The organism is Streptomyces sp. CHD11, assembly GCF_018638295.1.
In the GTDB taxonomy this organism is placed as follows: Bacteria; Actinomycetota; Actinomycetes; order Streptomycetales; family Streptomycetaceae; genus Streptomyces.
On the sequence record NZ_JABTTS010000004.1, the window covers coordinates 114,519 to 229,861 of the forward strand.

The following is a 115,343-nucleotide window of genomic DNA, read 5'->3' on the forward strand; positions in this document are numbered from 1 at the left end:
TTGATGATGTTGGCCGCGGGCGTCTTCGCCAGCTCACCGAGCTCGGTGAGGGCGTCCGGGATGCGCTGGTCCTCGGTGAGGTACTCCGGGAACACGGCGATGATGCGCCCGGCCAGCGAGATGTCACGCGTCTCCACGGTGACACCCGCCTGCGAGGCGTACGCCTGGACCACCGGCAGGAAGGAATACGTCGCCAGGGCCGGGGCCTCGTCAGTGTGCGTATAGATGATGGTCGAGTCAGTCACCGGGTGCTCCGCTCCACGTCTGCAACATTGCTCGACATCAAGATATCTTGTGACCGCCCGCGACTCGACAGGGGCCTGCGCCGTGTTTCGGGCGATCTCCCGCCACCCCGTCGTGCCGCGGCGGCGGGAGACCGGCCGTCCGGGCCCGGATCCTGTCGTTCGACGACAGTGCCTAGACCGGCCGGGTGGTGATCATCTCGTCCGGAGCGGACTCGGCGTCCCGCTGCTGGGGGAACGTCACCGCACCCTGCTGGAGCGCCACGGTACGCGCGGGGGAGGGGATACGGATGCCCTCCTCGCGGTAGCGGCGGTGCAGACGCTTGATGAACTCGTGCTTGATCCGGTACTGGTCACTGAACTCGCCGACGCCGAGAATCACGGTGAAGCCGATACGGGAGTCCCCGAAGGTGTGGAAGCGCACCGCCGGATCGTGCTCCGGCACGGCACCGGTGATCGAGGTCATCACCTCGGCGACGACCTCCTTGGTCACCCGCTCCACCTGCTCGAGATCACTGTCGTACGACACCCCGGCCTGCACCAGGATCGTCAGTTGCTGCTCGGGCCGCATGAAGTTGGTCATGTTCGTCTTGGCCAGCTGGCCGTTCGGGATGACCACGAGGTTGTTGGACAGCTCGCGCACGGTCGTCTGCCGCCAGTTGATGTCCTCGACGTACCCCTCCTCCCCGCTGCTCAGCCGGATGTAGTCACCCCGCTGCACGGTCTTGGAGGCAAGGATGTGGATGCCCGCGAACAGGTTGGCGAGCGTGTCCTGGAGCGCCAGCGCCACCGCGAGACCGCCGACACCGAGCGCGGTGAGCAGCGGGGCGATGGAGATGCCCAGCGTCTGCAGGCCCACCAGGAAGCCGATCGCCAGGACCAGGATCCTGGTGATGTTCATGAAGATCGTCGCCGACCCGGCGACGCCGGAGCGGGCCTGGGTGACCGACTCCACCAGCCCCGCCACCACCCGGGCGGCCGACACCGTGGCGGCGAAGATCACCAGCAGGGTCAGTGTCTGGTTGACGTTGTGCTGGACCGTGCGGGTCAGCGGCAGCGCCGCCGCCGCGGAGGCCATGCCGCCCGCGACCGCCGCCCACGGCGCGATCATCCGCAGCGCGTCCACGAGGACGTCGTCCCCGCGCCAGTTGGTGCGCTCCGCGTGCCGGCCCAGCCAGCGCAGCAGCATCCGGAACAGAAACGCCGCCAGCAGGCCGGCGGCGAGGGCGATACCGGCGAACACCAGATCGTCCACGGTGAGCGGGCGGGTCACCGCTCACCTCCGGCGCATGCCCGGTCCGACGGTCGTGACGGGGGTATGTGAGGTCGTGTCACCTGGTCACCTGCTCGAAGTCAGCGGAAAGTACGCGCCGGCCGTCCTGACCTGCGGCCGGCACGATCGCTCATCCTGCCGTATCCCGAGGGGCAGTTCGCACCACGGCGGGCTCAAAGGCCGGTGAACGAGCCGTGCCGTCCCGCTCCGGAGGCGGACCGGGCGGCGCCCTCCGCACCGTCCGCCGGCACCCCTGCCCCTTACCGGAGTTCGCCGCCGAGGCGCGGAAGGCGTCCGCGAGCGGGCGGCCGCCGGCCGGTCCACCGCGCCCGTACCTCGGGGCGGGACGGGACGACCGTGGGGACCGCGCCCCGGCGTCCGACGCGGACCGGCATGGCAGTACCCCTCTCGGCGGGTCGGGCCATGGACCCGGGACCCCACCCGCCCCGTGGGTCAGATCACCTTCAGCCGCACCAGCGCGCCCAGCGTCAACGCCCCCGGCAGCAGCGGCAGCCACACCGTGATGACCCGGAAGACCAGCACCACCGCCGTCGCCGGCGCGACCGCCCCGCCCGCCGCCACCAGCGCCACGACCAGCGCCGCCTCCACCGATCCCAGCCCGCCCGGAGTGGGTACCAACGCCACCGCGACCGTCGCCGCCAGATACGCCACCGCCATGTGGGCGGGCGACACCGACAGCCCGAACGCCGTCCCCACCAGAACCAGCGCGGTCGCCTGCAACGCCGGGAAGGCCAGCGCACCGCCCCACAGTGCCAGCGCCCGCGAGGGCAGGGCGTGTACGGACCGTGCCTCGCCCAGCGCCGTCCGCAGGAACGAGCACACCACCGCCCGCACCCGCCGTACGGCCGCGAGCGCGCCCACCGTGACGAGCAGCCCCGCACCCACCGTGAGCACCAGCGTGCCGAACACCCCCTCGGGCAGCAGCGGACCGAACCGCAGCGCGCCGGGGAACGCCACGAGAAGGACGGCCAGCAGTCCCACCCGGCCGGCGGACTCCGCCAGCAGATACAGCGCCAGAGCGGCCGAGGCGCGGGCCGGCGTCAGCCCGCACACCATCATGAACCGCAGATTGACCGCGCTCGCGCCCAGACCCGTCGGCAGCAGATGGTTCGCCGCGCCGGCCGCGAACTGCGTGGCCAGCAGCCGCCGTGCGGGCAGCCGTTCGACGACCGCCCCCTGCCGGGTGAGAGAGGCCGCCACCCAGGTCAGACACGTCACCCCCGCCGCGGCCAGCAGCCAGGACGGGCGGACGGTGGCCAGCAGGGCGAACCCCTCGGCCAGCACCGACCGGTGCAGCACGGCGACCACCGTCACCAGCAGCAGCGGCAGCACGCACAGGATCCGGCGGATCGTCCGCGTCACACCGGCCGAGCCTGTCGTCCGCGGGCGGACGGCGGGTCGCGGCGGCATGGACGGCCGACGACGGCCCGGGAACGGCCGGAGGGGAGGGACCGCGACCGCCGTGTCCTTGACCTCAATCACGGTCGAGGTCCTAGCTTCGGTCCCATGAGCATGGAGACCACAGCGTGGACACAGCTGCGCGGCGTCATGTCCGCCGAGGACGAGCACGGCCCCGTGACGCGACAGACGCTGCGCCGCATCGCCGCCTTCGCCCGCCCGCACCGACGCCGGATCGGCCTGTTCGTGCTGCTGGGCACGGCGACCGCGGCGCTCGCCGTCGCCACCCCCGTGCTCGCCGGACGGGTCGTGAACGCGATCGTCTCCGGTGGTGACGAGGCCACGGTCGTCCGTCTCGCCCTGCTCATCGCGCTGATCGCGATCGTGGAGGCCGCCCTGGGCGTGATAGGCCGGAGACTGTCGGCGGCGCTCGGTGAGGAGCTCATCCTCGATCTGCGGACAGCGGTGTTCGACCATGTCCAAGGTATGCCCGTCGCGTTCTTCACACGCACTCGTACGGGAGCGCTGGTCTCCCGTCTCAACAACGACGTCATCGGCGCCCAACGGGCCTTCAGCAACACCCTGTCGACCGTGGTCGGCAACGTGGTCACCCTGGTGCTCGCCCTCGCCGTGATGCTCACCCTGTCCTGGCAGGTCACCCTGCTGGCGCTGGTGCTGCTGCCGGTGTTCGTGATCCCGGCCCGGCGGATGGGCCGCCGCATGGCCGGAATGCACCGCGAGGCCGCCGCTCTGAACGCCGAGATGGGCACCCGGATGACCGAGCGGTTCTCGGCGCCCGGCGCCACGCTGGTGAAACTGTTCGGCCGCCCCGAGGAGGAGTCGGCGGAGTTCGCGGTCCGTGCCCGCCGGGTCCGTGACATCGGCATCCGTACGGCCACGGCACAGACGGTGTTCATCACCGCGCTGACCCTCGTCTCGGCCCTCGCCCTGGCCCTGGTCTACGGGCTCGGCGGCCGGCTCGCCCTCAGCGGCGTGCTGGAGCCGGGCGCCGTGGTGGCGCTCGCGCTGCTGCTGACCCGGCTGTACGCGCCGCTCACCTCACTGGCCGGGGCGAGGGTCGAGGTGATGACCGCCCTGGTCAGCTTCGAGCGGGTCTTCGAGATCCTCGACCTCGAGCCGCTCATCCGCGAGAAGCCCGGCGCCCGCGAGGTGCCCGAGGGGCCGGTCGCCGTGGAGTTCGACGACGTCCGTTTCGGCTACCCGTCCGCCGACAAGGTCTCGCTGGCCTCCCTGGAAGAGGTCGCCGCCCTCGACCCGCGCGGCGGCGAGGAGGTTCTGCACGGCATCTCCTTCCGCGCCGAACCCGGGCAGACCGTCGCCCTCGTCGGCTCCTCCGGCGCGGGCAAGTCGACCGTCGCCGGGCTGCTGCCGCGGCTGTACGACGTCGACTCGGGCGCCGTACGCGTGGGCGGCGTCGATGTCCGCGACCTGACCGCGACCTCGCTGCGCGCCGCCCTCGGCATGGTCACCCAGGACGGTCACCTCTTCCACGACACGGTCCGCGCCAACCTGCTGCTGGCCAGGCCGGAAGCGGGCGAACCCGACCTGTGGGACGCCCTGCGCCGCTCCCGCCTGGACACCCTCGTACGGGCCCTGCCCGACGGTCTCGACACGGTGGTCGGCGAACGCGGCTACCGGCTCTCCGGCGGGGAACGCCAGCGCATGACCATCGCCCGGCTGCTGCTGGCCCGACAGCGCGTCGTCATCCTCGACGAGGCCACCGCACATCTGGACAACACCTCCGAGGCCGCCGTCCAGGAGGCGCTCACCGAGGCGCTGGAGGGCAGGACGGCGGTGGTGATCGCGCACCGGCTGTCCACCGTCCGGGCGGCCGACCTGATCCTGGTGGTCGAGGCCGGCCGGATCGTGGAACGCGGCACGCACGAGGTACTGCTGGCGGCCGGGGGCCGCTATGCGGAGCTGTACCGCACCCAGTTCGCCGCCCGCGGCACGGAGTCCGCCCCCGATGGCCAGGCCGGCGTGCCGACGACGGTGTAGCACCCGTACGTCCCCGCCTGCCCGCGCGTGGTCCACCGCCCGCCCGCGCCCCGGTCCGATGCCCCCGGCCGGCACCCGGGCCCGGGCCGGGAGCGGCCGGCGCCCAGGTCGTGCCGTCACCACGGCGTACCGCCGCCGGCCCCGGAAACGGGACCGGCGGCGGTGTCCGTGCGCTACTTGCCGGTGCCGGCGGCCTCGGCCCGGCCCGTCTCCTTCCCGGCAGCGGACTTCGCCCGCCCGGAACCGGCGCGGCCCCGGCCACGGCCGCGACCCCGGCCGCGTTCCCGGCCGTCCTTGCCGTCTCCGGCGAACGCGTCGAGCTCGATGGCGACCGGCGAGGCGGTCAGGACCGACGAGTACGTGCCCACGAGCATGCCGATCAGCAGGGCGAGCGCGAAGTCGGTGAGCGAGTCGCCGCCCAGCAGGGCCAACGCGGCCAGAATGAAGATCACACCGATACCGGTGTTGACCGTACGCGGCACCGTCTGCAGGACCGCCTGGTTGGTGACCTCGGACAAGGGCGCCTTGCTGTCCTTCCGCCACAGCTCGCGGATCCGGTCGAAGACCACCACGGAGTCGTTCACCGAGTAACCGATCACGGTGAGCAGCGCGGCCAGGAACACCCCGTCGATCGGCTTGCCCAGCCAGGCGAAGATACCGGTGAGGATGATCACGTCGTGCGCCAGCGCGGCCACCGCTCCGGTACCGAACATCCAGCGGAACCGGAAGGCCAGGTACGTCAGCTGCGCGGCGAGGGCCAGACCGAGCGCGATCAGCGCGTTGCGCCGCAGCTCGTCACCGAGGCTCGGTCCGATCAGCTCGTCGCGGATCTTCTCCGCTCCGCCGCCGACCTCGGCGATGGCGTCGGCGACCTCGACCGCCTCCTCGTTGGTCAGCTCCTCGGTGCGCACCGTCAGGTTGTCGTCCCCGGAGGACTGCACGACGGCCTGCGGGAAGCCGGCGTCGGCCAGTGCCTCCCGGGCCCGGTCCGGGTCGACGGTGGTGCTGGTGGAGTACTCGATCAGGCGGCCACCGGTGAACTCCACACCGAAGTTCAGTCCGCGCACCACGATGCCCGCGGCGGTGACGGCCAGCACGACCGCGGAGACCGCGAGCCAGCGGCGCGGATGCCGCATCAGCTGCGGGTTGCGGCGGGTGAGGTACGTACGCACCCGGCCGATCGAGGCCAGACCGGTGAACCCCGGCCGCCGGTGCACCCATTTACGCGCCACGGCGAACTCCGTCAGCACCCGGGTGATCACCAGGGCGCTGATGATGGACGCGATGACACCGATGCCCAGCGTGACACCGAAGCCCTTCACCGGACCGGACGCGAGCAGGAACAGCAGTACGGCCGCGATCAGTGTGGTGACGTTGGAGTCCGCGATGGCACTGAACGCGCCCTTGAACCCGGCGGTCAGGGCCGAGCGGCTGCTCGGCCTGTTGCGCTTGCCGTATTCCTCCCGGGCCCGTTCGAAGACCAGCACGTTGGCGTCCACCGCCATACCGATCGCCAGCACGAAACCGGCCAGACCGGGCAGGGTCAGCGTCGCGCCGAGGGCCGCCAGACCGGCGTAGGAGATCAGGCCGTAGCAGAGCAGCGCCAGCGTGGCCAGAACGCCCATGAGCCGGTAGATGACGATGATGAACAGCGCGGTGAGAGCGGTACCGACGACCGCGGCCCACGCGCTCGCCCTGATGGCCTCCGCGCCCAGCGTCGGACCGACGGTCCGCTGCTCGACCGTCTCGACCGGCACCGGCAGGGCGCCGCCCTTGACCAGCAGGGCCAGCTCCTTGGCCTCGTCGCTGGTGAAGGAACCGGTGATCTGGGTGGATCCGCCGGTGATGCCGGCACCGCAGGAGACGGACGGGTCGACCTGGGGCGAAGAGATGATCTTGTCGTCCAGGACGATCGCGACCCGGCGCTGCGGGTCACCCGCGGGGTGACAGGCGGCCTCGCCGGTCAGTTCGGCCCAGCCCTTGTCGTCCCGGAAGTCCACGGTGACGTGCCAGCCCGCGCCGGTCTGCTGGTCGATGAGCGCCTCGGCGTCCTCGACGTCCTGGCCGCTGAGCGCGGCGGGACCCAGCCGGAGCCGCTCGCCGGACTCGTCCGCCAGTACCTCCTCGCCCTTCTCCTGCGGCTTGTCCGCCGCGGTGGCGACACCGAGCACGGGGTGGACGGAGAGCTGCGCGGTACGGCCCAGGACGTCCGCGGCCTGTCGCGGGTCCTGCAGGCCGGGCAGCTCGACGATGATCCGGTTCTCCCCGGAGCGGACGATGCTCGGTTCGGCCACGCCGAGCGCGTCGACGCGGCCGCGCAGCACCTCCAGGGTGCGGTTGGTGGCCTCCGCGTCGGCCTCCACGGTTTCGGTGGAACGGGTCTCCAGCACGATCTGGGTGCCGCCCCGCAGATCCAGACCCAGACGGATCGGAACGGTGACAGCGATGAACACGGATGCGGCGATCACGACGAGCGCGAACAACGCCCTGACGCGGGCGGGACGTTTCACAGATGCCTCCAGCAGGCACACGGAAAATAGGGGGAAGAGGACAGGTCAGGTACTGGAGGCCATGGGCGGTGCCCGCCCCAGGTCCGACGGCATGTGCGCGGCGGCGGGCGGCGCGTGTCCGGCCGCCGGCGCGGGACGGGCCGGACGGGGCGGCATCGGCGGTGTGTGCGCCGCGGTGAAGAGCAGATGCCCGGCGTACACCGTCCGCTCACCGGCGTCCCGCTCCAGCCGGGTGAGCAGTGTGCGGGCACAGACGTAGGCGTCGTCGCTGTACGGACGGGTGTCGGAGGAGTGCGACGACGAGACGGGGGAGGGCGGGGGAGCGGACGCGGGGGATCCGGCGCGGGGGACGAACTCGGCGCCGCCGGCGACCCCCAGGGCCAGCAGTACGGCCGCGAAGGCCGCGAAGGCCGCCGCTGCCGCGCGGAACGGAGAGCGGGGGAGGCGTCCCCGCGGGTCGTTGATCAAGGCTCGACGAGCCCCGCGCGAATGGCGTATCGGGTCAGTTCGAGACGGTCCCGCAGCCCCAGCTTGTGCAGCAGGTTCTCGCGGTGCCGCTGCACCGTCTTGACGCTGATGAAGAGCAGTTCGGCGATCTCCTTCGAGGAGTGTCCCTCGGCGACGAGCTTCAGCACCTCCTCCTCGCGGGGCGTCAGCAACTGCTCGGGCGACTCCTCCCCGTGCCGCACCCGGTCGAGGTAGTTGCGGATCAGGGCGGTCACCGCCCCCGGGTACAGGAACGGCTCGTCCCGCATCGCGGCCCGGCAGGCGGCGACCAGATCGCGGTCGGCGACGGACTTCAGCACATAGCCGCCGGCGCCCGCCTTCAGCGCCTGGAACAGGTACTGCTCGTTGTCGTGCATCGTCAGCATCAGGATGCGCAGCTCCGGCTTCAGCGCGGTCAGCTCACGCGCGGCCTGCAGCCCTGTCAGCCGCGGCATGGCGATGTCCAGGACCGCCAGGTCGACGTCGTGGGTCCGGGCCATGGCGATCGCCTCCGCACCGTCACCGGCCTCGGCCACCACCTTCAGATCCGGTTCCCGGTCGAGAATGAGCCGGACCCCGCGCCGTACCAGCGCGTGGTCGTCGGCGAGCAGGATCCGGATCTTCGGCTGCACCCGGTCGGCGGGGGTTTCCTGATGGGTCATGACTGCTTCCTGACGGCGGGCACGGAGAGCCGTACACGCGTCCCGTTTCCTTTGGCGGAGGCATGGGGGGCCGTGGAGGTCCTGTCCGGACTCGAGATGTCCAGCATGGCGCCGATCAGCAGGGCCCGCTCACGCATTCCGCGCAGACCGGCACCCTCCTGGGCGGCACCGATGCCGCGGCCGTCGTCGGCCACCTCGAGAACGACATGTCCGTCACCTCCGCGCAGGCTCACCTCCACACTCCGTGCCTCCGCATGCCGGGCGGCGTTGGTCAGACTCTCCTGCGCCACACGGTAGATCACCAACTCGGCCTCGTGGTCGAGGACGGGCAGATCGGCGTCGAAGCGACGCCGGACGTGCAGCCCGGTGTGCGTGGCGAACTCGGTGGCCAGGGACGTCACCGCACTCACCAGGCCGAGGTCGTCCAGTACGCCCGGACGCAGCCGGCGTACCAGCCGGCGGACCTCGTCGAGGCTCTCGCGGGTGATCTCCTGAGCCTGCTGGAGCTCACCGCGCAGCGGCTCGGCCGCCTCGTCCGCGGCCCGCTTCAGGGCCAGCAGTACGGCGGTCATGCTCTGCCCGACCTCGTCGTGCAGCTCCTGGGCGATACGGCGGCGCTCGGCCTCCTGGGCCAGGATGGCGCGGGCACTGCTCGCGACGCGCTCCCCCTCCAGCCGCTCCAGCATCGCGTTGAAGGCGCTGACCAGCTCGGCCACCTCGCCGCCGCCGCGCACGGGGAGCCGCTGACCGGGGCGCAGCAGATCGACGGTGGTCATCCGCCGGGTCACCCGGTCCAGTGGGGCCAGCCCGATGCGCAGCAGGGCCGCGTTGGCCACGAGCATCACGGCGAGTCCGCCCACCAGGATCACCGCCTCGGTGAGCAGCACCGGGACGGACACGGTCACCGGAGCCCACAGAAGCAGCGCGGTGGCACTGCCCAGAACCACCGCGTTGAGCCCGAAGATCCGCCAGTACAGGGACACGGAGGTCACGCCTTCCTCTTTCTCGTCTGCCTCTACTGTCGGTCACCGCGCGCGCTCCCGCGTCGGCGGCCCCCTTGTCCCGGGCGGACAGCGGCCAGCGTGCACGGTCAAAGCCGCCCGGGTCGATGGGCCCCGCGCCCCATTTCCGCCTGCCCGCCGGACCCATGCCGCCCGGGGTGGGTCCTCGGACCCGGCACAGATGGGTACCGCGCCCGATGGGCACCCGGCCGGAACAGGGCGAGGGTGAGGACATCACCCGTACGTCTTGAGGAGGGCCCTCCGTGTCGCTCGACCTGCCCCGCACCGAACCGCGCACCGTCCACCCGGCTGCGGACGAGGTCCGTCAACGCCTCGAACACGCCCGGACAACGCGGCTCGCACAGCTCAAGGCGCTCGACGAAACCGGGCAGAACCCCGGTGACCACCTGATGTCGAACCAGAAGGACGCCATCAAGCGCGTCCTGACCGAGATCGACGAGGCCTTCGCCCGGGTGGAGGACGGCACCTACGGCACCTGCCTGGGCTGCTCGAAGTCCGTCCCGCCCGAGCGGCTGGAGATCCTCCCGCACACCCGCTACTGCGTCGCCTGCCAGAGCCGCGCCTGACCTCGTCCATCCGTTCCCGTCCCGGATTCTCTCCCGCTCTGCCCGAGGGGTGCAGTGGTGACCCACCAGACCATCGACGAGCCCGGCACGGCCCTCACACCCGAGGACCTCGCCGCGCTGCGTGAGAACCTGCACGAGCAGCGGCTGTTCCGGGAGGAACAGCTGCGGCAGTTCGCCTCCACGACCCGCGCCGACGACCGTCGCCGACGGGCGGACGCCGCTCAGATCGAGGTGGGCGTCAAACTCGCCGCCTCCGCGCGCATGGTGCTCGCCGACGTCGAGGCGGCGCTCGCCCGGATGGAATCCGGGGACTACGGCACGTGTCATCTGTGCCGCCGCCCGGTCGAACGCCACCGCCTGCTGATCGTCCCCCAGGCCCGCTACTGCGGGCGCTGCCAGCAGGTGAGGGAGGCCGGCCGGTGACCACGATCCGGCACCCCCGGCCGGCCTCCGTGCGTCACCGGCACTGGCCGCTGTGCCGGCGCTGCTCAGGGATCGCTCTCGACCTGGGCAGTGCCCGCACCCGCGCGTGGATCGCGGGGCGGGGCATGGTCCTGGACGTGCCCACCGTGACCTTCCCGGGCACCGGTGCGGTCTACCCCATCCAGCGCGGCACGATCGTCGACACCGCCGGCACGGCCCGGATGCTGGACCGGCTGCTCGGGCACCGGCTGCCCAGGATCGGCCGCCCGCTGGTCGTCGTCACGGCGCCCGTCCTGGACGGGATCGCCTTCCGGACCGCGGCCCGCACGGCCGTGGAGGTCCTCCGCCCGCGCGCCGTACTGACGGTCCCCGGCGCGCGGGCGGTGGCGCTGGCGGCGGGCGCCGACCATGTGCGCCCCCTGCTGGTCGTGGACATCGGCGCCCATCTCACCGAGGTGGTGCTGCTCGCCGACGGCGCGGTGACCGACGCCCGACGCACCGCGCTGGGCACCGGCGACCTCTCCGACGGGACGGCACCGGGGCTGATCACCGAGGCGGTGACCGGCATGGTGACGGCGATGCTGCGGCAGGACCGCACCGGGCTCACCCGCACCGCGCTGCGCAGGGGCGTACTGCTGGCGGGCGGCGGCGCGCTGCGCCCCGACGTCACCCGGGAGCTGCCCGACAGCCTCGGCAGCGCGGTCCAGCCGGTGTCGTCCCCGCACACGGCCGCCGTCCGGGGCGCCGCCGGACTCCTTGCCTCGGCGCACCACCACCCCTCCGCCGACGGAACCCTCTGACCCACCCCCCCGGCTGCCGAATGCTCACGCACGGTCCGCGGACTCCTGCACGAGCCGGCGGCTCACGCACGAGAGGAGAGACGACGTGGCGGGCGAGATCCCCCCGGCACAGCCGGCCCCCGGCCCCCCTCCACGCCCCGTGCTGTGGCGCAGGCAACGCAATCCCCTGCGCCGCCGCACCGACCGGCTCCGGACGTGGATGGGCCTCGGCGTGCTGATCGCCGTCCTGGCCGTGGCACCCGTGGCCGCCGTCCTCGTCGGCGACGCCGCACGCAGCCATTACGAGGACACCGCCCGCCACCAGCTCCAGACCCGTTACGAGACGAACGCGACGCTCACCGAGGACGCGCCCCGTCACCCGGAGCCCGGCTCGGACGAGGAGAAGCAGACCCGCTATCCGGTCGAGGTCCGTGTCGTCACCCGGGAGGGCCGCACCCGCACCACCCGGGCGGAGGTCCGGCCGGGGCTGACCGCCGACAACACCGTCCGCATCTGGATCACCGCCGACGGCGAGGCGACGGAACGGCCGCTCACCTCCGGGGAGATCCGCAGCCGGACCATGGGCTGGGCCCTCCTCACCGCCATCGGCGTCGCCCTCACCGGCGCCGCCGCCCACGCACTGACCGGCCTCGTGCTGCGCCGCCGCGACCTGGCCCACTGGGACACGGCCTGGGCGGAGACGGCCCCGCGCTGGACGACCCCCACATGAGACGGCGCCGGCGGGGCTCGCCCCCGAGCACCTCGGGCCGACGCGGGACGAGGACCGCCCCGGCGGCGTGAAAGCCGCCGTCCGGTCCGCGAGAAGTCATTCTCCGGGGGATTTCCGGGCAATCTCGATAGGCGTTTTCCTCCCGCGCGGCCCCGTCCCGGACGGGGCCGCGCATGTCGACCGCTCCGGCCACCGCGAGGCCCGCCGCACGTCTCCGGCCAGCGGGAACCCCGGTGCCCCGGGAACCCGACATACAGGGGCGAGCACTCCCGGAATTCCCGGACGCCGGACCGGGGAGACGTTTTTCGCCACGTCCCCGGGAGAGCGATCCGGCCCCTTCGCCGAGGCTTTCGCTTTCACGTCAACTGGCCGTGATTCAGCGCCGTTCCCGCCAGCCCGCCCGGAGACGCCGGCGTTCCGGCTGCCCCGGCCCGTCGAGCCGTGTGTCCGTCCCGGGGTCATCGAAACTTTCGATTGCTGCACGTCAGTCTTCGGCGCTGTTCGGACCCCAATGCTGCGGACGCAAAGATTGACCGGTTCAACATTCGCCTTGAGCTGCATGGATGTGAATCATCGCCAGTCACTGATCAAGCGAAGATTTCGAAACATGCACCGAAACCATTGACGGTTGACGCGCACAGACCAACACTGTCCGGCAATCGACCTCCCTCTCGAGCCGTCACAGGAGGCGCACCCCATGAATGTGTCCACCCACCCGAAGGGCCGCAGACGCGGCCGCCTGCTGCTCGGCGTCCGGAGCGTCTGGACCGTCGTGCTGGCCGCCGTCACCGCTCTGCTGATGACCGCGACCACCGCCACCGCCGCCGTCACCACGAACCAGACCGGCACCAACAACGGCTGGTGGTACTCCTTCTGGACCGACGCCCAGGGAACCGTCTCCATGGACCTGGGATCCGGCGGCAACTACAGCACCCGGTGGAGCAACACCGGCAACTTCGTCGCGGGCAAGGGCTGGAGCACCGGCGGCCGCAAGACCGTCAACTACTCCGGTTCCTTCAACCCGTCCGGAAACGCGTACCTGACGCTCTACGGCTGGACCACCGGCCCGCTCGTCGAGTACTACATCGTCGACAACTGGGGCACCTACCGGCCCACCGGTGACTACAAGGGCACCGTGAACAGCGACGGCGGCACGTACGACATCTACAGGACGACGCGGCACAACGCCCCCTCCATCGAGGGCACCAGGACCTTCGACCAGTACTGGAGCGTCCGGCAGTCCAAGCGTACGGGCGGCACCATCACCAGCGGCAACCACTTCGACGCCTGGGCGAGCAAGGGGATGAACCTGGGCAACCACAACTACATGATCATGGCCACCGAGGGCTACCAGAGCAGCGGCAACTCCAACATCACGGTGAGCGAAGGCTCAGGCGGTGGCGGTGGCGGTGGTGGCGGCGGTGGCGGCGGCGGCAACGGTGGTTGCAACGCGACCCTGTCGGCCGGCGAGAGGTTCGGTGACCGCTACAACCTCAACGTCTCGGTGAGCGGCTCCAGCAACTGGACCGTCACGATGCGGGTGCCGTCACCGGCGAAGGTCTCGGCGACCTGGAACGTCAGCGCGTCCTACCCCGACAGCCAGACGCTCGTCGCCAGGTCCAACGGCAACGGCAACAACTGGGGCACCACGATCCAGACCAACGGCAACTGGACCTGGCCGTCGGTCTCCTGCAGCGCCGGCTGACCTTCGTACGAGGAGGACCCCACACATGAGCACCGGAATACGGCAGCCGGTCACCCGGTATCTGCTCCCGGGCCTGGCCGTCGCCGCCCTGACCGTGGCAGGAACCGTGACCTCGACCGCCCACGCACCCGAGGCACACGCGGCCGCCTGCAACGGCTACGTCGGACTCACCTTCGACGACGGTCCGTCGACCGGATCCACCACGAACCTGCTCAACGCGCTCCGGCAGAACGGGCTGCGGGCCACGATGTTCAACCAGGGCCAGTACGCCGCCGCCAACCCCTCCCTGGTCAGGGCGCAGGTCGACGCCGGCATGTGGGTCGCCAACCACAGTTACACCCACCCCCACATGACCCAGTTGAGCCAGTCACAGATGGACTCGGAGATCGCCCGCACCCAGCAGGCGATCGCGAACGCCGGCGGCGGCACACCGAAGCTGTTCCGCCCGCCGTACGGCGAGACCAACTCGACCCTGCGTGCCGTCGAGGCCAAGTACGGTCTGACCGAGGTCATCTGGGACGTCGACTCGCAGGACTGGAACAACGCGAGCACCGACGCCATCGTGCAGGCGGCCTCCCGGCTGACCGACGGCCAGGTCATCCTGATGCACGACTGGCCCGCCAACACCATCGCCGCGATCCCGCGCATCGCCCAGAACCTCGCCTCCCGGGGCCTGTGCGCGGGCATGATCTCCCCGGCGACCGGACGCGCGGTGGCCCCCGACGGCTCCGGCGGCGGGGGAGGCGACGACGGTGGCGGTGACGGTGGCGGCGGAACCTCGTGCACCGCGACCCTGTCGGCGGGCAGCCGCTGGGGCGACCGCTACAACCTCGACGTCTCGGTCAGCGGTGCGGACAACTGGACCGTGACCATGAACGTACCGTCACCGGCGAAGGTCTCGGCGACCTGGAACGTCAGCACGTCCTACCCCAGCAGCCGGACACTCGTCGCCAGGTCCAACGGCAGCGGCAACAACTGGGGGGTGACGATTCGGACCAACGGCAACTGGAACTGGCCGACGGTCTCGTGCAGCACGGGCTGAACCCCCGGACCGAGGGGCGAGCCGCAGCGCACACCGCGCCGCGGCTCGCCGCACGACCCGTCACAGATGGTCACGGAACCAGCCGGCGGCGAGATCGGCGACCTCCTCCAGCGCTCCCGGTTCGGGGAAGAGATGGGTGGCACCGGGCACCACGTGGACACGGTGCTCACCGGGCAGGCGCTCCGCGGCCTGGCGGTTCAGCCCCAGGACCGTCTCGTCGTCACCGCCGACCACGAGCAGTACCGGGCAGGCGACCAGCGCCGACGCGTCTCCCGCCAGATCCGGACGCCCGCCCCGTGACACGACGGCCGACACCCGCCGGGGCCGCTCGGCCGCCGCCACCAGGGCCGCCGCCGCGCCCGTGCTCGCCCCGAACAGTCCCACCGGCAGATCCACGGTGTCCGGGCGCCGCTCCAGCCAGTCGATCGCGTGCGCCAGCCGCCGCGCCAGCAGCCCGATGTCGAACCGGTGCTCCCCCGTCGCGGCGTCCTCGCTCTCCTCGTCCCCGGTCAGCAGGTCCAGGAGCAGGGTGCCGAATCCGGCCGAGCGCAGCGTGGCGGCGACGGCCCGGTTGCGCGGGCTGTGCCGCGAGCTGCCGCTGCCGTGCGCGAACAGCACCATCCCGCGCGCCACGGCCGGAATCTCCAGATCCCCGGCCAGGTCCGCCCCGCCCGAGGGAATCATCACGGACGCGGACACCATGTCCCTCACCGCCTCATTCGGATTCCTCGGCGGCCCGTCCGACGGGGAGCAGTCCACCGATGTCCTTGGGCAGCGCCGCGACCACCTTCTCCGTCAGCTCCGGGGCGAGAGCGGCGTCGAGCACCTCCAGTACGGCCGCGGCCTCCCGCAGCGCGGCGTCCTCGTCCGTCTCCGCGCGGCCGGCGATCCGGCCGGCGAACGTGGTCAGGCCGAAGCGCTCGCCTCCACCGGTGGCCTCCCCGGCCTGCCGCATGGGTGCGGCCAGGGTCGGCGGCAACTGGGCGGCCACATGATCGGTCAGCCCGGACGGGAGCCGTTCGGCCAGCGTGGTCAGCACGGCCCGGGTCGCCATCTCGGCGGATCCCCGGTCCGGCAGCCGGGTCAGAGCCTGTACTTTGCCGATGATCTGATCGTGATGCATGAGGCGACGTCCTTCCTCATGGTGCGGTCGTCCCGCACGAGTACCCGGCACGCTTGCCCGGACACCGGTTTGCCCGCGTCCCCATCGGCTACCCGGCACCTCCGAGCACGGCGGCCGGCCGAGGAGGTGTGCGGCGTGCGTGAGGAACGTACCGACCGGACCGGGCAGCGGGTCCCCCGTTCCCGCTCCGGAGCGATCGGCCGGCGCTTCCCCCGGACCGGCACCGAGCCGGTCACCGCCCGCAGCCCGCTGCGCCTGCGCCTGGCCCTCGCCGGGATCTTCCTGCCCCTCTTCGTCGCGGGCTGCGCCCTCTTCGCCGTCTGGGCCGCAAACGCCGGCCCGGGTGACAGCCCCGGCCGCGGACCGTTGATCTTCATCTCCGCCGTCTGCGGATTCCTCGCCCTGACCGCCGCCCTGGATCTCGCCGTCGTCCTGCGTCGCCTGCGCCGCGAACGGGACGCCGGCCACTGACCGGGCACCGGGCGGGTAGCGGGACGGTACCCGCCCGGGGCTCCCGTCCTACCAGCGGTCGCGGTGCACGACCTCTGCCACCGGGCGACGGCTCACCGGGCCGAACCTCCCGAGCGGCCAGCCCACCGGAATGGCGGCGAACGTGTTCATCTCCTCGGGAATGCCGAGGGCCGCCTTCCACTCCTCCTCCAGGAAGATGTGCCACAGGGTGAGGTTGGCGGCCAGGCCCAGGCCGCGCGCGGCGAGCAGCAGGTTCTGCACGCCCGGGTAGACGCAGGAGCCCTCCGCGAGGGCGGAGAAGCGCTCCTGTATCCGCCCCATGCGTGCGGTCGCGTCGGCGCCGAGAGCCTCGGCGTAACGCCGCAGACCCTCCTCCTCGATCCTCGGCTCCGGGAACTGATAGCAGGGGATGATCAGTGCCGGCGTCTCGGCGAAGTGGTCGCGCTGGTACTCGATGGCGGCGACCATCCGCCCGTAGGCGGCCTCGTCCATGCCGGCGGGCGCGTACTTGCCGGTCGTGGCCAGGTAGGCGTCCACGCACCGCTTCCACAGGGGCGCGAGCTCGGCCATGACACCGGGGTCGGTGACGACGACATACTCGTACCGCTGCATGTTGCCGCCGCTGGGGCCCCACACGGCCGCCTGTATCAGCCGGTCCAGCACCTCGTCCGGAACCGGGTCGGGCCGCAGGCGCCGCATGGCCCGCATGGTGGACATGGTGGCGAAGAGAGCGGAATCGGCGTCGGCGGGGGCGTCTGACGGAACGTTCGGAGTATTCATGATCGGGAGTGTAGGGAATCCCGCATCCGAAGAGGTCATCTGCCCGGCGGACAGAGGCTTCTGACGCCTGGTCACCTTCTGCCGCTCGCCACCGTCAGCTCTCGAGTCCGCCCGCGGCGAGCAGATCGGACACGCCGCTCACCAACGCCTTTCCCGTTTCCCCGACTTCGGCCAGCCGTCCCTCGAAGACCCGCAGCTCCCGGAACACCTCGGCGTACGCCTGCTGTGCGTCCAGGGGCAGTTGAAGTACGTGCAGCCGCCGGATGTCGACCCGGGACGAACTGGACGCGTGGGTGCCTGCCTGACGTCCGTTGGAGGGCGCGCACAGACAGCCGGCCAGGAAGTGGGCGTCCAGCTTCGCCGGATCCACCCGCAGAGCGTGCAGTTGCGGCCCCAAGGCCGTCGGCGGCCCGTCGTGCACCCACGCCCGGTACGCCCGCACGAAGGGCACGGAGCCGTGCCCCGCCGCCCTCGTGCCGCTCTCCGGAGGCCGCTGCCCCGAGCGCAGGCCAGGGGGTCGTACTCAGCTGACGCACATGCGTCTCGAGCCACCGCTGGAGCAGGAACTCGAATGTCTCACGCGCCCCCTCCGCCCGCCCCAGCTTCGCCGCCTCCTCCGCCAACTTCTCTGCCTCGGCGGTGAGCTCACCGTGCGAGGCAGGGGAGCGGGGCGTCCGCATACGGCGCGCGGCCCCGGCGATCGCCAGGCCCCGACTCGTCCCGGCTGCCCAGCGCCTCGAACCGGGGCCACAGCAACTCCCGCCCGCCGATGGAGTCGAGCTTGCCGTTGTCCCGCAGCCACCGCCCGACCTCCGCCAGGGAGGGAGAACCGCGGGCTGACGTCCGTACCCCCGATGCGCGACGGGAAGGAATCATGCCGCCGACGCCAGTTGCTCACCGCGGCCCGCCCCACTCCCGCGATCCGGGCGATCTCGGCGAGGCTGACGGGCACGGATTCGGTTGCACTCATCGACAGTCTCCGCGAACCGCACGGCCACAGCGCGACCGCCACTCCGTGAGGATCCCCCGAAGACCTTCAAGGAGCTCTCCTGCCCCAGAAATCGCGTTGACCGGCGAACACGTGCTGCCTACCTTTGCCGCATGGGCCACGCGAAGACCTCCTATGTCTGTCTGCCCTGTCGGGCCTCGTACAAGCAGCCCTACGACAGGCACAGGCCACACCGGACCTGCCCCCGCTGCGCGGAAGCTCTCGTTCACGTGGGATCGGCCTTCGCCGCGCCGCCGCGCCGGGACACCGAGGCCTGGAGGGTTCTGTCCGTCCTGCTGCACGCGGGAGTCCGCTTTCCCAAGAGCTGCTGCGGCGGGCCCGGATACCGCCCGCGCACGCTGCGGGAGGTGCGCGAGCGGATGGCGTACGCCCGTCGTACCGGGGAGCCCTTCGCCAGGGCACTCGTACGCCACGACGTGCCGTGACGGGAAACGGGGGGTCCGCTCGGCCGATCCGGCGGCCGGAGCGGAGTTCGACCGGACAACCGGTGACGATCGGGACGGACAGCCGGTGACGACCGGGGCCGTCAGGTGCGGCGAGGGCCGCTGACCGCATGTCGACTCGGGCGCCTGACGTCCCGTGGCGAGGGCACTCGTGTGTTCCGTCCCGGTCGAGGGGCCGCCGCGCACGGTCCGGTCAGCGGGCCAGCCCGGACTCCCAGGCCCAGGCCGCTATTTCAACCCGGTCGCGGGCGCCGAGTTTGCCCTGGATGTTGGTGAGGTGGGTCTTCACCGTGCCGGCGCTGATGTGCAGAACCGCGGCGATCTCCGCGTTGGTGCGCCCGCGGGAGACGAGGGCGGCGACCTCGGTCTCGCGCTCGGAAAGGGGCGAGGGACGGACCGGGGCGGCAGCGGCGGCGAGGCGGGCGAACCGCTGAGGCCCCGACCGCGGGCCCCGTCGTCCGCCCTTGACCCGCCGCTCCGGCGCACCTCGGTGCGTGCGGAAAAGGCGGCTCATGCCGACAGGGTGTGAGCCGTCATCCCGGCCGCTACCGGCCGGAGGATCCAGGCCTTCCCGCTCAGGGCCGCCTGCGGAACGGGGCGAGGGTGGCGCGGACGAGGTCGGCGGCGCCCCAGTCGGGGTCGAACTGGGCGATCACGGCCAGGTGCTGGCGGAGCTGGAGGACCGGCATGCGGGCGCGCCAGCCGCGGTCGAGCCCGGTCAGCTCGGCGTACAGGTCGAAGAACACATGCGCCTCGGGCGGCGGCGCCGTCGTCCACAGATGGGCCAGGTCGACCTCGGCCCAGGTGTACGACGCGGCCGGGTCGATCAGTGCGGGCCGCCCGCCGGGGGTGGCCATGACGTTCTGCGTCCACAGATCGCCGTGCGTCAGGCACGCGGGCCCGGCCGGCAGCAGTTCGGGCAGCCGGTCGCACAGCCGCTCCAGCGCCTCCCGGTCCGCGCGGTCCAGCGCCTCCTCGACACGGGGCTCACTCAGCCAGCGCAGCAGCCGGTGCCGGGCGAAGAACTCGAACCCGTCGTCCTCCCAGGTGTTGACCTGCTGCCGGCGTCCCAGCCAGTTGTCCCGGTGCCACCCGAATCGGGGGTGCCGGGTGGTGGTGTGCAGGTGGGCGAGCTCCTGTGCGAGGTGTTCCCAGAAGGTTTCGGCGGGTGGCCGGGGCCTGAGCTCGGACAGCACGAGCAGGTCACCGTCCGCGAGGATGACGTCGGGTGTGGCGACGCCCGCCTCGCGCAGCGCGGTGAGCCCTTCGGCCTCCGCGGCGGAGGCGTCGCCCGGCGACGGCTCACCGAGCGCCTTGGCGAACACCGTGGTGCCGTCACCGCGGCGGGCGAGCCCCGCTGTCGCGGCGAGCCCTCCCGCGGCCGGCTCGACGGCGACGACGTCGTGCAGACCGGCCGAGCGCAGGCGGGAGAGGAGCAGGGTCACCGGTTCCGTCACGTGTGTGCTCCTCGGTGGCGGTGGCGGTGGCGGTGGCGGTGGCGGTGGCGGTGGTGGTGGTGCCGCCCGTCGGGGACCTGGGGCCGTCCGCATCGCAGCTCGGCGTCATCCGGCTGTCCCGTGCGCCCGGCTCGTCATTATCCGCCCAGCCTGGCCGTGCTCTGCCGCACCACCAGATGCGTCGCCAGCTCGATGCGCTGGGCCGCCGCGCCCGGGTCGTCCGGGCGCAGGAGCATCCGGGAGGCCTCCTCGGCCATGTGCCGCAGGGGCTGGTGGACGGTGGTGAGGGGCGGGCTCGACCACTGGGCCAGGGGGACGTCGTCGTACCCCACCACCGACAGGTCCTCCGGGACGCGCAGGCCCGCCACCCGGGTCGCCTCCAGGACGCCGAGTGCCTGGAGGTCGCTGCCCGCGAAGATCGCGGTCGGCCGGTCGGGGCCCTTCAGCAGATCCATGGCGTGCTCGAAGCCGCTCTGCACGTGGAAGTCGCCGAAGCGCGTCAGACGCGGGTCGGCGGTCAGGCCCGCCATCGCCATCGCGGAGCGGTAGCCGTCGAGACGGGCGAGCGAGCAGAGCATGTCCTCGGGACCGGTGATGATCGCGACCCGCTGGTGGCCGAGGTCGGTGAGATGGCGGGTGGCGGCGAGGCCGCCGGCCCAGTTCGCGGAGCCGACCGAGGGGACGTCCGGGTCGGGGTCGCCCGCCGGGTCGATGACGACGAAGGGGATGGCCGCCGCCCTGAGCTGGCGTTTGATGTCCTGCGGGAGGGTGGAGAAGACCAGCACGACGCCCAGCGGCCGGCGTTGGAGCACGCCCGGGAGCCACTCCGGCGCTGGGGTGTGCCGGGTGCCGCTCTCGGTGAGGACCACCGTCGCGCGGTTGTCCTTGGCGACGTTCTCCACGCCCCGGATCAGCTCCATCGCCCAGATGCTCTCCAGCTCGTGGAAGACGATCTCGATGAGCGGGGAGCGGGACGACGGCTGGGCGCGGCGGCGGTAGCCGTGGGTGTCCAGCAGCCGTTCGACCTTGGCCCGGGTCGCGCGGGAGACATCCGATCGTCCGTTGAGGACCTTCGAAACTGTCGGCATCGAAACGCCGGCCTCTTTCGCCACCGTGGCCAGCGTGACTCTGCCGCTCACCTCGTCGTCTTCGTGCATAGGCGCAGGATACGACACGACGTGTCGATAACGGTTTGGGTGAGTACGGAATCGACCGTTGACCGAAACACCCGTCTGACCTACTGTCCCACGGCATGGACTTTCGGTGATGAGGCCGAAACTTTCGAAAGGCGAACGATGAAGACACGTGCGCGCTTGCCCAGACTGGTCGCCTGCGGTGCGACGCTCGCCCTGACGCTGACTCTCGCGGCCTGCGGCGGCGACGACGGCGGGGCTTCGGCGGACGACGGCAAGATACATGTCCTGGTCTACGGGGACGCCACCAACAAGGTCGAGAAGAAGCTCGTCGACACCTTCAACAAGACGTCCGACGTCAAGGTCGTCCTCGACACCATCCCCGGTGCGGACTACCAGAAGAAGCTGCAGACGATCATCAGCACGCCGCAGGCGCCCGATGTCTTCTTCAACTGGGGCGGCGGCAGCATCAAGCCGTTCGTCAACGCAGACCTGCTGCTGCCGCTCGACGACCTCATCGAGAAGAACCCGGACCTGGAAAACAAGTTCCTGCCGTCCGTCTTCAACAACGCCGTGGTCGACGGCAAGCCGTACGGCATTCCGATGCGCGGTACCCAGCCCGTCCTGCTCTTCCACAACAAGACGGTCCTTGCCGACGCGGGTGTCAAGCCGCCGAAGACCTGGGACGAGCTGCTCGACGCGGTCGAGAAGCTCAAGGACGCCGGTGTCACGCCGATCGCTCTCGGCGGCGGCGACATCTGGCCGACGCAGATGTGGTTCCAGTACCTCTTCGACCGGATCGCCGGACCGGAGCTGCTCGCCAACGCCCTCAAGGGCGACAAGAGCGCCTGGGAGAGCCCGGAGAGCAAGAAGGCGCTGGGCATGATCAAGGAGCTCGTCGACGCCGGCGCCTTCGGCAAGAACTACGACTCCGTCAAGTACACCAACGGCGGTTCGGTCCAGCTGCTGGCCTCGGGCAAGGCCGGCTTCGAGCTGATGGGCTCCTGGTACTACTCCCAGCAGCTGACGGACCACAAGAGCTTCGCCGAGAAGGGCCTCGGCTACAGCACCTTCCCGACCGTCGAGGGCGGCAAGGGCGACCCGGCCAACATCGCCGGCAACACCAACAACTACTACTCGGTGCTGAAGAAGACCGAGCACCCCGAGGCCGTCGGCGAGTTCCTGAAGCTCATGTACTCCGATGACTTCGTCAAGGACCAGCTGGAGATCGGCAACCTGCCGACCACGACCAACACCGACAAGTTCATCGACACCGCGAGCAACCCCGAGTACGCCCGCTTCCAGTACGACCTGGTCGCCAAGGCCCCGTCCTTCCAGCTGTCGTGGGACCAGGCGTACCCGCAGAAGTCCAGCTCGGACATGCACAAGGCCATCCAGCAGTTCTTCAACGGACAGCTCGACGCGGACGGCTTCATCAAGGCCATGCAGGCCCTCCCCACCGAGTGACGAACGGCTCATGACCACAAAGATCACGAGCGCTCGGCCCGCCTCCTCCGCAACGACGGTGGGACGCCCCGGCTTCGCCTGGGCACTGCCCGCCGCAGTGTTCTTCGCCCTCTTCGCGATCACCCCGCTGATCATGGTGGCGGTGCTGTCCTTCATGAGCTGGGACGGGCTCGGCTCACCCGAGTTCGTCGGCATGGACAACTGGTCGCGCCTGATGGACGACCCGGTGATGCTCAACAGTGTCTGGCTGACCCTGCTGCTGACCGTGCTCGGCGTGGCCATCCAGACGCCGCTGAGCATCGTCCTCGGCGTCTGGGCCGCCGGCAACCAGCGCAACCGGGCCGTACTGTCCGTCATCTACTTCATCCCGCTGCTGCTGTCCGCCACGGCCGTCTCCGTGCTCTGGCGGGCGCTGCTCGACCCCAACTTCGGCATACCGGCCGAGGCCGAATGGCTCTTCGGGGACGGCAACCTGTTCGGTGAACAGGCCACCGCCATCGGCGTGCTGGCGTTCGTCAGCACCTGGCAGTTCACCCCGTTCCACACGCTGATCTACCAGGGCGCCGCCCGGGCCATCCCGCAGGTGCTGTACCAGGCCGCGGAGATCGACGGGGCGGGCCGCTACCGGCAGTTCTTCCACATCACCCTGCCGCAGCTGCGCAACGCGATGATCACCTCGATGATCCTGATGATCGTCGGAGGTCTGACCACCTTCGAGACGGTCCTCATCCTGACCCAGGGCGGCCCCGGCACCGACACCACCATCAGCGCCTACTACATGTACGACAAGGCGTTCAAGAGCTTCGACTTCGGCACCGGCTCCGCCATCGCCCTGGTCCTGGTCATCGCGGCCACCATCATCTCGCTGGTCGTCGTCAAGGTGTCCGGCTACGACAAGATGCGCAGCACCATGGAGGGTTCGTCATGAGGCGCCGTCCCCACTACCTGGCCGGCGCCGGCTCGCTCTTCTGGCTCTTCGTGGTCGGCCTGCCGCTGTACGTGATGCTCGCCGCGACCCTGCGCACCCGCCAGGACTACGCGGAGAACGGTCCGGTCTCCATCCCGGACAGCTTCACCCTGGACAACTACACCGGAGCCTTCGAGTCCGGCTTCGACCAGTACTTCTTCAACACGCTCGTCGTCACCGCCTGCGTGATCGGCATCGTGCTGCTGCTCGTCCCGCCGCTCGCCTACGCGATCGTGCGCAGCCGCGGCCGGACCACGTCGGCGATCTTCCGGCTGTTCCTGCTCGGCCTCGCCATCCCCGCCCAGGCCGTCATCGTGCCGATGTTCTACCTGATCAGCGAGGCGGGGCTGTACGACAACCTGCTGGGCGTCATCCTGCCGACGGCCGCGTTCTGCCTGCCCATGTCGGCGCTGATCCTCAGCGGCGCGATGCGTGACATCTCCCCGGAGCTGTACGAGGCCATGGCCATGGACGGCGCCACCCCGAGGCGCATGTTCTTCCAGCTCGTGCTGCCCCTCTCACGGGGCGGGCTGTCCACCATCGTGGTCTTCTCCGCGCTCCAGGCGTGGAACGGCTTCCTGTTCCCGCTCGTCCTGACCCAGTCCGACTCCACCAAGGTCGTCACCCTGGGTCTGTACAACTTCCAGACCGAACACGGCATCGACATCCCCGGTCTGCTGGGAGCCGTGGTGCTGTCCATGGTGCCCATCCTGCTCGTCTACCTGTTCGCCCGTCGCGCCCTGGTCCAGGGCCTGATGGGTGTCGGAGGAAAGTGACTGCCGACGTGGCCGTAGAGACCACCCCCGAAACCCCCCTCTGGAACGACCCCGACCTCCCCGTGGCCGCCAGGGTCGACGCGCTGATCGGCGCGATGACCCTGGAAGAGAAGATCGCCCAGCTGTACGGCGTGTGGGTCGGCGCGTCCGCCAACGGCGGCGAAGTGGCCCCGCACCAGCACGACATGGAGGAGGCCGTCGACCTCGACGCGCTTCTGCCCGCAGGTCTGGGCCAGCTGACCCGCCCCTTCGGCACCGCACCCGTCGACCCGGCGCTCGGCGCGCTCTCCCTGCTGCGCACCCAGTCCCGCATCACCTCGGCCGGCCGCTTCGGCATCCCCGCCGTCGCGCACGAGGAGTGCCTGGCCGGCTTCGCCGCCTGGGGTGCGACGGCCTATCCCGTCCCGCTGTCCTGGGGCGCCACCTTCGACCCCGACGTCGTCCGCCGCATGGCCGGCGCCATCGGCCGCGACATGCGCTCCGTCGGCGTCCACCAGGGGCTCGCGCCCGTCCTGGACGTGGTGCGCGACGCCCGCTGGGGCCGGGTCGAGGAGACCATCGGCGAGGACCCGTACCTCGTCGGCACCATCGGCACCGCCTACGTGCAGGGCCTGGAGTCCGCCGGGATCGTCGCCACCCTCAAGCACTTCGTCGGCTACTCGGCCTCCCGCGCCGGACGCAACCTCGCCCCCGCGCCCATGGGCGCCCGCGAACGGGCCGACGTGCTGCTCCCGCCGTTCGAGATGGCCGTCCGCGAGGGCGGCGCCCGCTCCGTGATGCACTCCTACACGGACACCGACGGCGTCCCCGCCGCGGCCGACGAGAGCCTGCTGACCGGGCTGCTCCGTGACACCTGGGGCTTCGACGGCACCGTCGTCGCCGACTACTTCGGCATCGCCTTCCTCAAGATCCTGCACGGCGTCGCGGGCGACTGGGCCGGAGCCGCGGGTGCCGCGCTGACGGCCGGCGTCGACGTCGAACTGCCCACCGTCAAGACGTTCGGCGCGCCGCTCGCCGAGGCCGTCGCCGACGGCCGGGTACCGGAGTCGGTCATCGACCGCGCGCTGCGCCGTGTCCTCGGCCAGAAGGCGATGCTCGGCCTGCTCGACCCGGACTGGAGCCCGGTGCCGCCCGCACTGGAGGGCGCGGACCTGGACGACCCCGACGCCCTGCGCGGCAAGATCGACCTGGACCGGCCCGAGAACCGGGAACTGGCCCGCGAGATCGCCGAGAAGGCGGTCGTCCTGCTCACCAACGACGGCACGCTGCCGCTCGCCCGGCCCCGCCGCATCGCCCTGGTCGGCCCCAACGCCGCCGAGGCCACCGCCGTACTGGGCTGCTACTCCTTCCCCCAGCACGTGGGTGTGCAGCACCCGGACGTCCCCGTGGGGATCGACCTGCCGACCCTGCGGGACACCCTGACCGCCGAGTTCCCCGACGCCGACATCACCGTGGCCCGAGGCACCGGCGTCGACGACGGCGACCTCTCCGGCATCGGCACGGCGGTGGACGCGGCCCGGGACGCGGACATCGTCATCGCCGTACTCGGCGACCGTGCGGGCCTGTTCGGCCGCGGCACCAGCGGTGAGGGCTGTGACGCGGAGTCCCTCGCCCTGCCCGGAGCCCAGCAGCACCTGCTCGACGAACTGCTCGACTCCGGCACCCCGGTGGTGACCGTCCTGCTCGCGGGACGGCCCTACGCGCTCGGCCGCGCCGTCGCGGAGTCCGCGGCGATCGTGCAGTCCTTCTTCCCGGGCGTCGCCGGCACCCAGGCGATCGCCGGGATACTGAGCGGCCGCACCAGCCCCTCCGGGCGTCTTCCGGTCAGCGTGCCGCGCGGTCCCGGATCCCAGCCGACCACCTACCTCGGCGCCCGCCTCGCCCAGGCCAGCGAGGTCTCCAACATCGACCCGACGCCGGTGTTCGGCTTCGGACACGGCCTGACCTACACGGAGTTCGCCTGGAGCGACCTCACCGTGGACGCCGGACAGGCCCCGACCGACGGCGAGTTCAGCCTCTCCCTCACCGTCCGCAACACCGGGGAGCGCTCCGGCACCGACGTCGTGCAGCTCTACCTGCACGACCCGGTCGCCTCCGTCGTCCAGCCGGTGCAGCGCCTCGTCGGCTACACCCGGGTCCCGCTGGAACCGGGGGAGTCCCGCCGGGTCCGCGTCACGGTCCCCGCCGACGTGGCCTCCTTCACCGGCCGCGACGGCCACCGGATCGTCGAACCCGGCGAACTGGAACTCCGTCTCGCCACCTCCAGCACCGACGCCCGCCTGACGGCGCCGGTCACTCTGACCGGCCCGCAACGCCGCGTCGACCACACCCGCCGCTTCCACGCGGACTTCACCCAGGAGCCGGCTGCGGAGGGATGAGCCGGATCCGCCCGCACCACGGCCGGCCCGGACCCGCACGCGCGGGACCGGGCCGGCCGTGCATCCATCACATCAAGGGATTCTGACGCTCGACGTTCACGAGCGAATGCGGTTCCGCACCTCCCTCGTACGTCATGTCGTCGAATGTCGGCCTACTCGGGAGGTTGTAGCGCGGCTCAAACCGGCAGATGCGGGCTCGGCTTGTCGTGCCAGCTGATGCGAAGCGCGTCGCGGGCGCGGGTCGCGGCCCCGAAGAGCAGCGAGCGTGCCCTGAGTGCCTCGCGGGCGCAGCGCCGGGGATCGGTGACGCGGTAGCGCTCTAGGACCGCCGTGCGGGGGATGACACCGTCGCGGGCGCCGACGATGACCAGCTTCTGGTATTCGAGGCCCTTGAAGCGCTGCATCGTGCCGACGTGCACCTCGCCGTCCCTCTTGGGACCGGCCTTGGTGCGTTCGGCGACGGTGATCCCCGCCTTGGTGGCCAGATGGAGCATCACCTGACTGACCATGTCCCGTTCCGCGACGCACACGGCGATACTGCCGCGCGGGTCGCGACGCGGGCCGGTGCCGCCCTTGCCCGTCGCGATCTCCTCGCGCCAAGCGGTCAACGTGGCGGCGAGCCGGTCGAGTTCGTCGTCCCTGGAGGTACAGAGCACCAGGTCGGGCACCGGGGCCGCGCAGGACGGAGCGGTACCCGTCGAGGTTGTCGGTGCTGTCGTCGTAGGCGAGGTCCTTGCTGGTGAGGTTCACCACCTGCATGGCCCGGGAGAGGATCTCCTTGGTGGTGCGGTAGCTGAGGGTGAGCCTGGACGAGCGGCCCCGGATGTTGACGCCGACGGTGCCGAGGGTGATCTGCCGGTCGTAGATGCGCTGATGGGTGTCGCCGGCGATGAACAGGTCGTCGGGTCCGGGGGCGACCATGGCGCGCAGCATCTTCCAGTGGGCGGCGCGCAGGTCCTGGGCCTCGTCGACCACGATGTGACGGTACCGGTGGTGGAGGAACCGCATGCCGGAGCCGTCGTCGCGGTGGATGAGGTCCTTGCCGCCGACGGCTTCCTTGTGCTCCTGCTGACGCCTGATCCTGGCGTCGCGCTCCATTTCGAGGCGGGCGGCGCGCTCGGCGGCCTGTCCCCAGGTCTCCAGCCCGTCTTCGTCCAGGCGGGCGGTGAACTGCTCCAGGATCTTCCAGATCCCGGCCCGCTCGGGCCGGGTGAACGGCCGCGGCCGGCGCGGCGGGCGTCGAAGTACGCCTTCCTGCTGCCGATGGACTGGCCGAGGATCACTTGGTCCCACTCCTCGTAGAGGAACTCGGCGTCCCAGCGGCGCTCGTCGAGTTCGAGCAGGAGCTGCCGCAGCACGTTGAGCGCGGCGTTGTCGTAGACGCGCTGCCTGGCTGTGCCCTTGACGGCGTTCTCGCTGAGGACACGCGCGGCGAGCTGGTCGATGTGGGCGATCTCTACGCGGGCGAGCAGCTCGGGTTCCATCAGGGAGGCGAGCCGGGCGCGCAGGTCGGTGGTGACGGCGGAAGCAGGCGGCTCCGTGGCCGAGCGGGCCGTCGCACCGCCCCCACGGCGTCCCCGGAAGCCGGGCTCAGAGGCTGGGCTGCGTGGCGTACCGGCTCCGCAGTTCCTCGGCCACGCGCAGTGACGCGCGTCCCGGCTTCCGGGGCACGGGTAGGGTGCGGGGACCTCGACCACCGGGGCAGAGGGCGCCGTGCTGTCCGCCGACGAGTCGGGCACGTCGGTGGCCTCGGCGGCGTCTTCCCCGTGAGAGGGCTCCGGTGTGGCCGGTGAAGGGCTGTCCGACTCGTCCTCGTCGAGTGCGACCGCCTGTTCGGCGAGCCGCTCCCACGCGACCTGCGGTTCGTTTCCACTGGTGATGCCGTTTTGTCCGCTGCGGTGGCGTCGATCCGGGCGTGCCGAGCCTCCATGGGGGACAGGCCCGCCGAGGCCAGCACGCTCGTGCATCCGGCCATCACCGCGTCGAGGGAGGGTCGGTCGGCCGGGTCGTGGGCCAGCATGGAGCCGATCAGCGGGACCAAAGCCTGGGGGAGGCCGTCAGATCCGGGGCCTGGTCGGAGTTGGCGACCTGCCCGACGAGCGCCTTCCAGCGCGCCCCGTCGTAGGGATAGTGCCCGGTGGCCGCGTACAGCAAGACCGTGCCGAGCCCGTACACATCGGCGGACTCCTTGACCTTCGTGTGTCCCAGGGCCTGCTCGGGCGGCACGCAGCGCACGGTGCCGATGATCATTCCGCTGTGGGACAGGGTGTCCTTGGTGGTGTCCAGGAACGCTCCGAGGCCGAAGTCGATCAGGATGGGGCCGTACGCACCCAGCATGACGTTCTGCGGCTTTCAGGTCCCGGTGGAGCAGCCCCACCGCGTGAACGGCCTCAAGTCCCTCCGCCAGCAGAGCACCGAGGCCTCGTCACCAAGGGGGCGGACAGCGGACCGTGCCCGTCGACATACGTCAGCAGCGTCTGGCCCGGCACGTACTCCATGGCCAGCCACGGGCGCTCCGCGTAGGGGCCGGCGTCCAGGAACCGGGCTACCCGGTTCGTCCCCACCACGGTCCTCGCGATCAGCGCTTCCTTCTCGAAGCGCGCGCGGGTGACGGGGTACAGCCGATCGGGGCGAATCAGCTTCACCGCGACCGGGTCACCGGCGGGCGAGAAGGCCAGATAGGCCTCACCCATTCCCCCCGAGCCCAGCTCCCGCTCGACCACATATCGGCCGATCTGCTCGGGCACCCCGTTCATGAACCGTGCGTACCCTCTCGTTCACCGCGTGTCCCCCAGGCGGCGCCTTCACCGGATCTACACCCTAAGAACTCCTAACGGAATGACTCTTTGTGGTCGGCTCCTCGTCGTGGGGTGCTGTCGGGCAGCATGGGGCGATGGACTTCGATCAGCCGCTGCCTCGCGAGCTGAAAGCTGTTGACTCGGCCTCGCTGTTCAAGCTGGAGGATCGGGCGTGTGACCTCGGCCTGAGCCAGCGGTTGGACCCGGCTTGGGTGCAAGCGAATGCGGCGCCCGATGGCACCCACTACTTGTGGCCGGCCTTGTGGCACAGCCTGTCCCACCGCCCGGACGTTCCGCGTCAGCTGCGGTGCGAGCTGTTGATCACTCTGCGTGCGGGAGACCGCGTGAGGAGTCTGTTGGACGTACTTCCGGACAACTTCACCCCGCTGCCGAGGGTGACCTCACGCGAAGAAGGCATGCAGGTCAGCCAGCTCTTTGACCGTGCTCCTTCGGTCCGGGAATGGCTACTGCGGGAGGGCGGCTCGGTCCGGCTGTGACAGGCGTCGCCAGCAGATGAGCGCGCATCCCAGGGTGAGGAAGGCTTCGTGGATGTCGTCGCGGATCTCCCAGCGGATCCGCAGGCGGCGGAACCAGTGCAGGTGGGCGAAGGCGCGCTCGACAACCCAGCGTTGGGTTCCGAGTCCGGAGCCGTGTTCGGTGCCGCGTCGAGCGATCAGCGGCTTCACGCCGAGCACGCGGACGAGGCGGCGGTACTTGTCGTGGTCGTAGCCGCGGTCACCGAGCACGACGTCGGGACGGCGCCGAGGTCGCCCGCGCTTGCCCCGCACGGGCGGTACGGCCTGAAGCAGGGGAATGAGCTGGGTGACGTCGTTGCGGTTGCCGCCGGTCAGGGTGACGGCGAGCGGGATGCCGGTGGCAGCGGTGATCAAGTGGTGCTTGCTGCCCGTCCTGCCCCGGTCAACAGGGCTTCGTCCCGTCTTGGGGCCCCTTTTAACGCCCGGATGTGGGAGCCGTCGACCGCCGCCCGGGAGAAGTCCAGGGTGTCCGCGCTGTGGAGCTCGGCCAAAAGCGCTTCATGGAGCCGGGGCCACACGCCGGCCTCGGTCCACTCGGCCAGGCGCCGCCAGCACGTCATGCCCGAACCGAAGCCGAGCTCCTGCGGCAGGTGTTCCCAGGCAATCCCGGTATGCAGGACGAACAGGGTGCCCTGAAACACCTGCCGGTCCGGATGCCGCTTCCGCCCCGGATGCCGGATCCGACGCTCAACCTTCGGCAATAGCGGCTCGATCACAGCCCACAGCTCGTCCTCGACATCCCACGGCTTCCGCCGAGCCACCCCGCCCCCAGATCAACGGCCCCGGAGTGATCCAACCACCTCGAAGATCATTTCGTTAGGAGTTCTAAGTCCCTGGGTGGGTACGGTCACCCTCCCCAGGGGCGGGGAGGGGCCGCGCCGCGGGTCAGATCCGGCCGTGCGTGAGATCCATCAGGAACCCGGACCATGCGCTCCGCGCGAACGCGAGCTGGGGTCCGCCGCGCTCCTTGGAGTCCCGTACGTGGATGGCGGTCGTATTGGAGGCGACTTCGACGCACGCCCCTCCTTCGCCGCTGCTGTAGCTGCTCTTGAACCAGTCCAGCCGTGCGGGCTGTTCAGTGTTCATCGGTCTCCCAGCATCTTCTTGATCAAGGTCAATGATTCTTCTGGCGTGAGCGCCTGTGCCCTGATGCTGCCGTAGCGTGCGGCAAGGATACGTACCTCGTCCGGATCTGTGATCAGGCGGCTGATGTGCTGGACCTCCAGGTACGCCACCTGGGGCTTGCCCTTCGGGGTAAGCATGATGAACGGCCCGCCCAGGCTGGGATGTTCCTTACGCTCCATCGGCAGCACCTGGAGCTCCACGCTGCGTAGTCTGCCGAACCTCAGCAGCGCTTCCAGTTGCTCACGGTGAACGTCCCACCCGCCGAGTGGGCGACGCAACACGGACTCCTCGATGGTGAAGGTGGTGAACGGCGGAGGCCAGCGGTCGAAGATCTGCTGTCGATCCAGCCGTGCGGCCACGCGCTGCTCGATGGTTGCCTCGTCCAGGAAAGGCTGACGCGTTCGGAACACCACGTTCGCGTGAGCTTCCGTCTGCAGGAGCCCCGGAAGGACAAGCGAGCTGTAGTCGTGTAGCTCCACCGCCTCCTGCTCCAATCGCGCGTAGTCCTTGAACCACTCCGGATGCCGCACCCTCCGCCGGGTCTTCGCCCGCTCCACATCCTCCGCCGCAGAGGCCAGCAGGCCCCCGCACTCCAGCAACGTGTCCACCGCCACCAGCAGCTCCGGCTGAGGTGTCCGCCGGGCCCGCTCGACCGAGGAGATCGTCTCCTCCCCGTACCCGAGCCGGTCGCCCAGCTCCTTCTGGCTCAGTCCGGCCCGCTCGCGGGCGACCTTGATCTGGCGGCCGAGGGCCCGGAACAAGTCCGCGACCTCGTCCGTGCCATCCGTCTCACCGCCCGTGGGAATCCCCGCACCCGCCTGTGCCGTCATGCCGTACCACCACCCTGTTCCTTGTGCTGAGGACGAACCGGTGACAGCACGGTCAGGTCATGGCCGTACGTCCGTACTTCGCACCGTCCGCACCGGGACAGTCACCTTGCGTACTGCCCGAAATGCTCCCCATGGTAGGACCGCTCGGTCACCCTCGGTGATGTGAATCAGGAAACTGTCACCGCTCCAGGTGAACCGATCGTCGGCGCAGACCACTTCCGTACTATGTTCCCCACCACCGCACGGGGCGCGCACACCGCACGCCAAGCCGCCGAACGCTGGCTCGCCGCGCACCGGGGACGGCCGGAGCCGGAGCCCACCGACGACGACATGGCCACAGCCTCCCTCCTCATCGCGGAGCTGACCGCCAACGCCGCCCTGTACGGCCGGGTGCAGGGCAGGAACGCACGTCTCGCCCTGACCCTGACACCCACGACCCTGCGGATCGAGGTCACCGACGCACGGGGCGAACGTCTGCCCGTGCCGACCCTGAGCACAGGAACCGAGGCCGACGGTGAGTCCGGACGGGGCCTGCTTCTCGTCGCCTCTCTCGCGGACGCCTGGGGCTGCGAGTCGTACCCGCCGGGCGGCAAGACGGTGTGGGCGGAGTGCGCCCGGCGGGCAGCCGTCAGGACGTGCCCCGGTCCTCCCAGCGGTCCCGGAACCACGTCAGCGTCTCGGTGAGCAATTCCCGGTTGCGGTCCTTCTCCAGCAGGGACAGCCGGATGTTGGGGCGCAACTCCAGCTTGCCCTCCGGGATGTCGACGCCGTCCAGAGCATTGAGGCGGGTGAGGAGTTCGGCGCGCAGCGCGCGGTCGGTGAACGGCTCCCGCGCGGCGAGGTACTGGAACACCACCTCCGCGGTGCCGCCGCGTCCCGCGCCGGGGTAGAGCGTGATCGGCCAGATGCCGCGACCGGGTCCGCCGACCTCGCCGAGCATGAGGTACGCGCTCGTGGTGACGTGTCCCGCGCCGTGGCCGATCCAGCCGCCCAGTCCCTCCCAGTGGGCGAAGAGCGCGTGGACCCCTTCGACTGTCTCAGGTGAGTCGTCCGCGGCGAGCTGGCGGAAGAAGCGTTCGGCGCGGGTCTCTTCGCCCGGTGTTTCCGCGGTTCCATCCTGAGCGGTGTCCTCACCGTCCGCCCGGTCGTCGTCCGTGCCGGCGAGCAGTGCGGCGAGGTCGTCGGCAGTGAGCCGCTGGGCCGGGTCGGCGGCCCCGGTGGCCGTGAAGCGGACGCCGTCGGCGGCCAGCCGGGCGCGAACGTCGTCACTTCCGGCGTCCTGGGGTGCCGCCCACCGGAAGCCGTCGGAGACCTTGCCCTCGGAGGTGAGGACCCGGTACGCGTTGGCCACGCCAGGGGTGTTGCCCAGGTGATTGCCCACAGCCTGAGCACCGGAGCCGAGGAACGCGGCGAGGTCGCCGTACGAGGTCCAGGTGCCGTGGGGGAGGGCGGCGAGGACCTGGTGGGCGAGCTGCCAGTCACGGCTGCGTTCCGCACGGCCGACTCCGCGCAGCGGGGCCGGCCACAACGCGATCGCACGGTCGGCGAGTTCGTCGGCGCGGGCCAGGATCGCGCGCACGCCCCAGCGCTCGGTGGCGGCGATGCGGCGGTTCATCTCCAGGTGGCTGCCGCCCAGCAGATCCTGTTTGCGCTCGAAGGGGTGATTGGACAGCTCCGAGTTGACCGCGGTGAGTGTCAGGTTGCCGAGGGTGTGCTGGAACCGGGCGTGCAGTTCCTCCGCGGTCTCGTCGTCGGCAGCCTCCTCGCCCAGCACGCGCAGCCAATCGTCGCCGGGCGACTGTGGCATGACGTGCTCCACGGTGAGCTGCGCGGCGGCGAAGTCGACCGGTTCGGGATGCCCGTAGCTCTCCTCCAGCCGTTGCAGCACCAGTTTGCGCTGCTGCCACCGGCCGTACTGGTAGAACGGCGCCTTCCGGATCTTGTCGCGCAGTTCGGTGTCGTCGGGCCAGAAGCGGTTCTCGGAGGAGAGGAGCCGGTGCAGGCCCTCGGTGACGGGCACGTCGAGCGGAAGCTGACCGGGCACGGCCTGGAAGATGCGGTTGAGGTTGTTGGTCGGGACCCGGCAGATCATCCGGCGGACGAGGAAGCTCTCGATGTACGCCATGGCGCGGGCGGTCCCGGAGGAGTCCAATTCCCCGCGCTCGCGCCGGTCGAGCAGCAGCATCAAGGCGGGGTAGGTGACGGCCGCCTGCCATGCGTCAAGGTGGTGGAGCGCGGCCCGGACCTCGGAATCGGGTTCCTCATCGGGGTGCAGCAGCCGGCGGAAGAGGGCGCTGTGACGGTGGAGTTCCCTGATGTACGCCTCGATCTTCGCCTCGTCCTTCCTCGGGCTCTCGAAGCGCTTCTGCTGGGCGGCGTACAGGTCCTGACGGCGGACCCGGTCGTCCCCGTCCAGCACGAGTTGCAGCCACATGAGCTGTTCCAGCTCGTCGTTGCTCAGACTGCTCTGCAGGGGCAGCCAGTAGGTCTCGTAGACGTGCTCGCCTCGCGTGGTCAGCCGCATGAAAAGATAGTTGCGCAGCAGGTCGGCCTGGCTCAGCTTCAGGCCGGTGTTGTTGAGCGACTCGAAGATGCGATGCACGTTGTCGCCGGGTTCGGCGGTCACCGCCACCAGCGTGAGCCGCGAGGTGATCGCCTGCTCGATGCGGAACACGTCCTGCGGGGCAGTAGGATCGCCTGCCTCGACGAGCTTCTTGCGGAAGAAGGCGTAGGCGGTGGCGACACCGCTTCCGATGGTCTGATCGGTGAGGGGGCCGCGGATGTGAGCGGCGAACTGCGGCCGGTCAGCCTGCGTCGGCAGCAGACGAAGGTGGTCATTGCCGCTGTTCCATTTGTTGATCAGGTATTGCTCGTCGATTCGCTGGGCCTGGTGGGGCGCGCCATCCGCGACATGATCGCGGATGGCGGCGAGGGCCAGGGACAACGTGGTCAGCCGCTGTTGACCGTCGACGACGAGCCAGCGGGGGAACGTCGCATCGTTCTGCGGTGACGGCGCGAGCACGACCGAACCGAGGAAGTGCGTGCTCGCCTTCTCCTCCTGGGACTCGAGCAGCCCTGCCTGTTCCAGGATGTCGCTCCACAGTTGCTTGAGGTGCTTCTCGGTCCAGGAGTAGGTCCGTTGATAGAGCGGTACCTGGAACTGCTGGGCCCGGCCCTGCACGAGATCGGCGAACAACGTTTCCTTGGCCTGCATATGGCCCCCTTGTTCCTCGGTCGTTCGCCGCCGATTACACCAGGCCCGACCGGCCTTCGTACCGGAAAAGCCCCATGAGGTGCGGAACCATCGGAGAACCGGTCACGCCGTATTCCGTGAACCGAGTCGACACGTGCGCTCGGCGTCGAAGGGAGCGAGGCCGCGTTGTGGTGCAACCGATGATGCCGTGGATACTGCCGGCCTCAGGGCGGTGTTGCCGGACGGTGGCCGTAACGGGACGCCTCCATATACTGGTGCGGGACTCCGCTGGGCGGCTGTGGCAACGAGCTCCCCGACCGTCTGTACCGGGGCACGGTCTGCCACTTCGCGCACCTACCCCACACCTCCTGCCACCGTACGGCCACGGGCGCCCTCAGCGCCGACCACCTCTTCATTACGGACGACCTCGCCGCCTGGACCGGCGAACTTGGGATCAAAGGGCGTGCCACCTCACACGATCTCGGGTCTGAACCTGGCAACGCCGTCGACTCGCGTGCCGGGATCGGTGGGCAGCAGTACATACGCACGCTTCCAGTTCAGCAGCGCGGCCAGTGTGTTCACGGCTCCCTTCTTGCGCCGGTCCATGCCCCACAGCCGGTCGTCGTCTACAGAGAAGGCTCGTCGCACAGCACGACGCCGGGCGCCGGTAGTGCCTGCGGTACCGGAAGGTGGGCAGTTGAGGGGTTGGTGCGGGCAGCGGTGTGCACGGGAACCTGCTGTCATGACACCAGGCAAGGCAGCAGTACTCTCCTCCGCCCTTCTCCTCTCCCTGGGTGCGGTGGCGGTGGCCACCCCGGCGGCCACCGCCACCCCGCCGAAGCACTCCGCCGGCCGGAGCACGACGGGCGTGGTCGACGCGATCGGGCGCAGCGCCCACACGTTGAGGAGTACCGAGCCCGAAGGCAGCCTGCGGGACTTGGGCGCGCTGGGCCGCATGGTGGGGGACGCCGAGGTGGTGGGCCTGGGTGAGGCCACCCACGGTTCCCGGGCCTTCTTCCGGATGAAGCACCGGGTATTGCGCTACCTGGTCGAGGAGAAGGGCTTCCGGGCCTTCTCCCTGGAACTGCCCTGGAGCAGCGGCGTCCGTGTCAACGACTACGTGCTGTACGGCAAGGGTGATCTCGACCGCATCGCCCGCGAGGAGTTCCAGGGCTCCTACCGCATCTGGAACAACGCGGACTACCTGAACCTCATCGAGTGGATGCGCGCCTACAACCGTCAGCACCCCACCGACCCGGTCCACTTCGCGGGCAACGACATGGGCTACGCCGGACCCGAGCTGTACCGGCGGGTGACCGACCACGTGGCCCGCGCCCACCCGCAGCTGCGTGCGCGCGTCGCCGCCCTCTACGACGGCCTGGCCCCGGCCACCGACGCGGCGGCCTACCTGGAGAGCTACCTCGAACTGCCCCTGACCGAACGCGAGAAGCGCGCCGACCGCACCCGGGAGGTGCTCGAACTGCTCCGGAAGCAGCATCCGGCCCCCGGCATGAGCGGACGGGAACACAGCCGGCTGGTCCAGCACGCCAGGGCCATCCACCAGATGGCCAAGGGCTATTCCTACGACATCACCGACGAGGCCCAGGTCACGGAGATGATGAGATACCGCGACCGGGTGATGGCCGAGAACGTGGCCTGGTGGCACACCCACACCGGCGACCGGATCCTGCTCTCGGCCCACAACACCCACGTCTCCTACGACGCCTTCGACCCGCGCTACCCGAAGACGCAGGGTGCCGTTCTGCGCGACGCGCTGGGCGGGAACTACGTCAGCATCGGCTTCAGCTTCCACAGCGGCGCCTTCAAGGCGTTCGGCACGGACGACAACGTGATCCGTACCTACCGCGTGGACGCCGCCCGGCGGGGCTCCAACGAGTACACCCTGGACCGGGCCCGCCAGCGCGACTACATCCTCGACATGCGCACCGCCCCCCGCGTCGTGCGCACCTGGCTGGCCGAGCCGCGCCCCACCTGGAACATAGGCGCCGGCTGGCCCGACCCCACGGAGTACCGCGTCGCCCTCGGCGATGCCCACGACGTCCTCATCCACCTGAACGAGGTCGAGGCGACCACCTACCTGGGCAGCCCCTGATACCGGACGCCGCTCCTTGACGGGCAAACGTTACGGCCGCGGCACCGGCGTACGGCTCAGGACGGTGCTCCCGGCGCGGACTCCTCGAGCACGACGGCGAGTGTCACGGCGTCGTACGGTCCGGTGTGCCGTCGGTCGCCGACGAAGAAGGTGGGTGTGCCGCGGGCACCGCTGGCCTCGGCACTGGCCGCGTCGGCCCGTACCCGTTCCGCGGTCCTCTCGGCGTCCATGTCGTCCAGGAAGCGGACCATGTCGAGTCCGATCTCGATGGCGTACGCGGCGATGTCCTCGTACTCCAGGCGGTCCTGGTGCGCGTAGAGCTGGTCGTGCATGTCCCAGAACCGTCCCTGCTCCCCGGCGGCGACGGCCGCCCGGGCGGCGAGTACGGCCCGGGGGTGGACGTCGGGGAGCGGCAGGTGCCGGAAGACGTACCGCAGCCGGTCGCCGAATAGTTGCCGCAGTTCCTTGGTGATGCCGGTGACGCGGGCGCAGTAGGGGCATTCGAAGTCGCCGTACTCCACCAGGGTGAGGGGGGCGTCCGCGGGGCCGAGGATGTGGTCCTCCTCCGGGTCGACCGGACGGTCGAGGCGACGGGGCAGCTCGGCCGAGGTCTCGCCGCGCAGGACCGCGGCGAGACGGAACACGAGCCAGCCCAGCGCGGTGGCGAACAGGGCGGCCAGCAGCACGCCGACGGTCGCCTGGGCCGTCAGGTCCGGGTCGCCGAAGGCGAGCTGGACGATCAGCAGGGAGACGGTGAAGCCGATCCCGGACAGCGCGGCGCCGCCCATCACATGCCCCGGTCCCACCCCCCGGGGGAGCCCGCCGAGGCCGAAGCGGGGGTGCCGAGCATGGTTCCGCCCCAGACACCGAGCAGTTTGCCGGCCACCAGGCCGACGACGACGCCCCAGGTCAGCCAGGAGGTCAGGGCACGCTCCAGCACCCCGCCGCGAAGGTCGATGCCGGCGCTGGACAGGGCGAACAGCGGGACGACCACGTAGCTCGCCCAGGGGTGCAGCATCAGCTGCAGCCGCTCGTTGACGGAGACCGCACGTTGCAGGCCCACACGCGCCGACGCCCCCACGTCGGCGCGGGGTGACTGGCGGAAGGCGCGGGCGAGCCGGGTGGCGCGGTCCACGGCGTCGGAGGCGGGCGGATGGGCGGGGATGAGGAGACCGCCGAGCATGCCGGCGATGGAGGCGTGCAGACCGGCTCCGAGGGTGGCCAGCCACAGTGCGAGCACGACCAGGACGTACGGGGCCGCCCGCCACGCTCCCAGCCGGGTCAGCGCGGCGAGGACCACGCAGAGGGCGAGCGCCCCGAGCAGCGGCGGCAGGTGGACGGTGTCGGAGTAGACCAGACCGATCACACTGACCGCCACCATGTCGTCGATGACGGTGATCGCCAGCAGGAAGACCCGCAGCTGGGTCACGAATTTCGGCCCCACCACGGCGAGCGCCCCCAGCATGAAAGCCGTATCGGTTCCGATGACCGTGCCCCAGCCGCCGGCCGCCTCGCCACCGGGCGCCATCGCCAGGTAGATCCCCGCGGGAACGACCATCCCGCCGACCCCCGCGATGGCCGGGAGCATGATGCGGTGGCGGCCGGCGAGTGCGCCGACCGAGATCTCGTAGCGGACCTCCAGGCCGATGACGAAGAAGAACAGGGCCATCAGACCGTCGCTGACCCAGTGCCCCAGATCCATGGACAGTTCCGCGCTGCCGAACGACACGGTCACCTCGGTCGCCCAGAGCGCCTCGTACCCCGCGGACCAGGGAGAATTGGCCCAGGCCAGCGCCACCAGGACAGCGGCCAGGAGCAGCCCCGCGCTGCCGGCCTCGGTGGACATGTAGGTGCGCACCCGGTCGGAGAGCTGGGCGGCGAGTGATTGTCTTCCGGCCCGGGTCTGGGAGCTCGGGTCGTTCTTCGTGCGCGTCACAGGTCCCCTTGCTGGCCCGCCGGCATTGCCTCGGTGGCGTGCACGGGCTTCCTCCGGCACGGCGCGTCCGCGGACGCGCGTGGCCCGGAAAGTGCCCGGCGGGGAGTCAGTCCGAGGGACGGTGCTCGACGATCGGAACCGTCAGTGGCCGGCGCTGCCTGCGGTGCATGGGATGTCCCTTCGCGTGGTCTGCGTTCTTCGATCGTGGCGGTCGGCGCGGTTCTCAGCGCCCCGGAGCACCGGGGCGCTGCGCTGTTCAGGTCACTGGGCCCACGCGGCGGCCGACGGGCGGGCCGGCGCGGCCCCACGCCCTGACGGACGATGCGCACGCCCCGGACCACCTCGGCCGGGACCGGGGGCGGGCCAGGCATCCTGCGCGATGCCGCCCGCACCGTGTCGAGCGGCATGTGTGCGAGACGGTCCGGAGGCCAGGCCGAACGGCTGGTTCGCGGGGACCGACGCCCGTCACGCCCTGCGTGCCGGCTCCCGTGCTAAAGTCACCCATTTGCGTGGTCGTCGCGGTAGGCGATTCCGACTGTCCGGTTCCGCTGTGTACAGGGGCTGTCCCTCCTGCCGGGCCTTCCTCGGTACGTTCCCCTGCGGAAGGCTGTCCATGACACACCCCGACTCCTACGGCACCACCCACGGCGACTCCGCCCGGCCCGGGGCCACGACCCCGACGCCGCTCCCGGCCGTCTCTTTCTCCGGTATGGAACTCCCGGGCGAGGTACTGCGCACACTGAGCGAACTCGGGGTGCGTGACCCCTTCCCGATCCAGGCCGCCACACTGCCCGACGCCCTCCGGGGGCGCGACGTCCTGGGCCGCGGACGCACCGGGTCGGGCAAGACGCTCGCCTTCGGACTGGCGCTGCTGACCCGGACCGCCGGGCGGCGCGCGGAACCGAAGCAGCCCCACGCCCTGATCCTCGTGCCGACCCGGGAGCTGGCCCAGCAGGTCACCCAGGCGCTGACGCCGTACGCCGAGGCGCTGCGGCTGCGGATGGCCACGGTCGTCGGCGGCACGTCGATCGGCCGGCAGATCGCCGCGCTGCGCGAGGGGGCCGAGGTCGTCGTCGCCACCCCCGGACGCCTGCACGACCTGATCGAGCGCAAGGCCTGCCGCCTGGGACGGGTCCGTATCACCGTGCTGGACGAAGCCGACCAGATGTGCGACCTGGGTTTCCTGCCGCAGGTCGCCGAGGTGCTCGACCAGGTGCACCCCGACGGTCAGCGGATGCTCTTCTCGGCCACTCTCGACCGGGATGTCGATCAGCTGGTCGACCGCTATCTCCACGACCCCGTCGTCCACTCGGTCGACCCGTCCGCGGGCACGGTCACGACGATGCGGCACCATGTGCTGGTCGTCCACGACCCCGACCGCTACGCCGTCACCACGGAGATCGCCGCCCGCGACGGCCGCGTACTGCTGTTCCTCGACACCAAGCACGCCGTCGACCAGCTCACCCGGCATCTGCGGGGCTGCGGGGTGCACGCGGGGGCCCTGCACAGCGGCAAGTCCCAGCCGCAGCGCACACGGACCCTGGCGCAGTTCAAGGAGGGCCGGCTCACGGTCCTGGTGGCGACCAACGTCGCCGCCCGCGGCCTGCACATCGACGACCTCGATCTCGTGGTCAACGTGGACCCGCCCACCGACCCCAAGGACTACGTGCACCGGGCGGGCCGCACCGCCCGCGCCGGTGGGTCCGGCAGCGTGGTGACGCTCGTGACGGCGGGCGGGCGCCGCGAGACGAGCCGTGTGATGGCCGACGCCGGTATCGAGGCGACCGTCACCAAAGTGCGCTCGGGCGAGGCGGAGCTGAGCCGGATCACCGGTGCCAGGACTCCCTCCGGCATCCCCCTCGACGGCGGGCCCCCCCTTCCCCGGCCCAAGAACACCAACCTCCCCTTCCGCGGCCTCGGTACCAGCAAGGACACTGCCCGCGGCGCCGGCGGCAAGTCCCGCAAGGCCGGTGAGGCCCGCAAGCTCGCCGAGGCCCGCAGGGCCGCCCACGTGCGCCGCAACGGCTGAGAAGCATGGCCCCGGAGGCGACCCTTCCGGCCACGGGACCGCCCCTCGGCCGTGAGGGACATATCTGCACGAACCGGAACAGATGACGTCGGCGGTGCTCCGCACCGTGTCCGGCATGACAAGCTGTGTCCGCCCACTCCCGAACCCAGGAGGTCACCATGACCGCAGAGCCCGTATCCACGGAAGGTTCGGAGCCGGCTTCCGCCGAGACGTCCCCTCTGACACCGGACGCCGACGGCACCTACGACCTCAAGCGCAAGTTCCGCGAAGCGCTGGAGCGCAAGCGCGGTGTGCAGGCGGCCGCCGCCGACGCTGCCACCAGTCCGAACGCGTCGAAGGTGCGCGCGGCGCACGGTCCGGCCGCGAGCCAGCGGTCGTTCCGGCGCAAGAGCGGCGGCTGAGCCGCCCGGCCCGCGCGGTCCGGCCCGCGCGGTCCGGCCGCGCCCGCCCCGCCGTCCCGCCACGCCGCCCCGGTCCTGTGACCGGGGCGGCGGCGCTGTGCCCGGCCCGCGCGGGCCGGGGCTGCGGCTCAGGCGTCGATGATGACGGGGATGATGAGCGGCCTGCGGCGGTAGGTGCGGAACGCCCAGTTCGCCACGGCGCGGGCGATGAGCTGTTCGAGCTGGTGCGCGTCCCCGACTCCTTCGCCGGCCGCCTTGGACAGGGTCTTCTCGATGACCGGGACGACCGGCTCGAAGGTGGTGTCGTCGTGGACGAAGCCGCGGGCCAGGAAGTCGGGAGTCTCCGCCAGGGCGCCGGTGTCCGCGTCGACGATCGCCACCACCGTGAGTACGCCCTCCTCCGCGAGCGTGAGGCGGTCCTTGAGGGACGCCTCCGTGGCTCCGCCGACCTCCATGCCGTCCACGTAGACGTTGCCCGCGGGAACCTTGCCGGTGATGGACGCGCGCCCGTCGACGAGGTCGACGACGACGCCGTCCTCGGCGATGACCACCCGCTCGGGGTCGAGGCCGGTACGGACGGCGAGGTCGCCGTTGGCGCGCAGATGACGCCATTCACCGTGTACGGGCATGACGTTGCGGGGTTTGACGATGTTGTAGCAGTAGACGAGTTCGCCGGCGCTGGCGTGCCCGGAGACGTGCACCTTGGCGTTGCCCTTGTGGACCACGTGGGCGCCCCACCGGGTGAGTCCGTTGATCACCCGGTAGATGGCGTTCTCGTTGCCGGGGATGAGGGAGCTGGCGAGCAGGACGGTGTCGCCCTTGCCGATACGGATCTGGTGGTCGCGGTTGGCCATGCGTGACAGTGCGGCCATCGGTTCGCCCTGGGACCCGGTGCACACCAGAGTGATCTTGTGGTCCGGGAGCTTCTCCAGCTCCTTGGTGTTCACGACCAGACCGGACGGGACCTTCAGATAGCCCAGCTCACGGGCGATGCCCATGTTGCGGACCATCGACCGGCCGACGAAGGCGACCTTGCGGCCGTGCTGGTGGGCGGCGTCCAGGACCTGCTGGATGCGGTGCACATGGCTGGCGAAGCTGGAGACGATGACCCGGCGCGGGGCGGTGCGCATCACCTGCTCGATCGCCGGGTTCAGCTCCCGCTCACTGGTGGTGAAGCCGGGTACCTCGGCGTTGGTGGAGTCGGTGAGGAACAGGTCCACGCCCTCCTCGCCGAGACGGGCGAAGGCGCGCAGATCGGTGATGCGGTCGTCGAGCGGGAACTGGTCCATCTTGAAGTCGCCGGTGTGCAGCACCATCCCGGCGCCGGTGCGGATCGCGACCGCGAGGCTGTCCGGAATGGAGTGGTTGACCGCCACGAACTCGCAGTCGAAGGGTCCGAAGCGGCGCCGGTCGTCCTCGCGTACGCGGACCGTACGGGGCCGGATGCCGTGCTCCTTGAGCTTGGCCTCCAGGAACGCCAGCGTCAGCTTGGAACCGACGACGGGAATGTCGGACCGCTCGCGCAGCAGGTACGGCACGCCGCCGATGTGGTCCTCGTGTCCGTGGGTGAGCACCACGGCGACGATGTCGTCCAGCCGGTCCCGGATCGAGGTGAAGTCCGGCAGGATCACATCCACGCCGGGCTGGGTCTCCTCGGGGAACAGCACGCCACAGTCGACGATGAGCAGTTTTCCGGCGTACTCGAAGACGGTCATGTTGCGACCGATCTCACCCAGGCCGCCCAGGGCGACGACCCGCAGCCCTCCCTCGGGAAGAGGCGGGGCGGCTTTAAGTTCGGGGTGTGGATGACTCATACCCTGACGTTACCCGGAGTGCGGGACGGGATGATCCAGCACCCGTGTGATCTCTGCTCCCCGGAGGTCCCCGTCCCCGGTGTCCCGCGGCCCCGGCCTCCGTGGCCGGTACCGGTTCGTGCCGTTTTCACGGGGTTCGCGTAACCCGCGGCTGATCAGTGACGTCCGCGAACGGCTCGGGCACCGGACAGAGGGCTGCTCGGCGAACGTTTGCGGGCCGGCGGCCGCGGCCTCGCCGCCGGCAGCCCGCCTGCGACGCCTGCGGCCCGGACCGCGGCGTCGATGGGCACGCCGGAGGCTCGGCGGCGCCGCGAGCCCTCTTCCATCACGGTTGAGACCCGAGCCGGAACTATGGCTTCCATCACAGCCGGGACGATCTTGTCCTGGTGTGATCACCGAATGCTCGGCTTCCTCCTCCGTCGCCTGCCCTTCTGGGTACGCGAGCCCTTGCTCATCGTGGTCGGTTCCGTTCTCGGCGCACGCCTCATATATCTCGCCCTCCACGACGAGGAATGGGTGCCGGCCGGGATCGGCGTGGCGTTCCTGGTGTTCACGGTGGTGCGCGTCCATCTGGTCGTCCGGGCCCTGCGCGCACGCGGGAACCCGGGCCCGGCGGCTGCCGAGGGCGGGCCGGTGTCCGAGGCTGCTGCCCAGCCGCAGCCGCAGCCGCAGCCGCAGGCTCCAGCGGGGCAGCGTCCCACTCCGGCGGCAGCGGAGAAGGAACCCAACGCGTGGGGCCAGGCAGCGGCGGCCGTGGCCCTGTTCGCGGCCATCGGGGCCGTGCTCTGGCTGGAGCCGGAACTGCTGCCCTCCCAGGACGCCGGCACGCCCCAGGCCGCCGCCGCCTCGTGTGCGAGCACGGAGGAAGAGGAGCTGCCGAGCGCCTACAGACGCACGGCCCCCCGGGCTGTGACCGGGGACGAGCTGTGCGAGGCGCTCAACAGGTCCGGCCTGGCCACACTCCTCGGAACACCCGCGGAGAGAGCGACCAGCGCGTCCGGCACCAGCGGCACCGCCCCGCTGACCGACGGGAAGGTCGCCCAGCCGGAGGCACAGGTCCGGTTCGACACCTACACCGTGCACGTCTCGGCCACGTACAACGAACTGTCGATCGCCCAGTACGTGAAGCTGATGGAGTTCGGGGACGAGACGGGCATCAGAACGCTCTCGGTCCACGGCCGGCCCGCGGTCCTCTTCTCGGATCACACCATGAAGATCGAGATCGATCTCGGGAGCGGCGGATCCGGTGGACCCGTCGAGGAGGGACCCCTGGCCAGAACGCTGTCCGTGGCCCTCGACGGCGGGGACCGGGGCGGCTTCTTCGACATCACCGTGTGGAGCGCGTCCGGAGCCCTCCCGGAGGACAGCGCCCTCCTCGGCATCGCCGGGAGCATTCTTCCGGTGATCGCCGAGCGGACTGCGTGACGAGGCGCTCCGGGCCATTTCGAGGCGCACGGGGAAGACGGGCGATGGCGGACGCCCGGGTCTGATTGATCCGGAGGAATTGATTCGGAGGAAGGGAGGAGAAGACCCCGCCGCCGTGTGCGGCGGTGGTCCTTCCGCCCCTGCGGCGCCCGCTCTCGGTCGTCGGGGCCGCCCCGCACCGGCACGTCCGGCGGGCAGGCCTCCACGGCTTCCCCGGCCCGCGGGCCGGACCGGCAGCCGACCGCCCCTCTTCGCGGAGGGCGTGAGCCCTGTCGGTTCGTCAATGGATGAGCGCGATATGGGGGTGGGACGGGTCGGCCGGGCAGGCGTGGAGCTGGAGGTTGTTGCCGCCGGCGATGTCGATCAGGGTGAAGTTGCTGTCGTGGGCGCCCAGGCGGCGCGGGGCCGGGTCCGCCCGTTCCTCCTCGGGGATCCAGGTCACACTGCCGGAGTCCCATTCCCAGGAGGCGATGGTGAGCAGCGGGACCTCCTCGGTGCCGCACTCGGGGCAGGGGCGGTCGACGGGGTCAGTGACCATCCAGTGGGTCCAGCCACCGGTCTTCCAGCCGGGGGCGTGGCAGAGGTTGTTCAGGTAGAGCTCCTGCGGGTCGTCCGCGTACGAGTTGTACAGCGCGGGGTCGACCGTCTCCCAACGGCTCATGTCCTCCAGCTGACCGCTCAGCTCCTCGTCCAGCTCCAGGGGGTCGGGAAATTCCGTGACCTGCTCCGGTGAGAGCAGACACGGCTCCGGGAGGTAGCCGCCGAGCTGGATGACCGGCGGCTCGGGCGGTGCCTCGAGGACATCGGTGACGGAGGCGGAGGAGCGCCAGAAGAGCGCGGTCCTGGGGTGGATCGCGTGGTCGGCCGGGTGGTCGAAGGGGCACCACAGGACGTGGAGGAGGTCCGCGTCGGACGGGCGGAGAAAGGGGACGTCGCGGGCGTAGAGCTGGGCCACGGGCAGGAGGGGGACCGGGCCGTCGAACCACGGACGGCCCGCGCTGATCCGCTCCCGGGTCGCCAGTTCCCCGGGGGTCCACTCGGGCGCCTGAGGATCGCGGCGCAGCCGCTCGGTCGCTACCGCTCGGTCGCGGCGGAGGAGCCGGATGTCGTCCGGTGAGTGGACCACCGGCGCCGCGTGACTGTCGTGCGGTCCTTCGCAGTACGGCCACGGCTCGTCGGCGGGCCACAACAGCGGCCCGCCGACGGAGCTTTCGCGCACGGTCGGCGAACCCGGTCGCGGGTGCAGCCGGGTCGCCGTGCGCGCCAGCGGGGCCAGTCGGGGGAAGAGCGCGGTCACGTCGACCGGCCGCGGCGGGGTGGTGAAACTCATTCGGGCTCCCGTTGGCGCGCGCTGATGGAGAACGGTCGATCAGTTGCCGAGGTTGAACTGCAATGTGTTCGCCCGGGTGTTGGGGACGTACACATTGGTGAAGAGATCCTCGGCCGTTCCGTTCGCCCGTTGGATATTAGCGTTCATGGTGACCCCCACCGGGATGGTGCTGTTCGCGTCCTTGTAGACGGGTGTCACCTGGTAGAAGATCGCGTCGTTCGCTCCGAGACCGGGCGTGGTGCCCTTGATCAGTTTCTCCGCCATGCTCTCGTAGGTCCGCATGCTGGGCGTGCCCGTGTTCATCCCCACCTGCCAGCACGGGACGAGGTTGAACTTGGTGACCGCAGACGTCCCCTTGCCGCCGAGGACCCTCGCGATGAGATGGCACCGGGCCAGCGAGTCAGTGAATCCGCTCGCCGTCCTGAACGCCTCCGCGTCCTTCCAGCCGGTGATCACCTTCTGAGTCCCTGTTCCCTCTTTGATCGCCTTCCCCAGGCAGGCCTGCGCCTGGGTGGGCCGCAGTCCGGGCCCGTCCGCCGGGGCCGTCTGGTTGATGAGAGGAACCGCCTCGGTGCTGGTCCTGAACCAGCCGTCGCCGTTGGGAAGGGAGCCGGCCGGCGGGGGGTCGTTCAGACAGCTGGCCTGCGGTCCGGTGTCCGGTGTCGAGACCGCCAGCTCGAACTGGTCGCCGTCCGTCACCCGCTGGTCCCTGAAGCCGTCGGCGAGCTGCGCGTCGGCGAACTGCTTCTCGGCGGGGGTGACATGTGCCTGCACGCAGGGAGCGGCAGGGTCCATGTCAGTGCTGTCGTTGAAGACGTACGTGTCCCATTCGCCGTTGCCGAGGTTGGGGATCACCTCGACGCACTGCGCGCCGGCGGCACCGCCCTCCTTCGCCTCCCCGAAGGGGAAGCCGGCGCAGGTGTCACTGTCGACGAGCTCGGTCTGGGCCGTGAAGCCCCCGCAGGTGGCGGCGGTGCGGTTGGCCACGCCGCTCGTCGACCGGGTCAGCGGGCTGCCCTTCTTCCCCCAGGCGCCGTCGAGGTTCTTCTGGGCCCAGCCGTAGGCGGCCACGGCGCCGCCCGCGTCCGCGCCGGTCGCCTTCATCGCTACGACCGCCATCTCGGAGGGCACGGCGCACCCGGCCACCGAAGTGCCGCCGACCGCGTCGTCGCACCTGATCTGACGTGAGTTCCTCCACGACGCGTTCGGGTCGGTCGCCGTCGCGCCCGGCGACGTCACGTACATCGCGTAGGACGTGAGGAAGGAGGTGGCGGAGCCCGCCGTCTGGGGCGAGGAGTAGGTGACGGTACCGGTCAGGGTCTGGCCGAGGGTGAGGCCGCCGCCGTACCAGGGGGCCGTCTTGGTGGCCGTGCAGCCGGCGTCGCAGGAGGCCCGGAACTTGGCGTTCAGGGCGGTGACATCGCCGACGGCACTGGTCATGGTGACGGTGACCTGCTCGCTCCAGGTCGTGGCGGTCGCGGAGAGGTCGGCGCCGGTGGAGACCGCCAGGGTGCCGCGTCCGATCTCCAGACCGTTGCCGTCGCGGAGGATGTAGGTGACGTTGATGCCGGTCACGCAGTACGAGAAGCGCTCGTATCGGTAGGTCCCGGGCTTGGTGATGTCGCAGCTTCCGGCCGCGGCGTCAGCGGCGGCGACACCGGTGCGGGTCTTCGCCCTCGCGGGGGCGGGGGCGACCGTGACACAGGATTCGACGGCGCCCGCGCGACGCTCCTCGGAGCCCGCAGCGGTGGCGGTGCAGTCCTCACCGGAGCCGGCCGCGAACCTGTCGGTCCCGGTGGTCTCCGCGCTGGGCGCCGGGGAGTCGGCGGCGGGCGGGGCCGTCGCGGGCGGCTCGGCGGCCTGGCCCGTCGCGGCTGTCGTGAGGACGAGGGCCAGGGCGGTGAGGACGGTCAGGACCGTCGAGCGGGCGCGTCTCCTTGTGGCGCGCCCGCCACGTATTCCATGCATGGGGCAGGACTTTCCGTGAGAGGGAGGGGGGGGGAGGGGGCGCCGCGTGATCGCGGCGCCCCCGGCAGAGCGGACGGGCGGGATCAGGCCGCCAGGTCCCAGAGGTCGCTGAGGCCCTTGGTGATGCCGGACACCAGGTCCTCGCCGGTGTCCGTGATCTTGCCGACCACGGGCTTGACGAGGCCGCCGCCGAGCGCCTTGTCGGCGGCGCCGACCCACTTGAAGGCACCGAAGGTGACCAGGCTCAGCCCGGTGCCGACGGCGGACTCCCAGAAGGCGCCGCTGGTGAAGCCGTGCTCGATACCCGTGAAGAGGGTGCCCAGCGCGCCCGCGCCCGCGGAGACACCGGCGAAGAAGCCGGCCGCGGCGAGGGCGGGCGGGAAGACGAAGGCGGCGAGGGCGCAGCCGGCCGCCAGGAACCCCGCGCCGATGCTGACCACGTTGGCGGCGTCCGCGTAGAACTGGGCGTCGTTCCACCACTCGTCGGTGTCGCCGACCGCGGTGCCGTTCGGATTGACCTGGTTGTTCGTGCCGTTGTTGGCCGGGTCCCGCTGGGCCGCGCGCTCCTCCTCGGCCTTGCGTGCGGCCGCTCTGGCCTTCGCGATCTCCTCGGCCCGCTTCTTGTCGGCGGCGATCTGCTTGGCCTGGGCGTACGCGGTGGCGGCTGCCTTCGCGTCGGCGGAGGCGGCGAGTTCGGCGGCGCGGGCCGCGGCGGCGGAGCGCTGGGCCTCGGCGGAGGAGGCGAGGGCCGCCCGCGCCGAGTCGACGGCCTTGTTGGCCGAGTAGTTGGCGGAGCGGGCGGCGCCGCGGGCGGTGGCGGCGGCGTTCTCCGCCGTGGCGGCGGAGGCCCGTGCGTCGGCGGCCGACTTGTCGGCGGCGTTGGCGTTGTCCCGCGCCTGCTGGGCGTGGTTCTCGGCCCTGGCAGCGGAGTCGAGCGCCTTCTGCGCCCACTGCTGCGCCTCGGCGGCGGCGTTGCGGGCGGTGGCGGCGGCCTTCGAGGCGAGGGCCGCGTCCTCCTGCGCCTTCTCCGCGATCTTCGCGGCGGCGGCGATGGCGCCGCGGACGGCGGCGACGTGGGTCGCGGTGTCGAAGTCCAGCTGCGCCGTGCGGTACTGGATCACGGTGATGAAGTTGCGCAGCATCCACGCCGGCCCTTCGAGCGCGACCTCCGCGTAGGCCTTGGTGAAGGCGCCCGCGGTGTGGATCAGCTGGTTGGCCCGGACCCGGTCGTCCTCCTGTACGGCCTGCGGGTAGGCGTGGTCGAAGAAGTGGTTGAGGGACTCGGTGGTGTTCTTGTCGAGGGCGTCGTCGGCGGCCTCCCTGACGGCCTTGCCCGCGCCCTCGGCGATGATCCTGTTGATGGCGACGCGCAGGTCCTCGTTCGAGGCGCGCTTCATGCCGCCGGTGAGGAAGTCGCCGACCGCCCTGGAGTCGGTGCTCTCCAGCGCGGCCGCGGGGGCCGCGGCCACCGCCGGGCCGCCGATCGTCGCCACGTGGAGGGTGGTCTCGCGGTCGTCCTGAGCCGCGGCGAGGGCCCGGTCGAGGTCGATCCAGGCGAAGACGTCGTCGTCGGAGCCGGCGAGGGCGTGCTGGGCGGCCTGCCGGGTGTTGGCGCCGCGGGCGTCGATCAGGGCGACCGCGGCCTTCCGGCCGAGGGTCGCGGCGACCGGCATGTCACCGGAGTACAGGGCCTCTTCCGCCTGGCTGATGAGGTCCTTGGTCGCCTGGGTGGTGCGCTCCTCCATGAGCCGCTTCTCGCGGACGTCGGAGAGCTCGGCCCGCTCGATGGCGGCGAGCTGCTGGGCCTCCTCGATGGCCTGCTGCTTGTCCTGCGCCAGGGTCTGGGCCTCGGCGGCGCGGGCGTTCTTCTCCACCTCGATGGCGTCCGTGACGGCCTGGGTGGCGAGGTTGGCGGCCTTCACGGCCTGTGCGGCGTGGGCGGTCGACTTGTTGGCGTAGTCGATGGCCTGACCCGCGTACTCGACCGCCTCCTCCGCGGCGTCGGCGGCCTTGTCGGCATGGTCGGCGGCGGAGTTGGCGGCATCGCGGGCGGTTCGGGCGGCCCTGGCGGCGGCGCTCGCCAGTGTCTGGGCGGCCGAGGCGGCGTTGGTGGCGCGGTTGGCGGCGCTGGTGGCGATGGCGGCCTGGCGCTTGGCCTCGGCGGCCTCGGACTGGGCGGCACCGGCGGATACGGCCGCCTGGGCGGCGGCGGTCGCGGCGGCGGCCGAGTTGCGGGCGGCGGAGGCGGCGGCCAGACCTGCTGCCGAGGACGCGTCGCCGGCGAGGGCCGCCTTGGCGGCAGCGGCGGCGGCGCTGCGGGCCTTGGAGGCGGCATTGCGGGCGGCGACCGCGGCGTCCTTGGCGCCCTTCGCCTTGCCGGCGTCCTTGGAAGCGGCGATCGCGGCGTTGTAGGCGCGGGCGGCGGCGTTGCCGGCCTTCGCGGCAGCCTGGGCGGCGCCCGCGGCGGCCCAGGAGGCACGGCGGGAGGCCGTCACGGCGGCGTTGGACGCGTTGACGGCGTTGCGGGCGGCGTCGGCCGCTCCCTTCGCGGCGCTCGCCGCCTTGCGGGCCGCGGCCGCCGACTTCCGCACGTCGTTCTGGGCGGCGGCGGCCTCGGCGGCGGCCTTCTCGGCAGCTTCCCTGGCCTTGCCGGCGGCGGTCTCGGCGCGGGCCCCGGCCTCGACGGCCAGGTTCGTCTGGCGCTCGGCGCGTTTGCCCTCGCGCTCGACGACGGCCACCAGTTCCTCGATGGTCGCCGACTCCTGGTCGCGGGCACGGGCGATGTGCTGGCCGGTCTCGATGAACCACTCGATGTCGTTCGCGGTGCCGCTGAGCGCGCGGTCCGCGTACTTCCGTACCTCAGGACCACCGTTCATCAGCATGGCGGTGACCTGGATCCGGGTGTCCTCCAGCCGCGCGTCGTACTGCTTGTCGGCGAGGAAGGTGACGAGGGCCTGCTCGGTGCCGGCGTCGAGGGCGGCGTTGGCCTCGCGCACCACGGCCTTGTCGCCGGTGGACCCGACGATGCTGGTGGCGACCTGGAGGTCCTCCCGGATGGCGGCGGTGAAGCCCTCCGAAAGGAAGCCGGCTATCGCCTCGTCGCCGCTGTCCAGGGCGGCGACGGCCTCGCGACGCAGGCCCTTGCCCGCACGGTCCAGGCTGCTGACGATCGCGACCCGGTTGTCCTGCACGGTCTGCTGCGGCAGCGTCTCGGCGAGGAAGGTCCGGATCTCGGTGTCGGTCCCGTAGAGGGCCGTCGCCGCGGCGGCTTTGACGCCCCGGCCGCCGGTCAGCCATGCGCGTACGGCCCTGGCGCGCTCGGTGTCCGGCAGCGGCACCGGGTCGGCACCCGCCGCCTCGGCGGCCGCGGCGGTGGCCGGGCGCAGGACCGAGGGGGTGGCGGCGACAGCGGTCGCGGCGGCGAGCGCGCCGAGGACGCGGCGTCTACTCCAGAAAGCGGTCTGCATACGGGACTTGCCCTTCTATGAGTCATACGGTGACGTGTCGGATCTCGCGCCGTGACGGACGGTGGACCGGCGCCCGCCACAATTCGTGAACACTATCAACCTCACAGTAATTGCACGGGGGTTGTGGCTGCGAATAACCAACAATGCGCCATACCGAGCACATCTGACGGATCGGCACATTTTCGCGAAATCGCGACGCCGACCCATACGGCCTCCCCCGGTGGTGACGCAGGTCACGGGTAACTTGCTTTCAATGTCCAGGTATGAGCGGTTCGGGCTGCTGGACGTGGGTGTGCGGCCGTGTTGGGATGCCAGAGCGGCGGGCGATCACGGGGGTGCGGACAATGCGTCGCGGAGATGCGCCGAAGAGTGCGGCAGAGGGCTTTTTCGCGTGCGCGGCTTTCCCGGGCTCGCGACCCCCTTTTACGACCGGTGGCCTTCGGTTCCGGGCTGTGCCCGCGAAAGCGGTGATGCGGTAAGGGAAATCAGCTCCGGCGTCCAGAAACCGCGACCATTGCGGCTCACGGTACGGATACTCGGCGGCGCGCAAGGCGTGGGAGCACGTGCGCGGAGGCCGCCGGTGCCGCGGCGTCGGGCGGAGAGGCTACCGGCTGTGCCATGGCGGATCCCGTGCCGGATCTCGTGCCGGCCGTGCCCCGGGCGGACATCGGGCGGGTCACTCGTGCAGGCTCGAGCTATATCCCGCGATGACCTGGGCGCACCGTCAGCCGTCCTTGCGGTCTTGTCCCGCGTGAGGCCGTGAAGACGGCCGCGGCACGCGACGGGGTTTCGGTGCGGTCACTCGTCCCGAGGCGCGGGTGTCGGGGCGGGGAACCCCTTCAGCATGTCGCGGACGGTGAAGTGTCCGAGTCCGGCCGCCACCGCGCCGGAGACCGTCCGCTCCAGCGTGTCCAGACTTTGCTGCACCCTCCCAAAAGGGATTTCCCCTGTCCGATCCTCAGCCCGCTCTGCCTTCTCGATCGGGTTGACCGAGCCATTCGTAGGGCTGGGTCGCCCAGCGGTGCTGGGTGTGGCTGTCCGCGCGCTGCCTCTACGCGGTTCGTGAGGCACCGCCGTGTCAGGGCAGGCTAGTTCGTTCGTTGGTGGCCGAAGGTCCCTGTGGATGAGGGCTGTTGAGCCCTGGGGTGTGGACCTTCTGGCGTCGGGTGGGGGGTGGTGGGGTGCGGGAGAGTGAGTGGTGTCAGGAATCAGCCTGACGTTCTCCGAGGGGGTCACTGTCATGGCCGTGCATCAGTCCACGCACCGTAGTCGGGGTTTTCGTCTGCCGTCGTTGCGCCGTGGGGGCGTTGTTTCCGCGTCGGGGGCGGACGGGGCGGTGGGCGGTCTCACCGCGCGGGCCTGGGTGTTCGCCTCGGCGCGGGTGTTGATGGGGTTCGTCTTTCTGTGGGCGTTCCTCGACAAGGCGTTCGGGTTCGGTTATGCCACTGGGTCCGGCAGGGGCTGGGTCGACGGGGGTTCGCCCACGGAGGGGTTCCTGGGGCATGTGGCGGTCGGTCCGATGGAGTCGGCGTTTCATGCGTGGGCCGGGGCGGCGTGGGCGGACTGGTTGTTCATGCTGGGTCTGCTGGGGATCGGGGTGGCGTTGACGGCGGGGGTGGCGTTGCGTCTGGCCGCGGTGGCGGGGACGGTGATGATGGCGTTGATGTGGGTGGCGGAGTGGCCGCCGGCGAAGCATCTGTCGGACGGGTCGGCGAGTATGTCGACGAACCCGTTCGTCGACTATCACCTGGTGTATGCGGTGGTGCTGGTTGCGCTGGCTGCGGTGTCGGCCGGTGATGTGCTGGGTCTGGGACGGCTGTGGGCGCGGCTCCCGGTGGTCCGTGACCACGGATGGCTGCGCTGAACACCGCGGGCGGGGCGGGCCCATCCGAGGGCTCGCCCCACCAGCATGTCCGCGGGCCCACCGGTGTGCCGCGCGGGCCGTCCACCCGTCGGACCGGCGCGTGATGACGAGCAGCGGTGCACGGGCGGCCTGGGCATGCACCGGAGCAGGCTGCCATACGGGGATTGCGTCACAGACCCCTCGTTCAGCCGTGCCGTCCTACCTGCCGTCCGGAGACTGCGGCTCGATCGACCGGCGTTCACGGGGGCTTTCGTCCTGACTCGGCGGAACACCGGGCGGCCGCGAGCGGTGGGTACACAAAGGCCCGGTTGGCCCTGTCGGGTACCTGGTGAAGGAGGGAGGGTGAGGCGGAAGACCCCGCAGGGCCTTCCGTCCGTCGGCCGAACCATCGATCCGCAAGGGACCCAGCATGTCCGTCCAATCGCAACAGGCGTCCGGTCATCTCACAGACGAGGAACTGAGGAGGCTGGACGCTCATTGGCGTGCCGCGAACTATCTGTCCGTCGGCCAGATCTATCTGATGTCCAATCCCCTGCTCACCGAGCCGTTGCGCCCGGAGCACATCAAGCCGCGTCTGCTCGGCCACTGGGGTACGTCACCCGGCCTCAACCTCGTGTACACACACCTCAACCGACTCATCCACTCGCGGGGGATGGACGCCCTCTGCATCTGGGGCCCCGGTCACGGGGGCCCCGCCGTGGTGGCCAACTCCTGGCTGGAAGGGTCGTACACGGAGACCTACCCGGACATCACCCGGGACGCCGCCGGGATGGCGCGGCTGTTCCGGCAGTTCTCGTTCCCCGGAGGCGTTCCCAGCCACGTGGCCCCGGAGACGCCCGGCTCCATCCACGAGGGCGGAGAACTCGGCTACGCCCTGTCGCACGCCTACGGCGCCGCTTTCGACAACCCCGGCCTGCTGGTCACCTGTGTCATCGGTGACGGCGAGGCGGAGACCGGGCCACTGGCCGCCTCCTGGCACTCCAACAAGTTCCTGGACCCGGTGCACGACGGCGCCGTCCTGCCGGTCCTCCACCTCAACGGCTACAAGATCGCCAATCCGGCCGTCCTGGCCCGTCTGCCGGAAGCCGAACTCGACGAACTCTTCAGGGGGTACGGACACGAGCCGATCCACGTCACCGGTGATGACCCCGCCGCCGTCCACCGCGCGATGGCCCAGGCCATGGACACCGCCGCGGACCGCATCGCCGGTGTCCAGCGTGCCGCCCGCGAGGACGGGGTGACCGAGCGGCCCCGCTGGCCGATGATCGTGCTGCGCACCCCGAAGGGTTGGACCGGCCCCGCCGAGGTCGACGGCCTTCCCGTGGAGGGGACCTGGCGCGCCCATCAGGTCCCCCTGTCCGCCGTCCGGGACAACCCCGACCACCTGCGGCAGCTCGAGGAATGGCTGCGTTCCTACCGGCCGCAGGAGCTGTTCGACGAACACGGAGCGCCTTGCCCCGACGTCCTGACGTGCGTTCCCGACGGTGCCCGCCGGCTGGGGTCGACCCCGCACGCCAACGGCGGCCTGCTGGTGCGCGAACTCCCGCTGCCGCCTCTGGAAAGGTTCGCCGTCCCGGTGGACAAGCCCGGCGCGACCCTGCACGAACCCACCCGCGTCCTCGGCGACCTGCTGGAGTACGTGATGCGCGAGACCGCCGACCGACGTGACTTTCGCCTGGTCGGCCCCGACGAGACGGCTTCCAACCGCCTCCAGGCCGTCTACGGAGCCAGCGGCAAGGCATGGCAGGCCGGAATCCTCGACGTCGACGAGCACCTGGACCGCCACGGCCGGGTGATGGAGATCCTCTCCGAACACACCTGCCAGGGCTGGCTGGAGGGCTACCTGCTCACCGGCCGGCACGGACTCTTCTCCTGCTACGAGGCGTTCGCCCACATCGTCGACTCCATGGTCAGCCAGCACATCAAGTGGCTGCGCGTGACCCGCCGCCTGCCCTGGCGCGCCCCCGTCGCCTCCCTCAACTACCTGCTCACCTCGCACGTATGGCGTCAGGACCACAACGGCTTCTCCCACCAGGACCCCGGCTTCGTCGACCACATACTCAACAAGAGCCCCGAAGCCGTCCGCGTCTACCTGCCGCCGGACGCGAACACCCTGCTCTCCGTCGCGGACCATGCCCTGCGCAGCAAGGACTACGTCAACGTCATCGTCGCCGGCAAGCAGCCCTGCTTCGACTGGCTGAGCATGGAACAGGCCAAGGCGCACTGCGCCCGCGGCGCCGGTATCTGGGACTGGGCCGGCACCGACAGCGGCAAGCAGGAACCGGACGTGGTGCTCGCGGCAGCCGGCGACGTCCCCACACAGGAGGTGCTGGCCGCCGCACAGCTGCTGAGGAACCACCTGCCGGAGCTGGCCGTCCGGGTCGTGAACGTCGTCGACATCGCCCGGCTGCTGCCGAGCGGGGAACACCCCCACGGAATGACCGACTTCGAGTACGACGGCCTGTTCACCACCGACAAGCCGGTCATTTTCGCCTATCACGGCTACCCGTGGCTGATCCACCGGCTGGCCTACCGGCGCAACGGCCACCGGCACCTGCACGTACGCGGCTACAAGGAGATGGGCACCACCACCACACCGTTCGACATGGTGGTCAGCAACGATCTGGACCGCTACCGGCTGGTCATGGACGTCATCGACCGCGTCCCCGGCCTCGCCGTGCGCGCGGCGGCCGTACGCCAGGAGATGGAGGACGCCCGGCTGCGCCACCACGCGTACATCCGCGAGCACGGCATCGACCTGCCCGAGGTCGCCGACTGGACGTGGGACGGCTGACAGGAGCCCGAGGAGCCCGAGGAGCCCGGACAGCGGACGCCGGATCCGCTGTCCGGGCCCTTGCTGTCGTGCGGTCAGGGCGAGCGGGTGGCGCCCGCAGGCATTGCCTGCCTGTCAGCGGGACCGGCTGAAGCGTCGCCCGGGCGTGCGGCAGACCCGGTCACGGCGGGCCGGTACTCGCGGGGTCCGAAACTCAGGGCGTCCGTCAGCGGCTGCGGACCTCGAAGGCCTCCGCCCGTCCGGTGCGGCGCACGATGCCGCCCAAGCGGCCGCCGTCGGAGACGAGACGCTGCCTGCCGTACCGCTCATGGTTCCGCGCGTGCCCTGCACAGCACCTCCCTGGGCGGCGCGGTCCAGCGGATCGGGCCGCTGCGGGCCTGCGCGTGCGTCATACGAACAGCCAGGACCAGGTTCCGACGCGGTGCAGGGTCCGCGTGTCCTGTCGGGTCATGGTGGTGCCCTTCCGTTGTCAGGGGACCCCTGCGCTCGTGCGGCGGCGGCTCGGGACGGGAGGGGCCGCGGGGGACCGGCGCCCTTCCCTGACTCCACTCCGCGGCGGATCCCGTTGCCGGGGCAGGAGCGCCACGACCAAGCTGATGGCACGGCTGCGGGACGGCGGACAGCAGCCGGCCCAGGAGCCGGAGATGCTGCCGGGTCTCACCGACCGGGAACGCGAGATCCTGGAACTGATCGGCGAGGGGCTCACCAACCGCCAGATCGGTCAGCGGCTCCACCTGGCCGAGAAGACGGTCAAGAACCATATCTCCCGGCTGCTCGCCAAGCTCGGAGTGGAACGCCGTATCCAGGCGGCCGTCATCGCCACCCAGGCGCGTGACCGGATGCGGTTCGGAGGCGAATAGCGGGACGGGTCCGCCGGTCGGTGCCGCACCAGGCACCCCGCCCGGGGCCCCACGGCGGCCTGAGTCGGATCTTCGGCTGGTACGACGACGAGTGGGGGCTGCACCGGCCGACTGCTGGACCTCACCTCGTACGTCGCGGCCCGACTGCCTCGGAGCCGACAGTTCCGGCCGGCCCGCCCTCGCCGCGGCGCTGATCTCTTATGGTCTCTCTGTTCGAGCCGCTATCGTGGCAGGCGCACGGTAAGGCTGCCAACAGGCGGTGCGGCGTTGGAAAGGCAGCAGTGGAGAACACCGAGGAGGTCCCTGAGGCGCGGGTACGGCTGCCCCAGTTGCGGCTGGACGAACTGCTGGAGGAACTGCAGGCCCGTCTGGACGCGGCGCGCGGCACCCGGGACCGCGTGCACAGCCTCCTGGAAGCCGTGCTGTCGGTCGGCCGCGAGCTCGACCTGGAGCAGGCACTGCGCAGTATCGTCGAGGCCGCGGCTGCCCTCGTCGACGCGGAGTACGCGGCGCTCGGGGTGATCGGTCCGGACGGCAAGTGGCTGTCCGCCTTCCACACGGTGGGTATGGACGCGGAGCAGATCGCGCGCATCGGCTCCTACCCGGAGGGCCACGGCATCCTGGGCGAGCTGATCCGCCACCCCGAGCCGCTGCGCCTGACCAAGCTCTCCGACCACTCCGCTTCCTACGGGTTCCCGGCCCACCATCCGCCGATGGACACGTTCATGGGCGTACCCATCCGGGTGCGGGACCACATCTTCGGAAACCTGTACCTGACGGAGAAGCGCGGCGGGCAGCAGTTCGACGAGGACGACGAGTCGGTGCTGGCGACGCTGGCCGTGGCGGCCGGAGTGGCGATCGACAACGCCCGCCTTTATGAGGAGTCCCGGCTGCGCGAGCGCTGGCTCCAGGTGAACGCGGAGATCACCCACACGCTGATGTCCGGAGCGGACCAGGGCGGGGCGCTGTCGCTGATCGCTGAACGTGCCAGGGAGATCACCGCTTCCGCCCTGGGCGTGGTGGCCATACCGGTGAGCGGAACGGACACACTCGCCGTGGAACTGGCCATAGGCCAGGAGGCGGACGTATGGCGCGGGATGGTACTGCCCGTGGAAGGCACTCTCATCGGGCGGGCGTTCGTTCAGCAGTCTCCCGTCAGCAGTCCGAAGCTGTCCCGTGACCCCCGGGTTTCGGCCGGTCCGCCACGCTGCGAAGGGCTGGGGCCGGCCGTCGCCGTGCCGATCGGCTCGGGCGACGAGGCCCGCGGTGTGGTGCTACTGGTCCGGCAGTCGGGTGGCCCGGAGTTCTCAGAGAAGGAGACCGAGCCGCTCCAGGTCTTCGCCGCGCAGGCCGCCGTGGCGATGGAGCTGTCGGAACGCCGCGAGGACGCCGAACAGATCACCCTGCTGGAGGACCGCGACCGCATCGCACGCGACCTGCACGACCTGGCCATCCAACGGCTCTTCGCCACCGGCATGACGCTGCAGAGCGCCGGCCGGCGCGTCCAGGACTCGATGGCCTCCGAGCGGATCCTGCGGGCGGTGGACGACCTCGACGAAACCATCAAGATCATCAGGTCGACCATCTTCGGCCTGCGCTCCCGGGACGACGACACGGCGCCCGGCCTGCGCTCCCGCGCGGTGCGGGCAATCGGCGAAGCCGCCCCGCTGCTGGGTTTCGCTCCCAGTGTTCGCATGGAGGGTCTGCTCGACACGCACGTGCCCGGCCAGACCGCCGACCACGTCATGGCCGTCCTCACCGAGTCCCTGACCAACATCGCCCGGCATTCCGGCGCCGACCGCACCGACGTCGTGCTGGAGACGGATGGCAAGCAGGTCCGTCTGTCGGTCACGGACAACGGCGTCGGCATCCCGGACGGAGGCCGCCGCAGCGGTCTGACCAATATGGCCGAGCGAGCGCAGAAGCTCGGCGGCGGCATGGACCTGGGCAGTCCCGGCGCGAAGGGGACGCGGCTGGTGTGGCACGCGCCGCTGGCGCAGTCCCCGGACACAGTAGGGGGCGGCCGCCCCGCCCAGTGACGCACGGCGTCGGCGGTGAGCGGTACCTTGACGGCTTCCCGGGGCCGCATCAGGGCGAGGCCCAGGCCGCTCACCGGGACCGTCGGCCACTCGCGAAGGCGCGGGCGGGCGGCACCTCCGGATGTCGGCGTCGGGCCAAAAGCGCCAGGGCTGGGTGTCGTGCAGGGACGGTGCGGCCGCGACCAGCCGCTCCAGGGCCGGAGTGTCGAGGGCTGTCGAGCTCATCGGGACTCCTTCCCGCCCAGGTCCGAGGCAGGCTGGGCGGTGGGTAGACCCCCTCCAGCCCTGGCCCCCGCCCCTGCGCGCGTAATGACCTGCGCGCGTAATGAAAGGAGGCGGTCCACCATGAAGCAGAGGGTGCTGGTTGTCAGAGAGGCGGGCGCCCACCGCGACGGGGGCCGTTCCGCGACAGGTGAGGGACTGTCGGCCCTCGCCGCCGGTCGTGTCCCCCGTGAAGGGTGGGAGTCCGCGCACCGGACGACTCACGGAAAGACGACCGGCTGATGTACCCCAATGACGGATTCCGCGAACTGAACCGGCAGGAGATCCTGAGTCGGCTGGCCAACGCGGTCGTGGGCCGCATCGTGTACACACGCGAGGCCCTGCCCGCCGTCCTGCCGGTCAACTTCCTCATGGAAGAGAGCGGTGCCGTGCTGCTGCGTACGTCGGCCTCCTCGGAGCTGGTCCGCGCCGTCGACGGCGCGGTGGTCGCCTTCGAGGCCGACGAGGTCGACGTTGCGGCGCATTCGGGCTGGAGCGTCGTCGTCACCGGTCGCGCCTCGGTGGTGACCGAGCCCGGCGAGCATGAGCTTCTGGTCCGCGTCGGGCCCCGGTCCTGGGTGCCCTGGCCCGTGGAGGTCTTCGTGCGCATCGAGCCGGAACTGGTCACCGGCCGGGAGCTGGTCGGCGGGCGCACCCTCTACGGAACGGACATGCTGCCGCCGGCTTCGCCATGGTGGCCGGGACCATCGTCGCCTAAGGGACGCTGACTCCGCAGGCCGAACGCAGCGAGGATCACCTGCGAGCGCCGCACCGAATTCCGCTGCGGGACATCCGCCGGCTGTTCGCCGGAGAGATCCGGATCCGGGAGGCGTTGATCGACGCCGGCCGGTCCGCGCGGTCGGCCGTCGTCGGTGGCCGCGGGCGCGGCGGCTGCGCCGGACCGCTGCTCGGCTCGGTCGGCCGGCCCTCCTCCACCATGCCCACCGCCCGGTAGGCGTGGTGAGGCCGGCGGGCGCGTGGGACAGAGGGCGCCCGGTGCTGGGCTCCCAACCGTCCCGGGACGCGCGTGCCCGGTGAGGTGAGGTCGGCTGCGGATGCGTGGGCGTCACATCATGGCCAATGCGGGGCCGTTCGGCGGTCACGCGCCGAGGTGCCGCGCCGTCCGTGACGGAGGAAAGGGCGCCACGGGCGGTGAAGGGTGGCTCCCGCCCGTGCGGACCACGCCACCGCGGGGCCCTCGGTGTGCCTGCCGGCGGCTGTCGCGCTCCCCGCACCACGGGTCGGCACGCTCATGGTGTGCCCGGTGCCCGGACCGCCCGTAGCCACTTGGCAGGGCCGAACGGCACGCGGTATGGCCCTTTGGTCCTCTGGGGGCAGCGAGCGGCTGAGCCGAGAGTGGGAGGGCGAGGAGCCGCACATCGGCGGTGCCCGGGAAACAGGAGAACCCAGTGACCCATCCGGTGATCGCAGGGGTGGACGGCTCCGCCTCCAGTCTTGAGGCAGTCGAGGTAGCAGCCCGTGAGGCGCAGCTGCGTGGCGCCCCTTTGCGGATCGTGCACGCGTTCGGGCACCGGCAGGTCGGCGGGCCGAGTTGGAGCCTGGTCGACCACGGCCTGGAGCCGATGACCCACGGAGTGCCGGCCCGCGCCGAGGAACTGGCCCGCACGGCGGCACCGGGTGTGTCCGTCACCCGGTCGGTGGTGGCTGGAGAGGCAGTCGAGGTACTGGAGATCGAGTCGAGGTCGGCGTCGCTGGCCGTGACCGGCAGCCGGGGCATGAACGGCTTCTCGGGACTACTGCTGGGGTCGACGGCGGTCCACCTGGCCGCGCACGGCCACTGCCCACTGATGGTGGTACGAGGCCGCCCCGATCCCGCCGGTCCGGTGGTGCTGGCCGTGGACGGCTCCGAAGCCGGAGCGGGCGCGGTGGAGTTCGCCTTCACTGAGGCGGCCCTGCGCAAGGCGCCGTTGGCGGCCCTGCACGTCTGGAACACCTGGAACGAGCATGCCTACCAAAGATCCGGCGACCCCCTGAACGCCGTGGTGGCGGACGCAGGCCGGCTCCGTGAGGCCGGACAGCGGCTGCTGGACGAGTCCGTCACTGCCTGGCAGGAGAAGTTCCCCCAGGTGACGGTGGAGCGACGCCTGGTGCGCTCCCGCGTCCGTCAGGCACTCATCGATGCCGGCCGAGGTGCTCAGCTGCTGGTGGTCGGCGCCCGGGGACACGGCGGTTTCACCGGACTGCTGCTCGGCTCGGTCAGCCAGGCCCTGCTGCACCACGCCCACTGCCCCGTCACCGTCGTCCGCGGCGAGGAGTGACCGTGTCGCAGCAGATCAGGGCGGACGATTCCATTCCCCCGGCACGGGTGCCCCTGCGGCCGGACGCCCACCGACGCGACGCCGCTGACGTGGCGGACTCGCTCGAGGTGGTCCCCGCCAGGGGTCTGACCGCGGCGGACGCCGAGCGCCGGGCCACCGAGTGGGGAGCCAACGAGCTGGCCCAGCCGGCCGGCAGGCCGCAGTGGCTGCGTCTGCTGGACCAGTTCCGCAGCTGGCTGATCGGCATCCTGGTCGCAGCCGCCGTCGTCGCCGGGGCCATCGGCGAGATCAAGGACGCCCTCGTCATCACCGTCGTCCTGCTCATCAACGCCACCATCGGCTACCTGCAGGAACGCCGGGCCGAGCGTAGCCTGGAAGCGCTGCGCCGGATGCTGGTTCCCACCGCGCGGGTGCGCCGCGACGGGCAGGTGAGGACGGTCCCGGCCGGCACCCTCGTGCCCGGCGACATCGTTCTGCTGGAAGCCGGAGACCGTGTCCCGGCCGACGGGCGGCTGGCCGTCGCGGAGTCGGTCGAGGCCGCCGAGGCCGCACTGACCGGCGAGTCCCATCCCGTCGCGAAGACGACCGCCCCCGCTTCGGCCGTCGCAGACGAGTCGGTACCCGTCGCCGAGCGCACCGGCATGCTCTTCATGAACACCACGCTGACCCGCGGCCGTGCCGAGATGATCGTCACCGCCACCGGCATGCGCACCGAGGTCGGTGCGATCGCCGAGGCGCTGCGCACTGGCACGGAACCGCCCAGTCCGCTCCAGGTGCAGATGGACAGCCTGGGCCGGCGCCTGGCCGCGGTCAGCGGCGTCGCCGTGGCCGCCTACGCACTCGTGGCCCTCCTGCGCGGCGAGGAGCCGGCCGATGTCGCGCTGCGGGCGGTGGCCCTGGCCGTCGCGGCGATTCCCGAGGGACTGCCCGCCGTCCTCGTCCTCACCCTGGCCCTGGGCGTCTACCGCATGGCGCGCCGCGGTGCCATCGTCAAGCGGCTGGCCTCTGTTGAGGCGCTCGGCTCGGCGACCGTGGTGTGCAGCGACAAGACGGGCACGCTGACCATGAACGAGATGACCGTCCGGGCCCTGTGGGCGGCCGGACGCGACCACGAGGTGACCGGCGAGGGCTACGACACCACCGGTACCGTGCTTGCCGCCGACGGGGAGAGCGGTGTGGACGTGCGCGACGCGGTGCTGCCGTTCGCGCTGTGCAACGATGCCCGCCGCACTGCGGACGGCGTCATCGGTGACCCCACGGAGGCCGCCCTGCTCGTGCTCGCCGCCAAGGCCGGCCTCGATACCGAACCACGCGCGGACACGGCGCGTGCGGGTGAGGTGCCCTTCGATCCGGCCGCCAAGTACATGGCCACTTTCCACCGTGACGCCGACGGCCGGACCGCCGTCCACGCCAAGGGAGCCGTCGACGTTCTGCTGGACTGCTGCACCCACGTCCTGACCGAGCACGGACCGGTACTCCTCGACGCCGAGCGCCGCCGGGAAGTCACCGACGCAGCCCGGCGGATGGGCAGCCAGGGCCTGCGCGTCCTCGGCGCCGCCACCGCCACCGCGGACCGGGCGCGCGCGGACGAGGTGCGAGGGCTGACCCTGACCGCCGTCGCCGGGATCGCCGACCCGCCCCGTCCCCAGGCCCGTGACGCGGTCGCCCTGGCCCGGGAGGCCGGCGTCACCGTCAAGATGATCACCGGGGACCATGCCGACACCGCGACCGCCATCGCCCGCGAACTCGGCATCACCGGCGACGTCGTCTCCGGCACCGAACTGGCCCGGATGAGCGATCAGGAACTCGTGGACCGCATCGAGGACGTCGGCGTCTTCGCCCGCGTCGCACCCGAACACAAGGTGACCATCGTGCAGGCCCTGGCCCGGCGCGGCCACATCGTGGCCATGACCGGGGACGGCGTCAACGACGCCGCCGCCCTGCGCGCCGCCCACATCGGCGTCGCGATGGGCGTCACCGGCACCGACGTGGCCAAAGAGGCCGCCGACATAGTGCTCACCGACGACGACTTCTCCACCATCGTCCGTGCGGTCCGGGAGGGCCGCTCCATCTACGACAACATCGTCACCTTCGTCCGCTTCCAGCTGTCCACCAACATCGGCGCCATCCTCACCCTGCTCGCCACCGTACTGGCCGGGATGCCCGCCCCCATGTCCGCGATCCAACTGCTGTGGGTCAACATCATCATGGACGGGCCGCCCGCCATGGCTCTGGCCGTCGACCCACCGGGGGTCAAAGTGATGCGGCGTCCGCCCCGCTCACCCGGCGAACGCATCCTGAACGCCCGCCGTTTGGTGGCCATCACCCGTTCCGGCGCGGTCATGGCCGCCGGTACTCTGGCGGTGTTCGCCGGCGCCCGCCACCTCACCGACACCGACACCGCGGCCACCATGGCCTTCACCACGTTCGTCCTCTTCCAGCTCTGCAACGCCCTGGCCGCGCGCAGCGAGGACGGCCCCGTCCTCGGACGCCACCAGTTGCACAACCGCGTTCTGTGGATCTGTCTGGCCGCCGTCCTCACCCTCCAGGTCATCGCCGTGCAGGCGCCGTTCGCCCAAGCAGTCTTCGACACCGTCGCCCTCAGCCCGACCCAGTGGGCGATCTGTCTCGCCACGGCTTCCACCGTGCTGCTGACCGAGCATGGCTGGCGGGCCGCACACGCACGACACCGTCGGCGCGCAGCGCCGCGATCGGCCCCGTGAGACCCCGGCACCGGCCCGCACGGTCCCGCTCCGGGCCCCAGCGGGCCGGTCCGGGCACGGGAGGAGCCGATCGGGCGAAGGCCGGGGGCCGGGCCGCAAGGGAGGAGACGGTCACCGTCGAGGAGTGCCGTCCAGGGAGGTGGGCGCCGAGGACCGCGGTGCTGACCGAAGTGGTTCTCCACCCCGGAGCCGACCGGCCGATGGGGCCGGTCGGTCCCCGTCCGGGCCCATCGGCCCCTGGCCCCGGGAACCGCTGAACGACAAGGTCATGGCAAGGACCCGACACCGGAGGTGGGCTTCATGCCCGGTACGATCATCGTGGGACTCGACGGCTCGCTGGAGAGCCTGGCCGCCGCGGACTGGGCCGCCCGTGAGGCAGCGCTGCGCGGGCTGGCGGTGAAGCTGGTGCACGTGTGGCAACCGGTACCCGCACGCATGGCGCAGGCTCCGTTGCTCGGCGCAGAGACCCACCAGCACTGGACCGAGCGGATTCCGCGTGAGACCGCCGAGGGCCTGCGGCTGCGCCACCCGGATGTCGAAGTGAGCATCGAGCAGTTGACCGGTTCGCGAATCGACGCCCTCGTCGAGGCGGCGGGCGACGCGGAACTGCTGGTCCTGGGTTCCCGCGCCCTGAGCGGCCTCGGAGGCTTTCTGGTGGGGTCCATAGGGCAGAGCGTGGTCGCCCGCACCGGGACGGCCGTGGTCCTCGTGCGCGCCGGGGAGCGGGCCGTGGACGAGCACGTCAGGGATTCCGCCGGCCTCCCGTCCGCCGCCACCGCGTTCCGGCCCGTGGTCCTGGGCCTGGACGCCGACAGCCCCGACGAGACCGTGCTCGACTTCGCCTTCGAAGAGGCCGGGTGCCGCCAGGCCCCGCTGACCGTCGTACACGGCTGGGACCTGTCGCCCTACGCCGTCTACACCATGGGCGCGGGCTTCGAGACGCACGAGGAGTTCGCCCGAGCCGAGGCCACCGTGCTCACCGAGGCGCTGCGGCCCTGGCGGCGGAAGTACCCGGACGTCGAGGTCACCGAGGTCTCCCGCCCCGGCAGCGCCTCGAACCTCCTCGTCGACGCCTCCCACGACGCCTCCCTCGTGGTTGTCGGCAGGCGTCGCCGCCGCAATCCGCTGGGCCTGCACATCGGATCCGTCGCTCACGCGGTCATGCATCACGCCGCCGCTCCCGTCGCCGTCGTTGCGCACGACTGACCCGTCAGTCTCGGACAGAAGGGCCGCGTGTCTCGCTCACTGGCACGGAGCGTGAGAGGTCTCCGGTCGGCATACACGACCGCTTCGCGCACTTCGGGTTGCCGGGACGACCGCCGCCGTCGGGGTTGTCACCACGCCCGTGCCGGACTTCCCGGTCCAGCTGCGCGCGTGGCGGCCGGCTCCCCCTCGTCCCTCGGGAGCAGGCCGCCAGGGCCAAGCACATCGTCCAGCGGGTCCGCCCCGGCCTGGGCAGGGTCAGTGCTCCGGCCGATCAGCGTCCGGCCGCAGGTGAGGCGTGGGACGCCACCCGAGTCATCCGGTGTGTCGTCCGCGCAGTGCGCTCGGTGCCCATGAAGGGTGGCGACCGGGACGGTCTTCCGTGCGTGCGTCTGGTCGACGGCTTCGCGGCAGCATGATCTGCGCACGACGTTGTGGGAGGTCTTCGGGCGGTGAGGGCGACCGTCACGACCGCGCCGCGGGACCGGACTCGGCAGCGGGTCACCGATAGGAGAAGCGTGCGTACGGACGACGTGCGGCGCGGTACCGGGCCTCGCTCCCGTGGACGGCGGCTGTTCCGGACGCCTGGAGCGTGCCGGCCCGCACAGGCCGTCACCGCCCCACGGGATCGCCGTCGGCACCGTCGTTCCGGACGCGCAGTGTCACGTGGCCTCCGTGATGCAGAGGTGTGCTCAGTCGCAGACGGGCCGCCTCGTGACCGGTCTCCGCGTCGACGATGTGCACCTCGCCGTGACCGCCCCGGGTGACGGCGATCCAATCGGAGCCCGGTGAGGCGGCCACCGCGCGGCGCTGGACGCCCTCCCAGGGGGTGCCACCGCGACGCGGAGCGCCGTCCATCGCCGGTAGGGGACAGCGGCGGACGACATCGTCGGCGCCGAGAAGGATCAGTTCGTCGCCGTCGGGGTGGACCCGGGTGAAGGCGGTGTGGTGCCGGGCGAGGGCAAGCCGGAAGACGAGTCCGGGGCCGAGTTCCGTGATCAGCGTGCGGCTTGTCTCCAGGTCGTGGTGCCATGCCTGGTTGGTCCACTCCGGCCATCGCAGCGGGTTCGGGGCGCCGCCCCGCAAGGTGGTCCACAGCGACTGCCGCCGGGTGTCGAGTCGGAGGTACCAGCCCCGGGCGGGCGATCTCCACGCGATGACCGCCTCGGCGGTGAGCGTGTCGCCTTCCCTGCGGGCCTGGTGCACTCCCTGTCCCGTGGCCGCGAACACGCGCTCCGAGCCGGGTGCCTGTGCGTCTCCGTGTCCGTCGTCCGGCAGTGGCAGGCATGCGTGAGGGGTGGCCGGAGGGCAGCCTGGCGGCGCCGCGAGGAGTTCCGCGAACCGGTGGACGGCCAGCGCGCCGGGTTCCCGGTGGCGCAGCACGACCAGTGGGTCGCTCCCGCCCAGCACGGTCACGCCCGGTTCGCCGACGCGCGTGCGGACCCGCGAGGCTTCCCCGGTGACGAGGTCCAGGACCGTCAGCAGGTCCGACCACGGTTCGCTGTTCTTGCCGAGGCCGGTCGTGACGGCCAGCCGGCGGCCGGAAGGGTCGCAGGCGAGATGCTCGGCCGGCACGGCGACCGGGACCGTGCGCTCCACGAGCTTCTCGGCGAAGGGATCGAGCACCAGTAGTTCCCCGCGACGGTCGTCGACGCAGGCCACCCGCCCTCCCGGAAGCGCCAGGAAGCCGGCGTGCTCGGAGAGATGACGGCCGGTGAGGCGTCCGATCAGGGCGCCGTCCGGCACGGTCAGCAGGTGTACGGCTCCGGCCACATGGTCGGAGGCGAGCAGGACGGGTGTGGCAGTGGGCACGAGTCCTCCAGCGATCGATCTGATGAAAACGATTATCATGTATCTTCAGTGCGTTCCCGGTACCTGAAAGAAACGAGGGCATCGATGTCGCGCTCACCGTCGAGATTCGTTCGCAGTTGGATCGCCGCAGCGGCGGTGTGTACCGTCCTGGCCGGCTGCGGCTCGTCCTCCGAAGAGCCCGCGAGTGACAAGGCCAAGCCCGCGGCGAAGACGGAGGTGACCGTCGAACCCATCGAGGCAACGACGGAGTTGACCGACACCAACGGCGTCGAAGTCTCCTTGACCGAGGAGCCCGAGCGGATCGTCTGCCTCTTCGCCCTGTGCGACGACATCCTGACGGAACTGGGCATCGTGCCGGCGGCCACCAACAGCGCGTTGCTCGCCCACCCCGACTTCCTGGGGGAGGAGAAGGCCGGGGACGTGGCCGTCGTCCCCGGCGGATTCATCGCCCCGGAGGTGGAGGCGATCCTGTCCCACAAGCCCGATCTCGTGATCGGGCTGGGGGACACACACGGCAAACTCGCCCCGGCGCTCAAGGGGGCGACCACGTTCTGGGCGATGCAGCCCGAGACATGGCAGGACAGCGTGGATTACCTGCGCGACGTCGCCGCGCTCACCGGCCGCACCGCCCAGGGGAAGAAGGCGGAGAAGACCTTCCGGACGAAGCTCGCCGCGGCCGAGAAGGCCCCGAGCGACAGGACCGCGCTCGTCATCTACGGCAGTGATGAGAACTTCGGTGTTGCGACGCCGGAAGGTGACGTGGCCGCCAGCCTGTTCCCCAAGATCGCCGACTACCCGTGGAAGTCCCGTGGTGTGGAAGGTAGTTACTCTCTCGAAGAGATCCTCGCCCAGGACGTCGACGTGCTCTTCGTCGAGACCCTGAGCTTCGGTGAGGCAGACGGCAAGCTGTCGGAGAAGCTGGCCGGGAACCCGCTCTGGGGCAAGATCCCGGCAGTGCGGAACGGTGACGTCCACGAGGTGAACTCAGAGGTGTGGGCCAAGGGGCGCGGCACTCGCTCGCTGGGCATCGTCCTCGACGAGGCCACGGCCGCGCTGCGGTGAGGAAATCCCTCCCGGTGCGGGCGGCGGCCGATCGCGCCGCGGCGCGCGGACAGCGGCCGTCGCGCGGTGCGCGCAGGTGGCAACCGCTTCTGGTGGTCGTGTTGCTGGCCGTCTCCGCTTTCTGCGGGCTCAGTCTCGGCACCCCCTACGTGCCCCCGCACCGGCTGGTCGCCGCGGTGCTGGACGGGGACACCAGCCTGGCCGGCATCGTCGTGAGTGAACTCCGTGTACCCCGGCTGCTGTTGGGGCTCGTCGCCGGAGCCTGTCTGGGAGCGGCCGGACTGGTGCTCCAGGAGGCGCTGCGCAATCCTCTGGCGGTGCCGGAGATGCTGGGAGTGTCGTCCGGGGCCGCGCTGGGGGTGGCCGCGCCGCTGGTGCTGTCGCTGTCGCTGCCCGCCGCCGTTCAGCCCCTGCTGGCCATCGGCGGGGCAGCGCTCGGCGGCGGGCTCACGCTGCTCGTCGCCGGGCTCGGCCGTAGTCCGTCCGCGGTGCTGCTGACCGGCGCGGCGGTGGCGGCCGCGCTGCAAGCCGCGCTGCTTGTCCTGATGGTCATGGCCGACCAGTTGGACCTCCAGCTGATCTACCGCTACCTGCTCGGTTCCCTCTCCGCCCGGACCTGGGAGGACGTGACGGGCCTGTGGCCGTGGCTGCTCGTCGCGGTGCCCGCTCTGGTGCTGTGCGCGCCGGTGCTGTCGGTGCTGCGGCTGGGTGACGAGGACGCGCAGGCGCTGGGTGTGCGTGCCCAGCGCGCACGGCTGGCCGCTCTGGCCATCGCCGTGGTGCTGATCGCCCCGGTGACGGCCGTGTGCGGGCCCGTCGCGTGGGTGGGCTTCCTCGCCCCGCACCTGAGCCGCTGGTTCGATCCCTCGGCCGGAGCCGTGCGCTGGCTCCCGTGGTCTGCGGCCTGGGGTGCTGCCGTCGTGGTGGCCGCCGATGTCCCGGCCAGGCTGGCGCTGGCACCGGTGGAGACGCCGGCCGGGGCCTGGACCGCTCTGTTGGGGGTGCCGGCCGGCGTCGCGTTGATGCGGTCGGGCGGTCGCCGCCAGGCGGTCCGGCAGGGGCCGGCCGCTTCGGCCGCGGCCCGTGAGCCGATGCCCGGACCGCGGAAGGCGGCCTCCGATGTGGCGGGCGAGATTCCTTCCGCGGGGGCGCCGGACCACGCTCGCGGGGGCGATCTCGGGCGTGGCGCGCCCGGCGGCACCGTCTCGCGCGCGCTCGGGACGACTGGAGCGGAGGACGTACGGTGACCCGTCGATTCACGGTGCTCGCGGCACTGGCCGTCGTGTGCGTCGGGGTGGAAGTGGTGGCCGGGCGCGGCATGTCCCCGGGTGCGGTCCGGGACGTCCTGAACGGGGGCGGTGACGCGACGGAGCGCCACATCCTTTTCCAACTGCGCCTGCCGAGGCTGCTGGTGGCCCTCGGTGCGGGCGCCTGTCTGGCCGTGGCAGGGCTGGTCCTGCAGTCCGCCCTGCGCAACCCCCTGGCCGGACCGGAGGTGACGGGCGTGACCCCGGGGGCGGTGCTCGGTGCCGTCACCGCGACCGCCCTGGGACTCGCCGGGTGGGATTCGCCTCTGGCCGTGGTCCTCTCAGCGTGCGCGGGTGGGTGTGCCGGAGCGGCGCTGTTGTGGCTGCTCGCCGGCCGCGGGCGCGGTGATCCCGCGCAGACCGCCGTGCACGGGGTGCTGGTGTCGGCGGTGCTCGGCGGGCTCACCGCCATGGTGCTGCTGGTGAAGCCCGGCGAACTCGGCAGCGTGGTGCAGTGGTTGGTCGGCACCACGGAGGGCCGGGTGTGGGAGCACTGGCACCTGCTGTGGCCGTGGGCACTCGTCTGGGGAGCCGCGGCCTGGCTGCTGTCCGGGCCGTTGACCCTGCTGCGCTGCGGGGACGACATCGCCCTCGCCGCCGGGCTCTCCGCGCGCCGGGCCCGGAGCCTGGCCCTGCTGTGCGCGGTGGCGCTGACGGCGGGTGCGGTGGCCGCCGTCGGGGCGCTGGGTTTCATCGGGCTGCTCGTCCCGCATCTGGCCGTGGCCGTCTTCGGCGCGGACCTGCGCCGGAGCCTTCCCGGCGCCGCCCTGACGGGCGCGGTCGTGGTGTGCGGGGCGGACGCGGCGGCGCAGTTGTCCTCGCGGCTACTGGCGACGGCGTTCGACTCCGGACGGCTCACGCTGCCGGTCGGGGCGCTCACCGCCTGCCTCGGTGCCGCGCTGCTGTTGATCGTCGTACGCCGCACGCCGAGCCGTACGTTCTGACGTCGAATCGAGGACAGAGCATGACCGAATCCGTGGGGATCCACGTCGAGGGAGTCCACTTCGGCTATCCCGGACGGCCCGTGCTGCGGGGCGTCGACCTGACCGTCCGGCCGGGCGAACTGACCGCCCTGATCGGTCTGAACGGCTGCGGCAAGTCGACCCTGCTGCGGCTGGCCGCCGGGCTGCTGCAACCCGACGAAGGGCGCGTGCTGCTCGGCGGGGACGACGTCACGCGGCTCTCAAGACGCGCCACGGCCCGGAGGGTGGCCTTGCTGCACCAGTCCGCCCCGGCCGTCCCGGGCATGACGGTGGGTCATCTCGTCCGGCAGGGGCGGTACGCGGCGCGCGGCCCGCTGGGCATGCTGCGCGAGGGCGACGACCCCGTCGTGCGCCGGGCGCTGCGTGACGTCGGGGTGGAGGAGTGGGCCGACCGTGACGTCGACGCGCTGTCCGGCGGCGAGCGGCAACGCGTCCGGCTGGCGATGGCGCTCGCTCAGGACACCCGGGTACTGCTGCTCGACGAGCCGACCACGTACCTGGACCTGCACCACCAGCTCGACGTGCTGCAGACCGTGGTGCGTCTGCGCCGGGAACGCGGGCTCACCGTGGTGATGGTGCTGCACGACCTGGCCCACGCAGCCCGTTTCGCCGAGCGGATCGTCGCCCTGCGGGAGGGCCGTGTGGTGGCCGACGGAGCGCCCAGGAAGGTCGTCACGCCGGGGTTGCTGGCGGAGGTGCTGCAGGTGGCGGGCCGGGTCGGTGAGGATCCGGAAGGGGGGTGGCCCGTGTGTTATCCAGATCACCCCATCGCAGCACTAGAATATGAAAATCAGATTCATTAGAGTGAGTCACGGCGCTCATCCGAACGCCGTATCTCCCCGCAGATGAAGGAGAGTTCATGGACAACGAGCAGGTCTTCGCGCCGATCGCCGACCCGGGTCAGCTGGCTCACGACTCGGCCTCCCACTCCAACGCGCTCGTCGAGAATCCCTTCGAGGACACCGAGGAGTAAACGAGGGCCCAGCCACCCTCGACCGTGGGCCCGCCCGATGCCTTCCGGGCGGGCCCACGCCCGTCCCAGTCCCGTCGACAGGAGGAACGCCGTGTCCCGTAGCAGACTCGTCCCCGGTATCGAGGTCGTCGCCGTGCCCGGGCGAGGGCTTGCCGTCCGCACCCCCGCCGGGGAGTTCTTCAGCGTCAGGGCAGGAGATGTCGACGAGGACACCTTGCTCTCCGCGCTCACCGGGGGGACCACAGCCACGGTGGACGAAAGGCTGGACCGTGTGGTGCGGGCGTTCGAAGAAGCCGGCTATCTGGCGGAAGGACCGTCGGCCCCGCAGTGGCCCGCCGCCCGCCGGGACGTCAGGATCCTCGGCGACCCGGTACTGACCGAACCGCTCGCCGTACACCTGGCCGCCCTGGGCGCGCGGCCCCGTACGACTCCGGCCGTGACCGCCTCCGGCAACGCGCCGGTGGGTATGGAGGACCTGCTCGACGGACATCCCGCCGCGGTCGTGTGGTGCCTGGACGGACCCGCGCCGGACGGCTTGTGGGACGCCGCCGACCGGCTGCCGGAGCACGGTGTCGCGTGGCTGCGCTGCCACCGCGAGGGCTGGCAGGCGTACGTCGAGCCGGTGGCCGTCGCTCCCGGGGACGTCACGTCGGCGCATGTCCGGTCCCGCCGGCTCGCCGCCACACCCGCCCACCGGGAACTGGCCGCGTACTGGAGCGGCCCCCGTACCTCGGGCACGCCCGTCCGGCTGCCCGTGCCCGCCGCCACGCTGCTCGCGGCGCTGCTCGCGGACGATCTCGGCCGGTGGGCCACCGGCGCCCCCGACACGGCCGGCCTCCCGGCACGGCGCCGGCTCCGCCGCGTGGACCTGCGCACGCTGACCGTCACCGAGCACGCCGTCCTCCCGGTGCCCGACGTCGCACCGACGCCGGGGAAGGGCGTATGACGGCGTTCGAGACGGCCGCCGTGGGAGAACTCGCCACCGACGTCCGTCTCCCGGCCGGTGACGGCCCCTTCCCGGCGGTCCTGATCCGCACCCCCTACGACCGGACACGCCACCGGGCCGAGGCGCGTGGCTGGGCCCGCCGCGGGTTCGCCGCCGTCGTCCAGGACGTGCGGGGCCGGTTCGCGTCACCGGGGGAGTGGCATCCGTACGCGAACGAGACCGCCGACGGAGCGGCAGCCGTCCGCTGGATCCGGGGGCAGCCGTGGAGCGACGGGCGGCTGGTGGCCGCCGGCGCCTCCTACGCCGCCCACTGCGCCCTCGTCCTCGCCCGAGACGTCCCCGGGGACGCCCGGCCGGATGCCGTCATCGCGGCCGTACCCGCCCTTGGCCTGGCGGAGACGGCCCGCGAGGCGTCCGGCGTGGAACGGCTGCTTTCCCGCGCCGGATGGTGGGCCGCCCACGGCGACCGGCGCGACTCCGACGAAAGTGCGCTGAACAAGGCCCTCGCCGAGGATCCCGGACTCCTCGCCCATCTGCCGTTGACCGCCCTGCCCGAGCGGCTGGGACGCGCCCTGCCCTCGTGGGCGGGGTTGTGGCGCCGGCCCGACAAGGAGCACCACCTCGTGGCGCGGGCGGCGCACGCCGGGCCGCCCCTGCTCGCGGTGGGCGGCCACCACGACCACTTCACCGAGGAGACCGTCGCTCTGTGGCGCACCTGGGGCGGATCCCCGGCGCGTCTGCTGCTCGGCCCCTGGGGGCACTCTCTGACCGCTGCTCCGGGGCCGGACGCGGGACCCGCCCACCGGCTGGATCTCGGTGAGCTGTACGTGCGCTGGGCCCGCCGCGCCCTGACCGGCGACCTCGCCCCCGGCCACCACGGCACACTGGCGCTCGGCGGCGCCGGCCTGTGGCTGCCCGCCGACGCCGAGGGAGAACCGCGCGCCCACCGCACGCGCCTGCTGCACGGCTCCGTCTTCACCGCCGACCCCGCCCGGCCCGTTCGCTCCGACGACCTGGCCGTCCCCGCGGACGGCCCGCCCGACCGCTGCCTGCTGGTCACACCGCCGTTGCCGCGTCCGCTCGACCTCGTCGGACCGACCAGTGTGCGGCTGCGGGCCACCGCCCACACACCGTCCGCCGACTGGGCGGCCCGGCTCGTCGCACTCTCACCGGACGGGACCGCCGAGCGGGTCGCCGTGGGCATCGTGCGGCGTGCCGAACCAGCACTCCGGGAGGCCGCGTTCACCATCGGGCTCGGCCGGCTCGCACGTCGGCTCCGGGCCGGCACCCGGCTGCGCCTGGAGATCGCCGGACACCACTTCCCGGCGCACGCCCGCAACCCCCACACCGGGGACGACCCGATGACGGCCGGACATCTGCTCGCCTCTCGGCGGCAGGTCGACCCGGACAGCGTGGCGCTGCACCTGCCCGTGCTCCCGTCCCGTCCCGCCCCCACCGATCCCGCCGAGGAGATCCTGCGATGACGGCTCTGCCGCTGGAAGCGCTCGTCGACCCCGTCTGCGGCATCGTCCGCAAGGTCAAGCCCGTCGAGCACCCCGCGGGCGCCCCGCCCCGCTACACCGCGCTCACGGCCGAGATATCCGACGCCCGCAGACTCGGGCTGTGGCCCGCCGACCGGGTCTCGCTCGGCACCACCTTCGGCGATCCGGAGCAGGCCCGCGTCGCCGCGATAGCCGAGGGGATGGAGCGCTACTGCGGCAACCGTGTGCCCCCGCCCGGCCACCCGGACGCACCCCTGCGCGCCACCGCCGCCGAACTGGCCGACAAGGGCCTGCGCCTGTACGGCCCGGCCGATCTGCCCGCCTACGCACCCTGGCAGTACGACCGCGCGAGGTTCCCCTACCGCCCGCTCACCGCCGACACCCCCGCGCTGTGGACACGGGGAACCGAACGACGGCCCGACGGGACCGCCGCCGAGGTCTGGGCACCCGTCTCGCTCACCCACCTCAACTGGCGCCAGGGCAGCCTGCGCGAGCTGCCCCGCACCCACCACCTCAACTACGCCGGGATCGCCACCGGACAGGGCCTCGACGACGCGATCGAGCGCGGACTGCTGGAAATCGTCGAGCGCGACGCCCTGGAACTGTGGTGGCACCTGGACGGCCCGGCCCGCGGCATCGACCCGGCGAGCGTGCCCGGCCTCGCCGACGACCTCGCCGGTTCCGCGCTCGACGTCCACATCGTCGAGATGCACTCGGAGTTCGCCCCCTGCATGGCCGCGCTCGTCCACGACCCGCGCCTCGGCCTGTACGCCGCCGGGTTCGCCTGCAAGTACGATCCGGCCGAAGCCGCCCGCAAGGCTGTCCTCGAAGCCGTCCACACCTGGGTCTTCACCCAGGGGCTGACCGGCCCCGACGGCTGGGTGTTCCAGGCCGTCGAGGCCGGGCTGCTCGCCCGCGGGCTCTACCTGGACCACAGGGCCGACGGCCGCTACCTCGACGTGTGCGGCGAGCAGTTCGAGCACGTGCGCGACCTGGGAGCGCACGTGCAGGTGTGGCTGGACGAACGGATGGCGGTCGAGGCCCGGAGGTTCACCGAGCCCGCGCTCGGGACGGTATCCGTCGCAGAGGTCGAGCCGGGCGGCCGGGAGCGGCTGAAGAGCACGCTGCGCGGCGGCGGCCACCGCGTCATGACCTTCGACCTCACCACCGAGGACGTGGCGGAGACCGCGCTGCGCGTCGCCCGGGTCCTCGTCTCCGGACTGCTGCCCAACGCCCCCGCCGCCTTCGGGTACTTCGGCTGCCCGCGCCTCGCCGAGGCCGCCGTCGCGCGCGGATGGCGCACCACCGCGCCGAGCGCGCCGCGGGATTTCACGCTGGCACCTCCGCCGCACATGTGAGGGCTGCTGTGGAAGACCACCGCGAAGACCCGCCGACGGGCCTGGTCGCCGCCCTCGCCCGCGCCCGCTCCCCGGAGCGACCCGGCCCCGACACGCCCGCCGGAGCAACCGTCCGGGCCTGGGCGGGCCCGCCGCGCCCGATCCCGGAGGCCGGCCCCGGACGCCTTGACCTGCGGACCCTGCTGCGTCTGTCCCTGGCGGCCTCGGACCCCTCCGGACGCCTCAGGCCCACCCCCTCCGCCGGTGCGCTGCACCCGGTGGACACCGAACTGGTCGTGGGCACCGGCTGCTCCCTGCCGCCCGGCCGCTACGGCTACGACCCGCTGTGTCACCGCGTCCACCACGTCGGCCCGCCCGTCGACGGCACACCGCCGGGCGTGACCGCCGCACTCTCCGTCACCGCCCAGCGCACGGTGTCCCACTACGGCCACCGGGCCTGGCCCCTCCTGCTGCTGGACACCGGGCACGCCACCGCGGCGCTGCTCCTGGCGGCCCGCGTCCTGGGCGCGGACCAATGCGACGTACGGATGGACGGACGCGCCGAGAACCCCCTGGCCGTCGTACGCATCCCACCGCCGGACGGGCGGAGCCCGAGGAGCCCCGCGGAAACCGCGGACCTGCCCACCCCGGCCGACCTGCTGGCGCGCCGCAGTACTCCGCCACCGTTGCCGGGCCTTCCACCCCGCGACGCACTGCGGGCAGTCCTGGCCACCGCCGAACGAGCCGGTGAGGGCGGCCTGTTGCGCTGGTGCGCCGCGGTCGGCCCGCCTCGGCCCGGCCTCATGGAACTGGCTCCCGAGGGCACGGCCCTGCGGCACTACGCGTCCGGCGAGGCCCGTCCGACGCTCGCGGCCTGGGCGGCGGGCCAGGCGTGGTTCGCGGACGCCGGCGCCGTACTGCTCGCCCGCGGCTGCCCCACGGACGCCGACACCGCGCACATCCGCCGCGCCCACCTGCGAGCCGGCTTCGCCGTCCACCTGGCCCAACTCACGGCCCTGCGCCACGGGCTGGCGGCCCGGCCCGTCGGCTCCTGGCAGCAGGCGGACCTCGGCGCCGCCCTCGGCGCCGCGCCGGGCCGTGACTGGGTCGTGCACGCCCTGGCCCTCGGCACCCGCCACGCCGACGAGGAGAACCCCACATGACCGTCCACCCCGAGCTGCGCCGCGCCGCGATGCGCGCACGGCGCCCCCTGCTCGCGGCCACCCTCCTGCAGGGAGCCGTCACCCTCACGTACCTGGCGCAGGCCGCGCTGCTGGCCCTCGCGCTCGCCGGCCTGGCCCGCGGCGACACCGGCCGACTCCCGTGGCTGCTGGCCGCGGTGCTCGCCGCCGTCGCCGCCCGCGCCGGGCTCGCCCTGTGCCAGCGGCGCACCGCCGCCCGCGCCGGGGCCCGGGTCAGGGTGGCGCTGCGCGACGAACTCCTGGCCCACCTGGGCCGGCTGGGGCCCGCCTACCTGACCACGGCGCGGGCGGGAGCCGTCCGCACCACCCTGGTCGAGGGGGTGGAGGGTGTCGACGCCTACGTCTCCCGCTACCTGCCCCAGCTCCTGGTCACCCTCGCGGTACCGCCCCTGGTCCTCGCCGTCCTCGCCGTGGCCGAACCCCGGGCCCTCCTCGGGCTCGTCCCCGCCCTGCTCCTGGCCCTGCTGGGCCCGCGCGCCTGGGACCGGCTCCTCGCCGCCCGCGGAAAGGAGCACTGGGACACCTACGAAGGACTGGGCGCCGACTACCTGGAGGCCCTCCAGGGCATGCCCGCCCTGCGTGCCGCGGGCGCGGTCGGCCGCACCCGGGCGCGCCTGGAGGAGCGGTCCGCGGCCCTGCACCGGGCGACCGTCGCCAAGTTGCGGGTGTCGCTGGTCGACACCGGCATCACCGACCTCGCCGTCCAGGGCGGCACCGCCGCCGCAGCGCTGCTGGCGTGCTGGTCGGCCGTCACCGGATCCACCACCGCGGCCGGCACCTATCTGGTGCTGCTGCTGGCCTCCGAGTGCTTCCGCCCGGTCCGCGACCTCGCCCGGGAGTGGCACGCCGGCTACCTGGGGGCGTCGGCCGCCGACGGGCTGGCGGCCCTGCGCACGGCCGCGCCGGCGGTCCCCGACACCGCGACGGCGCCCGCGCACCGGCACACCCCGCCCGAACTCCGCTTCCACGATGTCCGGTTCACCTACGACGGTGCTCCCGCACCCGCCCTGGACGGTGTCTCCTTCACCGCGCGGGCGGGACGGACCACCGCGATCGTCGGGCCGTCCGGCGCGGGCAAGTCGACCCTGCTGGCCCTGCTCCTGCGCCACCACGACCCGCAGGGAGGGCGGATCACCCTCGACGGGCGCCCCACGACCGAGTGCGCGCTCGACTCGCTGCGGCAGGGCATCGCCGTGGTCTCGCAGGAGACGTACCTGTTCCACGCCACCATCGCCGACAACCTGCGTCTGGCCCGGCCCGGCGCCACGGACGACGAGCTCACCCGGGCGGCGCGCGCCGCCGGGATCCACGACGAGATCGCCGCCTTCCCGGACGGCTACGCCACCGTGCTCGGCGAACGGGGCGCCACGCTCTCCGGCGGGCAGCGACAGCGGCTCGCCCTCGCGCGGGCCCTGCTGTCGGACGCCCCGGTCCTCGTTCTCGACGAGGCCACCAGCTCGGTCGACCAGCGACGCGAGGCGGACATCGTCCGGGAGCTGCCGAAGGCGGTCGGCGGGCGGACCGTCCTGGTGATCGCCCACCGGCTCGCGGCCGTCCGGTCCGCCGACCGGATCGTCGTCCTCGACGCGGGACGGGTGGACGCCGTCGGCGACCACACCGGCCTGGTCGAGGCCGGCGGCGTCTACACCCGGCTCGTCGAGGCCGGCCGCGCCCATCGAGGGGAACTCGCCGCATGAGCACCGTCACCGGCCCCACCGCCGCCGGGGCGGACGTCCCCGCACGGGGCGCGCTGCGCGCCCTGCTGCCCGCCCTCGCGGCACACCGCGCCATGACGGCCCGCACCTGTGCCGCCGCGCTCCTCGAACAGGGCTCCCTCGTCGCGCTGGTGACCCTGGCCGCGCACACTGTGGGCACCGCCGTCATCGAAGGGCGCGCCCCCACGGCCGGCACCGTCACCGCGCTCGTCGCCCTCGTCGTGACGCGTGCCCTGATGACCTGGCGGGAGATGGACCTCTCCCACGACCTCGCCTACCGGGTGCTGGCCGCACTGCGGGTCCGCGTTTTCGACGGACTGGCCCGCAGCGCGCCCGCCCGGGTCGCCGGCCGCCGCAGCGGCGACCTCGCCGCCACCGCGATGGCCGACGTGGAGGCGCTGGAGTTCTTCTACGCCCACACCACCGCCCAACTGCTCGCGACGGGAACGGTCCTCACCGGCGGCTCGGTACTTCTGGCCCTGGTGGAGCCGTGGCTGCTGGTGGCCGTGCTGCCGGTCGCTGCCCTGCTTGCCGCGGCGCCCTTCGCCGACGCAGGCGCGCGCACGGTACGCGGCGGCCGCACCCGCACAGCCGTGGCCGCGCTGTCGGCCGACACGGTGGAGACCGTCGACGGGCTGCGCGAACTGCTCGCCTTCGGCGCTCTGGCCGAACGCCGCGGCAAGCTGGCGGAGCGGGGGCGGCAGGTGGGCGACGCCCAGCGTGCCGAGGCCACCTGGGAGGCCACCGCCGCCGCCGTCCGCGACCTCCTCATCGTGGTCGCGGTCCTCGGCGTGGTCGCTGCGGCGGCACAGTCCGTGACCTCCGGACGGCTGCACGGTGCCTGGGCGCCGGCCGCGATGGCGCTGGCCCTGTCCGTCCTCGGCCCGGTCGCGGAGTCGGCCCGCGCCCTGAGCCAAGCCGTGGCTCTGCGCGCCGCCGCCGCCCGCGTCGACGCGGCCGTCAAGGCCCCCGCCCTCGCACCGCCGCCCGCCGCACCACGCCCTCTGCCTCCAGGACCACTGGGCGTCCGGCTGCACCGAGTGAGGTTCGACTACGGCGGCACCCCCGTGCTGGACGGCGTCGACCTCACCGTCCATCCCGGCCGGACACTCGCCCTCGTCGGCGCCTCCGGCGCCGGCAAGTCCACCTGTGCCCACCTGCTGGCCCGCTTCTGGGACCCCTCCGCCGGTGAGGTCCAGTTGCTGCCCGCCGACGGCGATCCCGTGGACGTCAGGGAGGTGGACGACGCGGAACTGCGGCGTGCGGTGGTGCTGGTGGGACAGGACACGCCCCTGTTCCACGGCACCCTCGCCGAGAACCTGCGGCTCGCCGCGCCCGAGGCCGACGACCGGGCGCTGGCCGAGGCGGCACGACGGTGCGGCGTCGACCGGATCGCCCCCCTGGACACCCTCGTCGGCGAGCGGGGCGCCACGCTCTCCGGCGGTCAGCGGGCCCGCATCGCCCTGGCCCGCGCGCTGCTGGCCGGACCGCGCGTCCTCGTGCTCGACGAGTCCACCGCCCACCTGGACAACACCGGCGACGCCGAACTCGCCACCGCGCTGCAGCAGGAGAGCCGCACGACGATCTTCATCGCCCACCGCCCGGCCACCATCCGCCGCGCCGACCGCATCGCAGTCCTGGAGGACGGCCTCATCACCGAAGAGGGAACCTGGGAGGACCTCACACGCAGCCCCGGCAGCGCGCTCAACCGCATCCTCAGCGACACCGCCCTTCCTGGGCACGGCAGTTCGTCCCGGGAAGCGGACCAGTGACGCTTAGGGACGGGTGTACCTGGAAACGACTACTTCCGAACGATCGTCGCGTCGGCGGTCGGCCGGCACCGGGAGGGGTCTCACGTGGACGCGCCCTTGTACTTGAGGCCCAGAGTGGAGCCGCCGCTCGCCGCACTGCTGACGGACGGGCCCTTCCTGCACTCGCTCGTCGACGCGCTGGGGTCTCCGCTCAACGTGCTGCTCCCCGAGGCCGTGGCCGCGAACGCCGCCCGCTTCCTCGCCGTCTACCACCGCCACCGTCTCACCGGGCGGGTGTACTTCGCCCACAAGGCGAACCGGTCGAGCGCCCTGCTGCGGCGACTGGCGGCGGAGGACCCGGCCACCGTCGGCGTCGACGTCGCCTCCACGGAGGAGCTGAGGCACGCACTGGGCTGTGGGTTCACCGGCGACCGCATCATGGCCACCGGCCCCAAGGACGCCGCCTTCCTCTGGCTGGCCGCGCGCGTCGGAGCCACGGTCAGCCTGGACTCGCCCGGGGAACTGGAACGGCTGTCCGCGGTGGTGCGCGCGCACGGTCTCGGCCGGGTGGCCGTGCTGGTGCGCCTGTCGGGGTTCGAGTCCGCCGCCGGCCACGGGGGAACGGGCACCCGGCTGCTCTCCCGGCGCAGCCGCTTCGGCACTCCGGTACGGGACACGGAGGAGCTGCTGTCGGCGCTCGGACGCAACGCGGACTCCCTGGAGTTGGCCGGCGCCGCCTACCACCTCGACACCACGGGCGTGGAGGAGAAGGCACGGGCGCTGGAGCAGTGCGTGCTGTTCATGGACGAGTGCCGGGCACGGGGACTCGCACCGCGCGCCCTCGACATCGGGGGCGGTTTCGGCGTCGGCTACGTCGCCGAGGCGGAGGAATGGGAGCGGTGGACCACCGCGCTGACCGAAGCGGTGCTCGGTGTCCGCCCGCCGTTGACCTGGCGCGGTCACGGATACGGGCTGCGCAACGAAGGCGGCACGGTGCGCGGTGCCGCCGCGCTGTACCCCGCGTACCGCCCCACCGCCGGCCCCGGTTACCTCGACGAGCTGCTCTCGCTGCCCGCGCCGGTGCTGGGCCGCCCGCCCGCAACCCTCCTGCTGGAGCACCTCCACGATCTGTACATCGAACCCGGTCGCGCCCTGGTCGACCAGTGCGGACTGTCGCTGGCCCGGGTGCTGGACGTGCGTCCTGCGGGAACGGATTCCGGGGAGTACCTCGTGCACCTCGCCATGAACGCGGGCGACATGAGTCTGGAGGAGCACGGAGTCCTGGTGGACCCCGTCCTGTTGCCGCGCGGGGAAGCCGCGGCCGGCGAGGGGGAGCCGGCCGGTGTCTACCTCACCGGCAATCTCTGCCTGGAAGGCGATCTCATCACTCGCCGCCTGGTCTTCCTGCCCCGGCTGCCGCGGGCGGGGGATCTGCTGGCCTTCGCCAACACCGCGGGATACGCCATGGACTTCCACGCCCATCACGCGCAGCGGCAGCCCGTCGCGCGGACGGTCGCGGTGGATCGGCGGGGCGACTCCTGGCACTGGTGCCCTGACGAGAACTACTGGCCGATCACGCCCATGGGGGGAGCAGTCGGATGAGGTACGACAGCATCACCGAGGCCATAGGCAACACGCCTCTGGTGCGCATCGATCCCGCCGTACACGGTCTGCGCAACATCGACCTCTACGCCAAGCTGGAGATGCTCAATCCGTTCGGGTCCGTCAAGGACCGGCCCGCCTGGCACATGGCCCGCCCGCACCTGGAGGCTGCCACCGGCCGTGACGGGACGGTCGTGGAGCTCTCCAGCGGCAACACCGCCAAGGCACTGGCCCTGCTGGCCGGTATGCACGGAGCGAGGTTCAAGAGCGTCACCAACCGCATGCGCGTACCCGAGATCAAGGAGCTCCTGCTGCTCATCGGTGCCGAGATCGAGGAACTTCCCGGGCGCAGCGAGTGCCTCGACCCGGCCGACACGGACGACCCGCTGACGCACTTCCACCGGGCGCTGTCCGACCCGGGGAGTACGTACCTGCACACCGACCAGTACTTCAACCCACGCAACGTCGAGGCCCACGCGGAGGGTACCGGTCCGGAGATAGTGAAGGACCTGGACGGCCGGGTGCCGGACTGGTTCATCGCCTGCGTGGGCACGGCCGGTTCGTCGACCGGTGTCGCCAGGGTCCTGCGTGAGCACGACCCGCGCGTACGGGTGCTCGGCCTGGTCGCCCACAAGTCGGACTTCATACCGGGCATCCGCACCATCGACGAGGTCCACCAGGTGGGTCTGTTCGACCCGGCGACGTACGACACCATCGAGTCGGTCACCTCCGACGAGGCCATCGACGGGATGATCACCCTGATCCGCCGCTGCGGACTGCTGAGCGGACCGACCGGCGGCGCCGCCTACCAGGGCGCGGTGCGGCAACTGCGGTTCGCGGACGCCGAGCTGGACGGGACGGGCCAGCGCCGGACGGCGGTGTTCATCGTGTGCGACCGTGCCGAGAGCTACCTCAGCTATGTGCGTCAGCGACGCCCGGAACTCCTGGGCCGGACGGCCCGTGGGCGCTCCGCGGCGGCCGTCACCGACGCCGAGGCCCGTGCGGAGGCCCGCGTCATCGACGTGGACGACGCCCGTCGCTGGTCTGCCGAGGGCGACCCCCGGCCACTCGTCGTCGACCTGCGCAGCCCGCACGCCTACGCCGCCCTGCACATCGAGGGCTCGGTCAACATCGTCGACGAGGTGTTCGAGGACCTGCTGCGCGGCGGGCTCCCCTTCAGCAAGCGCACTCCCGTGCTGCTGGCCTGTCCCGTGGGCGAGAAGTCACTGCGCTTCGCCGCCGCGCTGACCCGGATGGGCCACCCGGACGTCCGCAGCCTGGCCGGCGGGATCGTCGCCTGGCGGGACGCGGGCGCACCGCTGGTACGCGAGTGAGCGCGGCGCACCCGCCTCCCGCGGTGGAACCCGAGGGCCCGCTGTGGCAGCGGGAGTTGAGAGAGCAGTTTCCCATCGTCACCGGGCATCCGGAGCTGGCGTATCTCGACAGCGCGGCCACGTCACAGAAACCACGTGCCGTACTGGAGGCAGTCCAGACGTACCTCACGACGTCGAACGCCAACGCCGGACGCGGCACCTACCCCTGGGCCAACCGGACCACGGAACTCGTGGAATCGACCCGGGAACGGGTCAAGGAGTTCCTGCACGACCCCGAACCGGGCCGCTCCGGCGTCCACTTCACCAGCGGCACCACCGAGGGTCTGCGTACGGTCGCCCATGACTGGCTCGTGCCGTACCTCAGGGACGGGGACGAGATCCTCGTGCCGTACGCCGACCACCGGGCCAATCTCGACCCCTGGCTCGAGGCCCGTCGGCTGCTGGCCGAGCGCGGTGTCGAGGTCCGCGTACGGGCGCTGCCGTACCAGGCGGTCTCCGGGGACTACGACCACCGGGCCCTGGCCGAGGCCGTGGGCCCGCGGACCCGCTTCGTGGCCGCCACCCACATCCACCACGTGTACGGCGGCGACATGAACGTGCACCGTATCCGCGAAGCGGTCGGCCCGGACGTGGCCATCTGCCTGGACTCGGCGCAGAGCGTCGGCCACCTGCCTGTCCACCTCGACGATCCGTCGCTGGACGTGGACTTCGTGGTCTTCTCGGGACACAAGGCGATGGCCCTGCCCGGATCAGGCGCGGTGTGGGCGCGCAACGCGCGGGGGCCCGTGTTCCGGCCGGGCGGCTGGCAGGGCACGCCCAACACGGTGGGCATCGTGTCGCTGCGGGCCGCGATCGACTGGCTGGGCGCGGCCGGCGTCGAGCGGATCGCGCGCTGGACGACCACGCTCAGCACCCGGCTGACGGACCGGCTCGGACAGCTCGGCCCGTACGAGGTCCTCGGCTGCCCGGCGAGCCTGGCCGCCGACTCCCCGCTGCCCGCGGCCCAGCGTCGCCACGGGATCGTCACCTTCCGCCACCGCGACATCCCGTCCGACGACCTCGGGTTCATTCTCTTCAGCCACGGTTTCATGGTGCGCGCCGACAGCCTCTGCCAGGCCGGCACCGATGAGCGGGACGGATCCGTGCGGGTGAGCATGCACGCCTACAACACGGCCGGGGAGATCGACCGTCTGCTGTCCGTCCTCGCGTCGTTGACGTGAACGGCAACTGATAACCGTTTCCACCTGTAGATTCGGCTGTGCCCACGGATGGACGAGAGACGGATGAGGTGGCGCGAGCGATGGGCGTGAGCATGGGGACGGCCAGGGCATGGGTGGAGCGCTGGGAACGGCAGCAGGAGCGGTACGCGGTGGACCGCGAGGAGCGGTTCACGGTGATCGGGGATGTTCTCGAGCACATCACGACCGGCCACGACCGCCCCCTCCTGCTCGATCTCGGGTGCGGCCCCGGCTCCCTGGCAGCGAGGCTTGCCCTCCGCTTCCCGGACGCGGAGATCGTCGCCACCGACATGGACCCCGTGCTGCTCGAACTGGGCCGGACCCACCACGCCGACGCCGCCCGCTACGTCGACACCGTCATCGGCGAGGAGGGCTGGGTCGGGGCACTGGGACTGGAACGCCCCCTGGACGCCGCCGTCTCCACGACCGCGCTGCACTATCTGCCCGAGCCGGCACTGCTCCGCACATACCGCGCCCTCGCGTCCCTGCTTCGCCCCGGCGGCGTCCTCGTCAACGGAGACCACTTCCCGCCGGACGTGGTGACGTGCTCGGAACTCACCGCCCATGTGGGCCGTCGCAGGGCGGAGCGGGTGGGCAGCAGCTCACGGGAGGACTGGCGGTCCTGGTGGGACGCCGCGGCCCGGGAACCCGAACTGGCCGACCTGCTCGCCGAACGACGACGGCGTCACGCCGACCACGCGGGGAGCGGAGGCGACGAGCAGGTCACGGCAGGCCGCCACGCCGCACTGCTGCGCCAGGCGGGTTTCGCTCATGTCACGCCTGTCTGGCAGTTCGGCGACAGTGCCGTACTGGTCGCGGTCATGGACCACGGGCCCGGAGGCCGGCCTCCCGCGGGGGATCGGCACCGGGAGGCGACCGCTTCAGAGAGCCAGACTCATGAGGATCTCGTCCCGGTCGTCACCGGGCGCCACCCGTAGCGCGCCCGGCCACCGGCCGACTTCGGTCCACCCCGCCTTGCGGTAGAACTCCTCCAGCCCCAGCCCGGACCGCACGGCGAGCTGCAACCGCTCCAGGCGCAGATCGTCGCGCGCGATGTCCCGGGCGCACCGCATCAAGGCAGCGCCCACGCCCATGCCGCGGAAGCGCACATGTGTCTGGACGTGGTTCACCACGCCGCAGTGCGCCACGAGAGGGTGCTTCTCGCGACGTAACAGCAGCCACCCCGCGAGCGTGCCGTCCACGGTCGCCAGCAGGAGTCTGCTCCGTTCCGGGGACAGGCCACGCGCGATCCTCTCGGCAGCGGGCCGGAGCGCCGCCTCGGTCACCGGCGGGAGCGGGCAGTCCATGGGCACGACGGCTCCTCCGGCGTTGACGACCGCCGTCCAGCACGCGGTGAGTTCCCGGCGAACGGCCCTGGTGGCCTCCTCCGGCCGGCTGAGTTGTGCGATCACGGGAGCGCGTTCCATCTCATGCGTTGTCACACCCGGTAGCTTGCCAGTCGTGAGAGAGCCAGGGCGGGGCGTCCGCCGCCCTCACCAACGCTCCCCGTACGGGTGCGAAGGCTTCGCGACCCGTTCGGTCGTCGCGCAGGGTGCGGCTGGAGGAAGAGGAGATCATCCAACGTCGTCCGCCGGGCGAGGGGGCGGCCGCGTGGAGGGCCGCTCCGGACGCGTCTGCCACCGCTTCGGGCCCGCCCCCTGCCCTGCCGCGTACCCGACCAGGAAGGCCGTCAGCGGTGCAGCGGGCAGGGCGACACCGTGAGCGGCATCGCCCGCGAGGGCGAGCAGCAGCGCCCGGTCGGCTTCGGGCTCGATGCCCAGCGCGGCCTTGGGAGCGGCGGTCCATACGTGCGGTACGTCGTCCATGACGCCTGTTCTCTCGTTCGTGGTCATGCGACCGGTGCGCGGCTCGAGCGAAGGGCTGTGGCCGGCTACAGCGGGCTGCTCCAGTACGGCCAGAAGCGGGTGAGGACGAGGAGCGCGATCACGCCGTACCAGGCGCCGAGGAGCGTCCAGTGGGTGTCGCGGACGACATGCAGCACGCCCCGGGGCACGGGGACGATTCCCCGTTCCAGGCAGTGCAGGGTGACGTACCAGAACAGGGCGATGGTGACGACCCAGACCACGGCGCAGTAGGGACAGAGCTTGTTGAGCTCGTAGAGCGACTGTCCGATCAGCCAGTGCGCGAACACCACTCCCACCAGCGCACCGGCGTCCAGCGCGAGCCACAGCCGGCGGTGCAGTCGCGCCCCGCAGAGCACGGCGATACCCAGGGCGGTCACCGCGGCGAAGGCACTCAGCCCGAGCAGCATGTTGGGGAAGCCGAACAGACTGCCCTGCGGACTGGACATGACGCTGCCGCAGCTCACGACGGGGCTGATGTCGCACGGCGGCTGGTAGGCGGGATCGCGCAGCAGCCGCCAGTCGTCCACGGTGAGCTGGAAGGAGGACAGCCAGCCGACGAGCCCGGTGAGGACCATCACCCACCCCGTGCGGCGGCTCGCGCCCACCGCGGCGGGAGGCCGGGTGGACGGGGCGTCCGGTGCGAGCGCGGGTCCGTGACTCATGCCGCTCGCCGGGAGCCCGAGGCCGACCGGGTCCGGCCGCCCACCGCCGTGGCCGCCGTCGGTGTGGTGCGCCGCCGGTAGACCAGGTACGGGCGGGCCAGGTAGCCGATCGGGGCGCTCCACACGTGGACCAGCCGGGTGAACGGCCAGGCGGCGAAAAGCAGGAAGGCGCTCATGGCGTGGAGCCGGAACAGCAGCGGGGCTCCGGAGATCGCCTCCGGGTGGGGCTGGAGGACGAACAGGCCGCGGAACCAGACGGAGACGGTGGAGCGGTAGTCGTAGCCGGCGCCGAACACATTGTGGGCGGCGGTGGCGGTGATGCCCAGCACGACGGTGACGGACAGCAGCGGGAAGAGGAGCTTGTCGCTGCGGTCGGTGCCCCGGCGGATCTGGCGGTTCAGTAGTCGGCGGGCGCACAGCATGCCGAGTCCGGCGACCATGGCGACGCCCGCCACCGAGCCCGCCCAGACAGCCGTGGTGTGGTAGGTGTGTTCTGTGATGCCGACGGCTTCGGTCCACGCGTCGGGAATGGCGAGGCCGACGACATGTCCGGCGATGACCATGAAGGCACCGAGGTGGAACAGCGGGCTGCCCCAGCGCAGCCAGCGGTGTTCGAGAAGCTGGGTGGTGCGGGAGGTCCAGCCGAACTGGTCCTGACGGTAACGCCAGATGTGCCCGACCACGAACACGGCGAGGCAGATGTAGGGGATGGCGACCCACAGGAGCAGATCGGCACTACTCGCCGAGGCGGCGGCCACGGGGGCGGGTACGGCGTTCATCGGGTGCCTTCTGTATGACTGGCCGGGGCGGGCGGGACCCGGGTCGACGGAGCCTGCGTGGGCGGTACGAAGGTGCCGGGAGGCGCGAACTCCCCGTCTCCATAGGTCCCGTAGGGGTCGAGGCCGACCTCCTCGTCGGGCGGCCCCTCGGCGACGAGCTGGGCCACGGCCGCGCGGTCGGCCTCGGTGGGCGGCGGCAGAAGGGTGAGCAGCGCGGCCAGGAGGTGTTGGTAGGGGGAGTCGGCGTCGGTCAGGGCCCGTTGGATCAGTTCCAGGCCGCGGCGGTGCTGGCGCAGTGGCGCCTCGCCGCCACCGGGGCCTGCCAGGGCGGCGAACTCCAGGACGACCGGCAGGTGGTCGGGGAGTTCACCGCCGCCGGTGTCCCAGCCCGCTGCCCGGTAGCGCTGGTTGAGGGTGAGCAGGGCCATGCCGCGGCGGCGGGTGTCGCCGTGCAGGTAGTAGGTGAGGTAGAGGCTGCTCCTGCGGCGCAGGTCGAACATCTCGACGTAGTGCCGCTCCAGCGCCTCGGGATCCTGTGCGCCGAACCAGTCGGTGAACCGGGCGAGGTGTTCCGCCGCGGGCGTGGCCGGCAGGGCCGCCACTACGGTCGTCAACTCCGTCCGTGCTGCGGTCAGTTCCCCGTCCGGATACTGCAGGAGCAGCGATACCAGCCGCAGTGTCAGCGCCCGGCCCGCCGTCTCCTCGGGGGTGAGCCGGGCCGGGCGGCGCACGGCGGCCCGGACGCGGGTGCGGACGAGGGCGGGAATCGTCGGTGACAGCGGGCTCACGATCGGCCTCCGGCAGTGGTGTTGCGGCGCAGGGCGGGGATGCCGAGCATGATCTTGCGGGGCTCGGGGTCACCGGACGTCTCGACCGGGCAGCGGTTCTCCATCGCGGTGAGCGCGGCGGCGTCCTCCTTGTGGGCGGCGGGGACGACGTAGCGGTCCTGGTATTTGGCGACGGCGAGCAGTCGGTGCATGTCCTCCGCCTCGCGCACGGTGAGCCCGGCGGCCTTGAGTGCGGCCTCGTCGCCGGCCTCGCCGAGGGTGCGTTCGCGCATGTACGAGCGCAGCGCGGTGAGCTTCATCAGCACCCCGCCGACCACCTCGGAGTCGCCGGCGGTGAACAGTTCCGCCAGGTACTCCAGCGGGATGCGCAGCCGGGTGACCGCGGCGAACACGTGGTCGGGGTCGTCCTGGTTGCCGCCGGCCGCGTCGACGGCGTCCAGTACCGGGGAGAGCGGCGGGACGTACCAGACCATGGGCAGGGTGCGGTACTCCGGGTGGAGGGGCAGCGCGACCCTGTAGCGCATGGCGAGGTCGTACACGGGGGAGCGGCGGGCCGCCTCCAGCCAGTCCTCGGGGATGCCGGACTCCCGTGCGGCGGCGATGACCCCGGGGTCGTGCGGGTCGAGGAAGACGCCCCGCTGGGCGTCCAGCAGGTCCCTCTCGTCCGGGGTGGCGGCGGCCTCGCCGACCCGGTCGGCGTCGTACAGCAGAAGGCCCAGGTAGCGTAGGCGGCCGACACAGGTCTCGGAGCACACCGTCGGCTGGCCGGCCTCGATGCGCGGGAAGCAGAACGTGCACTTCTCGGCCTTGCCGGTGGCGTGGTTGACGTACACCTTCTTGTACGGGCACGCGGTGACGCACATGCGCCAGCCGCGGCACTTGTCCTGGTCGACGAGGACGATGCCGTCCTCGACCCGCTTGTACATGGCGCCAGAGGGACAGGCGGAGACACAGGCGGGATTGAGGCAGTGCTCGCACAGCCGGGGCAGGTGGAAGAGGAAGGTCTGCTCGAACTCGAACTTCACCTTCGCGGCCCACTCGCCGCTGAGGTTCGGGTCGCCACCCGCGTTCTCGGGTGCGCCGCCCAGGCCGTCCTCCCAGTTGGCGCCCCAGGTGATGGCGGTGGGCCTGCCGGTGAGGACCGAGCGCGGACGGGCGACGGGGATGTCCTTCTGGGCAGGGGCGCTGACCAGGTTGTCGTAGTCGTAGGTGACCGGTTCGTAATAGTCCTCGATGGACGGCAGGTCGGGGTTGGAGAAAAGTGACAGCAGCCGCCTGACCCTCCCGCCGGAGCGCAGGACGAGGCGTCCGCGCTTGTCGAGCATCCAGCCGCCCTTCCACTGCTCCTGGTCCTCGTAGCGGCGGGGGTAGCCGACGCCGGGCTTGGTCTCGACGTTGTTGAACCAGGCGTACTCGACGCCGGTGCGGTTGGTCCACGTCTGCTTGCAGGTGACCGAGCAGGTGTGGCACCCGATGCATTTGTCGAGGTTCATCACCATCGCCACTTGAGCCATCACGCGCATGTCAGTACTCCACATCCTGCGAGCGACGGCGGATGACAGTGACCTCGTCGCGCTGGTTGCCGGTCGGACCGTAGTAGTTGAAGGCGTAGGTGAACTGGGCGTAACCACCGGCGAGGTGGGTGGGCTTGAGCAGCAGGCGGGTGAGGGAGTTGTGGATGCCGCCGCGGCGGCCGCTGACCTCGGTCTTCGGGACGTTCACGTTGCGGTCCTGGGCGTGGTACATGTACACGGTTCCCTCCGGCATGCGGTGGGTGACCACGGCCCGGGCGGCGACGACGCCGTTGCGGTTGTACGCCTCGATCCACTCGTTGTCCTTCACGCCGATCCTCTCGGCGTCCTCCAGCGACATCCAGATGGCGGGTCCGCCGCGGGACAGGTCGAGCATGTACTTGTTGTCCTGGTAGTTGGAGTGGATGGACCACTTCGAGTGCGGGGTCAGATAGCGGACGGTGACCTCCGCCCGGCCGTCCTCGCGCAGCTGCTCGTCGCCGTAGTGCCGGGGTGTGTTCAACGGCGGCCGGTAGACCGGTAGCTGCTCACCGAGTTCGGCGATCCAGTCGTGCTGGACGAAGAAGTGCTGGCGGCCGGTGAGGGTGTGCCAGGGCTTCTTGTGCTCGGTGTTGATGACGAACGGGGAATAGCGGCGACCACCCGTCTCCGAGCCCGACCACTCGTAGGAGGTGATCACGGAGCGTGGTTGGGTGCGGGTGTCGGCGAAGGTGATCCGCTCGGCCTCCCGCTCGGAGGCGAGCTCGACGAGCCCTTCGCTGCCGGTCTGCCGCTCCATCTCGCGGAAGCCCTCGGTGGCCAGTCGGCCGTTGGTGGTGCCGGACAGGGCGAGGATCGCTTCGCACATGTCGGAGGCGGTGGCGAGCGAGGGCCGGCCGGCGGCGATCCCGTCCCGGACGGTGCCGTTGCGGTGCCGCAGGTCGTCGATCTCCCGGTCCGGGTGGACGGTGATGCCCTTGGTGGTGGTCCCCAGGGTGTCCAGCAGCGGGCCGACGGCGCGCATCTTCTGCGCGATCGCGGCGTAGTCCCGTTCGATGACGGCCAGCTTGGGCATGGTCCGGCCCGGTATCGGCTCGCACTCCCCGGTCTTCCAGTCCCGCACCACCCCGCCCGGCTGGGCGAGTTCGTCGGGGGTGTCATGGGTCAGCGGCACCGCCAGGACGTCGGTACGCGTGCCCAGGTGCCCGGCGGCCAGCTCGCTGAACCTGTCGGCCATGGTCAGGAACGTGTCGTAGTCGGTGCGGGCCTGCCACGGCGGGGCGATGGCCGGGGTGAAGGCGTGCACGAAGGGGTGCATGTCTGTGGATGACAGGTCGTCCTTCTCGTACCAGGTCGCGGCCGGCAGCACGACGTCGGAGAACAGACCGGTGGAGGTCATCCTGAAGTCCATGGTGACCAGCAGGTCGAGCTTGCCCTCGGGCGCCTCGTCCCGCCACACCACGTCCTTCGGCCTGTGCTCGGCCGGGGTCTCCTCGGAGCGGACTGCCGCGTCGGTGCCCAGCAGATGACGCAGGAAGTACTCGTTGCCCTTGCCGGAGGAACCCAGCAGGTTCGCCCGCCACACGGTCAGTACGCGCGGGAAGCTGGCCGGGTCGTCCGGGTCCTCGGCGGCGAACCGCAACCGCCCGGACTTCAGCTCGTCGACGATGTGCTCGGCGACCGGCCGCCCTGCGGCGGCTGCTTCGTCGGTCAGGTCGAGGGGATTGCGGTTGAAGCCGGGGTGGCCGGGGGTCCAGCCCAGCCGCACGGCCTGCGCGAGTGTGTCCGCGAACGCCTTGCCCTCGAACCGACCGCTGCCGAGCGGGGAGGCCAGCTCGTCGGGCCCGAACGCCTCGTAGCGCCACTGGTCGGAGTTCAGGTACCAGTACGAGGTGCCCGCCATGTGCCGGGTGGGCCGCTGCCAGTCGAAGGCGAACGAAAGATGCTGCTGCCCGGTGACCGGGCGGACCTTCTCCTGGCCGACGTAGTGCGCCCAGCCGCCGCCGTTGACGCCCTGGCAGCCGGTCATGGTGGTCAGGGCCAGGAACGCCCGGTAGATCGTGTCGGAGTGGTACCAGTGGTTGGTGCCGGCCCCCAGCGCGATCATGGAACGGCCGTTGGTGCGCTCCGCGTTGCGGGCGAACTCCCGGGCGATCCGGGCCGTCTGCTCCGCAGGGACCGAGGTGATCGTTTCCTGCCAGGCGGGCGTGTACGGCTCGCTCGCGTCCTCGTACGACGACGGCCATGTGCCCGGCATCCCGGGGCGCCGTACCCCGTACTGGGCGAGCATCAGGTCGAAGACGGTGGTGACGAGCCGGCCGCCGATCCGGCGGACCGGAACGCCCCGGACCATGACCGAACCGCCCTCCGTGGTCCCCTCGTCGAAGCGGGGCAGCGCGACCTCAGCCGTGCCCTCCGCACCCTCCGCAAGGCTCAACTCAGGGACGACATCACCCAGTTCGAGGTTCCAGCGGCCTCGCCCGGTTTCTCCCCACCGGAAGCCGAGCGAGCCGCCGGGGACCACGGGCCCGCCCGTGGCCCGGTCCAGGAGAACGGTCTTGGACCCCGCGTTCTCCTCGCCGTCCTGGCCGAGGTCTGCGGCGGTCAGGAACCCGTCCGGGACGAGACCGTGGTCGTGCTCGCGCAGGGTCACCAGGAACGGCGCGTCGGTGAACTTCCGCAGGTAGTCCTGGAAGTAGGGCACTTCGCGGTCCACGAGGAACTCGCGCAGGATCACATGCCCCATGGCCATCGCCAGCGCCCCGTCCGTACCGGGGTGCGGGGACATCCACTCGTCGGCGTGCTTGACGTTGTCCGCGTAGTCCGGGCTGACCGCGACGACCTTGGTGCCGTTGTAGCGGGTCTCGGTCAGGAAGTGCGCGTCGGGCGTGCGGGTGACCGGGATGTTGGAGCCCCACATGATCAGGTAGCCGGCGTTCCACCAGTCGGCCGCCTCCGGCACGTCGGTCTGGTCGCCGAACACCTGCGGGGAGGCGATCGGCAGGTCGGCGTACCAGTCGTAGAACGACAGCAGCGTGCCGCCGATCAGTGAGTGGAACCGTGCCCCTGCCGCGAAGGACGCCATCGACATCGCCGGGATGGGCGAGAAGCCGGCGACGCGGTCGGGACCGTACGTCTTGACGGTGTACACCTGGGCGGCGGCGATCAGCTCGCTCACCTCGTCCCAGCCGGCGCGCACCAGACCGCCCTTGCCGCGGGCCCGCTTGTACGCCCGCGCCTTCGCCGGGTCGCCGGTGATCTCGGCCCAGGCGGCCACCGGGTCGTCCAGCCGTCTGCGGGCCTCGCGCCACAGCTTCAGCAGCGCGCCCCGCACGTAGGGGTAGCGGACCCGGCTGGGGGAGTAGGTGTACCAGGAGAAGGAGGCCCCCCGTGGACAGCCGCGGGGCTCGTACTCCGGGCAGTCCGCACCGATCGACGGATAGTCGGTGGCCTGGTGCTCCCAGGTGATGATCCCGTCCTTGACGTACACCATCCACGAACACGAACCCGTGCAGTTCACCCCGTGCGTGGAGCGCACCACCCTGTCGTGGGACCAGCGGTCCCGGTAGAAGCCCTCCCACTTCGGATCGCCAGTGCCGAACACGGCGCGCCCGTCGGCGGACACCTCGCGGCGGGTGAGCAGCCTGCGGGCGGCCAGCGGCCAGCTTTCACCGGTGCGCAGCGCCTCACGCCGTGCGTTCTGATCGTTCTCCATGACCGGGAACGCTAGGCGGCACACCGCGCGCCCCACCTGGGGCCGGCGGTCCCTGCCGGATGGCCTTCCGGCCCGGTCCTGCGGGTCGCAACAGGGCCCGATGGTCCCTGTGGTGGGGTCCGGTCGGCCGAGGAGTCAGCGCCCCCGACCGTGCATGCTGGACATTGACCGAACCGCGGATGCCCCTCTGTGCGACCGCGTTCCGTGCCTGCCAGGCGGCCGACTCCCCCGTCCCTGACCGCCGCAGGTGTAGCGCGTACGGCGCGTGGCGCCCGGTTCGGTCGTGCGTCCGGCCGCCCTCGCGGCCGGACGCCACATCCTCCTCACCGCTACCCGCACCCCGGCAATGGCATACCCACCCGCACCGGTCGGCCGGGCCGACCGTGACCTGCCGGCGGAGTTGCTCGCGGACATGCATCACCGGCTCGCGTACGGCTCGTCCGCCAAGGAGCTCCAAGAGGACCAGCACGATGAGGGAGGGCACGACATGTACGAAGGGCGGATCGGGGAGACCGGCGGCTGCGGCGGCGTATGTGGTTGCGGCGGTGCCGAGCCCTGGTGACCACCGCGGACGCCCTGACACCCCACTCTCCGAACCGTCCTCGCCCCTGCGGCGGCGCTCACGGACGGCACCGGCGCTTTCGTCTCCCCGGGGTGCCGGCTGCCGCAGGGGATCCCGCACGCGCTGCCTCCCTGACGGTCCGTCCGGCCCTCTTGTGCTTGCCGCGAAGAAGGACCAACGGCCCTGTTCGACAAGACCATCGGCCGCCGCGCCGACCACCGCCACCGGCGGATGCTGACGGCGACCGATCCGGAGGTATCCCGTGCACGACCACATCGACCGCCCTCGAGGCCGATTCCACCGCTGTCGCTCGCGGTGGGTGCCGCGCACGGTCCGGGCAGGTCACCGGCCGCCCGCCTCGTCTGCCCTGACTCCAGGGCGGCCGGACACAGCCTCCGGGCACTCGGAAGGGCTGCGCGGTGAACGCCGCAGCCCAGCCCATCCGGCGTCAGCGGCACGACGCGGGGGAGCGGCCGTTCATCGTCATCTGGGAGTCCACCCGGGCCTGCCCGCTGGCCTGCCTGCACTGTCGCGCCGAGGCCGTGCCCGACCGCGACCCGCGCGAACTGGACACCGCCGCCGCCAAGGACCTGCTGCACCAAGTGGCCGCCTTCGGGCAGCCCGCCCCGCTGTTCGTGATCACCGGTGGCGACCCGTTCCAGCGACCCGACCTGACCGAACTCATCGCCCACGGCCGGGAGACCGGCGTCCGCGTCGCGGTGTCCCCCTCCGGCACGCCGACGCTCACCGCCGAGCGGCTGCGGGAGCTGCACGCGGCGGGTACGGTCGGCCTCTCACTGAGCCTGGACGGCTCCACCGCCGACCTCCACGACACCTTCCGCGGCGTGGCCGGGGTGTTCCGCTGGACCCTGGACGCCTGGGACACCGCGCGCGCACTCGGCATGAAAGTGCAGATCAACACCACGGTCGCCCGGCACAACCTGCACGACATCCCCGACATCGTCCGCCTGGTCGCCGAGCACGGCGCGATGCTGTGGAGCGCCTTCTTCCTGGTGCCCACCGGTCGCGGCCGCACCCTCGGCGCACTCACCCCGGCGGAGACGGAGGACGTCCTCAACTTCGTCTACGACGTCGGCCTGACCGTGCCCGCCAAGACCACCGAGGCCCACCACTTCCGCCGCGTCACCCTGCAGCGCGGGGTCCTCGCCGCCACTGGCGGTGACCACGTGGCGGTCCTCGGACTCGGTCCGCTGTACCGGGAGTTGCGCGAGCGGGCCGCCGAGCTGGGCCTGGACGCCGCAGCACGCCGGGTGCGGCGTCCGCCGCTGGACGTCAACGCGGGCCGCGGCTTCGTCTTCATCTCCCACACCGGCACGGTGCACCCCAGCGGCTTCCTGCCGCTGGGCGCCGGAAGCGTCCGCGAGACGCCGCTCACGCAGATCTACCGCACCTCCGAGCTCTTCACCGGACTGCGGGACGCCGACCGGCTGGGCGGCCGGTGCGGAGCGTGCGAGTTCCGCCGGGTCTGCGGCGGCTCGCGATCGCGCGCGTACGGCGCCACCGGCGACCCGTACGCCGAGGAACCGTGGTGCGGATACGTCCCCGGGTCCTTCCCCTACCAGGCGGAGCTGACCGCGCTGCTGCCCGGCGGCAGCGACGGCAGGAACGCTTCGCACAAGGACAGCGACGCGGGTTCGAAGCACCAAGGAGTGGCATGACCAGCATCGCCGGCGGACCCACCGAGACAGGCGACGCGAGCGGACCCCCCAAGTACCCGAACAGATTCAGGGCGTCGGGCGTGAAGGCCCGGCATCTGCGCGCCCACGTCCTGGTCGTGGCCTGGCTGGGCCTGGCCCTGCTCGCGGCCGCGGCGCAGGAGACCATGCCGGTGGCCCGCTGGCTGTCCGTGCACATGTTCCTGCTCGGTGCCGTCACCACCGCCATCCTGATCTGGAGCGAGCACTTCGCCGTCGCCCTGCTGCACGCGAAGATCCCCGACGAGCGCTGGAGCACCGCCCGGCTCGCGACGGCCAACCTCGCCGTGGTCGGGCTGCTCCTCGGGGTGGGGACCGCCACTCCCGTCCTCACCGCCGTCTCCGCCGCGTTGCTGGTGGCCGCGGCCGGCGCGCACCTGGTGATGCTGATCCGCCTGGGGCGGGGCGCGCTCGGCGGAAGGCTCAAGCCGATCGTCTCCTACTACCGGGCGGCCACCGCCGCCCTGATCGCCGGCGCCGTCCTGGGCTGGATGCTGTCGGGTGGCGGGGCCGGCGGGCCCGACCGGTACGCCGGACTGCGCCTGGCGCACATCCACGTCACGTTGCTCGGCTGGATCGGGCTGCCCGTCCTGGGCACGCTGTTCATGCTGTGGCCGACCGTGCTGGGCGTACGGATGAAGGACCGCACCACCAAGGTGTCCCGATGGGTGCTGTGGCTCGCGGGCAGCGGACTTCTGGTCGCGGCCGCCGCTCTGACCCTCGGCCGGCCCCGGCCGGCCGCGGCGGGCCTCGCCCTCTACGTGGCGGGCGCGGCCCTCGCCGTCCGCCTGCTCGTGCGTACCCTGCGCGGCAACCGTCCCGTCTCCGCGGCGGCAGCCTGGATGCTCGCCACGGCCACCTGCTGGCTGCTGATCGCCGTGGTGGCCGACCTGGTATGGCTCGCCGCCCGGCCGCTCGCGGAGGCACAGGCCGCGATCGACGCGCTGCTGCCGGTGCTGCTCGTCGGCTTCGCCGCCCAGATCCTCCTCGGCGCCCTCACCTACCTGCTTCCGGTCGTCCTCAGCAGCGGCCCCAAGGACCGTGCCACCGTCCGGGCGCTGCTCGAACGGGGTTGGCTGCCGCGGCTGGTGGCCCTCAACACCGGTGTAGCGCTCGCGGCACTCCCGCTGCCGGATCCCGCCGGCACGACCGGCATGCTGCTGGCCGCGCCGGCCGGGGCCGCGTTCCTCATCCTCGCGGTGCCCGTACTCGTCCGCAGCGGCAGGAAGGCGTCCACGGTCGCAGGAACCGCCGGTGCGTCTCGGCGCCCCGCGCTGTGGGGCACGGCCGCGGGCGTCGTCCTGACCGTGCTGGCCGTGCTCGTGGCCAACAGCGGAGGTGATACCGGCGATCCGGCCGTCGCCTCGGCGGCGGGAAGCGGGGCTGCGACCGCGACCCGCACCATCGAGGTGACCCTCGCCAACATGCGTGTCCGCCCGGACCGGCTCGAAGTCGCCGCGGGAACGGCACTGCGGCTGAAGGTCACCAACGCCGACGCCCAGCGTCACGACCTCGAGGTCGAGGGCGGCCCGTCGACTCCGATGCTCGGCAAGGGCGACAGCCACACCCTCGACCTCGGGACCATCAGCGAAGACCGCGAGGCGTGGTGCACCCTGCCGGGCCACAGGGCCGCCGGGATGACCATGGAGATCGTCGTGAAGGACACCGCGAAGAACGGCACGACCGAGCACGCGGACGGTCACGACGGGCACTCCACCACCGCCTCGAACGGGCTGGACCTCGCCGCCGACTTCTCCGACGGCTGGCAGGCACGCGACGCCGAACTCGCCCCCGCGCCCGGCGGAACCGTGCACGAGGTCGAACTGCACGCCGCCCGCACCACGGTGGAGGTCGCCCCCGGCGTGAAACAGCAGATGTGGACCTTCGACGGCACCGCACCCGGCCCCACCCTGCGCGGCAAGGTGGGCGACGTCTTCGAGATCACCCTCGTCAACGACGACACCGGTATGGGCCACGGCATCGACTTCCACGCCGGCGCCCTCGCCCCCGACAAGCCCATGCGCACCCTCGACCCGGGCGAGAGGCTGGTCTACCGGTTCCGTGCCGAGAAGGCCGGAGCGTGGCTGTACCACTGCAGCACCTCGCCGATGCTTCAACACATGGGCAACGGCATGTACGGCGCCGTGATCATCGACCCACCCGGCCTGGCGAAGGTCGACCACGAGTACGTACTGGTCTCCTCCGAGCTCTACCTCGGCACGCCCGGCAGCACGGCCCAGGTGACGAAGATGCGTCGGAACACCCCGGACGCCTGGTTGTTCAACGGCGTCGCGAACCAGTACGCCCAGCGGCCCCTGAAGGGGAAGGCCGGCGAGCGGGCCCGCTTCTGGGTGGTCGCCGCGGGTCCCAGCGACGGCATCGCCTTCCACATGGTCGGCACCGTCTTCGACACCGTGTACAAGGAGGGCGCTTACGCGCTGAAGCCCGGCGACGCGGGCGGTGCCCAAGTACTGGACCTGGCCCCGGCGCAGGGCGGCTTCGTCGAGACGACGTTCCCCGGGGCCGGCCACTACCCGTTCGTCGACCACGACATGCGCCACGCCGAGGCCGGCGCGCACGGCATGGTGGAGGTGAGCGAGTAGTGGACACCGTCGGCTGGTGGTCCCTGGTGCGGTTCGCGCACGTGGCCGGCGCCGCCCTGTGGGTCGGCGGTCAACTGGCCCTCTCCCTGGTGATCCTGCCGCTGGCCCGGCACCTGCTCGCCCCGGAGGCCAAGGACAGCTTCACCGCCGCGGCCGGCCGCCGGTTCGGGATGCTGACCGGAGCGGTGTTCCTGCCCGTGCAACTGGCCACCGGCTGGGCCATGGCCTGGCACAAGGGAGTCACCTGGGCCTCGCTCGCCGAACCCGGCTACGGCCGCACCCTGACCACCAAACTCGCCCTGTTCGTGGTGGTGATGCTCGCCGCGGCCGGACACGGCATCGCCCACGCGAGGGGCCGTGCGGACCTGGCCCGCGCCCTGGCGGTCGTCTCCCTCGTCGGCTCCCTCGGCGTCGTCCTGCTCGCCACCGCCCTGCCCACCACCTGACCGGCAGCCACGAAGGAGAAGGGGTAAGAACGAGGAGGCACCATGAGTACGATTTCCGGTCGAGCGCCTTCGCTCTTGACCGCCGTCCAGGCCGTCCGAGTGACGGTGATCACGGACGTCCTTCGGGGGTGCTGCGTAGGCTTGGGTCGTCGCCACGGTGGGGTCCGCGAGAGGGGCGACCCTCCTCCGGCCGCCTGTCGGGGCGTCAGGAAAGCCAGCGAGTGGTCAGCACGAGTCCTGAAGAACCTGGGGACAGCTGCCCCGGACACGCGACTCGTTGTAAGGTGTCGAAACAGCCCTTGACCTGCAAAAACGCAGGCAGGGAGCTTATATGTGGGAGTGCCCCGATGTTGCGTACAATGTTCAAGTCCAAGATCTAGTATCTGGGCGTTTGCACAGGTCAGAGGCATGATCGGGCTATCCAGGTCAGCAAATGGTCAGCATTGGTCGAGGGAAGTCCCCCGCTTGCTGACCCGGTGGCGGCGGCAGCGGGGCCTTGGCGCAGACGCCCGGCTCTCGCTCGGAAGGCTCGCTACGTGGCTCGGCAGCTCGCTCGCGGTACGGGTTCGTTCTTCAATGACTGAGGCTGTGCCAGACCGACCAGGTGCCTGGACCCGTACACGATCCGTTTCCGTAACGGCGTGGGGGAGCAGCTTGAGGAGGGCGGCTTCGCAACGCGGGGCGAGGCGATCGACCGCCTCATAGAGATCTATGCGGAGAAGAAGCGCACGGAGCCGTCTGTCGCGGAGGCGCGCTGGGAACTGGGCCAGCAGAAGGTCGCGGAGTTCGCGAGGCAGTGGTTGCGTCGGCAGCGTCATATGACCGTGTATTCGACGGGCGAACACGTCAACAGCTTCATCGACGTGCATGTCGTTCCGCGTCTGGGGTCACGGAAGTTGATATCCGTCACGCCGATGGTGGTGGAGCGCTTTCTGGATGACTTGGAGGCCGACGGTGTCGGCCGGGGTAATCAGGTCAATTTTTTGCGCGCGCTCAAGGCGATTCTGCGGGACGCCTATGACAAGGGGCGATGGCTGATGTTCCGGTGAGGGGCGCTGGGTAGTGGCAATCCGATCACCGATGTGGCCGAGTGGATGGGGCACAAGTCGATCGAGGAGACGTACCGCACCTACCGGCACCTGATGCCGGGGAGCATCACCAAGGCGGCGCGTGTCCTGCATGCCGGCGTTTGGGACGCGGCATGAGGCCGCAGCGAAGCCTGTCAGGGTCGCCCTCCGATTCGGGCTGCATCGGCACCACATGGCACAGGTCGTAGAGACCGTCTACGGGCGTCCACGCCAGTCCATCGTGGGTGCGTTATAGCAGGTCAGGGCGTCACAGTCCGGGGGCGTCGGCATAGTTGGTGACAGACGCGTGAAAGCGCCGGTGATAGACCGAGGCTCCGCCGAGGAGCATCCTTGGTGGGCCTCTGCCCGGAGCCATGCGATGCAGCCTGACCGGAGCGCTCGGGTGGGGCAGCGCCGTGAAGGTGACTGTGCGTGCACGCGTGACGCGTTCGGCTCGTCATGCCGTTTGTCTTCCAGCGCTGTCCTCGTGGACGCTGCATTTGTGATCGCAGTCATGACGGACGCCCCAAGCGGCTGTACGTGCCGGCTCGACCACAGCGGCGACCGGCGGGCCAACGCCGCCCTGCACCGCATCGTCCACGGCGTGTCCGGGGTCCTCGCCGAACTTCACGACGAGTGGTTCGCCTTCCCTCGCCGCTTCCTCTCCAACGAGAGCATGGACGCGTCCTCGTCCGACATCCTGACTGTCCTACCAGCCGCGTTACACCACGGGGAGGGACGTGAACCTCTTTGCATTCGGGTTCTCCTCTCTCAAGTACCCGAAACAAGGGGCGGGCGACGGCGCGACTCTCTCACGGCCGATGCGCGGCACGCACCCCGGGCGCTCTTTCGTAACCAACCAGTACATGTCCTTCATCGCCGCAGAGCGCAACGTCTGCGGGGGTATTTGTGGCAGTTCCTGTTTCCCCGAGGCTGAGTGGATCGCGGCCCGCGTGTACGCAATTCGACCAGGCGCCGTCGGAACCAACGAGGTTATGGCCGACTGCGGACCGTAGATGGAAGAGGGCGTCCCTCTGCTGGTCGACGGCCGGGGCTTGAGCGCGGCAGCGCCGCGATCACCCGGACCGGACTGCATGCGCGCGGATTGTCGTGCCGCTTCCAGCGGTCCTGCGACGGCGCTGCTGGTCCACCACGTGTTGTCCGGCTCTCCCTGCCCGGGCGTCAGCACTCGTGGCAATCGCCTGTACCCACTCACTTTCAGAGGGACTGAAGGTGATGTTTGAGGGTAAGCAGTCTGGGAATGGAAGCGCTTCGGACCTAAGGCGGAGATGTGGGTCTGCACGGGCGGCAAGACGGTTTCCGGCCGTTCATGGACCGCACGCCATCGGTGTCCGCCGAACTCGAGGGCAGTGAGGATATCGCCCAGGCGCGTTCCCTGACCCGATCGTTCCTGGCGTGCCTGCAGGCCGTGCATGGTTTGGAGGTGTCCGTACGTGCGGTGTGGGCGATCCAGTTGGTGGTCAGCGAGTTGGTGACCAATGCCCGCAAGTACGCGCCGGGCCCGTGTCTGCTGACGTTGAAGGCGGGTGAAGAGGCAGTGGAGGTCACGGTGTGGGACAGCGAGTCGTGCTTGCCGGTTGCGCGGTCCGCCGACCCCGGCCGGGTGGGGCAGCACGGTCTGGAGATCGTGACGGCGGTCTGTAGCAGTTTCGAGATGCACCGGGAGCCGGGGGGCAAGCGGATCACAGCTTCCGTGGCGCTGGCCGACGGCTCGGCGGGGAATGAGGCCGGTGACCAGGTCTGCTGATCAGGCTGCCAGGCCCAGCCGGCTGTACTGCTGACCTACGCAACTGCCCGCGTGATCGGCCGGGGATACTGGTCCGCCGAGACATCGTCGAAGGGATCCGCTGCACCGTCGCGTGGGCAGCAGTGGCTCGAACAGGGCCACTTGGCATCTGCGGTGTCCGGAGAACAGCGGCGAGGACGCATGGAGATCCTTCGACATGCGGTGAGTGGCCCGCTGACGGTGGGACAGCGGGCCACTCACCAGGGGCAATTATGCACTGGTGATGAGACCGCCTGTCTGATCACGGAAGAATGAGACTGCCTCACTCGATGGAGGTGGTCAGTGTCGGCTTGGCATCGGCGCGTTCGGGGGCCGACGCGGGGATGGCGGCCGGTTCGTCTTCGACTTGCTGGGGCGTACGGCGGTCCGGGTCGTGACCCGGTGTACCCGCCGTGGTGGACAGGATCGACCAAGCCGCGAGCGCCAGGCATATGGCCGCACCCGTCGCGATCAGTCGGATTGCGTGACGGAGCCGGGAGGGCGTGTCGAGTTCTTGCCATGTGGGCTGTGCGCTGTCGGGGTGCCACAGCTCACCGACGGTCTCGTTGGGGCCGTCCGTCGGTTTCTGCTCCAGACGCGGATGGCCTGCGTCGAGCCGGTCGACGCAGGGGTGGCCAGGTGGTCGAGCGATCGCCCGTTCCCCTGCCGAGGGCTCCCGGAGGGCGGAATCGTGAATGGCGCGCTCGTTGTCCGTGAGGAACTTCGGCCAGACATCACCACCGCGAGACGGAGTGCCCTCCGGGTCGTGTGGTGTTCCTCGTCCGGTTGGATCTGGGGTGGTCACGTCTGTCTCCCTCCCGAAGGGGGTCGCCTGGCCGGCGCCTGCCGCTTTCTGGTGGAGGACCGACCGGTGACCGGCGGGTCTCCTGTGCCGATCGACTGTCGGCCGGTCCAGGAGACGCAATGCTTGCACAGTGCAAAACGCGACCGCCAGTGGCCTTACGTGTCAGTTGGGCATCGCTGGTGTTCTTTCCCGGCCGGGCCGTGTCCGGCGCCTGCCTCGAGACGTACGAAGGGGATGGCGCGTCCCGCCGCACGGAACGACTCGTTGCCGCCGTCGACCGGCAGCCCCATGAAGGCGCACAAGCGGCGAGCGGTGCGAGGGTGTCGGCGCGCGTAGTCGGCCATGATCTCCGCTCCGTCATCAGGGGGGAGGAAGCGGGCGGTGACAGGGTGCGGGCGACTGCCGAACCGGATGAGGGTCTGCGGCTGAGCGTGCAGATTCTGGTACCAGTCGGCATTCGGTCCGAAGCCTGAGGCGACGGTCCAGCTGGCCTCGACCGCATCGAAGGACACGACCTCCAGGACGGTCGTGCGGTCGCGGCCCGAGACCCTACCGGTGTGGTGCAGCAGAAGAACCCGCTTGCCGAAGAGGGAGTCGAGTCCGACGCGGTAGGCGAATATCGGCAGGCGCAGGGCACGGCGTCGCCAGCCGGTGGGCCGCCTGGGCCAGCCGATCGGCGCATTCTGGTTCATCACGGCGGGGCCTCACGGATGTTCGGTGAATCGTCTTTCGGACTCGATCGGGTAAAGGATGTGGAACGGCAGTCGTCTCGCGGGAGCCACCTTTGCATAGTCTAAAGGTCGGGAGGGGCGCCTGCGAGGGGAGGCCAGTGGCTCTCGACAGCCCTGATGTCGCAGGAGTGCCGCCATGACCGACCGGAAGCCGCCGTCGCACTGGACGCTGCTGTCCTGCACTCCGGCGGTCGTGATGGCAGTCGTGGCGGTGACGGACATCCTGGCGGGGCCGGGTGTCGGGTTCCTGCCGTTGGTCTCTCTCGGACCGGCCTTCGCCGGGCTGGTCGGCGGATGGCGCCGAACCGCGCTCTACGGCCTCGCGTCCCTCGTACTGTGCGTCGCGCTGGGCTTGTACGACGGATTGTTCGACGAACGCCGCGGGTACACCGCACTGGCCTCGGTGGCAGGGGTCACGGGCGTGGGCGTCGCAGCGGCTGTGATGCGGTCGCACCGGGAGGCGGAACTGGCCAGCGTACGGTCGATCGCGGAAGTCGCCCAACGCGTGCTGCTGCGCCCTGTTCCGCGGATCGCCGGACCGCTCCAGGCAGCGGTGTCCTACACGTCGGCGGTCGCCGAGGCACGTATCGGCGGAGACCTGTACGAGGTGGTGTCCTCCCCGCACGGTGTACGGGTCATCGTCGGGGACGTCCAGGGCAAGGGCCTGGCGGCGGTGGAGACAGCAGCGCTGGTACTGGGCGCCTTCCGTGAGGCGGCCTACGACGAGGCCACCCTGACCGGACTCGGTGAACGCCTGGAGCGCAGCGCGGCACGGGAACTGGAAGGGGAGAAGTTCGTCACCGCCGTCCTCGCCGAAATCGGCACAGAGCACGAGGTCGTCTTCATCAACTACGGGCACCCGGCGCCGATGATCGTACGCAAGGAAGGAACGGTCGACTTCCCCCAACCGCCCGCCTTCACGCCCCCGCTGGGACTCGCGGAAGACGGTGGCGAGGGCCCACAACCCTACCGACTGAGCTTTGCCCCGGGTGAGCAACTCCTGCTCTACACCGACGGCGTCACGGAAGCCCGCGACAAGGAGGGCCGCTTCTACCCCGTCGGTGAGCGGGCGCACCTGCTGAAGGACCCGGACGCGCACCGGGCCCTGGCAGCCCTGCGGGAAGACCTCGCCCAGCACGTGGCCGGACCGCCGCACGATGACGCTGCGATGCTTCTGCTGCGCTACCACGGTGATGAGAACGGAAAGCCGTCCCCTCCGCGTGAGTGAGCAACAACTGGCACGAGGTAGAAAGGGTGCATGCCGGAGCGTGAGGACCCTGTGGGAACGACGGACGATGTGGACCTGGTGGTCCGGGCGGTGCTGACCGCGTCCCGCCTGCTGGTCGCGGTGTCCGCGCAGTCCCTCGCCGCGGTCGAGGAACGCGTGACGCTGCCGCAGTTCAGAATGCTCGTCGTGCTGTCCGCACGGGGCGCGACCAAGCTCGTCACGCTCGCCGAACTCCTGCAGGTCGCCCCGTCCACCGCCATGCGGATGGTCGATCGCCTGATCGCCGCCGGCCTCGCCGACCGACAGCCGAATCCCACCAACCGACGTGAGACGCTGCTCCGGCTGACCGAGGAAGGCAGCCGCACGGTCGCCGATGTCACCGCCCGCCGCCGCGCTGCGATCACCGAGATCGTGCAGCGGCTGAGCCCGACACAGCGATCGGCCCTCGTCGAGGCGCTGGCCGCATTCAACGAAGCAGGCGGAGAGCCGCTTGCTCCGGTCCGGGACGACATGGTGGGCCCTCATCCGCTGGGGTGGTCGACAGACCTCCCGGCAGTCGGCGACGCTTGACGGGCCTGCCGGTCCCGGCCACAGGGAGTTCGGTGTTGGCCGGGACGGGGACATGCGCAGCGTTCTCCGCGCGGGGCCGGCATTGCGGCGGCCGAAGCGAGGCGGAGGGATGGCGTATGGGGCGCGGCAGGCTCCCCGCCGGCGTGGGGGATCCGCCCTTGATGACCCGTCTGCGCACAAGCAGCGCCGCGTCGGCAGCCGACGCTCGACGAGGTGGCCGAACGCGCCGGCGTGTCCCGCTCCGTGGCCTCCCGCGCCCTCGACAACGCCCCGCACGTCAGCCGAGCCAAGCGCGAGGCTGTCGAACGGGCCGTGCGGCAACTCGGTTACGTACCCAATCCGACCGCCCGCGCGCTGGCCACCCGTCAGACGGGAGCGGCCGCCCTGGTCATCTCGGGAGAGGATCCGTCGATCTTCGCCGATCCGTTCTTCGCCCGGGTGATCGTGGGGGCGTCGGCCGCGCTGGACGAGGCGGACCTGCATCTGATGCTGTGCCTGGCCGCTTCCGACCGGGGCCGCAAGCGGGTCGGGGAGCTCCTGCGGTCCAGGGGCGCGGACGGTGTGATGCTGATGGCGCTGCGCGAGGACGATCCGCTGACCCGGATGGCCGGCGAGGCGCAGATGCCCGTCGTGTTCGGCGGGCGCCCGGTCGGTTCGGCTCCCCGCTGGCACGTGGACGTGGACAACGTCGGCGGAGCGCGCGAGGCGACCGAGTATCTGGTCTCACTCGGCCGGAGGCGCGTGGCCGTGATCTGCGGGCGTCTGGACACCGAGGCCGGGCGCGCCCGGTACCGCGGATACCGGGACGCCATGCTGGGCGCCGGTCTCGATCCGTTCCCGTCGCTGGAGGGGGACTTCACGGAGCGCAGCGGAGCCGCGGCCATGGCCGCGCTGCTGGCGGAACACCCCGACGTGGACGGAGTGTTCGCCGCCAACGACAACATGGCGGCGGGAGCGCTGCGCACCGTGCGGGAGGCCGGCCGACGGGTCCCCGCCGACGTGGCTGTGGTCGGCTTCGACGACCTGACGGTCGCCCGGATCGCCGATCCGCCGCTCACCACCGTCCATCAGCCTGTAGAGGCTCTCGGACGGGAGATGGCGCGCATGCTCGTCGCGCTCGTCAACGGGCAGGACCCCACCCCGCTGGTCCTCCCCACCCGCCTGGCCGTCCGGGCCAGCGCCTGACTCCTCGTTGTCCGGGAGGGGCGGGCCCCGGTCCGAACGGGTTGCTCCCGGACGCGGCGCGGGGCGTCCGGGGAGCCGGCCAGGGGGGGCGAGGTCCAGCAGCGGAAGCAGCGACCTCCGTCCGGTCCGATGGCTTGTGACGTAGCCGCGGGCGCCGTTCAGGTCGTACTTGGCGCCGAGGTCGGGGACGGGTACCGAATGGCCGGCGGTCTCCCAGTTCACCAGGTCGTACGACCGCAGAACGGGCGCGCCCGGAGAGTAGTGCATCGTCGAGGCCGAGGCGTAGTAGGTGTCGCCGACGCGAATGACGTCGATGTCCGCGAAGTCCTGCCGGATCACCGGGTTCATGTACTGGCCGCGGTCGCGAGGGCGGGCGCCCCATTGCGGGGCCACCAAGAAGGTAATGGGGGAGGAGGGCGCCGGCGGCCGGGCCGGTGGCGGCCGCGAGTGTGCGGCGACGGGTCGCCGAGCACCTGCGCCCCGCACGGCACCGCCTGCGGCTGAGCGTCGTGTCCGCCCGGGAGATCTCCCGGGCGGACACGGTCCCGGCTCAGGACGTCGTGCCGTCACCGTGGTTCCCGACGCGGTGAGGTGGCGCGTCGTCGAGCAGCCGATCCGTCAGTACGGTTACAGCCGACTCCCAAGGTTCGCAGCACATCGGTGGAACTCGTGTTCCGCGAGCTGGAGCACATCTGGTCCGTGGTGACCTTCCGCGGTGTCGAGAGGGTGGCGCGCAGGAACCGCGTCTCCCGCAGTCCGGCAACGGCGGTTATGACGTCCTGCACTACGCCCTCGGCCTCTCCTACGATCCCCGCGCCCGGCGTGCTCTCGGAGGTCTCCTTCAACAGCGCCCTGACGGCCGTCTCCCTCGCCCTTGGCCGGAACACACCCCAGTTACGGTCTCGGGCATTTCTCGGTGCTCGTCGGGAACATGGTCTGCGAGAGCCTTGCGAGAGTTGGTGTGGCCGAGTTCAGAAGGGGCCCACCCGTGCAGGTGGGCCCCGTCGTGTCAGCCGGTGCGCAACAGAAGACGCGGAGGCGTCCTGGTGACGAACCGGCACTGGAACGGAGGGACAGTAGCCGCTCTTCCGGAGCTCCTCCTGCTGATGACAGCCGTACCGGGCGGCGCGGGCAGCCGCTCAATACGCACGGGGCGGGCCGTTGCGGCTGCCGGTTCCCGTATCGCCGTGCCCCTGCTGCATGCCGGAGGCCGGGGGCCGTTGCCGTGGTTCTCCGTCGTCGGGGAGGCCGATCAGTTCCTCGACGTCGAAGATCCGTGCGATCGGTACGTCCGTGCTGCTGTGGGCGACGATCGAGAAGGCGATGGTGACGGCGATCAGGGTGAACGCCTCCTCGCCCTGCGGGATGCCGGCCTGGAGCACCAGCAGTCCGTAGACCACCGAGGCGAAGCCCTTGGGGCCGAACCACGCCGCGGTGAGCTTCTCCTTGCGGTTGAAGTCGGTGCCCACCAGGGACAGCAGCAGTGAGGCCGGACGGATGAGGAAGATGCACAAGACCGCCACCGCGTAGCCGCCGATCGACAGATCGCCGAAGAGGTGCGGGGTGAGCAGGGCGCCGAAGACCAGCAGCGCCGCGAACTTGGCCAGCTCGGCCAGGGCTCCCCCCAATGGCTCGAAGGCGTCCTTGGCCTGCGGCGCGAGTGCGGCGATCACCGCGCCCGCAGAGAAAGCGGCCAGATAAGGATTGGCGTGGGTGAGGTGGCAGGCCGCGTACAGGATGACTCCGACCGCCAGCGGCAGCAAGGGCTGAAGCGAAGGTTCCGCGCCCAGCAGCCGGAATCGGACCAGCCAGTGCACGAGCAGCGGCAGGGCCACGCCGAAGAGGAGCCCGAGGAGGAGTTCACCGGCGATCGAGGCGAAGCCGACGTCCTCGGCGTGGCCGGCAGGTGCGGCGGCCGCGATGAGGACGAGGACGAACGGCAGCGCGAGGCCGTCGTTGACGCCGCTTTCGATGTTGAGCAGTTGCCGCAGCCGGGCGGGGACCTCCTCGCGGCCCACGATGGCCGAGGCGAACACCGGGTCGGTGGGTGCCAGCACCGCGCCGATCAGGAAGGACGTCGTCCAGTCGAGGCCCACGAGGAAGTGCGTCAGCAGCGCGACCCCGAGGAAGGCCAGTGGCATGCCGAGGCCGAGCGCACGGGCCGGGTTGCGCCAGGACCGGCGCAGGGCGGGGAAGGAGACGTGCATCCCGTCGGTGAACAGCACCGCGAAGAGCGCCAGGTCGGCGGTGACTCCGACGATGTCGCTGTCCGGGGTGATGTGGATCAGACCGAGGAAGCCGTCACTGACGATCGCGCCGCCCACCAGGAACAGCAGCGAGGTGGAGAGCACCGACCGGGCGGCCAGCCCGGACAGCATCACGGCCACCAGCAGCGCCACTCCGAAGACGATGACGAGTACCACCTGGAACGCTCCCCGATGTCGGCCGGCCCTTCCTACGTCGGCCCTGGAACAGGAGGTGTCCCTGTCATGGCCTGAGCCTGGTACGCGTACCCGTCGGGGGCCTGCTCATTGCACAGTGCCGTCCGGATCCGCTGTGCCCGGAACGGGGTGACCGCACGAGCGCGGACCCGGCCAGGGCTCCGTGCCGCGGCGCGCCGACCGGCCCCCGGTTCAGACCGGACGCGGCTCCGAGCGCCGGCCGCGCGGGAGGTTCCAGCAGAACCGGATGCCTCTGAAGCAGAGAAGCAGCACCGCGAACTGGACGACACAGACCGCGGCCGCCAGCACGCCGTTGCCGCCAGCGCGCAGGACCGAGGCGGCGAAGGCATTTCCGCCCTCTTGTGCCGCGGCCGCCGCCGTACTGATCGGGATCGTTGCCTCCAGCAACCTGGCGAGCAGTGCCGCCGCCGCCGGTCCGGCACCTCCTTGAAGGAGCATGCCCACGAGACCTCGTTTCGTCGACGGTCCGTGCACAGTGCCTTCCTCGTGTGCGTGCTCAGCCACTGTCTCACCTCACCCACACTCCGTGCTCCGGCAGAACACCGGGGCGGCTCGGCCCTGATCCGCTGCACGCACAAGGCGGAACCGCGAGACGGGCCGTGGAGGACCGGCGACGACGTCGCATCCACAAGTGGCTCCACGACATGGGGCGGTGGGAAGACCGGCTGGAGGCTCATCGGTACCGGTTTTCCCGCGCAGTGCGTACGTCGGCCACGTCGGTGACGTACGCAGGGTGGGGCAGTTGCCGTTGCCTGGTGGTGTCGAGACCGGAGGTGGGCGGGCTCCCGTTCCGCGGAATTGACTATGTCGGGCTCCACGGCGTTGGTTCCTGGACTCGTCCCTTCCTACCCCGGTCGACTTCCTGCGCCTTCCGGGGGTTGTTCGGTGGATGGTTCACGCGGTGCCGAGCCGCTTGCCCAGCCATGGGAGCACCCGGGAACACGACGGACCTGTCCGATGACCCGGGCCAGTCGCCTGCGGCGGGGCTGGTCCATCGGGCGGGTTGACGGGCTGGAAGGACATGTTCCTTTCACGGCCGGGCAAGCAGACGGGCATGCTGAACGTCCTGCTGACGGTGGTCGGTGCCCTGGGACTTGTGGTGGCGGCGGTCTCCGGGCCTCTCCGGCGTGTCCCGCTGAGCGCGCCGCTGCTGGCCCTGCTGACGGGAATGGTCCTCGGCCCGGAGGTGCTGGGAGCCGTCGATTTGCCCACGGTGGTGGAGGGGCACAAGGAACTGCACGAGGTCTCCCGTCTGCTCCTGGCGGTCTCGGTCATGGCCGTGGCCCTGCGCTATCCGTTCCGTGATGTGCGAGCGCGGGCGAGACCGCTGCTGGTCCTGCTGATCGTGGCCATGGCCGGGATGGCGCTGCTCACCACGGTGGTATCGGCTGTCGTCCTCGGGCTCGGCCTCGGTACGGCGGCGCTGCTGGGAGCGGCTCTCTGCCCGACCGACCCGGTGCTCGCCTCCAGCGTCGTCACCGGCGAGCCCGCCGAAAAGGGGATCGCCGCCCGGACCCGGCAGTTGCTCTCCTTGGAGTCGGGCGCCAACGACGGGCTCGCGCTGCCCCTGGTGCTCGCCGCTGTGGCGATCGCCGGACCGCTGACGGGGACACGAGCGCTGTCGGAGTCCCTGTGGCAGGTGCTGGGTGCGCTCGTTCTCGGAGTGGCAGCGGGCTGGCTGGGCGGGAGAGTACTGCGCGTGGCGGAGAGGAGCGGAAGCATCTCGCCCGGCCCCCTGCTGGTGTACACCCTGCTGCTGGCCGTCTTCGTGCTGGGCGTGTCCGGCCTGCTCCGCTTCGACGGCGTTCTGGCCGTCTTCGTCAGCGGCCTGGCCTTCAACGCGGTCAGCTCGGTGGATGAACGGGCGAGTGAGAACAAGATCGACGAAGCGGTCAACCGCTTCCTGGTCCTGCCGCTGTTCGTGCTGCTCGGAGCCATGATCCCCTGGCGTGAGTGGGGCGAGCTGGGCTGGTGGCGCGGCATCCTGCTGGTTCTCGGTGTGCTGTTGGTGCGCCGCCTGCCGGTCCTGATCGCCCTCAAGCGTCCCCTGTCCCTGTCCTGGCGGGACGCCGTCTTCCTGGGCTGGTTCGGCCCCATCGGGGTCTCGGCCCTGTTCTATCTGACCATGGAGGCCCACCGGCTCGGCGCCGACCCCGAAGTTCTGGCAGTCGGGACACTGGTCGTCGCGGTCAGCACCGCCGTGCACGGCGTCACCACGGCTCCCGGTCTGGCCCTCTACCGTCGAGCGGCCACCGGAGGAACCGAGGAGACCGTGAAGTGAATCCGCACAGGTGTACCCGTGAGTCCACCGCCGGGCCGGAGCGCGGTGCATGCCCGGTCCGGCACGACGGCACGCGCCTCATCGTGGGTCTCCGGGCGCATGACCGGTCGAGCCGGCGGCCGGTGAGCCGGACCACGCAGCCGGCCGTGTCCTCCCGGCGACGAGCACGAGGCCGAAAGGCGTTCGAGGCTCGGCCGGGCAGCGCCGGGGCGGCCGCCGGCCTGCCGGACCGGTTTTCGGACCTTGGTCCTTGTGGGAGGGGCCCTTGCGCCGGGTACCAGAGGATTCGTGTTCTTCGATTCCTGGAATGAAATCTTCCGCGTACTGGTCATGGCGGGGCTGGCCTACCCGATCCTCATCACCGCGGTACGTGCGTCGGGCAAGCGGACCCTTTCGAAGATGAACGCCTTCGACCTGGTGGTCACGGTCGCGCTGGGATCGACCCTGGCCACCATCCTGCTCAACCGGCAGGTGGCCCTGTGGGAAGGGGCCCTCGCCCTCGGCTCGCTGGTGACGCTGCAGTTCGTCACCGCCTGGGCATCGGTCCGCTTCCGGGGTGTTCGCCGGCTGGTGAAGGCCGAGCCGACCCTGCTGCTGCACGAGGGCCGCTTGCTCCACGAGGCGATGCGACGCCAACGGGTCACACCGGACGAGGTGCGCCAAGCGATCCGCGCCCAGGGGACCGGGGCGCTGGAGCTGGTACACGCGGTGGTCCTGGAGACGGACGGCAGTTTCAGCGTGATCTCCCGCTCGCAACACGGCTCGGGAAGCGCCATGGAGGGCGTGCCGCAGCGGCGAACGCGCCACCACGACGTCGGACAGCAGCCCGCCGCTGAGCATGGCGACCGGCATGGACCTGCCTGAACGGGCTCGCCCTGGACGCCGCCGTCGTAAGCTGCTCGGACCCGCGGTAGGCACTACCAACGAGTGGCGCGAGCCTGGTTCTTGGGACGGGGCCCACTGCCGCGGTACCCGCACTGGGCGGTCGCCCGGCGAGGGGCGGAACCGTCACCTCGGCCGTTCCCCGGCTCGCCGGGTGACCGCGGACGGTGAAGGCTTCCCCTGTCTCGCGCCCCTCCCTGGCCGCCCGGCCCGCGAATGTCCTCGAGCCGGGTGTTCCGAGCCCGTCTTACCGGCCGGGGCCACCGGGGTGAGTCGCATGCGTGCGGGGACGCTCGCGGCGGCGGTGGGCCGCTGCGCTCGCCACCGCGCTCAGGCCCGCGCAGAAGATGAGCGCGAGGGCCAGGCCGGAGCAGAAGACGGCCAGCGTGTTCATGGTGGCGATGTCCTGGCCGAGTACGGACACGGTGTACTCGGGGCCACCGGAGACGTTGTCGGCAATCACCAGGCCGGTGAAGGTCCCTACGGCCGCGAGGAGGAGCAGTCCGAGTATGAGCATCCGGATCATCCCTTCGAACGGAGCGTTCACTGGTACGGGATGCGGTGCTGATCGGGTACCCGTGGTGCCGCGCGGGACACGTGGCAGGCGCGAACGGGGGCGTGGGCGTCGTACCCCCGGCCGGCTCCCGGTCTGCGGGCCTGCCGGGATGCGCGTGCTGCTCGGTGTGCGAGCGGTCGGCCGTTCAGCGGTGCGGAAGCCGGGAACGGCTTCAGGGCCGGCGCGGCACCGCATGCGCCGACGGCAGGCCGCCCGGCGCCCGGATCGCCGCTGCAGTGGTCACCACCGCAGCCGACGGGATGTCCGCCAGCCGGAGGCGGGGCGTGTGAACCCCCCGCGGAAGGGAACGCGGTGCCCGTCTCTGCGTCCGCCACGGTCTTGAGGGAGGACTCCTCATGCAGCGGTCCGGTTCACCCCGCCGCGTCCCCCGGTTACGCCGAGGCCCGCTCGGCACCGTCGCCCTCGTCACGCTCGCCGCCCTGACGGCCTGCGGCGGCGAAGCCGTCACCACCTCGGCGTCCTCCCGAGCGGGCACATCAACCGGCACGGCGACCACGGTGACTTCCTCTGCCTCCGCCGACGCCACTCCGGGTCCGGCCGCACCCTCCTCCTCCCGCAACACGACGCCGGTGTCACCGGACCCACCCGGCGATGCCCTCCGCTGCACCCGTGACCGCCTCGCCCTTTCCCTCGGCCGGATCTCGCCGGGCGCGGGCAATCTCTACGCCCCCCTGGTCTTCACCAACAAGGGCACAGCGGCCTGCCACCTCAAAGGCTTCCCCGGCGTCACGCTGCTCGACGCCTCGGGCGAGCGGATCGGTGCTCCGGCACAGCGCTCGGGGGACTTGCGGCCCGCGGTCGTCCTGGCACCGGGTGAGAGCGCGTACGCCGCCCTGCACACCCTGAACAAGGGGATCTCGGACGGACCCTGCCGACGGCCCGCTGCGTCGGTGCAGGCGTACCCGCCGGGTTCCACCTGGGCGCTGCGCACGCCGGCTCGTGCCTTCCAGGTGTGTGGTGGGACTTTCGAGGTGTCTGCGGTCCGCCCCGGCTCGCATCCCTGATTTTGATCAGCCCGAGCAACGGTCCCGTCGGACACGCCGCCGGACCAAGTCGTGCGGTGGAGGGGCGAAACGCGCCGGAGGCGAACCTCGGCAGCGGAGCGAAGCAGACGGTCAGGATTTCCCGGCCGGAAGGGTTCCGGGGCCGCGGGTGCGCGCCCCGGACGTCATGGGGCGGGGAGTTCGAGGACGCCGGCGTCGTAGTCGACGGTGACCGAGCCGTAGTCGCTGAGCACGTCCGAGCCGAGCAGCCCCTGGATGCCGCCGCCTCCCCCGGGAGGGCCGAGGCCGACGACCGTGACCTCGCCCGGGGCGATGGGCACGTCACCGACCTCCCACCGGTCCGCCCGGGCGACGGACACCCGCCCTCGCCAGGGCGGCCTGCCCGGTTTCGCCGATAGGCCGAGGCGGATCGAATACAGGGTTCAGAAGGTCCGGCTGCGCCACGAGGAGGAGGCCAGCCAAGAGGTGATCCGGCTGATGTCGGAGCTGGTGACCGTGCCCGCGACCCGGCCGTTCTCCACCGCCAGGGCGCGGTGCGCGGGGCTGCTGTCCAGCGCGGGCAGGACACCTACCAGGGGATCGTCGGGATGGGGTGTGGGGATGTTTTCGATTGGGATCATCACCGAGGTGACGGGGGAGTCCCGTTCCACCTCCGGGACGCCGGCGGCGGTCTTCACGTTCACCAGTCCGACGGGATGATGTTCCGCGTCGACTACGGGGAAGGCGGAGTGCCGGTAGCGGTACTCGGGCGCGGTGAGGAACCGGGCCACGGTGAGGGACGCGGGCACAGTGACGGGATCCGACCCCATCGCCTGGCGCACCGGGACGCCGCTCAGCAGTTCCCTCAGCTTCGCCCGGCTGCCCTCCGCGCTCGCCATGGCGATGAGGAACCAGCCGACGACGACCAGCCAGAAGCCGCTGAAGAGCGAGCCGAACAGCACGAGGTAGAGCCCGACGCCGATCAGTACCCAGCCCAGCGCCCGCCCAGCACCGGTCGCCACCGCGGTCGCGCGCAGCGGGTTGCCCGTCTTCTGCCACACCAGTGCCCGCAGCAGCCGTCCGCCGTCCAGCGGGGCGGCTGGCAGGGCGTTGAAGACGGCCAGCAGGAGGTTGATGCCCGCCAGCCAAGTAAGTGTCTCGACGGCGAGCCCGGCACCGTACAGAGCGCCGAACAGCCCTGCGAGGACTCCGAAGAGCACGCCGAGCGACAGGCTGACCAGTGGCCCGACCCCGGCGATGCGCACCTCGGCGCCAGGTGTGGGGGCCTCGCTCCTCAACCGGGCGATGCCGCCCAGGAGCCACAGTGTGATGTCGTCGGCGCCGACGCCGTTGCGGCGCGCCACGAGGGCGTGGCTGAGTTCATGGGCCAGCAGCGACAGCAGGAAGACCACCGCGCCCAGCAGCCCGGTGATCCAGTACTGCCAGGACGGCCGCCCGGGGTAGGTGTCGGGGAACCGGCCCGCGAGGCCCAGGGCGAGCACGAGG

94 protein-coding genes and 6 pseudogenes (2 of these 100 cut by a window edge) are annotated in these 115,343 nt (G+C 71.4%); 56 read left to right on the top strand and 44 right to left on the bottom strand.

What is annotated here, in order from left to right; translation table 11 throughout:
• The 3 genes from HTV45_RS06085 to HTV45_RS06095 all read right to left on the bottom strand — a co-directional run.
• Window positions 1-245, bottom strand: partial view of an NADP-dependent isocitrate dehydrogenase gene (locus HTV45_RS06085; protein WP_215204569.1) — the beginning only. It extends 1,975 nt beyond the left edge of the window; the window shows 245 of its 2,220 coding nt (coding positions 1-245); its start codon is at window positions 243-245; the stop codon falls past the left edge of the window.
• 172 nt (window positions 246-417) lie between these two features.
• Window positions 418-1,515 carry a mechanosensitive ion channel family protein gene (locus HTV45_RS06090; protein ID WP_215204570.1) on the bottom strand — a complete coding sequence of 366 codons (1,098 nt, stop codon included), beginning with the start codon at window positions 1,513-1,515 and terminating at the stop codon, window positions 418-420.
• Between the two features lie 453 nt (window positions 1,516-1,968).
• Window positions 1,969-2,946: a lysylphosphatidylglycerol synthase domain-containing protein gene (locus HTV45_RS06095; RefSeq protein ID WP_215204571.1), complete on the bottom strand. Its 978-nt coding sequence runs from the start codon at window positions 2,944-2,946 to the stop codon at window positions 1,969-1,971.
• A gap of 102 nt (window positions 2,947-3,048) precedes the next feature.
• Between HTV45_RS06095 and HTV45_RS06100 the strand changes: the two genes are divergently transcribed.
• On the top strand, window positions 3,049-4,953 hold the full coding sequence (locus tag HTV45_RS06100) for an ABC transporter ATP-binding protein (RefSeq protein WP_215204670.1): 1,905 nt from the start codon (window positions 3,049-3,051) through the stop codon (window positions 4,951-4,953).
• A gap of 173 nt (window positions 4,954-5,126) precedes the next feature.
• Here the strand turns inward: HTV45_RS06100 and secD are convergent, their stop codons facing one another.
• From secD to HTV45_RS06120, 4 genes are read right to left on the bottom strand one after another with little or no spacing between them, the layout of a single operon-like run.
• Window positions 5,127-7,463: a protein translocase subunit SecD gene (gene secD / locus HTV45_RS06105; RefSeq protein WP_215204572.1), complete on the bottom strand. Its 2,337-nt coding sequence runs from the start codon at window positions 7,461-7,463 to the stop codon at window positions 5,127-5,129.
• Between the two features lie 45 nt (window positions 7,464-7,508).
• Window positions 7,509-7,931 (bottom strand): hypothetical protein, encoded by a 423-nt coding sequence (locus HTV45_RS06110; protein WP_215204573.1) that lies wholly within the window; start codon window positions 7,929-7,931, stop codon window positions 7,509-7,511.
• Entirely contained in the window at window positions 7,928-8,611 is a 684-nt protein-coding gene (locus tag HTV45_RS06115) for a response regulator transcription factor (protein ID WP_215204574.1), read from the bottom strand. The genes HTV45_RS06110 and HTV45_RS06115 overlap by 4 nt, the downstream gene beginning before the upstream one ends.
• On the bottom strand, window positions 8,608-9,603 hold the full coding sequence (locus HTV45_RS06120; protein ID WP_215204575.1) for a sensor histidine kinase: 996 nt from the start codon (window positions 9,601-9,603) through the stop codon (window positions 8,608-8,610). Before HTV45_RS06120 ends, HTV45_RS06115 begins: the two co-directional genes overlap by 4 nt.
• Before the next feature lie 272 nt (window positions 9,604-9,875).
• Between HTV45_RS06120 and HTV45_RS06125 the strand changes: the two genes are divergently transcribed.
• The 6 genes from HTV45_RS06125 (at window position 9,876) to HTV45_RS06150 (ending at window position 14,878) form a co-directional block, all read left to right on the top strand.
• A complete protein-coding gene (locus HTV45_RS06125) occupies window positions 9,876-10,199 on the top strand; it encodes a TraR/DksA C4-type zinc finger protein (protein WP_215204576.1) in 324 nt (107 codons plus the stop codon).
• A 54-nt stretch (window positions 10,200-10,253) separates the two neighbouring features.
• The gene (locus tag HTV45_RS06130; RefSeq protein ID WP_215204577.1) at window positions 10,254-10,622 is read left to right on the top strand and encodes a TraR/DksA C4-type zinc finger protein; all 369 of its coding nucleotides are present in this window, start codon (window positions 10,254-10,256) and stop codon (window positions 10,620-10,622) included.
• Window positions 10,619-11,422 (top strand): rod shape-determining protein, encoded by an 804-nt coding sequence (locus HTV45_RS06135; protein WP_215204578.1) that lies wholly within the window; start codon window positions 10,619-10,621, stop codon window positions 11,420-11,422. The genes HTV45_RS06130 and HTV45_RS06135 overlap by 4 nt, the downstream gene beginning before the upstream one ends.
• Before the next feature lie 85 nt (window positions 11,423-11,507).
• Window positions 11,508-12,131, top strand: coding sequence for a hypothetical protein (locus HTV45_RS06140; RefSeq protein ID WP_215204579.1), 624 nt, complete (start codon window positions 11,508-11,510; stop codon window positions 12,129-12,131).
• A gap of 697 nt (window positions 12,132-12,828) precedes the next feature.
• Window positions 12,829-13,836: a glycoside hydrolase family 11 protein gene (locus HTV45_RS06145; RefSeq protein WP_215204580.1), complete on the top strand. Its 1,008-nt coding sequence runs from the start codon at window positions 12,829-12,831 to the stop codon at window positions 13,834-13,836.
• Between the two features lie 25 nt (window positions 13,837-13,861).
• Window positions 13,862-14,878, top strand: coding sequence for a polysaccharide deacetylase family protein (locus tag HTV45_RS06150; protein ID WP_215204581.1), 1,017 nt, complete (start codon window positions 13,862-13,864; stop codon window positions 14,876-14,878).
• A 60-nt stretch (window positions 14,879-14,938) separates the two neighbouring features.
• On the opposite strand, the gene HTV45_RS06155 is transcribed toward HTV45_RS06150, so the two are convergent.
• Together HTV45_RS06155 and HTV45_RS06160 are read right to left on the bottom strand one after the other, a co-directional pair.
• Window positions 14,939-15,580, bottom strand: coding sequence for a dienelactone hydrolase family protein (locus HTV45_RS06155; RefSeq protein ID WP_215204582.1), 642 nt, complete (start codon window positions 15,578-15,580; stop codon window positions 14,939-14,941).
• Between the two features lie 13 nt (window positions 15,581-15,593).
• Complete coding sequence (locus HTV45_RS06160) at window positions 15,594-16,001, bottom strand: DUF2267 domain-containing protein (protein ID WP_215204583.1); 408 nt, start codon at window positions 15,999-16,001, stop codon at window positions 15,594-15,596.
• 135 nt (window positions 16,002-16,136) lie between these two features.
• Between HTV45_RS06160 and HTV45_RS06165 the strand changes: the two genes are divergently transcribed.
• Entirely contained in the window at window positions 16,137-16,472 is a 336-nt protein-coding gene (locus HTV45_RS06165; protein ID WP_215204584.1) for a DUF6343 family protein, read from the top strand.
• A gap of 48 nt (window positions 16,473-16,520) precedes the next feature.
• Here HTV45_RS06165 and HTV45_RS06170 read toward each other — a convergent pair whose 3' ends face one another.
• Window positions 16,521-17,252 (bottom strand): nitroreductase family protein, encoded by a 732-nt coding sequence (locus HTV45_RS06170; protein WP_215204585.1) that lies wholly within the window; start codon window positions 17,250-17,252, stop codon window positions 16,521-16,523.
• A 94-nt stretch (window positions 17,253-17,346) separates the two neighbouring features.
• On the bottom strand, window positions 17,347-17,622 hold the full coding sequence (locus HTV45_RS34065; protein ID WP_251691407.1) for a hypothetical protein: 276 nt from the start codon (window positions 17,620-17,622) through the stop codon (window positions 17,347-17,349).
• 731 nt (window positions 17,623-18,353) lie between these two features.
• On the opposite strand from HTV45_RS34065, the gene HTV45_RS06180 reads away from it, so the two are divergent.
• On the top strand, window positions 18,354-18,686 hold the full coding sequence (locus HTV45_RS06180) for a deoxyxylulose-5-phosphate synthase (protein ID WP_215204586.1): 333 nt from the start codon (window positions 18,354-18,356) through the stop codon (window positions 18,684-18,686).
• A 211-nt stretch (window positions 18,687-18,897) separates the two neighbouring features.
• Here HTV45_RS06180 and HTV45_RS34070 read toward each other — a convergent pair.
• From HTV45_RS34070 to HTV45_RS06195, 3 genes and pseudogenes are all read right to left on the bottom strand, one after another.
• A pseudogene (locus HTV45_RS34070) lies at window positions 18,898-19,092 on the bottom strand (response regulator transcription factor); the annotation flags it as partial.
• A 187-nt stretch (window positions 19,093-19,279) separates the two neighbouring features.
• Complete coding sequence (locus tag HTV45_RS06190; protein WP_308309201.1) at window positions 19,280-20,161, bottom strand: fructosamine kinase family protein; 882 nt, start codon at window positions 20,159-20,161, stop codon at window positions 19,280-19,282.
• Between the two features lie 137 nt (window positions 20,162-20,298).
• The gene (locus HTV45_RS06195) at window positions 20,299-21,318 is read right to left on the bottom strand and encodes a LacI family DNA-binding transcriptional regulator (RefSeq protein WP_215204588.1); all 1,020 of its coding nucleotides are present in this window, start codon (window positions 21,316-21,318) and stop codon (window positions 20,299-20,301) included.
• A gap of 138 nt (window positions 21,319-21,456) precedes the next feature.
• Between HTV45_RS06195 and HTV45_RS06200 the strand changes: the two genes are divergently transcribed.
• The 4 genes from HTV45_RS06200 to HTV45_RS06215 are packed head-to-tail and all read left to right on the top strand — an operon-like array spanning window position 21,457 to window position 26,882.
• Window positions 21,457-22,761, top strand: a complete 1,305-nt coding sequence (locus HTV45_RS06200; RefSeq protein ID WP_215204589.1) for an ABC transporter substrate-binding protein — start codon at window positions 21,457-21,459, stop codon at window positions 22,759-22,761.
• 10 nt (window positions 22,762-22,771) lie between these two features.
• A complete protein-coding gene (locus HTV45_RS06205; protein WP_215204590.1) occupies window positions 22,772-23,689 on the top strand; it encodes a carbohydrate ABC transporter permease in 918 nt (305 codons plus the stop codon).
• Window positions 23,686-24,504: a carbohydrate ABC transporter permease gene (locus tag HTV45_RS06210; RefSeq protein WP_215204591.1), complete on the top strand. Its 819-nt coding sequence runs from the start codon at window positions 23,686-23,688 to the stop codon at window positions 24,502-24,504. Before HTV45_RS06205 ends, HTV45_RS06210 begins: the two co-directional genes overlap by 4 nt.
• Window positions 24,501-26,882 (top strand): beta-glucosidase, encoded by a 2,382-nt coding sequence (locus tag HTV45_RS06215; protein WP_215204592.1) that lies wholly within the window; start codon window positions 24,501-24,503, stop codon window positions 26,880-26,882. The genes HTV45_RS06210 and HTV45_RS06215 overlap by 4 nt, the downstream gene beginning before the upstream one ends.
• Before the next feature lie 176 nt (window positions 26,883-27,058).
• Here HTV45_RS06215 and HTV45_RS35195 read toward each other — a convergent pair.
• The 3 genes and pseudogenes from HTV45_RS35195 to HTV45_RS06230 form a co-directional block, all read right to left on the bottom strand.
• Window positions 27,059-28,402 (bottom strand): annotated as a pseudogene (locus HTV45_RS35195) (UvrD-helicase domain-containing protein); the annotation flags it as partial.
• 508 nt (window positions 28,403-28,910) lie between these two features.
• The gene (locus HTV45_RS06225) at window positions 28,911-29,219 is read right to left on the bottom strand and encodes a hypothetical protein (protein ID WP_215204593.1); all 309 of its coding nucleotides are present in this window, start codon (window positions 29,217-29,219) and stop codon (window positions 28,911-28,913) included.
• Between the two features lie 53 nt (window positions 29,220-29,272).
• The gene (locus HTV45_RS06230) at window positions 29,273-29,638 is read right to left on the bottom strand and encodes a hypothetical protein (protein WP_215204594.1); all 366 of its coding nucleotides are present in this window, start codon (window positions 29,636-29,638) and stop codon (window positions 29,273-29,275) included.
• A 137-nt stretch (window positions 29,639-29,775) separates the two neighbouring features.
• Here HTV45_RS06230 and HTV45_RS06235 point away from each other — a divergent pair, with 137 nt between their 5' ends.
• The gene (locus HTV45_RS06235) at window positions 29,776-30,177 is read left to right on the top strand and encodes a hypothetical protein (protein WP_215204595.1); all 402 of its coding nucleotides are present in this window, start codon (window positions 29,776-29,778) and stop codon (window positions 30,175-30,177) included.
• On the opposite strand, the gene HTV45_RS06240 is transcribed toward HTV45_RS06235, so the two are convergent.
• The 3 genes from HTV45_RS06240 to HTV45_RS06250 all read right to left on the bottom strand — a co-directional run bounded on the left by HTV45_RS06240 (window position 30,145) and on the right by HTV45_RS06250 (window position 32,171).
• Window positions 30,145-30,977 (bottom strand): IS5 family transposase gene (locus HTV45_RS06240; RefSeq protein WP_308309204.1). Its coding sequence is split into 2 segments (ribosomal slippage): window positions 30,145-30,632 and window positions 30,632-30,977, totalling 834 coding nucleotides; the frame shifts between segments, so codons are not numbered across the junction. The genes HTV45_RS06235 and HTV45_RS06240 overlap by 33 nt on opposite strands.
• 124 nt (window positions 30,978-31,101) lie before the next feature.
• Window positions 31,102-31,302 carry a DUF397 domain-containing protein gene (locus HTV45_RS06245; RefSeq protein WP_215204597.1) on the bottom strand — a complete coding sequence of 67 codons (201 nt, stop codon included), beginning with the start codon at window positions 31,300-31,302 and terminating at the stop codon, window positions 31,102-31,104.
• Complete coding sequence (locus HTV45_RS06250) at window positions 31,299-32,171, bottom strand: helix-turn-helix transcriptional regulator (RefSeq protein WP_215204598.1); 873 nt, start codon at window positions 32,169-32,171, stop codon at window positions 31,299-31,301. Before HTV45_RS06250 ends, HTV45_RS06245 begins: the two co-directional genes overlap by 4 nt.
• Window positions 32,172-32,333: 162 nt before the next feature.
• Between HTV45_RS06250 and HTV45_RS06255 the strand changes: the two genes are divergently transcribed.
• Window positions 32,334-32,855, top strand: coding sequence for an ATP-binding protein (locus tag HTV45_RS06255; protein WP_215204599.1), 522 nt, complete (start codon window positions 32,334-32,336; stop codon window positions 32,853-32,855).
• Here HTV45_RS06255 and HTV45_RS06260 read toward each other — a convergent pair.
• Both HTV45_RS06260 and HTV45_RS06265 read right to left on the bottom strand, forming a co-directional pair.
• Window positions 32,800-35,385 (bottom strand): DUF262 domain-containing protein, encoded by a 2,586-nt coding sequence (locus HTV45_RS06260; RefSeq protein WP_215204600.1) that lies wholly within the window; start codon window positions 35,383-35,385, stop codon window positions 32,800-32,802. The genes HTV45_RS06255 and HTV45_RS06260 overlap by 56 nt on opposite strands.
• A gap of 450 nt (window positions 35,386-35,835) precedes the next feature.
• Window positions 35,836-36,012 carry a hypothetical protein gene (locus HTV45_RS06265; RefSeq protein ID WP_215204601.1) on the bottom strand — a complete coding sequence of 59 codons (177 nt, stop codon included), beginning with the start codon at window positions 36,010-36,012 and terminating at the stop codon, window positions 35,836-35,838.
• A 94-nt stretch (window positions 36,013-36,106) separates the two neighbouring features.
• On the opposite strand from HTV45_RS06265, the gene HTV45_RS06270 reads away from it, so the two are divergent.
• Window positions 36,107-37,477: an erythromycin esterase family protein gene (locus tag HTV45_RS06270; protein WP_215204602.1), complete on the top strand. Its 1,371-nt coding sequence runs from the start codon at window positions 36,107-36,109 to the stop codon at window positions 37,475-37,477.
• Between the two features lie 56 nt (window positions 37,478-37,533).
• On the opposite strand, the pseudogene nhaA reads toward HTV45_RS06270, so the two are convergent.
• Window positions 37,534-39,323: pseudogene (gene nhaA, locus HTV45_RS35200) on the bottom strand (Na+/H+ antiporter NhaA).
• Between the two features lie 703 nt (window positions 39,324-40,026).
• Between nhaA and HTV45_RS06280 the strand changes: the two are divergent.
• Both HTV45_RS06280 and HTV45_RS06285 read left to right on the top strand, forming a co-directional pair.
• The gene (locus tag HTV45_RS06280; protein ID WP_215204603.1) at window positions 40,027-41,442 is read left to right on the top strand and encodes a DEAD/DEAH box helicase; all 1,416 of its coding nucleotides are present in this window, start codon (window positions 40,027-40,029) and stop codon (window positions 41,440-41,442) included.
• Window positions 41,443-41,600: 158 nt separating this feature from the next.
• Entirely contained in the window at window positions 41,601-41,843 is a 243-nt protein-coding gene (locus HTV45_RS06285; RefSeq protein ID WP_215204604.1) for a DUF5302 domain-containing protein, read from the top strand.
• 128 nt (window positions 41,844-41,971) lie between these two features.
• Here the strand turns inward: HTV45_RS06285 and HTV45_RS06290 are convergent, their stop codons facing one another.
• Window positions 41,972-43,657 carry a ribonuclease J gene (locus HTV45_RS06290; RefSeq protein WP_215204605.1) on the bottom strand — a complete coding sequence of 562 codons (1,686 nt, stop codon included), beginning with the start codon at window positions 43,655-43,657 and terminating at the stop codon, window positions 41,972-41,974.
• Window positions 43,658-44,056: 399 nt separating this feature from the next.
• On the opposite strand from HTV45_RS06290, the gene HTV45_RS06295 reads away from it, so the two are divergent.
• The gene (locus tag HTV45_RS06295; protein WP_215204606.1) at window positions 44,057-45,082 is read left to right on the top strand and encodes a DUF6215 domain-containing protein; all 1,026 of its coding nucleotides are present in this window, start codon (window positions 44,057-44,059) and stop codon (window positions 45,080-45,082) included.
• Window positions 45,083-45,362: 280 nt separating this feature from the next.
• On the opposite strand, the gene HTV45_RS06300 is transcribed toward HTV45_RS06295, so the two are convergent.
• The 4 genes from HTV45_RS06300 to HTV45_RS34780 form a co-directional block, all read right to left on the bottom strand.
• Window positions 45,363-46,412 carry a hypothetical protein gene (locus HTV45_RS06300; RefSeq protein ID WP_215204607.1) on the bottom strand — a complete coding sequence of 350 codons (1,050 nt, stop codon included), beginning with the start codon at window positions 46,410-46,412 and terminating at the stop codon, window positions 45,363-45,365.
• A gap of 39 nt (window positions 46,413-46,451) precedes the next feature.
• Window positions 46,452-48,380 carry a DNA/RNA non-specific endonuclease gene (locus HTV45_RS06305; protein ID WP_215204608.1) on the bottom strand — a complete coding sequence of 643 codons (1,929 nt, stop codon included), beginning with the start codon at window positions 48,378-48,380 and terminating at the stop codon, window positions 46,452-46,454.
• An 83-nt stretch (window positions 48,381-48,463) separates the two neighbouring features.
• Entirely contained in the window at window positions 48,464-51,847 is a 3,384-nt protein-coding gene (locus HTV45_RS34775) for an ALF repeat-containing protein (protein ID WP_215204609.1), read from the bottom strand.
• Between the two features lie 798 nt (window positions 51,848-52,645).
• A complete protein-coding gene (locus HTV45_RS34780; RefSeq protein WP_285899614.1) occupies window positions 52,646-52,774 on the bottom strand; it encodes a hypothetical protein in 129 nt (42 codons plus the stop codon).
• Window positions 52,775-53,087: 313 nt separating this feature from the next.
• Here HTV45_RS34780 and HTV45_RS06315 point away from each other — a divergent pair, with 313 nt between their 5' ends.
• From HTV45_RS06315 to HTV45_RS06350, 9 genes and pseudogenes are all read left to right on the top strand, one after another.
• Window positions 53,088-53,711: a DoxX family membrane protein gene (locus HTV45_RS06315; RefSeq protein ID WP_215204672.1), complete on the top strand. Its 624-nt coding sequence runs from the start codon at window positions 53,088-53,090 to the stop codon at window positions 53,709-53,711.
• 409 nt (window positions 53,712-54,120) lie between these two features.
• Window positions 54,121-56,505, top strand: coding sequence for a phosphoketolase (locus tag HTV45_RS06320; RefSeq protein ID WP_215204610.1), 2,385 nt, complete (start codon window positions 54,121-54,123; stop codon window positions 56,503-56,505).
• A gap of 578 nt (window positions 56,506-57,083) precedes the next feature.
• Window positions 57,084-57,365: pseudogene (locus HTV45_RS06325) on the top strand (response regulator transcription factor); the annotation flags it as partial.
• A gap of 281 nt (window positions 57,366-57,646) precedes the next feature.
• Window positions 57,647-59,404 (top strand): GAF domain-containing protein, encoded by a 1,758-nt coding sequence (locus HTV45_RS06330; RefSeq protein ID WP_215204611.1) that lies wholly within the window; start codon window positions 57,647-57,649, stop codon window positions 59,402-59,404.
• Window positions 59,405-59,907: 503 nt separating this feature from the next.
• Window positions 59,908-60,393, top strand: coding sequence for a pyridoxamine 5'-phosphate oxidase family protein (locus tag HTV45_RS06335; protein WP_215204612.1), 486 nt, complete (start codon window positions 59,908-59,910; stop codon window positions 60,391-60,393).
• A gap of 89 nt (window positions 60,394-60,482) precedes the next feature.
• Window positions 60,483-60,703 (top strand): annotated as a pseudogene (locus HTV45_RS34100) (universal stress protein); the annotation flags it as partial.
• Window positions 60,704-61,074: 371 nt separating this feature from the next.
• The gene (locus HTV45_RS06340; protein WP_215204613.1) at window positions 61,075-61,944 is read left to right on the top strand and encodes a universal stress protein; all 870 of its coding nucleotides are present in this window, start codon (window positions 61,075-61,077) and stop codon (window positions 61,942-61,944) included.
• A 2-nt stretch (window positions 61,945-61,946) separates the two neighbouring features.
• Window positions 61,947-64,667: a cation-transporting P-type ATPase gene (locus HTV45_RS06345; protein ID WP_308309209.1), complete on the top strand. Its 2,721-nt coding sequence runs from the start codon at window positions 61,947-61,949 to the stop codon at window positions 64,665-64,667.
• A gap of 300 nt (window positions 64,668-64,967) precedes the next feature.
• Window positions 64,968-65,873, top strand: coding sequence for a universal stress protein (locus tag HTV45_RS06350; RefSeq protein ID WP_215204614.1), 906 nt, complete (start codon window positions 64,968-64,970; stop codon window positions 65,871-65,873).
• 609 nt (window positions 65,874-66,482) lie between these two features.
• Here the strand turns inward: HTV45_RS06350 and HTV45_RS06355 are convergent.
• Window positions 66,483-67,682 carry a hypothetical protein gene (locus HTV45_RS06355; RefSeq protein ID WP_308309210.1) on the bottom strand — a complete coding sequence of 400 codons (1,200 nt, stop codon included), beginning with the start codon at window positions 67,680-67,682 and terminating at the stop codon, window positions 66,483-66,485.
• An 84-nt stretch (window positions 67,683-67,766) separates the two neighbouring features.
• Between HTV45_RS06355 and HTV45_RS06360 the strand changes: the two genes are divergently transcribed.
• From HTV45_RS06360 to HTV45_RS06425, 15 genes are all read left to right on the top strand, one after another.
• Window positions 67,767-68,744 (top strand): ABC transporter substrate-binding protein, encoded by a 978-nt coding sequence (locus HTV45_RS06360; protein WP_215204616.1) that lies wholly within the window; start codon window positions 67,767-67,769, stop codon window positions 68,742-68,744.
• Window positions 68,745-68,845: 101 nt separating this feature from the next.
• Complete coding sequence (locus tag HTV45_RS06365) at window positions 68,846-69,991, top strand: iron ABC transporter permease (RefSeq protein WP_251691493.1); 1,146 nt, start codon at window positions 68,846-68,848, stop codon at window positions 69,989-69,991.
• The gene (locus tag HTV45_RS06370; protein WP_215204618.1) at window positions 69,988-70,995 is read left to right on the top strand and encodes an iron ABC transporter permease; all 1,008 of its coding nucleotides are present in this window, start codon (window positions 69,988-69,990) and stop codon (window positions 70,993-70,995) included. Before HTV45_RS06365 ends, HTV45_RS06370 begins: the two co-directional genes overlap by 4 nt.
• A gap of 20 nt (window positions 70,996-71,015) precedes the next feature.
• A complete protein-coding gene (locus HTV45_RS06375; protein ID WP_215204619.1) occupies window positions 71,016-71,837 on the top strand; it encodes an ABC transporter ATP-binding protein in 822 nt (273 codons plus the stop codon).
• A 56-nt stretch (window positions 71,838-71,893) separates the two neighbouring features.
• Window positions 71,894-72,007, top strand: a complete 114-nt coding sequence (amiA, locus tag HTV45_RS34105; protein WP_241270818.1) for a streptamidine family RiPP — start codon at window positions 71,894-71,896, stop codon at window positions 72,005-72,007.
• Between the two features lie 91 nt (window positions 72,008-72,098).
• On the top strand, window positions 72,099-72,953 hold the full coding sequence (locus HTV45_RS06380) for a hypothetical protein (protein ID WP_215204620.1): 855 nt from the start codon (window positions 72,099-72,101) through the stop codon (window positions 72,951-72,953).
• A complete protein-coding gene (locus tag HTV45_RS06385) occupies window positions 72,950-74,437 on the top strand; it encodes a CocE/NonD family hydrolase (protein WP_215204621.1) in 1,488 nt (495 codons plus the stop codon). The genes HTV45_RS06380 and HTV45_RS06385 overlap by 4 nt, the downstream gene beginning before the upstream one ends.
• Complete coding sequence (locus HTV45_RS06390) at window positions 74,434-75,813, top strand: YcaO-like family protein (protein ID WP_215204622.1); 1,380 nt, start codon at window positions 74,434-74,436, stop codon at window positions 75,811-75,813. Before HTV45_RS06385 ends, HTV45_RS06390 begins: the two co-directional genes overlap by 4 nt.
• 8 nt (window positions 75,814-75,821) lie before the next feature.
• Window positions 75,822-76,955 (top strand): SagB/ThcOx family dehydrogenase, encoded by a 1,134-nt coding sequence (locus HTV45_RS06395; RefSeq protein ID WP_308309213.1) that lies wholly within the window; start codon window positions 75,822-75,824, stop codon window positions 76,953-76,955.
• The gene (locus tag HTV45_RS06400) at window positions 76,952-78,691 is read left to right on the top strand and encodes an ABC transporter ATP-binding protein/permease (RefSeq protein WP_215204624.1); all 1,740 of its coding nucleotides are present in this window, start codon (window positions 76,952-76,954) and stop codon (window positions 78,689-78,691) included. The genes HTV45_RS06395 and HTV45_RS06400 overlap by 4 nt, the downstream gene beginning before the upstream one ends.
• Complete coding sequence (locus HTV45_RS06405) at window positions 78,688-80,481, top strand: ABC transporter ATP-binding protein (RefSeq protein WP_215204625.1); 1,794 nt, start codon at window positions 78,688-78,690, stop codon at window positions 80,479-80,481. The genes HTV45_RS06400 and HTV45_RS06405 overlap by 4 nt, the downstream gene beginning before the upstream one ends.
• 84 nt (window positions 80,482-80,565) lie before the next feature.
• Window positions 80,566-82,062: a Y4yA family PLP-dependent enzyme gene (locus HTV45_RS06410; RefSeq protein ID WP_308309214.1), complete on the top strand. Its 1,497-nt coding sequence runs from the start codon at window positions 80,566-80,568 to the stop codon at window positions 82,060-82,062.
• The gene (locus HTV45_RS06415) at window positions 82,059-83,396 is read left to right on the top strand and encodes a pyridoxal-phosphate dependent enzyme (RefSeq protein WP_215204626.1); all 1,338 of its coding nucleotides are present in this window, start codon (window positions 82,059-82,061) and stop codon (window positions 83,394-83,396) included. The genes HTV45_RS06410 and HTV45_RS06415 overlap by 4 nt, the downstream gene beginning before the upstream one ends.
• Before the next feature lie 23 nt (window positions 83,397-83,419).
• Window positions 83,420-84,616 carry an aminotransferase class V-fold PLP-dependent enzyme gene (locus tag HTV45_RS06420; RefSeq protein ID WP_308309215.1) on the top strand — a complete coding sequence of 399 codons (1,197 nt, stop codon included), beginning with the start codon at window positions 83,420-83,422 and terminating at the stop codon, window positions 84,614-84,616.
• An 80-nt stretch (window positions 84,617-84,696) separates the two neighbouring features.
• Complete coding sequence (locus HTV45_RS06425; protein ID WP_215204628.1) at window positions 84,697-85,572, top strand: trans-aconitate 2-methyltransferase; 876 nt, start codon at window positions 84,697-84,699, stop codon at window positions 85,570-85,572.
• Here HTV45_RS06425 and HTV45_RS06430 read toward each other — a convergent pair.
• From HTV45_RS06430 to HTV45_RS06460, 7 genes are all read right to left on the bottom strand, one after another.
• On the bottom strand, window positions 85,516-86,061 hold the full coding sequence (locus tag HTV45_RS06430; protein WP_215204676.1) for a GNAT family N-acetyltransferase: 546 nt from the start codon (window positions 86,059-86,061) through the stop codon (window positions 85,516-85,518). The genes HTV45_RS06425 and HTV45_RS06430 overlap by 57 nt on opposite strands.
• A 147-nt stretch (window positions 86,062-86,208) precedes the next feature.
• The gene (locus tag HTV45_RS34990; protein ID WP_308309217.1) at window positions 86,209-86,487 is read right to left on the bottom strand and encodes a DUF6457 domain-containing protein; all 279 of its coding nucleotides are present in this window, start codon (window positions 86,485-86,487) and stop codon (window positions 86,209-86,211) included.
• 38 nt (window positions 86,488-86,525) lie between these two features.
• A complete protein-coding gene (locus tag HTV45_RS06440) occupies window positions 86,526-87,161 on the bottom strand; it encodes a vitamin K epoxide reductase family protein (protein ID WP_251691413.1) in 636 nt (211 codons plus the stop codon).
• Complete coding sequence (gene narI / locus HTV45_RS06445) at window positions 87,158-87,940, bottom strand: respiratory nitrate reductase subunit gamma (protein ID WP_215204629.1); 783 nt, start codon at window positions 87,938-87,940, stop codon at window positions 87,158-87,160. Before narI ends, HTV45_RS06440 begins: the two co-directional genes overlap by 4 nt.
• A complete protein-coding gene (gene narJ, locus HTV45_RS06450) occupies window positions 87,937-88,728 on the bottom strand; it encodes a nitrate reductase molybdenum cofactor assembly chaperone (protein ID WP_215204630.1) in 792 nt (263 codons plus the stop codon). Before narJ ends, narI begins: the two co-directional genes overlap by 4 nt.
• Complete coding sequence (narH, locus tag HTV45_RS06455; RefSeq protein WP_215204631.1) at window positions 88,725-90,251, bottom strand: nitrate reductase subunit beta; 1,527 nt, start codon at window positions 90,249-90,251, stop codon at window positions 88,725-88,727. Before narH ends, narJ begins: the two co-directional genes overlap by 4 nt.
• 1 nt (window position 90,252) lies before the next feature.
• A complete protein-coding gene (locus HTV45_RS06460) occupies window positions 90,253-93,954 on the bottom strand; it encodes a nitrate reductase subunit alpha (RefSeq protein ID WP_215204632.1) in 3,702 nt (1,233 codons plus the stop codon).
• Window positions 93,955-94,300: 346 nt separating this feature from the next.
• On the opposite strand from HTV45_RS06460, the gene HTV45_RS06465 reads away from it, so the two are divergent.
• From HTV45_RS06465 to HTV45_RS06490, 7 genes are all read left to right on the top strand, one after another.
• On the top strand, window positions 94,301-94,516 hold the full coding sequence (locus HTV45_RS06465; protein WP_215204633.1) for a hypothetical protein: 216 nt from the start codon (window positions 94,301-94,303) through the stop codon (window positions 94,514-94,516).
• 419 nt (window positions 94,517-94,935) lie between these two features.
• A complete protein-coding gene (locus HTV45_RS06470; protein ID WP_215204634.1) occupies window positions 94,936-96,195 on the top strand; it encodes a TIGR04053 family radical SAM/SPASM domain-containing protein in 1,260 nt (419 codons plus the stop codon).
• Window positions 96,192-98,834, top strand: coding sequence for a multicopper oxidase domain-containing protein (locus HTV45_RS06475; RefSeq protein WP_215204635.1), 2,643 nt, complete (start codon window positions 96,192-96,194; stop codon window positions 98,832-98,834). The genes HTV45_RS06470 and HTV45_RS06475 overlap by 4 nt, the downstream gene beginning before the upstream one ends.
• Window positions 98,834-99,280 carry a hypothetical protein gene (locus HTV45_RS06480; RefSeq protein ID WP_215204636.1) on the top strand — a complete coding sequence of 149 codons (447 nt, stop codon included), beginning with the start codon at window positions 98,834-98,836 and terminating at the stop codon, window positions 99,278-99,280. The genes HTV45_RS06475 and HTV45_RS06480 overlap by 1 nt, the downstream gene beginning before the upstream one ends.
• Before the next feature lie 641 nt (window positions 99,281-99,921).
• The gene (locus HTV45_RS34110; RefSeq protein WP_308309219.1) at window positions 99,922-100,329 is read left to right on the top strand and encodes a hypothetical protein; all 408 of its coding nucleotides are present in this window, start codon (window positions 99,922-99,924) and stop codon (window positions 100,327-100,329) included.
• 33 nt (window positions 100,330-100,362) lie between these two features.
• Entirely contained in the window at window positions 100,363-100,485 is a 123-nt protein-coding gene (locus HTV45_RS34785; RefSeq protein ID WP_285899620.1) for a hypothetical protein, read from the top strand.
• Between the two features lie 1,192 nt (window positions 100,486-101,677).
• Window positions 101,678-102,115: an ATP-binding protein gene (locus HTV45_RS06490; RefSeq protein WP_215204678.1), complete on the top strand. Its 438-nt coding sequence runs from the start codon at window positions 101,678-101,680 to the stop codon at window positions 102,113-102,115.
• A gap of 301 nt (window positions 102,116-102,416) precedes the next feature.
• Here HTV45_RS06490 and HTV45_RS06495 read toward each other — a convergent pair whose 3' ends face one another.
• Together HTV45_RS06495 and HTV45_RS06500 are read right to left on the bottom strand one after the other, a co-directional pair.
• Window positions 102,417-102,938, bottom strand: a complete 522-nt coding sequence (locus HTV45_RS06495; RefSeq protein ID WP_215204637.1) for a hypothetical protein — start codon at window positions 102,936-102,938, stop codon at window positions 102,417-102,419.
• Window positions 102,939-103,093: 155 nt separating this feature from the next.
• A complete protein-coding gene (locus tag HTV45_RS06500; RefSeq protein WP_215204638.1) occupies window positions 103,094-103,630 on the bottom strand; it encodes a nitroreductase family deazaflavin-dependent oxidoreductase in 537 nt (178 codons plus the stop codon).
• Window positions 103,631-103,805: 175 nt separating this feature from the next.
• On the opposite strand from HTV45_RS06500, the gene HTV45_RS06505 reads away from it, so the two are divergent.
• From HTV45_RS06505 to HTV45_RS06515, 3 genes are all read left to right on the top strand, one after another.
• On the top strand, window positions 103,806-104,897 hold the full coding sequence (locus HTV45_RS06505; protein WP_215204639.1) for a PP2C family protein-serine/threonine phosphatase: 1,092 nt from the start codon (window positions 103,806-103,808) through the stop codon (window positions 104,895-104,897).
• 30 nt (window positions 104,898-104,927) lie between these two features.
• Window positions 104,928-105,467, top strand: a complete 540-nt coding sequence (locus HTV45_RS06510; RefSeq protein ID WP_215204640.1) for a MarR family winged helix-turn-helix transcriptional regulator — start codon at window positions 104,928-104,930, stop codon at window positions 105,465-105,467.
• A gap of 213 nt (window positions 105,468-105,680) precedes the next feature.
• Entirely contained in the window at window positions 105,681-106,652 is a 972-nt protein-coding gene (locus HTV45_RS06515) for a LacI family DNA-binding transcriptional regulator (protein WP_215204641.1), read from the top strand.
• A 138-nt stretch (window positions 106,653-106,790) separates the two neighbouring features.
• Here the strand turns inward: HTV45_RS06515 and HTV45_RS34995 are convergent.
• The 3 genes and pseudogenes from HTV45_RS34995 to HTV45_RS06530 all read right to left on the bottom strand — a co-directional run.
• Window positions 106,791-107,178, bottom strand: a pseudogene (locus HTV45_RS34995) (family 43 glycosylhydrolase); the annotation flags it as partial.
• Between the two features lie 613 nt (window positions 107,179-107,791).
• The gene (locus tag HTV45_RS06525) at window positions 107,792-109,075 is read right to left on the bottom strand and encodes a sodium:proton antiporter (protein ID WP_215204642.1); all 1,284 of its coding nucleotides are present in this window, start codon (window positions 109,073-109,075) and stop codon (window positions 107,792-107,794) included.
• 210 nt (window positions 109,076-109,285) lie between these two features.
• On the bottom strand, window positions 109,286-109,552 hold the full coding sequence (locus tag HTV45_RS06530; RefSeq protein WP_215204643.1) for a hypothetical protein: 267 nt from the start codon (window positions 109,550-109,552) through the stop codon (window positions 109,286-109,288).
• Window positions 109,553-110,135: 583 nt separating this feature from the next.
• On the opposite strand from HTV45_RS06530, the gene HTV45_RS06535 reads away from it, so the two are divergent.
• Together HTV45_RS06535 and HTV45_RS34790 are read left to right on the top strand one after the other, a co-directional pair.
• Window positions 110,136-111,395 (top strand): cation:proton antiporter, encoded by a 1,260-nt coding sequence (locus tag HTV45_RS06535; RefSeq protein WP_215204644.1) that lies wholly within the window; start codon window positions 110,136-110,138, stop codon window positions 111,393-111,395.
• A 288-nt stretch (window positions 111,396-111,683) separates the two neighbouring features.
• Window positions 111,684-112,259: a DUF421 domain-containing protein gene (locus HTV45_RS34790; RefSeq protein WP_215204645.1), complete on the top strand. Its 576-nt coding sequence runs from the start codon at window positions 111,684-111,686 to the stop codon at window positions 112,257-112,259.
• 265 nt (window positions 112,260-112,524) lie between these two features.
• Here the strand turns inward: HTV45_RS34790 and HTV45_RS06545 are convergent, their stop codons facing one another.
• The gene (locus HTV45_RS06545; protein WP_103546051.1) at window positions 112,525-112,794 is read right to left on the bottom strand and encodes a hypothetical protein; all 270 of its coding nucleotides are present in this window, start codon (window positions 112,792-112,794) and stop codon (window positions 112,525-112,527) included.
• 395 nt (window positions 112,795-113,189) lie between these two features.
• On the opposite strand from HTV45_RS06545, the gene HTV45_RS06550 reads away from it, so the two are divergent.
• On the top strand, window positions 113,190-113,858 hold the full coding sequence (locus HTV45_RS06550) for a DUF4232 domain-containing protein (RefSeq protein WP_215204646.1): 669 nt from the start codon (window positions 113,190-113,192) through the stop codon (window positions 113,856-113,858).
• Window positions 113,859-114,022: 164 nt separating this feature from the next.
• Here HTV45_RS06550 and HTV45_RS06555 read toward each other — a convergent pair whose 3' ends face one another.
• Entirely contained in the window at window positions 114,023-114,178 is a 156-nt protein-coding gene (locus HTV45_RS06555) for a hypothetical protein (protein WP_215204647.1), read from the bottom strand.
• A 102-nt stretch (window positions 114,179-114,280) separates the two neighbouring features.
• A protein-coding gene (locus HTV45_RS06560) for a site-2 protease family protein (RefSeq protein ID WP_215204648.1) crosses the window boundary here: on the bottom strand, window positions 114,281-115,343 show its 3' portion. It continues 74 nt past the right edge of the window; the window shows 1,063 of its 1,137 coding nt (coding positions 75-1,137); the start codon falls outside the window, past its right edge — the gene reads right to left on this strand; it ends in the stop codon at window positions 114,281-114,283.

Bases quoted from the DNA above. Each gene is read 5' to 3' on its own strand.
- HTV45_RS06095 (WP_215204571.1), bottom strand. From the start codon at position 2,946: ATGCCGCCGCGACCCGCCGTCCGCCCGCGGACGACAGGCTCGGCCGGT.
- HTV45_RS06100 (WP_215204670.1), top strand. From the start codon at position 3,049: ATGGAGACCACAGCGTGGACACAGCTGCGCGGCGTCATGTCCGCCGAG.
- HTV45_RS06115 (WP_215204574.1), bottom strand. From the start codon at position 8,611: ATGACCCATCAGGAAACCCCCGCCGACCGGGTGCAGCCGAAGATCCGG.
- HTV45_RS06145 (WP_215204580.1), top strand. From the start codon at position 12,829: ATGAATGTGTCCACCCACCCGAAGGGCCGCAGACGCGGCCGCCTGCTG.
- HTV45_RS06150 (WP_215204581.1), top strand. From the start codon at position 13,862: ATGAGCACCGGAATACGGCAGCCGGTCACCCGGTATCTGCTCCCGGGC.
- HTV45_RS06155 (WP_215204582.1), bottom strand. From the start codon at position 15,580: ATGGTGTCCGCGTCCGTGATGATTCCCTCGGGCGGGGCGGACCTGGCC.
- HTV45_RS06160 (WP_215204583.1), bottom strand. From the start codon at position 16,001: ATGCATCACGATCAGATCATCGGCAAAGTACAGGCTCTGACCCGGCTG.
- HTV45_RS06170 (WP_215204585.1), bottom strand. From the start codon at position 17,252: ATGAATACTCCGAACGTTCCGTCAGACGCCCCCGCCGACGCCGATTCC.
- HTV45_RS06180 (WP_215204586.1), top strand. From the start codon at position 18,354: ATGGGCCACGCGAAGACCTCCTATGTCTGTCTGCCCTGTCGGGCCTCG.
- HTV45_RS06195 (WP_215204588.1), bottom strand. From the start codon at position 21,318: ATGCACGAAGACGACGAGGTGAGCGGCAGAGTCACGCTGGCCACGGTG.
- HTV45_RS06200 (WP_215204589.1), top strand. From the start codon at position 21,457: ATGAAGACACGTGCGCGCTTGCCCAGACTGGTCGCCTGCGGTGCGACG.
- HTV45_RS06205 (WP_215204590.1), top strand. From the start codon at position 22,772: ATGACCACAAAGATCACGAGCGCTCGGCCCGCCTCCTCCGCAACGACG.
- HTV45_RS06210 (WP_215204591.1), top strand. From the start codon at position 23,686: ATGAGGCGCCGTCCCCACTACCTGGCCGGCGCCGGCTCGCTCTTCTGG.
- HTV45_RS06225 (WP_215204593.1), bottom strand. From the start codon at position 29,219: ATGCTGGGTGCGTACGGCCCCATCCTGATCGACTTCGGCCTCGGAGCG.
- HTV45_RS06230 (WP_215204594.1), bottom strand. From the start codon at position 29,638: ATGAACGGGGTGCCCGAGCAGATCGGCCGATATGTGGTCGAGCGGGAG.
- HTV45_RS06235 (WP_215204595.1), top strand. From the start codon at position 29,776: ATGGACTTCGATCAGCCGCTGCCTCGCGAGCTGAAAGCTGTTGACTCG.
- HTV45_RS06245 (WP_215204597.1), bottom strand. From the start codon at position 31,302: ATGAACACTGAACAGCCCGCACGGCTGGACTGGTTCAAGAGCAGCTAC.
- HTV45_RS06250 (WP_215204598.1), bottom strand. From the start codon at position 32,171: ATGACGGCACAGGCGGGTGCGGGGATTCCCACGGGCGGTGAGACGGAT.
- HTV45_RS06260 (WP_215204600.1), bottom strand. From the start codon at position 35,385: ATGCAGGCCAAGGAAACGTTGTTCGCCGATCTCGTGCAGGGCCGGGCC.
- HTV45_RS06270 (WP_215204602.1), top strand. From the start codon at position 36,107: ATGACACCAGGCAAGGCAGCAGTACTCTCCTCCGCCCTTCTCCTCTCC.
- HTV45_RS06280 (WP_215204603.1), top strand. From the start codon at position 40,027: ATGACACACCCCGACTCCTACGGCACCACCCACGGCGACTCCGCCCGG.
- HTV45_RS06285 (WP_215204604.1), top strand. From the start codon at position 41,601: ATGACCGCAGAGCCCGTATCCACGGAAGGTTCGGAGCCGGCTTCCGCC.
- HTV45_RS06290 (WP_215204605.1), bottom strand. From the start codon at position 43,657: ATGAGTCATCCACACCCCGAACTTAAAGCCGCCCCGCCTCTTCCCGAG.
- HTV45_RS06295 (WP_215204606.1), top strand. From the start codon at position 44,057: ATGCTCGGCTTCCTCCTCCGTCGCCTGCCCTTCTGGGTACGCGAGCCC.
- HTV45_RS06300 (WP_215204607.1), bottom strand. From the start codon at position 46,412: ATGAGTTTCACCACCCCGCCGCGGCCGGTCGACGTGACCGCGCTCTTC.
- HTV45_RS06305 (WP_215204608.1), bottom strand. From the start codon at position 48,380: ATGCATGGAATACGTGGCGGGCGCGCCACAAGGAGACGCGCCCGCTCG.
- HTV45_RS34775 (WP_215204609.1), bottom strand. From the start codon at position 51,847: ATGCAGACCGCTTTCTGGAGTAGACGCCGCGTCCTCGGCGCGCTCGCC.
- HTV45_RS06315 (WP_215204672.1), top strand. From the start codon at position 53,088: ATGGCCGTGCATCAGTCCACGCACCGTAGTCGGGGTTTTCGTCTGCCG.
- HTV45_RS06320 (WP_215204610.1), top strand. From the start codon at position 54,121: ATGTCCGTCCAATCGCAACAGGCGTCCGGTCATCTCACAGACGAGGAA.
- HTV45_RS06335 (WP_215204612.1), top strand. From the start codon at position 59,908: ATGTACCCCAATGACGGATTCCGCGAACTGAACCGGCAGGAGATCCTG.
- HTV45_RS06350 (WP_215204614.1), top strand. From the start codon at position 64,968: ATGCCCGGTACGATCATCGTGGGACTCGACGGCTCGCTGGAGAGCCTG.
- HTV45_RS06360 (WP_215204616.1), top strand. From the start codon at position 67,767: ATGTCGCGCTCACCGTCGAGATTCGTTCGCAGTTGGATCGCCGCAGCG.
- HTV45_RS06375 (WP_215204619.1), top strand. From the start codon at position 71,016: ATGACCGAATCCGTGGGGATCCACGTCGAGGGAGTCCACTTCGGCTAT.
- amiA (WP_241270818.1), top strand. From the start codon at position 71,894: ATGGACAACGAGCAGGTCTTCGCGCCGATCGCCGACCCGGGTCAGCTG.
- HTV45_RS06385 (WP_215204621.1), top strand. From the start codon at position 72,950: ATGACGGCGTTCGAGACGGCCGCCGTGGGAGAACTCGCCACCGACGTC.
- HTV45_RS06390 (WP_215204622.1), top strand. From the start codon at position 74,434: ATGACGGCTCTGCCGCTGGAAGCGCTCGTCGACCCCGTCTGCGGCATC.
- HTV45_RS06400 (WP_215204624.1), top strand. From the start codon at position 76,952: ATGACCGTCCACCCCGAGCTGCGCCGCGCCGCGATGCGCGCACGGCGC.
- HTV45_RS06405 (WP_215204625.1), top strand. From the start codon at position 78,688: ATGAGCACCGTCACCGGCCCCACCGCCGCCGGGGCGGACGTCCCCGCA.
- HTV45_RS06415 (WP_215204626.1), top strand. From the start codon at position 82,059: ATGAGGTACGACAGCATCACCGAGGCCATAGGCAACACGCCTCTGGTG.
- HTV45_RS06425 (WP_215204628.1), top strand. From the start codon at position 84,697: ATGGGCGTGAGCATGGGGACGGCCAGGGCATGGGTGGAGCGCTGGGAA.
- HTV45_RS06430 (WP_215204676.1), bottom strand. From the start codon at position 86,061: ATGGAACGCGCTCCCGTGATCGCACAACTCAGCCGGCCGGAGGAGGCC.
- HTV45_RS34990 (WP_308309217.1), bottom strand. From the start codon at position 86,487: ATGACCACGAACGAGAGAACAGGCGTCATGGACGACGTACCGCACGTA.
- HTV45_RS06440 (WP_251691413.1), bottom strand. From the start codon at position 87,161: ATGAGTCACGGACCCGCGCTCGCACCGGACGCCCCGTCCACCCGGCCT.
- narI (WP_215204629.1), bottom strand. From the start codon at position 87,940: ATGAACGCCGTACCCGCCCCCGTGGCCGCCGCCTCGGCGAGTAGTGCC.
- narH (WP_215204631.1), bottom strand. From the start codon at position 90,251: ATGCGCGTGATGGCTCAAGTGGCGATGGTGATGAACCTCGACAAATGC.
- HTV45_RS06460 (WP_215204632.1), bottom strand. From the start codon at position 93,954: ATGGAGAACGATCAGAACGCACGGCGTGAGGCGCTGCGCACCGGTGAA.
- HTV45_RS06465 (WP_215204633.1), top strand. From the start codon at position 94,301: ATGGCATACCCACCCGCACCGGTCGGCCGGGCCGACCGTGACCTGCCG.
- HTV45_RS06475 (WP_215204635.1), top strand. From the start codon at position 96,192: ATGACCAGCATCGCCGGCGGACCCACCGAGACAGGCGACGCGAGCGGA.
- HTV45_RS06490 (WP_215204678.1), top strand. From the start codon at position 101,678: ATGGACCGCACGCCATCGGTGTCCGCCGAACTCGAGGGCAGTGAGGAT.
- HTV45_RS06500 (WP_215204638.1), bottom strand. From the start codon at position 103,630: ATGAACCAGAATGCGCCGATCGGCTGGCCCAGGCGGCCCACCGGCTGG.
- HTV45_RS06505 (WP_215204639.1), top strand. From the start codon at position 103,806: ATGACCGACCGGAAGCCGCCGTCGCACTGGACGCTGCTGTCCTGCACT.
- HTV45_RS06510 (WP_215204640.1), top strand. From the start codon at position 104,928: ATGCCGGAGCGTGAGGACCCTGTGGGAACGACGGACGATGTGGACCTG.
- HTV45_RS06530 (WP_215204643.1), bottom strand. From the start codon at position 109,552: ATGCTCCTTCAAGGAGGTGCCGGACCGGCGGCGGCGGCACTGCTCGCC.
- HTV45_RS06535 (WP_215204644.1), top strand. From the start codon at position 110,136: ATGTTCCTTTCACGGCCGGGCAAGCAGACGGGCATGCTGAACGTCCTG.
- HTV45_RS06545 (WP_103546051.1), bottom strand. From the start codon at position 112,794: ATGCTCATACTCGGACTGCTCCTCCTCGCGGCCGTAGGGACCTTCACC.
- HTV45_RS06550 (WP_215204646.1), top strand. From the start codon at position 113,190: ATGCAGCGGTCCGGTTCACCCCGCCGCGTCCCCCGGTTACGCCGAGGC.